Raw genomic sequence first — 88,348 nt, 5'->3', positions numbered from 1 at the left:
TGTTCGTCCGGGCACAACCTGATCAGACCCACGCGCAGCAGAGGCCCTTCGCCCAGGTCGAAGGGCGTCTGGCTCAGGCGGCGGGCCTCCTGCTGTGCACGGCCTTCGCGCTTCGCGGCCTCGCACTCGCCGAGGTCGACGAGCGGAATGTCGAGACCGGGAGCCGGCGCAACCACGGGCTGCGCCAGCCCCTGCGCATCGGCGCGGAACACGGTGCGCAGCGACTCGTGGCGCTGCACCAGCGCATGGAAGCTGGTGCGCAGCGCATCGACGTCCAGCGCCCCCTGGAGCTTCAGCGCCCCGGCGATGTGGTAGGCCGCGCTGCCGCGGTCCAGCTGCCACAGAAACCATTGGCGCGCCTGGGCATGCGACAGCTGCGACAAGCCGGCGCGCTGCGAAGCCGGCGTCGCGACGATCGCCGGCGCCGCCTCGCGCTCGGCCACCATCGCCTGCACGACCCGGGCGAGGACCTGGTGCTCGAAGAGCTGCCGCAGCACGAGCGGGCAGCCGCGCTCGCGGGCCCGGGCCATCATCTTCAGGCTCAGGATGGAGTCGCCGCCCAGCGCGAAGAAGCTGTCGCCGCGCCCCACGCGCGGCACACCCAGCACCTCGGCCCAGACCTGCGCCAGGTTCTCCTCCATCGCGCCCTGCGGGGCTTCGTAGTCGGCACTGCCGAACGCCGGCGCCGGCAGGGCCTGCCGTTCCAGCTTGCCGTTCGGATTGAGCGGCAGGGCCTCGAGCACCATGATCGCACCCGGCACCATGTAGTCCGCCAGCACGCGGCCCAGTTGCGCCTGGAGCGCCGCGGCGTCCAGCGTTCGTCCGCTCACGGCCGTGACATAGGCCACCAGTCGCGCGCCGCCCGCGCCCTCGCGTGCCACCACCACCGCCTCGCGCACGCCCGGCTGTGCCAGCAGCTGCGCCTCCACCTCGCCCAGCTCGATGCGAAAGCCCCGGATCTTCACCTGGTGGTCGATGCGCCCCAGGTACTCCAGCTGCCCCTCGCCGTTCCAGCGCACCAGGTCGCCGGTGCGGTAAAGCCGTGCGCCTTCGCTGTCGAACGGGTCGGCCACGAAGCGCTCGGCCGTCAGGCTGGCACGCCCCAGGTAGCCGCGCCCCAGCGCGGCCCCGCCCAGGTACAGCTCACCGGCCACGCCGGCCGGCACCCGGCCCAGGCCGGCATCGAGCACATGGGCGCGAACCGCGGAGATCGGCCGCCCGATCGGCACCTGGCTGCGGCCGTCGGCGCGGCAGGTCCAGTGCATGACATGGATCGCGGTTTCAGTGGGCCCGTAGAGGTTGTGCAGCCGTGCCTGCGGCAGCCGCTCGGCAAGCAGGGCCTGCGCTTCGGCCGGCAGCGCCTCGCCGCCGACCACGACGCGCCGGAGCGAGCTGCAGTGCCCGGCCTCCTCGTGCTCCAGGAAGGCCCGCAGCATGGAAGGCACGAAGTTGATGGTGCCGACGCCATGCCGCCGGATCGCAGCGACCAGCCGGTCCGGATCGCGATGGTCGCCGGGATGGGCCACGGCCAGCCGCGCGCCGACGGTCAGCGGCCAGAAGATCTCCCACACCGACACGTCGAAGCCGAAGGCGGCCTTGTGCAGCACGGTCTCGTCCTCGCCGAGCCCGTAGGCCTGCTGCATCCATGCCATGCAGTTGGACAGCGCGCCGTGCCGGTTGGCCGCGCCCTTGGGCCGGCCGGTGGAGCCCGAGGTGTAGATCACGTAGGCCAGCTGCTCCGCGTGCACCTCGACCCGCGGCGCTTGCGTCGGCTCGGCGTCGAGGTCCAGCGCGTCGAGGTCCAGCACCGCCGGCGAGCCGACGCCGGCGATGCGCGCGCCCAGGCCGCCGTGCGCGAGCAGCAGGCCCAGGCCGCTGTCGGCCGCCATGTACGCCAGCCGCTCGTCCGGATAGGCCGGGTCCAGCGGCACATAGGCACCGCCGGCCCTCAGGATCGCGAGCAGGGCCACCACGAGCCCGGGCGAACGCTCCATCACGACCCCGACCCGCGTCTCCCGCTTCACGCCCAGCGCGACCAGCCGGTGTGCCAGGCGGTTGGCCCGGCGGTCGAGCTCGGCGTAGCTCAGTTCCTCGTCGCCGAAGACCAGCGCCGCGGCGTGCGGCCGGCGCCGCGCCTGCTGCTCGAACAGCCGATGCACGGGCTGGAAACTGGCATGCCGCTCGTCGTTCACGCTCCATTGCGAGAGGCGCGCCAGCTCGGGCGCACCCATCAGCGCTACCTCGCCCACTGCTTCCTGCGGCCGCTCGGCCAACGCCTGCAGCAGCGCCAGGTAGTGCCCGGCCAGGGCTTCGATGGTTGCGCGCTCGAACAACTCCCCGGCATACAGGAACTTCGCTTCGACGCCGCCGTCCTCGAACTCGCAGGTCTCCAGCGCCAGCTCGAACTGCGCGGCCTGCTGGTCGATGTCCTGCCGCTCGACCGCGAGCCCGGGCCATTGCGCCAGCGAGCGCCGGTCGCGCCGCAGGTGGTTGAACATCACTTGGAACAGCGGCGTCGTGCTGCGGCTGCGCTGCGGCTGCAGCGCCTCCACCAGCCGCTCGAAGGGAAGATCCTGGTGGGCCTGCGCGCCCAGCGCCGCATCGCGGGTGTGGGCCAGCAGCTCGGCCAGGGGGGTGCGATGGTCCAGGCGCGCGCGCATCACCAGCGTGTTCACGAAGAAGCCCACCACGCCAGTGGTCTCGGCGCGGTTGCGGTTCGCGATCGGCACGCCGACACGGATGTCGGTCTGCCCGGTGTAACGGTGCAGCAGTGCATGGAAGGCCGCAAGCAGGGCCATGAAGAGGGTGGCCCCCTGCGCCTGCGCCTGCCGGCGCAGCGGGGCGAGCAGCGCCACCGGCAGCGTCACGACATGGCGCTCGCCACGGTAGCGGCCATCGGCGCGCCGCGGTGCGTCGGCGGCAAGCGCGAGCACCGGCTGCGCATCGCCGAGTTGCTGCTTCCACCAGGCCAGCTGCCGCGCCCCCTCCCCGCGCCCCTCGCCCTCGAGCCAGCGGCGCTGCCAGGCGGCGTAGTCCGCGTAGCGGATGGGCAGCGCGGCCAGGCCGGGCGCCTCGCCCCGCAGCCGTGCGCGGTAGAGCACGGCGAGCTCGTCCATGATGAGCTGCGTCGACCACGCGTCCGAGCTGATGTGATGCATCACCACTGCCAGCTGGTGCAGCTCGGGCGCCAACCTGAACAGCGCGGCGCGAAACATCGGCCCCCGACCGAGGTCGAAGGGCTGCTCGCAGAGCGCGCGCATCTCGTCCTCGATGCGGCTCTCGCGCTGCGGCTCGGCCAGTGCGCTCAGGTCCATGCAAGGCAGCTCGAGCGGCTGCGCCGGCAGCACGTGCTGTTCGGCACTGCCGTCGGGCCCCGGCCGGAAGACGGTGCGCAAGGATGGATGGCGCTCGACCAGCGCCTGCAGGCTCTGCCGTAGCGCCTGCGCGTCGAGCCGGCCGCGAAAGCGCAGTCCGCCCCCGAGGTGGTAGGCCGGGCCGTGCGGGTCCAGCTGCCAGAGGAACCATTGCCGCTGCTGGGCGAAGGACAGCAGCGCGGGCGCGTCGTCGGGACCGCGCGTGATCGTTTCATTGGCCGCCTGGGCTGCCGCGCCAGCGCCGCGCAGGCGCTCCTGCAGCAGGGCCTTCTGCTGCGGGCTCAGGCGGGCGCGGCGCTGTTCGATATCAGACATGTTCGACTTTCTCGGCGATGAGATCGGGCGCGCCGGCCGGCCCCGGATCGGTGTTCTCGATGTCCTCGATCAGGCAGGTCTCGACGAGCAGGGCCAGCGCCCGCACCGTCGGCGTCCTGAAGAAGGCGGCGGGATGCAGTGCCACGCCATAGGCGCTGCGCGCGCGGGCGAGGATCTGGATCGCGACCAGGGAGTCGCCGCCCAGCTCGAACAGGCTGTCGTCCATGCCGATGGGCGCGATGCCCAGGAACTCGCTGCACAGCAGCGCGAGGTCCTGCTCCAGTTCGCCTTCGGGCGGCACGTAGTGCGTCGACAGCGCCGGCCGCGCATGGGTCTGGCGCCGGCCCGCCGGCGCAGGCAGCAGGCGGTCGGCGAGCTCGGTGGTCGCCATCTGCGCAAGCTGCCGTTCCAGGTGTGAGGTGGAGACGATGGTCTGCGCCACGGCGGGCCCGGCCAGCAGCAGCTCGAGCAGCGCGCCGCCCTCCCCGGGCGCGATGCCCACGTCCTCGGGTAGCGTCTGGCCGGCCGCCATGCCCACTCCGCGCCAGGCGTCCCAGTTGACGGACAGCACGAAGGGCCCGGGTCGCCGGCCGGCCTCGGCCGCGAAGGCGTCGAGGAAGCAGTTGGCGGCGCAATAGTCGACTTGGCCGAAGCCGCCGGCGATCGCGCTGAGCGAGGAGCACAGCAGCACGAAGTCCGGCGCATCGCCGCGCAAGGCCTCCATCAGCACGCGGGTGCCCTGCACCTTGGGCGCGAAGACCTTCGCCACCGCGGCGCGGGTCCGGTTCGCGATCACGCCGCCGCCGGGCTCGCCGGCCGCATGGATCACGCCGTGGATGGCGCCGAAGCGCTGCCGTGCCTGCGCGAGCGCCGCTTCGAGCTGTGTCGGATCGCTCACGTCCGCCTGGAGCGCCAGGAACTCGGCACCCTCGGCCTCGAGGGCCTGCAGCCGCTGCAGCCGGGCACGCAGGGGGCTGTCCGGCGGCTCGGCCACCAGCAGCGCCGGCCAGTGCTCGCGCGCCGGCACGGCGCTGCGCCCGATCAGCACCAGCCTGGCCTGCCACGCGGAGGCCAGGTACCGGGCCAGTTCCATGCCGATGCCGCCCAGGCCGCCCGTGACGAGAAAAACGCCGCCGCGGCGCAGGCGCGGCGGCACGGCCTCGGGCTGCACGCCGGCCGCTTCGAAGACCCGGGTCCAGCGGTGCGGGCCGCGCAAGGCCACCGGCGACTCGCCGGCCGGCAGGCCCATCTCGGCCACGATCTGCGCGGCCAGACGGTCCTGCGCCTCGCGATGGGCGGGCGGCAGCACGTCGATCAGGCGGCAGGCGAGCTCCGGCCATTCCTGGGGGATGACCTTGCAGGGGCCCAGCAGCAGCGCCTTCTCCGGGCACAGGGCCTCGATGCCGGCCACGTCCGCCACCTGGCTGGCGACGACGGTGATCGTGCGCTTGCGCTGCGCGTGCGCGGACGGCGCCGCGCCGAGGGCCTGGGCCAGGGCCAGCAGGCTGAAGTAGCCGCGCTCCAGCAGGGCCGGCATGGCGGCACGCGCGGCTGCGTCGTCGTCCAGGCTCCACAGGTGGCAGATCTCGGTAACGGGGGCGGCGTCCGCCTCGGCCTCCCGCAGCAGCCGCTCGTGGTCCTCGCGCTCGCCGATGCGAAGCCGGTAGTGCAGCGGCCCCAAGCGGGAGAAGGCCTCGGCGGGCTCGGCCAGAACCACGGTGCGCCCTTGCGCCTGCAAGGCACGCAGCAGGCCCTGCGCCAGGCCGGCGCCTTCGCCCAGGACCAGCACGCTGCCCCCCTGCGCGGCCGGCGGCGCCGACGCCGGCGTCCGCCGCCAGGCCGGCCGATGCAACCAGTCGGCCGGCCGGCGCGCGGCGCTGCCGGCCGCGCGCGCTTCCTGCACCGCGGCGAGGCTGCCGGCCTCGATCCAATAGCGCCGGCGCTGGAAGGGATAGGTGGGCAAGGGCACCCGGCGCGGCAGCGCACCGGCGCGGCACGCCGCCCAGTCGACGGCCACGCCGGCGCACCACAGGCCGGCCGTCGCCTGCGCGAACTGCTGCTCGTTGCGCGCCTGCTGCTGGACATGACCCTGGCTGGCCCAGCAGCGCGCATGCAGCGGATGCAGGCGCGCCAGGCCGGTCAGCGAGTCGCCCGGCCCTACTTCGAGCAGCACGCGGCCGGGCACGCGCAGCGCCTCGCCGAGGCCCTCGGCGAAACGCACGGTCGCGCGCAGGTGCCGGGCCCAGTAGTGCGGGTCGGTCGCCTGCTCGGGCGTGATCGGCTTGCCGCTGACATTGGAGATGAAGGGGATGCGGGGGGCATGCCGCGGCACAGACGCGACGAGCTTCTCCAATTCGGCCATGACCGGCTCGGTCATGGCCGAATGGGAAGCGACGGCCACGTGCAGGCGGCGCGGCACCTGCATGCGGGCCGCGAGCTCGCGCTCGACGGCCTCGATCCGCTGCAGCGGGCCGGCCAGCACGCACATCTGCTCGGCGTTCACCGCCGCCAGATCGCAACCCTCGGCCAGGAAGGGCCGCAGCTGCGCCTCCGGCAGGGCGACCGAGGTCATGGCGCCCTCGCCCATCGAGGCCAGCAGCCGCCCGCGCGCGGCGACGATGCGCAGCGCGTCCTCCAGCGAGAACACGCCGGCCAGGCAGGCGGCCACGTACTCGCCCAGGCTGTGGCCGAGCATCAGCGCCGGCTGCACGCCGCGGCTCATCCACAGGCGCGCCATCGCATAGTCCACCACGAAGAGCGCGGGCTGGGCGAGCGCCATCCGGAACAAGGCCTCGTCGGCAAGGGATTCCTGGCCCGGCGCCGGAAAGAGGTGCTCGCGCAGGTCGATGCCGATCTCGGCGCGCAGGAACGCGCAGCAGCGGTCGATCTCGTCGCGGAAGACCGCATGCCTGCGGTAGAGCGCGGCGCCCATATTGGCGTGTTGCGCCCCGCCGCCGGGGAACAGGAAGACGACCTCCGGCGTCTGTGCGGCCACGGGAGCGGCCGGCGGCAGCTCGAGCACGCGCAGGGCCTGAGCGGCCTCGGCCGCCGTCTTCGCCACCACGGCGCCACGGTGGGCCCAGGCGCGCCGTCCGCACTGCAGCGTGTGCGCCACATCCGCGAGCCGCATCTCCGGATGCGTCTCCAGGTGGCCGGCCAGGCGCTCGATGGCCTCGCGCAGGGCCGAATCGCCGGCGGCGGACACGGGCAGCACCTGCCATTCGTCCTCGCCCTCCCCCTCGCTGCGGTCCTGCGTGGCGGGCGCTTCCTCGAGCACCGCGTGCACATTGGTGCCGCCGATGCCGAAGGCGCTCACGCCGGCGCGCAGAGGGCCATCCCCGCGCGGCCAGGGCCGGGTCGCCGCGTTCACGTGGAAGGGGCTGCCGTCGAAATCGATCTTCGGGTTGGCTGCCTCGAAGTGCAGGCTGGCCGGCAGCGTCCCATGCCGCAGCGCGAGCACGGTCTTGATGAGCCCGGCTACGCCGGCGGCGCAGTCCAGGTGGCCGATGTTGGTCTTGACCGAGCCGATCGCGCAGAAACCCCGGCGCTGGGTGCCAGCCCTGAAGGCCTGCGTGAGCGCAGCCACCTCGATGGGGTCGCCCAGCGTGGTGCCGGTGCCGTGCGCCTCGACGTAGCCGATGGTCTCGGCCGGCACATCGGCCAGCAGCTGGGCGGCGCGAATCGCCGCCGCCTGGCCGGCGACACCGGGCGCGGTGAAGCCGATCTTGTCGGCGCCGTCGTTGTTTGCGGCAGTGGCCTTGATGACCGCATGGATGGTGTCGCGCTCGCGCAGCGCGTCTTCCAGCCGCTTGAGCACGACCACGCCGGCGCCGCTGCCCAGCAGGGTGCCGGCCGCCTTGGCGTCGAAGGCGCGGCAATGCCCGTCGGGCGAGAGGATGGCGCCGGCCTGGTAGCGATAGCCGCCGTTCTGCAGCAGGTTGAGCGACACCCCGCCGGCCAGGGCCATCTCGCATTCGTGCGCCAGCAGTGATTGGCAGGCCAGGTGCACCGCCGCCAGCGAGGTCGAGCAGGCGGTCTGCACGGTCATGGCGGGCCCGCGCAGGTTGAGCTTGTAGGCGACGCGGGTGCACAGCGACTCGGCCGAGCTGCCGCCCACCAGCGCCAGCAGATCGGCGATCCGGCTGCCGGCGTCGAGGCCGCCCTGCTGCGGCAGCAGGTGCCGCATCAGATAGACGCTGGCGCCCGGCCCGGCGAAGACGCCGACGGCGCCCGGCCATTGCTGCGGGTCGTAGCCGGCATGCTCCACCGCCTCCCACGCGCATTCGAGGAAGATGCGGTGCTGCGGATCGAGCTGCTCGGCCTCGCGCGGCGTGTAGCCGAAGAAGGAGGCGTCGAACTGGTCGGCGCCCTCGAACACGACACCGGCCTTCACGTAGTCGGGGTCGGCCAGCAGCGCCTCGGAAACGCCGCGCGCGCGCAGCTGCTCGTCGGTGTAGGTGGCGACGGACTCCACGCCGTCTCGCAGGTTGCGCCAGAAGGCGTCGATGTCCTTCGCGCCGGGGAAGCGGCCCGCCATGCCGACCACGGCGATCTCCAGGCCCGTGAGGCCGTCACGCCCCTGCATGGAATCTTCTTCTTGCATCAGTTGGCTTTCTCTCTGGAAGGACGGCGCTGCTGAAGTGCCGCGCGCTGGCGCAGCACGCGTTGCTCCTCGCGCTGCTCGGCCGCACCCGGTGCGGCGGCGCCCTGCTCGATACGCCGGCAGAGCGCAGCGATCGACGGAAACTTGAAGAGGTCGACCACCGTGAGGCCGGCCGCGAGTCGCTCCTCCACCAGTCGGTGCATGCGGATGAGCTGCAGCGAATGGCCGCCGAGATCGAAGAAGTTGTCGTCGGCGCCGACCTGCTCCATGCCGAGCACCTCCGACCAGATGGCGGCGAGCGCCTCGGCCACGTGTCCGCGCGGCGCCTTGTAGGGATGCTGGCGGACGGCCACGGGCGCCGGCAGGGCCCGGCGGTCGAGCTTGCCGTTGGCGTTCAGCGGCAGCACCTCCAGCACCATGATGGCCGAGGGCACCATGTAGGCGGGCAGCACCTGCGCCAGCCTGTTCTTCAGCGCGCCCACGTCGGCGTCGCGGCCGGCGTGCACGGTCACGTAGGCCACGAGCTGCGCTTCTGAGGCCCCTTCGCTTGCGACGAGCACCGCAGCCTCCTTCACCGGCGGCCAGGCCAGCAGCTGCGCCTCGATCTCGCCCAGCTCGATGCGGAAGCCGCGCAGCTTGACCTGGTGGTCCGCGCGCCCCAGGTATTCGAGCTGGCCGTCGGCGCCCCAGCGCGCCAGGTCGCCAGTGCGGTAGAGGCGGCCGCCGCGCGCATCGAGCGGATCGGCGACGAAGCGCTCGGCGCTCAGCCCGGCACGCTGCCGGTAGCCGCGCGCCAGGCCGGCGCCGGCCACATGGAGCTCGCCCGGCAGGCCGGCCGGCAGCAGGTTGAGATCGCCATCGAGGACGCGCAGCCCCAGGTCGGGGATGGCCACGCCCATCGGGCTGCGCCGGCTCTGCGCCAGGTCGTCCCGTGTGATCGGCCGGTAGCTCACGTGGACTGTGGTCTCGGTGATGCCGTACATGTTGACGAGCCTCGGCTGCGCATCGCCGAAGCGCTCGATCCAGGGACGCAGGCTCTCGGGCTCCAGCGCCTCGCCGCCGAAGATCACGCAGCGCAGCGCGAGCGGGTCGCCGGCGCCAGCTTGCACGGCAGCATGGATCAGCGGCCGGAAGGCGGAGGGCGTCTGGTTCAGCACCGTGACGCGCTGCGCGCGCAGCAGCGCCAGGAAATCGTCCGGCGACCGGCTGGTCCAGAAGGGCACGATCACCAGCCTGCCGCCGGTGCACAGGGCGCCGAAGATCTCCCACACCGAGAAGTCGAAGGCGAAGGAATGGAACATCGTCCATATGTCGTCGGGCCCGAAGCGGAACCAGGGCTCGGTCCCGGCGAGCAGCCGGGCCAGGTTGCGGTGGCTGAGCTGCGCCCCCTTGGGCCGACCGGTGGAGCCCGAGGTGTAGATCACGTAGGCGAGCTGCCCGGGGTTGATCGCCACGCACGGGTCGTGCGCAGGCTGCGCACCGAGCTCCAGGACATCGATCTCCAGCACCTGCATGCCGTGGCAGGACGGGGTCCGCGCGCGCGCATCGCTGCGGGTCAGCAACAGCCCGATGCCGCTGTCCTGCACCATGTAGGCCAGCCGATCCGCCGGGTAATCCGGATCCAGCGGCACATAGGCGCCGCCTGCCTTCAGGATCGCGAGCAGGGCCACGACCATGTCCAAGCCGCGCTCCATCGAGATGCCAACCCGGGCCTCGGGTCGCACGCCGAGCGCGATCAGGTGCCGCGCTAGCCGGTTCGCGCGCGCGTTCAGCTCGCCATAGCGCATCGCTTCCTCGCCGAAAACGAGTGCCGTCGCCTCGGGCCGCGCCCGCGCCTGCTGCTCGAACAGCGCATGCAGCGTGCAGTCCGGCGCGCCCAGGGGCGCGTGGCGGCCCCATGCCGCGAGCGTTGAGCGCTCGGCCTCGTCGAGCAGCGGCAGATCGGCGATCGCGGCCTGGGGCTGCGCCGCCAGGGCCTGCAGCACGCGCAGATAGTGCGCGCCGAAGCGCTCGATCGTCGCCGGGTTGAACAGCGCCGCCGCATAGCGCAGCAGCACCAGCGCGCGGCCCTGGACGCGCTCCCGCACCTCCACCGCCAGCTCGAACTCGACGGCCTGCACCTCGACCGGCAGCGGGGCGACGCTGAGGCCACTGTGGCGCTCCAGCACCCGGTAGTCCTCTCGGAAGTGGTTGAACAGAACCTGGAACAGGGGCGTGTGGCCCAGGGCGCGCCCGGGCTGCAGGGCCTCGACCAGTTGCTCGAAGGGCAGGTCCTGGTTGGCCTGGGCATCCAGTGCCGCCCGCCGCACCTGGGCCAGCACCTGAGCCAGGTGCATGCGGCCATGCAGGCTGTTGCGCTGCACCTGCGTGTTGACGAAGAAGCCGACCACGCCTTGCGTCTGGGCATGGTGCCGATTTGCGACCGGCACGCCGATGCGGATGTCCTCCTGCCCGCCGTGCCGGTACAGCAGCACCTGGAGCCCGGCCAGCAGGACCATGAAGACGGTGCAGTCATGACGGCGCGCAGCCCGCTCCAGGTCGCGCAGCAGCGCGGCTGGCAACTCGAAGGCATGCTGCCCCGCCCGATGGCCGGCGAGGGCCTGGCGGGGATGGTCGGTCGGCAGCGCCAGCGACGCGCTACCGTCGCCGAGCTCGGCGCGCCAGTAGGCCAGCTGGCGCTCGCGTTCGCCCTCGGCCAGCCAGCCGTCCTGCCAGGCCGCGTAGTCAACGTACTGCAGGGCCGGCGCCGGCACGACGAGCGGCTCGCCCGCGAGCGCCGCGCCGTAACGCAGGCCGAGCTCGTCGATCAGGATCTGCATCGAGCTCGCGTCGGACACGATGTGATGCATGACGAGGACCAGCGTGTGCAGCTGCGGTGCCAGCCGGACCAGCGCGGCGCGCAAAAGCGGGCCGTGCACGAGATCGAAGGGCTGCGCATGGATCGCGCGGATCGCCTCGGCTTCGCGCGCCTCCCGGTTCCCGGGCGCCGCCTCGCCGAGGTCGATCAGCGGCAGCGCCACGCGAAGGCCGTCCAGGATCCGCTGCACGCCGTTGCCGTCCGCGGCGGCAGGAAAGACGGTGCGCAGTGACGCGTGGCGCTCGACCAGTCCGTCCAGGGCGCAGCGCAGCGCATCGGGCTGCAGCATGCCGCCGAGTCGCCATGCACCCGCCACGTGGTGCGCCGTGCTCGAGCGGTCCAGATGCCAGAGGAACCATTGGCGCTGCTGGGCACGCGACAAGGGACGCACGGCGGCGCGGTCTTGGGCGTCCAGCACGGGAATGCGCTGCACGCCCGGCGTAGCGCCGCCGGCGAGGCGCTCGCGCAGTGCGGCGGCGCAGTCCGAAAGCCGCGGCGCCTCGAACAGCGCGCGCACCGGGAAATCGATGGCCCAGTGCTCTGCGATGCGGCCAGCGACCTGGACCGCCGCCAGCGAGTTACCGCCGCTGGCAAAGAAATGCGTATCGCGCGCCAGAGGCTGCTGCGCATCCCGCCTCAGCACCTGCTGCCAGATGGCGGCGAGCGCGCTCTCCAGCACGTCGCGCGGCGGCGCGGGCTCCGCCGCCTGCAGGCCGCTGCCGACGACGAAGCGGCCCCATTCGAAGACGCCATAGGCGGCGAGGCTGCGCTCGGCCCAGCCCTGTCGGCATGCGCTGCGCTGGAGCTTGCCGCTGGAGGTCTTCGGCAGCGCGCCTGGGTTCAGCAGCAGCACCACGGACAGCGGCTCGCCGAACACTTCGCTGACCGCTGCGCCGAGCGCATCGACCAGCGTCTGCGGTGGCACCAGCTTCTGCATGCTTCGGGAGACCTCGACCGCCACGCCGATGCCCTCGCCCGAGGGGCCCTCGACCGCGAAGGCCGCGATACGGCCCTTGCGGACCGCGTCCACCTCGGCTTCGATGGTGCGCTCGATGTCCTGCGGATAGAGGTTATGGCCGCGGATGACGATCAGGTCCTTGATCCGCCCGGTCACGTAGAGCTGGCCCTCGCGCACGAAGCCGAGGTCGCCCGTGCGCAGCCAGCGGCGGCCTTCGTGCTCGACGAAGCTCTCTCGCGTCTCGCGCTCGCGCGCCCAGTAGCCGCGTCCGAGGCTCGGTCCGCTGGCCCAGATCTCGCCGACGCGCCCGTCATGCGCCGGCGACTGCGTCGCGGGATCGACGATCGCGAGCAGGTGGCCCGGCGGCGGCGCGCCGCAGCCCACCAGCAAGGTGCCTTCACAGCCTTCTTCCGGCGGCTCGCCCAAGCCCGCGGCCAGGTCCTCGGCGCAGAAGCCGCGCGCGAGCATGCCGCCGCCGCGCCGCCCGCCGGTGACGAACAGCGTGGCTTCGGCCAGGCCATAGCAGGGGTAGACGGCGGCGGGATCGAAGCCGGCGACAGCGAAGCGGCGCTGGAATTCCGTCATGGTGTCGCAGCGCACCGGCTCCGCGCCGGTGTAGGCCACCCGCCAGCTCGACAGGTCGAGCTGCGCCAGTTGCGAATCCTTCACGCGCTCCAGGCACAGGCGGTAGGCGAAGTCCGGACCGCCGCTGATCGTGGCGCGGTGCCGCGCAATCAGTTCCAGCCAGCGCACCGGCCGCTCCAGAAAATGGCCCGGCGAGGTCAACACGAGTGGGATGCCGCTGTACAGGGGCTGCAGCAGTCCGCCGATCAGGCCCATGTCGTGATAGAGCGGCGACCAGCAGACGAACTTGTCCTCGGCGCTGATGCCCATGCTGTGCTGGATGGCCTGCTCGTTGGCCATCAGGCTGCCATGGGTCACGATCACGCCTTTGGGGGCGGAGGTGGAGCCGGAGGTGTATTGCAGGAAGGCGATGTCGCCGTCCTGCGGCATGTGCGACCGCCAGGCCTGCGCGAGCGCATCGTCCACCGCGTCCACGGCGATCGCCTGCATCGTGCCGAAGAGGCCGCCGCCCGGCGCCGCCGCCATGAGCGCGTTGGAGCTCAGGACGCATGTGGCCTGCGCATCGCCCGCGATCACGCGCAGGCGGTCGAGGTGCTGTGGCCGGGCCGACTCCGGCGGGAACACCGGCACGGCGATCACGCCCGCATAGAAGCAGGCGAGCATGCCGATCGCGTACAACTCGTCGTTGTCGAGCATGACGAGCGCGCGCTCGCCCGGCGCGGCCTCCTGCTGCAGCCGGGCAGCCAGCGCCCGCACGCGCAATTCGAAGGCGCCATACTCGATGGCGCGCTCGCCCGCGCCGTCCGCCACGACCATCCAGGCCTCGCCGGCGCGCTCGCGTGCCAGCGCCTGGAGGTGCGCCACGAAGTTCTGTGGGTGCCGACGTGCCGGGGGCGGTGTCGTCATGCTGGACTCCTGCTTGATGAGCCTTGGTTCTCGCAAAGGTCCGGCGAGGCGGCGCGCGCACAGGGCTTCGCAGCAGAGGCCGCGCGCCAAGCCAGCGCGGCGGCATAGCCTGGCGGCGCCGCCAGGCTGACCGCCTCGACATCGGACCACCCAGGGACGGCGCATTCGATGGCCAGCGCGTGATCGGCGCCCGGGTGGATGCCGACGCTTTTCAGGTGCAGGGGGATGCCGACGCCGATCGCCTTCAGCACCGCCTCCTTGCCCACCCAGCGCCGATACAGGGCCTCCTGCCGGTCGCGTGCACCGCGCACCTCTCGGCCCTCGCGCTCGGTGAAGGCCGCCTCCAGGATCAGCTCGGCATCCAGGTCGGGCTGCAGCACCTCGATGTCGACGCCCAGCGCGCGTACCCCGCGCGGCGGCGCCAGCGCAACGAGTGCATGGCGGCCCGAATGGGCGATGTTGAACAGCGGCGCACCAGCGGGGGCGGCGACGAAGGGCTTGCCGCTCTCGGCGATGGCCAGCGGCACGTCGCCGGGACGGCATCCGAGCCGCGGCGCCAGCAGCAGCCGCGCCGCCGCGCGAGCGCGGGCGAAGCGCACCTGGTCCGGGCGCCGCGCGAAGCAGCGCACCCGCGCCCGCTCCTGCGGCGCGAGCAAGGGCCACACGTCGGTCAGCTCCGCCTCCAGGTCGAGGTCCAGCCGATAGACCTCGATGCCGACGGGCAGGGGCTCATGCAAGCGCGCAAGGAGCATGTCCGCCTCGCACCAGCGTCTGGGCCAGGCGCCTTTCAAGCGCGCCGAGGAACGCAGCCTCATGCTGCCGGATGAAGAAGTGGCCGCCCTCCAACCAGTCCAGCGTGAAGCCGCTCGCGGCCTCTTCGGACCATGCCTGCATGGACGCGGCCTCAATGTCGTCGTGCCGCCCCGCGAAGACGTGCAGGGGGATCGGCAGCGGAGCGCCGCGATCGTGGCGGAAGCTCTCGCAGAGGCGGTAATCGGCGCCCAACACGTCCAGCGTGATGCGCATGAGCTCCTCGCTCGCGAACACCGCCTCGGGCGTTCCACCCTGCCGGCGCAAATCGGCGGCGAGGGCCCCGTCGCCGTCGATGCCTGCGAAGCGCTCGGCATCGCGTCGCGATGGCGCCGCGCTGGCGGACACAAGCAGCGCGGTGGGCAGCGCGCGGCCCCGTGTGCGCAGCCGATTTGCTACACCCCATGCGAGCAAGGCTCCCATGCTGTGTCCGAACAGCGCGAAACAGCCGCGCATGGCTTCGGCCTGCTCGTCGCAAAGCCGCTCCACCAGGGCATCGAAATCCGCTGCGGGCGCCTCGCTCAGGCGCGCGCCGCGCCCGGGCAGCTCCACCGGCAGGATCTGGATCCAGCCAGGCAACAGGCGGCGCCAGCGCAGGTACATGGTGGCGCTCGCGCCCGCGCAGGGCAGGCACAGCAACGAGACGGCAGGCCGCATGCGCGTCAGCCGGCGGTGGTCGCTGCGGGCTCCTGCTGCGCCATCCAGTCGCGCAGCGACTTGGGGCGCATGTCGGTCCAGGTCTTCTCGACATAGTCGAGCACCGTCTTCTTGTCGCCCTGCACACCATCGACTGCACGCCAGCCGCCGGGGACTGCCTTCCAGTGCGGCCAGATGGAGTATTGGTCTTCGTGGTTGACCAGAACGATGAAGCGCTCGTCTTCGCGGTCGAAGCAGCTGGTAGACATCGGATGCATCCTCTTGCGATGGTTGACGGAAGCGGAGACGAAGTCACCGGCGAAGCCAGCGACAGTGCTTCCGATCAGCAAGACGGTTGGGGCGCGAATCTGTTCAGCGCCTGCATCCGGAGGGATGCGGTGCGAGGCTCAGCGAGGCGCCGGTGGCACCAGCCCGGCCAGCAGCCAGAGTCGCGCGGCCTTGTCGTAGGCGGTGCGATGCGAGGGATCGGCGCGCAGCCACGCCATCATCTCGGCGCGTGCCGCGTCGTCGAAACGCTCGCGTTCGTGCTCTCGCTGGACCCAGGTCCATGCGGTGTGCCAGACGGGGTCATCCTGCTGTTGGGTCATGACGGGAGCGGGCTTCGGCCTGCGCGTGTTGAAGGCTTTTACCTTACACCACCGGGCGCAAACCGTTTCAATCACCCGTCAAGCAGATGGCGGCATTGCGCAATCGCAATCGTCGCCTCCCCAATCAACCCGTTGACCAGGCCCAGGGAGCAGCCGAGGCGCTGAGCGATCTCGCGCTGCGTGAGCCCCTCGATCCGGTAGAGCTCGAATGCATGGCGCGTGCGCGGCGGCAGTGCGCCGAGCAGGCGGTCGATAGCGTCGATCACGCGGCGCTCGCGCAGGGCGCGGTCCGGCGTTGCCACGCAGGGAACTTCCACCACCTCGACGTCCACGTCGAAGCTGCGGTACGCGGCCTCGATCGTGTGGCGACGGCAGTAGTCCAGCGCCAGGTTGCGCACCACTTGGCAGCAATAGGAGAAGGGTCGCTCGGCCTGGCGCTCACAGGGGCCGTCGACGATCTTCAGATAGGCGTCTTGTGTGACGTCGTCGGCCAAGTCGGCGGTACGAACGATCTTTCGCGCTATTCGCCAGAGCTGTGCGCGGTTGACGATGAAAACTTCTCCAAGCGAGGGCTCGGACGGGTGAAACGACATGGTTGCGCCTTCCTGTTCTCGGGACCGGGCGATCAGGCGCCGGTCGATGGCAAGTCGATACGTGGGGCGACGAGGCAGGGGTCCGGCCATGGATGCCCGACAGGCACAGAGGGCGGCTTTCAGGTCGTTGTGCAAATATGAAATGAGAACAATTACTGTTTGATGACCTGCCAAGCCGTTTTACATGCGCCTTCACTGACCTAGACGTTCGGGTCAATCGAACGAAGACAGGGCTACGTGTAACTCAGCGTATCGCTTTCATGAGTTGGCGACGGCCGGAGGGAGTGATGACCACGAGACCGAACGCGGATCGGGGCTCACCGATCGTGGCCTCGATCTCCAGATCACTGCGAATCGCGGGCTGGCTCAGACCGCCTCAAGACAGTTCAGCAGGTGCACCGCGGTGAGCGGCATGCCGCGCTTCTCGAACAACTCGATGAGCGACTCCGGTGTGTGCTTTGGGTTGTTCCAGCGCAGGCGCATCTGCCGCAGCGCGGCGAGCGCCATCGGTTGATGGAGCGTGATCTGGTTGACGATGAAGACGTCGGGCGTCTGGACCTCGATGCAATGCTGATCGAGCAAGCCGACCGGGAAGTCCTTGACATTGTTGGTGACGATCGCATCGGCGTGCCCGACGATCGCCGCCGCGAGGACATGGCGGTCGTCCGGGTCGGGCATATCGAGGCTGTCGATGAACTTCTCGTAGCCGAGCACCATGCAGTCGGGAATCGCCTCGCACATCTGGCGCGCCTTCTCGGCGATGACCTCCTCAGTACCGGGGTACTTCGCGAGCCGAGACGCCATCCATTCGCGTTCTATGTCAGCGCTCCACTTCGCGGCATACAGGCCCGCGTAGGCCAAGCTGAGCAACGCGTCGCACTGCAGCTTGGCGAACAGGACGTTGGCGTCGAGAATCGCCGTGAACCGAGATGCGCCCGCCATGCGTCAGGGCTCCTCGCCGATTTGCGCGTCGAGTTCGTGCATCCGGCGCAGGGCGGCTCCGCTGCGTTCCTTCTGCTCGGTCTGGTAGCGCTGCAGCTCCTCGAAGTCGATGCGCCGGTGCGTGTTCACCATGTGACACTTGATCCGGCCCGCCTCGATTTCCTTCACGACGAAGGGTCTTGACACGTTCAGGAACGACGCCGCCTGCTGCGTGGTCATCTGCGCGCTTTGCGGCACGACAACAAGCGGCTCGCGCAGAGCCATCTGCCGGAGCACGGCCGCAAAGAATCGCAGAGCGCGCGGCGGCACTTCGAGCACAGGCGCGTCGCCCTCGCCCCCCTCGATCGTCAGCTTGATGCGCTTCGCCGTCGAGTGATCGAGCGCGGCGACGAGCAATCCCCTTGCCGTTGCCGCCATCTCCGCCTCCGCCTGGGTGGCGGGTGCCAGTACTTCCTGAGCCATACATTTCTCCTTGCGTTTTGCAGTTGCCGTCTTGCTATGGTCGGCGCTCTTCTTGGCACCGGATCCCACATGGTACCGACAAACGAAATAAACGCAAAAAGAGAAATAACCGCAGCGCAGCCCTCTGAAAGTCATACGTCACTGCGCAGGGTCTGATGATGCCGATTGGGATGTTGCTGCGCCCCGCTCATCTCGCCCATGCTGCCGCACGTTCAGGGGGCAAGCTCCGGCCGCTGGCCGTGCTCTCGCCTTGTCGCAACCCGCGGCTGGACCAGGTGCCGACGCGGGCGAAGCCCGGGTGCCCGGCATCTCGCTGGTCTCCTTCGGCGCGCTAGCCTTGCCGAAGGGAAGGCCGGCGCCCCGTGGTACAGAAGGTGAAGGTGCGCGACGCGCTGGCCAAGGCGCTTGCGACGCCCGAGGTGCGCGAGAAGCTCGAAGCCAATGGGGCGGCCGTCATGCCGAGCACACCTGAGGGGTCCGCGCAGAGCCTGCGCGCCGAGACCGCGTTGACCGAGAAACTGATGAAGGTCGCGAACATTGAGGCGCAGTAGCAGCTGCGGCGCGCGCCGCAGGTCCGCCTGCGCTTGCGGGCTGCCCTCCTCACCTGCCGGAGAAAGATCTTGGGATGGCGCAGTCCCTGCGGCGTCTCTTGGCCACGTCATGGCAGGCCGCGGAAACCTGGTCGGCCCCAACCGGTCCACCACCAGATAGGCCTTGTGCCTGGCGGCCTGGTCCTTCCTGCAGCAACAGGAGGGGCGCGGTGCGCGATCAGGAGCGGGGTGGCGATTCTGGCAGGTATCCGGCCGCGCGCTCTTCCAGGCTCACGAGCCAGAAACGCGCCTCCGTGGCATCGCCGTAATACGGGCAGCCACGCGCCAGATCTGCCGTACTCCGCTTGCAGTTCATCAAGCGGCGGGCACGACATGTCACCGGCTCGCTCGTTGAGCGCTCGCGTCAGCACCGATCGCCAGGTGGCGGGCAACTCAATGGTGGGCAGATCGGTCGCCGCCATCCTCGCGGCTGTGTGCGATAGGCGTTCAGCATCGGCACGAAGCACGCGCAGTACGGCGAACTCGTGCGCGGTTGGGAGTCTGGGCGAACTCATGGCCTTGGCAGCATCGAGAGGTTGTCGACGTTAGGTGCGGCCCCGTGTGCATCATGCCGGTCCGCCTGCGTCTGCGCGGCCTCCAGCAACATCGCGAGCTTGACTGTATCAACCTGGTGCGCTGCTGCGGTCCATGTCAGAAAGGCTGCCGGTTCTCACCTGACGCGGCCCACGGGAAGCCGCAGGCAAGAAGACCTGCGCACGAAGTCTTGCCGAGATCGCGACTTCAAGCGCCCGTCGCGCCAAGTGCCCTGGCATTGGTCCGAAGCGCGCGAACGCCGTGCCCCTCTGCCGATGACTGGCAACGGCTCAATCCTACGTTGCCTCCATCGCAATTCCTTCCTCGCCAGTCATCCACCGGCAGACGATGAGCGTCCGATCTCGGGAGGCGACGATGAAGCCTTTGTACCTTTGCCGGCGGGTCATTTCCATCGCCGCATTGACGCTCGGGGGATGCGCGTCCGCACCTCAGCGTGAGGTTGAATGGATCGATCCGGCATTGGGCCAGGACTCCAAAATCCTGCGCGGGGAAAAGGTGCTCATCGCCTGCGATGCGTACGACGCGGCGATCCGGCAGATCTGCCAGGACCGCTTGTTTCGTAATCTTTCAGACAGGGGCGCATCTCCGATCGTGGTGCCCGCCGGGGTGATGCTGCTGAATGACCGGGAGCTCGACGGGCAATTGGTCGAGAGTGCCAGAGTTGCGGGAGCAAAAGCGTTGTTCGTCCTGTCGCTGGCTCCGGCAAGCACCGACGCTGGCTCTGGCCTATCGATTGGCATCGGCGGCTTCAGCTTTGGCAGAAACAGCGCGTCCGGCATTGGCTTGAGCGCACCGATCGCGACAGGTCGGGCGAACACCGGCTTTGCCGCCAACGGGCGGGTGACCGACGCCCGCAGCGGTCGGCTGGTTTGGACCGCGACCTTCGTGGCAGCGCCCTCGGCCGATCTCGGGGCCCAGTTCGAGAATCTCTCGCGCGCCATGCTTGAGGCAGCACAACGCGCGGGCCTGCTTTGACACGTCGACCCGGACGTGGACTGGCCGGGAGCGCCGCGCCCATGCACAGGGACTGAGTCTAGTCGCCGCGCGGTGGCACTTGCGGCGAATGCCCCGCCTGTGCCATGGCGACGAAATTCTGTACCACGATGTCGGCTGCGCCGTCGCGCCAGACGCAGTAGGCCTCCGAGCGCGCGACCTGTTCCTCCAGCGGCCGGAACACCGCACCGCGAAGCGCGGCGAACTGCATGGCGCTCGGCACCAGTGCCACACCCATGTCTTGCGACACCAGCGAGACCACGGACAGCCAGTGCCGCACCTCGTGCTGCACCTCGGGCCTGAAGCCGCCGCTGGCGCAGATCGCCAGGATTCGGGCGTGGTAGTCCGGTGAGGCACTGCGGGAGAAGAGCACGAAGGGCTCGTTGCTCAGGCTGGCGAGCGCGACGGTCCGCCGCCTTGCAAGCCGGTGCCCGGCCGGCAGGCACGCGACGAAAGGCTCGGACATCAGCAACACATGCCGCAGTTCCGGCGGCAGGCGGCTGTTGTGCACGAAGCCGACATCCAGGCGGTCCTGGATCAACTCGTTGACCTGCTCGCCCGAGTTCAGCTCCGCCAGCGTCACCCGGACCGCGGGATGCGATGCACGGAACTGCGCAAGCGCCTGCGGCAAGCCGCGATAGAGCATCGAACCGACAAAGCCGATGCGCAGCCGACCTACCAGGCCAAGCGACACGTCGCGCGCCTCGTTGGCGGCCTCTTCCACCTGCCTGAGCACTCGCGCAGCCGAGGACTGCAAGGCCTGGCCGGCGGGCGTCAACCGCACCTCCTTGCTATTGCGCTCGAAGAGCCGCGCGCCCACGGAATCCTCGAGCTGGCGAATCGCGACGCTCAGCGGCGGCTGCGAGATGGCGAGCCGGCGCGCTGCGCGCCCGAAGTGCAGCTCTTCGGCGAGCACGATGAAATACCGAAGATGGCGCAGCTCCATGGAATTTGACGATAGGCAGGACAGATAGAACAAGACCCAAACGATATTAGACAGGAATCGATGTCGATCCAAGAATGGGCGCCAACAAGGAGACAAGCCATGTTCAGCCCCTCGTCGCGCGCAAGCGACAACGACGCGCATCCCGTTCCTGACCGGCACGGGCAGAATCTCTTCACCACCGATGTCGAACTGCAGCGCATGCTCGCGCTGTACCTGCCGGCCGATCTGCTGCGCCACATGCAGCCGTACTTCGAGCGGCTGGGCGCTTTGGCGGGTGGCCCGCTCGACGAACTGGCCCACGCGGCCGACCGCAACCCGCCGACACTGACGCTTCGCACCCGCACCGGCGTCGACACGCAGAAGATCGAAAAGCATCCGGCGTACATCGAGATGGAGCGCCTCGCCTACAGCGACTTCGGCCTTGCCGCCATGTCGCACCGCGACGAGACGCTGGGCTGGCAAGGCCGCATGCCGCCGCTGGTCAAGTACGTGCTGACCTATCTCTTCGTGCAGGCGGAGTTCGGTCTGTGCTGCCCGGTGTCGATGACCGATTCGCTCGCGCGCACGCTCAAGAAGTTCGGCAGTCCGGAACTGGTCGAACGTTTCCTGCCGCGCTTCCAGTCGCTCGATTTCGACACCCTGGCCCAGGGTGCGATGTTCATGACCGAGCAGGCTGCGGGCTCGGACATCGCGGCGACGCAAACCCGCGCGGCGCAGGATGATTCGGGCGCCTGGCGCATCCATGGCGACAAGTGGTTCTGCTCCAACCCCGATGCCGACTTCGCGATGGTGCTGGCCCATGTGGACGGCGCGCCCGCGGGCATGAAGGGCGTATCGCTCTTCCTGCTTCCGAAGCGGCTTGAGGACGGCAGCGCGAACAACTACCGGATCATCCGGCTCAAGGACAAGCTCGGCACCCGTTCAATGGCGAGCGGTGAGATCCGGCTCGAGGGCGCCATCGCCTACCTGGTCGGCGAGCAGGGTCGCGGCTTCGTGCAGATGGCCGATATGGTCAACAACTCGCGCTTGTCCAACGGCGTGCGCGCGGCGGGCCTGATGCGCCGCGCGGTGGCCGAGGCCGAGTACGTCGCGAGCCAGCGGCGCGCCTTTGGGCGCCGCCTGGAAGAGATGCCGCTGATGCAGCGCCAACTGCTGAAACTGCGGCTGCCGTCCGAGCAGGCGCGTTCGATGGTGTTCCAGACGGCACAGGCGCTCGCGCGCTCCGATGCGGGCGATGCGGCCGCGTATCCGCTGCTGCGCATCCTCACGCCCCTCATCAAGTTCCGCGCCTGCCGCGATGCACGCAAGGTAACGGGGGATGCGATGGAGGTTCGCGGCGGGTGCGGCTACATCGAGGAATGGGCCGACCCGCGCCTGCTGCGCGATGCGCACCTGGGCTCGATCTGGGAAGGCACCAGCAACATCGTGGCGCTGGACGTGATTCGCGCCGTCAAGCGCGAGAACTCGCTGCCGGCGCTGCAGGCGCACTTCGGCGCGCTCGCGGACGAGGCCTCGCTGGTGCCGGCGTTCGCTCAGGCGCTGCGCGAGGCACTTGCCCGCGCGGGCGCGCTCGCCACCAGCGCTGCGCAGGAAGGCGGCGAGCCGCTGGCGCGCCAGGCGGCTTCGGCGCTTTACCACTGCTGCAGTGCCATCGCCATGGCCTGGGAGGGCGCCGCGGCAGGTTCTTCGCAGCGCGTGGACTGGGCGCAACTGGTATTGCTGCATCGCGTGCTGCCGCGGGACCCGCTGGCGCCAGGCGGAGTGCCCCCGACATGGCGCAAACAGCACGGACAAGCCGCAGCCCGCGAATCCTGAAAACCGACGAACAACTCACCCTGGAGACGAACCATGCGCTTCTTCTGCACCCTTGCTCTCGCCTGTTCGGCCATCCTGCCGCTGATGCCGGCCGCCCACGCGGACGCCTTCCCCGACAGGCCGATCACCCTCGTGATCCCGTTCCCGCCCGGCGGCCCGACCGATGCGATGGCACGTACGCTGGCGGCCGAGATGAAGGACCGCCTCGGCCAGCCGATGGTGGTGGAGAACCGGGCAGGCGCCGGCGGCAATATCGGCGCGGAGTACGTCGCCCGGGCCGCGCCCGACGGCCAGACCCTGCTCTTCGGCACCTCCGGCCCGCTTGCGATCAATGCGAGCCTCTATCGCAAGATCAACTACGACCCGTCGAAGAGCTTCTCGCCCGTGATCCAGGTCGGCCATCTGCCGAACATCCTCGTTGTCAATCCTTCGGTGCCGGCGAACAACGTGAAGGAGCTCATCGCCTATGCGAAGGCCAATCCAGGCAAACTGAGCTACGCCTCTTCGGGCAACGGGGCGTCATCGCATCTTGCCGGCGTGCTTTTCAACGCGAGCGCGGGCGTCGACCTGCAGCACATTCCGTACAAGGGCACCGGGCCGGCGCTGAACGATCTGCTCGGGGGCCAGGTGAGCATGAGCTTTACCGATGTGCTGACCGCGCTCCCGTACGTCAAGGCCGGCAAGCTGCGTGCGCTGGGCGTGACCACGACCGAGCGATCCCAGGCCCTGCCCGACGTACCCACCGTGGCCGAGCAAGGCGTGCCGGGCTACGACGTCAGCGTGTTCTTCGGCATCGTGGCGCCTGCGGGCACGCCGCCGGAGCGCATCGCCAGGCTCAACGCGGCCTTCGTCGAGACGCTCGGGACACCGAAGGTCAAGCAGCTTTTCGCGTCGCAGGGTCTCGAGCCGGCGCCCTCCTCCAAGCCGGAGCAGCTGCGCAGGTTCATCGAGGAGCAGAAGAGCAAGTGGGCCGGCGTAGTCAAGCAGTCCGGCGCGCAGCTCGACTGAACGAGGATCCGCCATGAGCACCCGCCTCAACACCGGCGCACTCGCGGGCATTCGCGTGCTCGACATCTCTCGCATCCTGGGGGGGCCGTATTGCGGTCAGATCCTCGGCGACCACGGCGCCGACGTGCTGAAGGTGGAGCCGCCGCAAGGCGACGATACGCGCACCTGGGGCCCGCCCTTCAAGGACGGCGTGGCTTCGTACTACCACGGCCTCAACCGCAACAAGCGCACCTTGCACCTCGATCTCGCCAGCGAGGAGGGACGCGACGCACTGCTCGTGCTCGCCGCCGAAGCCGATGTGCTGGTCGAGAACTTCAAGGCGGGCACCATGGAGCGCTGGGGCATCGGCTACGAGGTGCTGTCAGCGCGCTTTCCGAAGCTGGTGTGGTGCCGGGTCTCGGGTTTCGGCTCCGATGGTCCGCTGGGTGGCCTGCCTGGCTACGACGCTGCGGTACAGGCGATGACCGGCATCATGAGCATCAACGGCGAAGCCGCGGGCGGACCGCTGCGCGTCGGGCTGCCGGTGGTCGACATGGTGACCGGACTGAACGCGACGATCGGCGTGCTCCTCGCGCTTCAGGAGCGCAACCGCAGCGGACGCGGTCAGTTCGTCGAGGCGGCCCTGTATGACAGCGGGCTTTCCCTGCTTCATCCGCACGCGGCCAACTGGTTCCTCGATGGTCGCAGGCCGGGGCGCACCGGCAACGCGCATCCGAACATCTACCCCTACGACGCGCTGAAAACGCGCACCGAGCCGATCTTCGTCGCCGTAGGCAACGACCGGCAGTTCGCGAGCTTCTGCCGGTGCATCGACGCGGCGGAGCTGGCCGACGACCCGCTGTACCGCGACGCAGGCGCGCGCTCGGTGAACCGCGAGTCGCTCAAGCAGCGGCTCGAAGCCGCTCTGCGCGAGCACGACGGCGCGGCGCTCGTCGACCGCTTGATGGCGGCGGGCGTGCCGGCGGCGCCTGTGCTCTCGGTCGATGCGGCGCTCCAGCATCCGCACACCGCGCACCGGGAGATGGTGGTCGAGATGGAAGGCGGCTGGCGCGGCGTCGGCTCGCCGGTGAAGCTGAGCCGCACGCCGGCGAGCTACCGATACGCGCCGCTGACGACTGGCGAGCGGTTTGAGGACAGCTGAACAGGGACTCCAGGGCGATGGTTCAGGCGAGGATGGCCCATTGCCATTCAGAACGACTCCAGCTCTTTGGGGGACCTGTCTGCGCGGCCATCGGCCATGAGGTCGGCGGACATGCCGACCAGGGCGTCGAAGATGGCGGCTGCGCTGACGGGTCGCTCATCTCCATTGCCACACCGGCGAGAGCACGTGGAGCGCGCGGCTGCAGCAGCCGTCAGCCCGGGCACCGGCGCCTCGCTGTCCTCCATTCGGAGGATGCCCTCGTACTCTCGCGCCTATACATTTACCCGCACTTCAGGAGAAGTACATGGCCCTTCATCCAAGCATGCGCAAGCTCTGCCTGGCAAGCGCTCTTGTGGCCTGCGCCAGCAGCGTTCTCGCCGAGGACGTGCCGTTGACGGCAGAGGAGTTTCGGTCATTGATGGTCAACAAGACGGTCAAGGTCCAAGCTCTCTCGGGCAAGGCATACGAGACGCAGCTGAAGGAAGATGGTCGAGCGGTGGTGGCAATCGACTACAACGACGTCGGACGATGGCGGCAATCGGGGCCCAATGGCTACTGTGTCATCTGGAACAAGCAGGCCCCTGCCGAGTATTGCTACACGCTGGCCAAGCGGGACGGCAAGGTCGCATTCTTTTCAAGCGATGGGAAGCTCGGCAGTTGGGTAGTCAGCTCCCAATAGCGTGACATGAGCCTCTACCCGCCAGTACGCCTCAAATTGAGTCCGGGTAAAATGCCGCATGTCCAACACCCAACTCACGCAGGATGGTCTGCGCTATGTCAAGAAGGCGCCAGGTACCATCATCACGACGCCGCGCGCCGACTCTATGATGTCGTGCTTCAAGTGCGGAAAGTTCGCCTTCCGCACCGCGATGACTTCGAAACGCTTCCTCGGCAAGAACCACCTCGTCTGCGCACCCAAGTGCCCATAGGCGAGGCTTGCGGTTGAGGAGCCTCAGCCTTTCTCGCGGATCTCTTTCGCCCTTTGCGCCAACTCCACCGCGTCCGCGGCCTCCCGCACTGAAGGCGGGGCCAGCCAGTTCAACGTCGCCAGAGCACGCTCTCGAGCGGCTTCCCGCCCTACCCGACCGGCAACCAGGCAGACGCCGACGCGTTCGATCCGCCGCCGAACTTCGCGTGCAGCAACTTCCTGCAGTGCGGCTCACCTCTGAGAATCTGAGAACGCCTCCTGATCCACCGCAGTCGATGCCGCGCGCACAAGCAGGCAGAACACTTCGGCTTTTCGGCGTCGTTGCGCAAGCGGCGAGCCGTTGCGGTGCTATGGGCTGTGTATCCAAGAAGTGCCGGTTCGCTTGCGCCAGTGAATAGATGAATCTGCTCTCTCTGATCAGCATAGTTTGATTTTTAGGGTGGGTTGTTCACCCATCTTTGAATTTTCCGTCCCGGCGAGTTGGGATGCTGCTCCCCTCTAGAACAGCGGCTTCCGCCGCTACGGGGCGCACCTAGTCGAACTTGGGGGGCCGGAGCCAGGCCACAAGCGGACCTACCAGCCCAACCACCGGTTCAGGCCGCTATCACCGCCTATCCGGAAATCACATCACCAATCGCCCGTGCACGGCGGAGATTGAGATCACGGCCTCCATTCCTGCCGTGAAGCGCAGGAAATCGGATTCGATGCCATCTGAAAAGATCACACCGTTGTCCGGCATGCGCGAGCGGATACGCAGGGGCTTGTTCCCGTCAAGTCGACCGTAGACCAAGCTAGTCTGCGAAGCTCTGCTCGGGAAAGGTTCTCGAACTGCAAACTGCAGTTGGGGCGCATCCCAAGGCATGGGCTTGTAGTCGAAGTTCGACTTCGGAATGCCCAGTGATCGGGCGATGGCCATCGAACCAGTCATCAAGCTCTTCATCCAAGCTGTCGACCCCAACCCCGTTGAGACGATCAAACCAGAGGAGGACTGGAACTCCGTCTTGCCATCGAACTCGATCTCATAGAGAGCCGAAGTATGAGTGCGTGGCCCAATGAAAAGATCATTCACAGCCCGAAGTGTTTGCCCGTCCGACAGATCGGTCTGCGCCATCGTTACCGACTTGATCGGACGCTTATCGGCTACGACATCAGCAAGCACTTTGCCGAGATCTGCGGGCCCAAAAGGTAACAAGACACCATCCCAGCGGGTTGGCTCGGGGTTCAGTCCCACCAATGGCTGGCCCTCCAAGTACTTCATCGTATTGGCCACGATTCCATCCTGTCCCAATGCGACGACGATGTCACCGGGTCCGAAGACAAAGTTCGCCAGCATTTGTCGGTCCAGGATTTGATAGCGGCCCCAGCTTTGCAAGGCCTCAACGGTGATGCGCAAGCTTCGGGCGTACGCCTCGTTCTCCGCCAGATAGTCCCCAAAGTCTGCGCCCAGATGCTCAACATAGAACTTGGCTTGGGCCAGAGAGTTGTGGCGGACGATCAGTTCTTCCAGACGGGTGTGCCGGGTGATCAGCACCACCTTGCGCTCCACGCCGCTTGATCGTCCGCCGCTGGCAGCCACCATGCTCACACCGCCCCCTTGCCTTGCACTCCGGCGCATGCCGTGGAGCGCATGAGCGAATTGAGGAGTTCTGGCGACATGTTCAACTGGCCGATGCGCTCGGCCTTCTCGGCGATACCCCCGAACGCCTGTGCGATGAGCTGGGCGGGCTGCATGCCCACTGCTGCCAAGGCTTGCACCACGCGCGGATCGGCCTTCTCCAGCGCTTGCATGAGCGTGCTGACCTTGTGAGCTTCTGCCTCGGCCAACTTGCGCGTGTTTTCAGCCTGCCCCTCGACCAAGTCCTTGCGACGTTGCTCGAGCTCGATGTCCGAGCCCAGCTGCTCGCCGCGCAACTCGTTCTGCCGCCGCATGGCGGACGCTTTGGCCTCCATCTGCGCTTCCTGGATCTGTCGCTTCTTCTGCTCGACAGCAACTTCGGTGTCCAGTTCATTCTGCCGAATAGATCGTTCGTTCTGCACCGATGCCATCCTCCGCAGATAGATGGCATCGTCTGCAGCCTTCAGATTGGATTCACGCGCTTCGGCTTCCAGGGCACGCGCGATGTCCGACGTAGGCTTGATCGCGACGATCGCCACGCCCAGGATCCGCAGGCCGAGCGCTTCGATCTCGGCTTGCGAGCTCAATTGCTGATGGACTGACCGCGCGATGGCCGCCGACGCCTTGAGCGCCTGCTTGAGGTCGAGCGCTTGGACAGCTTGCTGGATAACCACTTTGGCCTGCATGGCCACGCGATCCGGCAGCCGCGCAGGATCGTCCGAGGCATACGCCTTGCCATTGGCCGAGAGCGAAAAGTCCATGAGCGCCGCAGTGCGCTTCGGATCGTCGACGCGGTAACTGATTTCTCCCTGAACCGTGACCGCCTGGAAGTCGCTGGTCACCAGCTCCAGCATGAAGTTGCTGGCCTGGCTCGCGATCGGGACGGCCACCAAACTGCTGCTTGGCGCATAGTAGAAGAAGGACAATCCAGCGCCCTCTCGAACGATACGCCCCTTGCGGAACTGCATCAGATGCGTCGTCGGCTGCGTCTTGATGAACTGAATACCTAACATGCCTTCTCCTTTTAGTTGCACTGTGCCACTAATAATGGTTGTATAGTACAACTAAGCGCGAGAAAGATCAAGCGTGTGGGCGCTCCGGATTCTATTGAGACTGCTGGAACGGCCCGAGACGTCCACCATCGCAAGGGGTCGCAGGTTGGCTATGGCCGTCGCCTTGGGCCTGCCACCGGGTACTTCATTGCCTGTGGCGACTACCTTCTCGATCGGAAACCCTAGTTCGCGCAAGTTGCGTAGGCGGGCGCCTTCGAACTGCGGCCGCAGAGCCGATACGCAGACCAGGGTGTAGCCGGAGTCGTGCAACGCGAAGCACGCATCCAACGCTCGATCAATCGGCGGCACCGACGCCCAGATCTCATGGTCGAATCCAGCTCGAAACCTGGCCAGTTGGTCGCCCTCCACCCTTCTTGACCCTCCTTGGTCCCCCACCCAGGTCGATAAATCATCTAGAGAATGTTCGGTTTGATCCAACTCATGCGATCAAAGCTGAAGTCGGGACCGCCCAATCTGCCGTGTCGGATGGCATGAGCGCCGGTGGTAGGGCGATAGGCTTGGGAGACGACGATGGTGTCCATGTCATAGTGAGCCATCACGTGCTTTCCTTCCGTGGGCCAGCGCAGGCGTCGGTGGACATGGAGTTCCGTGGCCAGCTTCAAGCGATACCTCCAGTCTCAAGCACCGACAGATAGCTTGAGGGCACCTCGTCGGTCAGCCAGACATAGTTCTCAGACCGGTAGAACAAATGGCCATCCGCTGACATTCGGAGGGCGTCGACGGCCAGGAGAACGGGAGCGCCATAACGCTGCCCCACGGCGAGGGCCGTCGCAATGCTCTCGCTAAGGTGAACGTGGTGGCGCTGCCGCTTGACGAGGCCACCGGCCAGTATCGAGTCGAGAAACTGCGAGGCGGTACCGTGGTACAGCACGCCCGGTGGAGCGAGCGGCGCCAAGCCAAGATCGACTCCCACCGAGTGCCCTTGGTTGGCACGGATGCGCAGACCGTCCTCGCTGAATGCAAAGCGCTTCTTGTCACTGGTCGCGACCACTTCTTCTAGCAATTGCCGCGACACCGGCCGCTTAGCCAACGCGGCCTTGGTCAACAGTTCGTCGACGAGGACCCAGCCTGCAGCGTCTAGGGTCAAATCAATCGTCTGAGGCTTGTGGCGCAACACCAAGCTGAGGAACTTGCTGGTCGTCGTGAGTTGTTGTTGGGAAGTCATGGGATTCCTTATTGTTATGTTCTTCCTCTCGAGTTGTTCTGTACAACTCCAAGGGTTGTATAGTACAACCCCAATGAAGAGGAGGTCAAGTCCTTGAAACTATCTAACAGGCAGGCTGATTTGGGTTTCCCTAGGCCGCTGGTCACCGTCGACGTGGTCATCTTTACGGTGCTGGAAGATGCACTGAGGGTTGTGCTGGTGCGCCGCCCGGACGGCGCTGCCGATCCTTTTCCTGGTCGCTGGGCCCTGCCCGGTGGGTTCATCGACGTCAGCAAGGACGCCAGCCTGCTCGACTGCGCCGTGCGCAAGCTGCGGGAGAAGACCGGCGTTGCCGCACCGTACCTCGAGCAGCTGGGTAGCTGGGGCGGTGTGGACCGCGATCCCCGGGGCTGGTCGGCCACCCATGCGTTCTTCGCGCTGATGCCAAGCCAGGACTTGGTGCTCGAGAAAGGGGCGAACGCCGCGCAGGTCGAATGGGTAGAAGCCGGAGCCGCCAGCCGCAAGCGCTTGGCCTTCGATCACGCCGAGATCCTGGCAACCGCCATCGCCCGCCTGCGCAGCAAGGTGGAATACACCTCGCTTCCCGCCTTCCTTCTGAACGAACCCTTTACATTGCCGCAGCTGCAGCACACGTACGAGGTCGTGCTGGGTCGCTCTGTGGACAAGAGCGCCTTCCGCAAGCGGATGCTCGACGGCGGCTTCATGGAGGAAGCCGGTATGGTGGGGGGGGCCTTCGGCCGGCCTGCCATGGGCTACCGCCTGCTCGATCGGTCCCAGGCCGCCCTGTTTCCCCGCACCTTCAGTCCCCGCGACCCTGCAGCGCCTGGCGCTTGACTTTGCTGATGTAAGTTGTACTATGCAACCAAAACGGGTTGCACAGAGCAACTAAATAGAGGCAGCATGAAACGAAGCATCCAACTTCTCCTGATCGATCCGCAGAACGATTTCTGCGACCTACCTGCGAGCTGGCTTGCGACCGATGGATCCACAGGCGCGCAGTTGCAGCCGGCGCTTCCGGTCGCCGGAGCCCACGCCGACATGCTGAGGCTGGCCGGCCTCATCCGCGAAGGAGCGGGCGGCATCGCCGGCATCACCGTCACGCTGGACTCGCATCACAGGTTCGACATCGCGCATCCCACGTTCTGGCAGGCGCGCGATGGCGCCGCCGTGGCGCCCTTCACCTCGATCACGGCTGGCCAAGTGCGCGGTGGCGACTTTCAGCCTCGTGACCAAGCCGCCCTGCCCAGGGCGCTCGCCTACATCGACGAGCTCGAGCGCAGGGGCCGCTACACGCTGATGGTTTGGCCGGTGCATTGCGAGATCGGCAGCTGGGGCCACAACGTGCACGCCGCCGTCGAGGCCGCTTACAACGCCTGGGAGGACGGACAGCTGCGGGTGGTGGAAAAGATCGCCAAGGGCAGCAATCCCTGGACCGAACACTACAGTGCCATCCAGGCCGAGGTGCCGGACGCGGGTGACCCCGGCACGCTGCTCAACATGCCGCTGGTCGAGTCGCTTGACCGCGCCGACATGATCGTCGTTGCCGGTGAAGCCAGCAGCCATTGCGTGAAGGCCACCACCGAGCACATCGTCGCCAATCTGCCTTCGGCCAGGCCCCCCAAGCTGGTGCTGGTCACGGACTGCATGAGCCCGGTGACCGGCTTCGAGGTGCAGCACCAGGCCTTTCTCAAAGACATGGCCGAGTGCGGCGTCCAGCTTCGCACCAGCGCCGAAGTGCTTCCACTCCTGACTGCAAACACCTGACGCAAGACGGCGAAGGACCGCACATGCAACCCATCATTCAGAGCCTGCTGGACACCGACCTGTACAAGTTCACGATGTGGCAGGCCATGCTGGACAGCCACCCGCAGACGCAGGCCGCGTACACCTTTGTGTGCCGCAACCAGCCGGCTTATCCGCTGGCCGAGCTGCTCGCGGACGTCAATGGGCAGCTCGATCAGCTCTGCGCATCGCGTCTCGCGCCCGGCGAACCAGGGCGTCAAAGTCTGATGGCATCAACAACATCTCCTCCTTGGACGACGACTGGGAACGTCCAGTGTTGGCCGCGTTCTGCTTTTTGCAGACCTCACTCGTAGCCACGACCGGCGTACAGGAACTCAGCGAAGAGGCGCCAAGGATTGCCGGATTTCGGGCCTTGTCGAGCACCGAAACCTGAGCTCGAACCCACGCCTGAGCCGCACCCAAGAACTCTGCCATTGGACAACCAGGGCATTACCCAGAAGGACCGTGTCCGGCTGCGAACTCACAGTGGCGGCCACCCGCAGACGTCCGCGCCATAGGTCGTAAATGTCTGCTTCCGCTGCAAGCAGTCGTAGGTTAACCGCTGTCCGTCGTGCAGAACAACTACACGGGGTCGGCAGGCCGACCTTGGTGAGCACGCAGGACGGTCAGGGCCTGCTGCGCCCGAATTGATCCGAGTTTGGCGAGACCGAGGGGCCATAGACGCCAAAAGCTCGGAGCATCAGGGTCATTCGACTTAGACCCGAGGGCCTTCTGCACGTTCGAGAAGGTGTCACCGACATAGGAATCGCGGCGCTCGTCGCCGACCTTCGCATCTGCAGCCTTGATCAATTGCGGCGCGCCGTTGACCTCGCCGGTTCGGGCGACGGCTACTGAAGGATGACCTGACTGGCTTGCCTGCTGGGAACATGCGGCAGCGTTGACCGCCAGCCCCACGTTGCGGCTGAGACTGACTTTCGGCGATCTCGAGCTCCCGGATGAGTGGGCACCGCGGCGGCAGGCCCGACGACTTGTTCGGTTGTATCGCGCGCGTCCGAGGTCTAAGCTTCTCACCGGCAATGACGACTGAAAGGATGAGCGATGAGAAACGTTCCATCCATGCGAGCCTTCCGTGGACTCGGCTCCGCGTCGCTCGCACTCCTGGTTGCGTGCGGCGGTGGCAGCAGCGGCGGCGACGGGAGCGGCGCGCAGGGCAACGCTGCCGCTCCTGCAGGCAAGGTGCAAGGGGCAACGGCTTCTGCAGCCAAGCCGACGGCATCCACGGAACCGGGCGCGGCCCTGATCAGCCCGGCGCCGGGCAGCAAGCTGTCCGGCCGCACAGCGACCTTCGTCTGGTCCGATCGGGGCGCCAGTGAATACGGCCTCACCATCGAGTCGCCCCCTGGGGCCCCGCCCCTGCACGACTTCGTGACGACTTCCACCTCGCTGAGCGTGCACGATTTGCCGGCCGACGGCGCCGAGATCGTGGTGCGGCTCAGGTCCCGCGTCGACGGGGAATGGTTGGCTGCCAATGCGTACGGCTTCACGGCCGCTGGCTATACCGCGGCGCAGTCCACCGCCGCAAGCAAGCCTTGGTCCGACCCCATTCCCTTGCCGCTGGTGCCCGCCTCGGCCGCCCATCTGCCGGACGGCAGGCTGCTGTTGTGGGCAGGGCGTTCGCCCTACGATTTTTCCAAGAGCAGCTGGCACGCCTGGACCTTCACCTCGGTGTTCGATCCGGCGACGCAAGCGGCCGGCGGCCTCTCGATCACGGCCACCGCCCACCAGATGTTCTGTCCCGGGCTCAGCATGCTGGGCGACGGCAGCATCCTGGTCAGCGGCGGCAGCAATGCGACTCGGACATCGCTGTACAACCCGGCGCTGGGACGCTGGGCGGTCGGCGCCCAGCTCGGGATCGCGCGCGCCTACAACGCCAGCACGATCTTGTCCGATGGCTCCGTGTTCACGGTCGGCGGGTCGTTCGACGGCGGACAGGGCGGCAAGTCGGGCGAGCTGTGGTCCGCCAGCACCCGGACCTGGCGCACGCTGGCCGGCGTGCCGTCCGACATGCCGAGCGCGGCCAATGCCTCTGCCCCCCCGCTGAACGGCCCCGACGCGGCCGGGGTGTACCGCGGCGACAACCACATGTGGCTGTTCGGCGCGGCCGACGGCTGGGTGTTCCACGCGGGGCCCGCCGCCGCGATGCATTGGATCGACACGCGCGGCAGCGGTGCCATCGTGCAGGCCGGCCCGCGCGGCGACGACCCCTACGCCATGACCGCCAGCGCCGTGATGTACGACACGGGCAAGATCCTCAAGCTCGGCGGCGCCCCCAACCACGACAGCGGCGTCGCCTTCAACACGGCCTACATTATCGACATCCTTGCCGGCCCGCCGAATGCGCCCGCCGTGCGCAAGGTGGCGCCAATGGCATACGGCCGCACCTTCGTCAACAGCGTGGTGCTGCCCAACGGCGAGGTCGTCGTGATCGGCGGCCAGACGCAGCCCTTGATTTTTTCCGATGCGTACAGCGTGCTGGCAGCCGAGCTCTGGAGCCCGGCGACCGAGAGCTTCGTCACCCTGCCGCCGATGCAGAAGCCGCGCAACTACCACAGCGTGGCCTTGTTGCTGATGGACGGCCGCGTGCTGTCGGGCGGCGGCGGCCTGTGCGCCTGCAGCGGCGACCACCCGGATGCGGAAATCTACACGCCGCCCTATCTGCTGGCACCCGACGGCTCGCCCGCTCCGCGCCCGGCCATCGCGGCCGCGCCGGCCACGGCCACCTGGGGCAGCCAGATCAGCGTGCAGACCGACCGGGCGGTGGAACACTTCGCGCTGGTGCGCATGAGCTCCGTCACCCATTCGGTGAACACCGACCAACGTCGCATTCCGCTCTCCTTCAGCGGCGCGGAGGGCACCTACCAGCTGAGCATTCCGGTCGAGCGCGGAGTCGTGCTGCCGGGCAACTACATGCTGTTCGCACTGGACGCCAAGGGCGTGCCGAGTGTGGCGCGCACGCTCAACATCCAATGACCCCGCACGCTCGCAAGCCGGGACTGACGATGGCGCTGGGGCTCGCAATGGCGCTGACCGGGCGCGCCGGGTTCGGATGGCAAGAGCCTTCCGTGACGCCCTCGGTGTCGCGCGGCGCGCGCCTGTTCGACGGCACCGAGCCGCTCGCCGGCACGCTGTCCGGCCACAGCGCGCCCTTGCCCGCCGCAGCTACGCGTTGCAGCCAGTGCCATGCCGGCCCGGGTGCGCCCGCTGCAACGGGTTCTTCCTTCGGTCCCCCGCTCGATCGGCGCCAGCTGCGCGAAGCCCGGCCGCGCCGGGGCGGTCCGCCCGTGGCCTACGAAGCGGCGACCTTCTGCCGCACCTTGCGCACCGGCGTCGATCCGGCCCATGTCGTACTGCCGCGCGCGATGCCGCGCTTCGAGGTCGACGATGTCCAATGCGCGGCCCTGTGGGACTACCTGACGCAGGAGGTCCGCAGATGAACGCGCGCCCGCTTCACGCCCGGCATCGGCCGGCGCCGCCGGGTCGGCGGCGCCTGCTGACGGCGGGCGCGTTGGCCTTGCTGGGGATGCCTGCGACGGGCCGCGCCGCCGTCGGCGTGGGTCCGGTGGTCCCGGCCGTGGCGGCCCCGAGGTTGCCGCTGCGACGCCACGACGGCACGGCTCGTACGCTGGCGGCGCAGTTGCGCGGAGCCGTCACCGCCGTCCAGTTGATGTTCACCGGCTGCAGCACCGTCTGCCCGATCCAGGGCGCCTTGTTCGCAGCGCTGCAGGCTGCCATGGCGGCCGAGCACAGTCCGACGCTGCGCCTGCTCTCGCTCAGCATCGACCCGCTGGCGGACGACCCCGCTGCCCTCAGTGCCTGGTTGCGACGCTTCGGCGCAGGTCCTGCATGGAGCGCCGCCGTACCCACCACGAGGCGCTTGAGGACATGCTCTTGTTGTTCAAGGGCGCAGCGGCCGCGGGCGACCGTCACACCGGCCAGGTTCACGTGTTCGACCGCGAAGCCAGGCTGGTCTGGCGCACCAGCGAGCTGCCGCCGACGGCGGAGGTCATGGCCGCGCTTCGGCGCGCTGCATAGCCGGCGCAAAGCCGCGGACGCGGCGCCGGGAGCCGCCAGCAGTGGATCGCGCGGCAACATCACCCAGGTCGAGGAAGGCCCGCGCATGAAGCGAGCTGCATTCATGCACCTTGCAGGAGGAAATCGAAAAGGCTGCGCGCCAGCAAGGTATCCCCGAAGGCATGAAAGTGATCTCGGTTCAGCGGTCATCGCCAGGATCGGCTGGAGGAGTTGCTGCCGATGAACTGGAGGCCGGCATGAAGGCACGCACGCCGCCGATGCAGGACGCAGCGCTGATCGAGGCGCTGAACCAGGCGACAAGCCTGAAGTTGTACCAATTGAGCGCCCTCGTCGAGCGATTGATCACGTGATCACGGACCCGCGACGCATCGTGGCCGTGCGCTAGGATCTGCGCCTTGGACAGGTCGTACGCTTCTAGGATGGCCGTTGCGACACGATGTGTGAAGGGCGCATCGTCGAGATGCGCGATGCGCGATGCGCAGGTGAGGCTGCACGACATACAGCAGCGGGCGCAGTGGAAATTACCCTACGCCGCCATCGAGCCCCCGGAGCCCGGTGTGCAACCGCGGCCGCAAACACCGCCAGCGCCGCCACCACCTACTGCTTCCCCGAGACTCACGCGCGCTGACTTCGCGCGCGGCGACAAGGTTTCCTTCACCGACCGCCATCTGCAGACGCACGTTGGCGTCATCACCCGCAGCAAACCCTAGACCGCCGCCGTCGACACCGGCGAGGCGTCCTGGAGCGTTTCCTACGGCCGCCTCAGACGGGTCCTCGACATCTGACATCCCCGCGCCCTCTGTCGTCAAGCGACGGGGAAGACCGGACACTTACGTCGGTGCCGCAGATCGTGGTCGTCGTCACGCGCAGCAAAGCGTCCTGCGGACCGACATCGGGAATGGGTTTGTCATCGAGGACGATGCGCCCAGGCTCGACGAAGATGGCTGCTTTCATCATGGCCATGGGGAGTTCTCCTAAAGGTAGGGCGCCCGGAAGACTTCCACGACGTGGAGTTCACGGTACTCTGATGCCCGTGGGGAGATCAGCCCAGCCTGACCGGCCGGGTATGCCAGATCTCGTGCGCGTACTGCGCGATCGTGCGGTCCGACGAGAAGCCACCCATGCCCGCCACGTTGAGGATCGCCATGCGCGTCCACGCGTCGGGATGGCGATACAACGCGTCGACCTTGTCCTGCGTCTTGACGTAGCTCGCATAGTCGGCCAGCAGCAGGTACTGGTCGCCCCAGTTCACGAGGGCGTCATAGATTTCCTGGTAACGCGCCGGCTCGACAGCCGAGAAGACGCCGTCGCGAATGCTGTCCAGCCCGCGGCGCAGCTGCGGGTCGGATTCGTAGATCGTGCGCGGCTGGTAGCCGCAGGCGCGGATCTCGGCCACCTCGGGCGTGGTGTTGCCGAAGATGAAGATGTTCTCCGCGCCCACGCTCTCGCGCATCTCGACGTTGGCGCCATCGAGCGTGCCGATGGTCAGTGCCCCATTGAGCGCGAACTTCATGTTGCCGGTGCCGGAAGCCTCGGTGCCGGCTGTCGAGATCTGCTCGGACAGGTCGGCCGCCGGCATGATGACCTCTGCCAGGCTCACGCTGTAGTTGGGCACGAACACGACCTTCAGCAGCTGGCCCACCCGATCGTCGTTGTTGACCACCTGCGCCACGTCGTTGATGAGACGCACCACGAGCTTGGCCATGCGGTAGGCCGAGGCGGCCTTGCCCCCGAACACCACCACCCGCGGCACGTGGTGTTCCTGCGGCGCGTGCAGGATGCGTCGGTAGCGCGTTATCACATGCAACACGTTGAGCAGCTGCCGCTTGTACTCGTGTATACGCTTGACCTGCACGTCGAACAGGGCGTCGGTGTCGACGACGATGCCCAGGCTCTGCTCGATCCAGTTGGCCAGGCGCAGCTTGTTCTCGCGCTTGGCATGGCGAAAGGCGCGCACGAAGGCCGGCTGCTGTGCCATCGGCCGCAGCGCTTCGAGCTGCGACAGGTCGCGCCGCCAGCCGCGGCCGATTTGCATGTCGAGCAGGGCCGCCAGCGGCGGATTGGCCTGCGCCAGCCAGCGACGCGGCGTCACGCCGTTGGTCTTGTTGTTAAAGCGCTCCGGAAAGAGGTGCGCGAAGTCGGCGAAGATCGACTGCTTCATGAGCTGCGAATGCAGGGCCGAGACGCCGTTGATCGAATGGCTGGCCAGCACCGCCACGTAGGCCATGCGCACGCGCCGCTCGCCGGACTCGTCGATGAGCGACATGCGCCGCATGAGCTCCACGTCGTGGCTGTGCGCGTGTGCCACGACGTGGAGGAATCGTGCGTTGATCTCGAACAGGATCTGCAGGTGGCGCGGCAGGACGCGCCCCAGGACCTCGACCGGCCAGGTCTCCAGCGCCTCGTGCATCAGCGTGTGGTTGGTGTAGCTGAACACCTTCTGGGTGTGCGACCATGCCGTGTCCCACGACAGCCCGTGCTCGTCGATGAGCAGGCGCATCAGCTCCGGGATCGCCAGGACGGGGTGCGTGTCGTTGAGGTGGATGCTGATCTGCTTGGACAGCGTGTCGAAACTGGTGTGGTTGCGCAGATGGCGGTGCAGCATGTCCTGCACGCTGGCGCTGACGAAGAAGTACTCCTGGTGCAGCCGCAGCTCGCGCCCCGAGGCCGTCGAGTCGTCCGGGTAGAGCACGCGCGAGACGTTCTCGGAGTGGTTCTTGCTCTCGACCGCCGCCATGTAGTTGCCGCGGTTGAAGGCCGACAGGTCGATCTCCTCGGTGGCGCGCGCCGACCACAGGCGCAGCGTCTGGGTGGCCTGCGTCCCGTAGCCCGGGATGATGGTGTCGTAGGCCATCGCGAGCACGTCATGCGTATCGACCCACTTGGCCGCGTCGTGGGAGGCGCCCTTGCCGTCCAAGCGCTGGACATGACCGCCGAAGCGCACGCGGTAGGTCACCTCGGGACGCTGGAACTCCCAGGGGTTGCCGCGCGTGAGCCAGTAGTCGGGTGTCTCGACCTGCTGTCCGTCGACGATCTGCTGCCGGAACATGCCGTACTCGTAGCGGATGCCGTAGCCCATGCCCGGCACCCCGAGCGTGGCCATGGAGTCGAGGAAGCAGGCCGCGAGCCGCCCGAGGCCGCCGTTGCCGAGCGCGGCGTCGGGCTCGCGCTCGGCGAGCGCCTGGATGTCGACGCCGAAGTCGGCCAGCGCGTCCTTCACGGTGTCCTGCAGCTCCAGCGCGAGCAGCGCGTTGGTGAAGGTGCGCCCGATCAGGAACTCCATCGACAGGTAGTAGACCCGCTTGAGCCTCTGGGTGTACTGGGCGCGCGTGGTCGTCATCCAGCGCTCGACGAGCTGGTCGCGCACCGCCATCGCGGTCGCGTGCAGCCAGTCGTCGGGGCTGGCGGCCACGGGGTCCTTGCCGACCGCATAGATCAGCTTGTTGGCGACGGAGCGCTTGAAGGCGGCGACGTCGCGGTCGGGATGGTCGTACGAGAAATCGGCAAGGGACATGATGTCAGAGGGGGTGTTTGTCGCCTCAGGCCAGCGCCTGGGCATAGACGTCGAGATAGCGGGCCGCTGCGCTGCCCCAGTCAGCGGGGCGGCCCATCGCGCTGGCGCGCACCGCATCCCAGTCGGCCGGGCGGCGGTAGAGGGCGAAGGCGCGGCGCAGCGCCCGCGCGAAGCCGTCGGCGTCGAAAGTGTCGAAGCAAAAGCCGGTAGCCCGGCCGTCGGCCATGTCTTCCAGCGTGGCATCGACGACCGTGTCGGCCAAGCCGCCGACGCGGTGCACAAGTGGCAGGCTGCCGTACTTGAGGCCGTACATCTGCGTCAGACCGCAGGGCTCGAACAGCGAGGGCACCAGCGTCACGTCGCCGGCGCCGAGGAGGCGGTGCGCGAGCGGCTCGCTGTAGCCCAGGGTGACGCTGACCGACCGCGGCGCGGCCGTGGCCCGTTCGCTGAATGCGCGCTCCAGCCCGGCATCGCCGCTGCCGATCAGTGCCAACTGGCCTCCCTGCGCCAGCAGGGCGTCGAGTCCGCCGAGCACCAAATGCAGGCCCTTCTGCTCCGTCAGGCGGCTCACGACCACGAAGAGCGGCGTCTCGGGCCCCGGCGCGAGCCCGAGCTGCTCCTGCAGCACCGTCTTGCAGCGCATCTTGCCGGCCAATTGCCTGCGCTCGAAGCGGTGCGGCAGGAGCGCGTCGGTGGCCGGGTTCCAGACCCGGTCGTCGACCGCGTTGAGGATGCCGCTGAGCACGCCCGCGCGGCGGCGCAACAGGCCGTCCAGCCCGCAGCCCTGCTCGGGCGTCTGGATCTCGCGGGCATAGGTCGGACTCACGGTGGTGATGCGGTCGGCGAAGCCCAGTCCGCCCTTCATGAAGGATAGCTGGCCGTGATATTCCAGGCCATCCATCCCCCAGGCGGTGGCCGGCAGGCCGAGGTTGGCGAAATCCCAGGGCGCGAACAGCCCTTGGTAAGCCAGGTTATGGACCGTGAAGACGCTGCCGACGCGCGGATGCCCGTGGCGTGGCGCGAACGCCACGTAGGCCGGCGCCAGCGCGGCATGCCAGTCGTGCGCATGAACCACCTCGGGCTGCCAAGCCGGGTCGAGGCCGTGCGCAATCCACGCCGCGGCACATCCCAGCAGCGCGAAGCGCCGGTGGTTGTCCACATAGGGCTGTCGCTGCGCATCCTCGTACGGATTGCCCGGGCGGTCATATAGCCACGGCGCGTCGATCCAGTAAGCCCGCAGGTCAGGCGCACCTTCGGTCCTGATGCGCCCGAGGCGCAGGCGCACGCGCTCGCCCCAGGGAGCCTCCAGCTCGGCCACCTGGACCGTGTCGGCGACGCCATCCCTGATCGCCGGAAAGCCCGGCAGCAGCACCCGCACGTCCTGCTCCGCGGCCAGCAAGGCCCGCGGCAGCGCGCCGGCAACGTCGGCCAGGCCACCGGTCTTGAGCAGCGGGAACAGCTCGGCGCTGACCTGGAGGATCCTCATTCGGCCCCTAACCGCTTCAGCATCTCGCGCGTGATCAACACCACGCCGCCTTCGGTGCGCTCGAAACGCGCCGCGTCGTCAGCTGGATCTTCGCCGACGATCATGTCCTCGGGAATCACGCAAGCGCGGTCGATCACGACCTTGCGAAGCCGCGCGCCGCGGCCCACCTCGACGTCCGGCAGCAGCACTGCCCCCTCGATGCTGCAGAAGGAATGCACCCGCACGCCCGAGAACAGCACCGAATCCTTGACGTGCGAGCCGGACACGATGCACCCCCCCGAGACGATGGTGTTGACCGTCATGCCATGCTTCCCGTCGCGGTCGAGCACGAACTTGGCCGGCGGCAGCTGCCGCTGGTAGGTCCAGATGGGCCAGTCGGTGTCATAGATGTCGAGTTCGGGGGTGATCGAGGCCAGATCGAGGTTCGCAGCCCAGAAGGCCTCAATCGTGCCGACGTCGCGCCAGTAGGCCTTGACGTGGGTGCCCTGGCGCGCGCGCGTCACGCAGGACATGCCGAAGGGGTGCGCCACCGCCCGCCCCTGGGCGACCGTGCGCGGGATGATGTCCTTGCCGAAGTCATGGCTGGAGGCCGGGTCGGCGCTGTCTTCCTCCAGCAGGCGGTAGAGGTACTCGGAGTCGAAGATGTAGATGCCCATGCTGGCCAGCGCGATCTCGGGCTTGTCGGGCAAGGCGGGCGGGTCTGCCGGCTTCTCGAGGAAGGCGGTGATCCTGCGTTCGCCATCCACCGCCATCACGCCGAAGGCGACGGCTTCCATGCGGGGCACCTCGATGCAGCCGACCGTGCACCCCCGCCCATGTGCGACGTGGTCGCCCAGCATGATCGAGTAGTCCATCTTGTAGACGTGGTCGCCGGCCAGCACGACCACGTAGTCGTGCGGCGTCGAACGAGTCTGGATGATGTCCAGGTTCTGGTAGACCGCGTCGGCCGTGCCGCGGTACCAGTGCTCCTCGCCGACGCGCTGCTGGGCCGGTAGCACGTCCACCATCTCGTTGAGCTCGGCGCGCAGGAAGCTCCAGCCGCGCTGCAGGTGGCGCATCAGGGAGTGCGACTTGTACTGAGTAACCACCGCCATGCGCCGGATGCCCGAATTGAGGCAGTTGGACAGCGCGAAATCGATGATGCGGAACTTGCCGCCGAAATACACCGCCGGCTTGGCCCGGCGGTCGGTCAACTGCTTGAGGCGCGAGCCCCGCCCCCCCGCCAGCACCAGTGCAATTGTGCGGCGAACGAGCTGGTGGGCCTGAAGATTTGGTTGCGTGCTGCTTCCCATCTCTCGCCTCCGTCGGTTCTTGACGTCGGTGGCAGCCTAGCATTTCTGGCGGGTTCGTGGCTGGTTCGCTGTCGAGATTCGCAGGCGATCGCCGCCCCGCGCCTATCGATCGAGCGTGTCATGATTGGGTGCGGAGGGCCGCGCCTGCTCAGATCTGGCTGCGAAGCGCGCGCGCCATCTCGGCCGAGGACGCGCGCCCATGAAATCGCCGCCGCGTTGATGCGAGCAACAGAATCCTCCACGGACGCATCCAGGGGGCTCTTGATATCGAACCGCAATCGATGAGACGGATAGTGCAAATTCGGGGCTCTTCTCAAGACGGCAGGCTTGAGCCCGCCAACGGCTGAACTTGGGCGCCATGGGCCGTCTTCCCGTTGATTTCGATAGAAGGCAAAGGTTTCTGCGATGAGGGGCAGCAAGCTAACCTCGTGCCGCAGCTTCACAGCGTCGAGCTCGGACATCCTGGACGGAAGGGTCTCCGCGCTAATGAATCGAGGGGCGAACGTCACGGCAAGATCCTCAGCTGAGATGGGGCGGGGCTTCAACGCACATGGCGGCCCAGGGGGCCCGGAGGAGACCACACAGGGGCGTGACTTGCCAACCGCGTTCGCGTTCTGAATCACCGTATTCACGTCGCTGAGTCGGTTGTCCCGTGCCATAAAGAAGTAGTTGCCTGCCTGATCACTGAAGCCGTGGGAGGCGAGAAACAACACGACGGTGTCGTCGGGCCCTGCCTCGTGCAGCACGGCCAGGGCGCGGCGAATGGATGCCTTGTCGGGCTTGACATCCGTGTTGTCATTCAGGAGCACCGCCTTGACCTCAGCGCCCTGACCTCGAGTCAAGATGGGACGGCTGGACGCTTGGCCAAGGCCGGCGGCCGCGGCCGGGCGATCACAAACGAGGGGTAGCACGGCCACCGTGACCGTTGCCGACGTGACCCAGTCGAACGGCATTCTCCACGGGGTAGATGGGATGCTGTTGCCGAAGCGAGGCACAACGATGAGCGCGGCGCGCTCACTACACTCGTCGGTGTCGTCAAGCACGCAACGCCTGCCGCGCCACTGGCGTTTGAACCCCAACACGCTGCACCGACGAAAGACAACGCCATGTCCCTGACCGACAAGCTCCAGATCCCCACGGCGAACGCGGACGGCAGCTTTGCCGCGCCGGTGCCGCCGCCGGCGGATAGCGCGGCCGACGCGCTGCGCGACGCGCAGGCGCAGCACGCGGTGCTGGCCGAGCAACTCGACGCGGTCAACGAGTTGCTGGCCAAGCCGCTCAACGAGATTCTGGCGGACCGCGAACACTTCAAGGAATCGGCCGCTGCGTGGGACGCTTTCGGCGCCATGTGGATGCTGTCGCAGCGCGCGATGAAGCGTGTGGCGCTCGACCTCGCTGCGCAGCTCGGCGTGAGCGAGGACGAGGTGGTGGCCCGTGCGCTGGTGCATGCCAACGAGGTCCTGAACGGCGACGGCGTGGATCTGGGCGGTCTCATTGCCGAGGCTCAGCTCGCGCACGTCGCCAGGCACAGGCCCTTGCTGCGCAAGCAGTTCCGCTGAACATCGCGGAGAGCCCCGCCGCCTGCGGGGCGGCGCCGGCCGCCTTATGCTCGGTTGCCATGGACGCCTCCACCTCGCTGGCCGGCTTCGCCGCACGCCATCCCCGCCTCTTCGTGCTGACCGGCGCCGGCTGCAGCACCGACTCGGGCATCCCCGATTACCGCGACGTCAACGGCGACTGGAAGCGGCCGGCGCCAGTGACCCTCCAGGCCTTCACCGGCGACGAGCTCACGCGCCGCCGCTACTGGGCGCGCAGCCTCGTCGGCTGGCCGACCATGGCGACAGCCCAGCCTGGCGCTTCGCACCGCGCGCTGGCCCGGCTCGAGGCTTCGGGCCGCGTGGGACTGCTGCTCACGCAGAACGTCGACGGCCTGCACGAGGCGGCCGGCAGCCGCCAGACCATCGACCTGCACGGCCGCATCGACACCGTTCGCTGCCTCGGCTGCGAGACGCGCACGCCGCGTGCCGAAATGCAGCAGTCGCTGCGTGCGCGCAACCCCGCGTGGGCCGCACTGGAAGCCCGCGCCGCGCCGGACGGCGATGCTGACGTCGAAGACCAGGATTTCGCCAGCTTCGACGTGCCGGCCTGTTCGATCTGCGGCGGCATGCTCAAGCCCGACGTGGTGTTCTTCGGCGAGAGCGTGCCGCGCGAGCGCGTGCAAGCCGCCTATGCGGCGCTGAGTGAAGCCGATGCGGTGTTGGTCGCCGGCTCGTCGCTGATGGTGTATTCGGGCTTCCGGTTCGTGCAGGCCGCCGTGACCGCGGGCAAGCCGGTGGCGGCGGTCAACCTCGGACGCACGCGTGCCGACGATCTGTTGGCGTTGAAGGTCGCGCAGCCGGTGGGCGAGGCATTGACGGCCCTGGCGGAGCAGCTGGTGGCATGAGCGTCAAGGCTCACGATCGACGTGGCGACCGCTGCCACTGGTGCGGCATGGTTCACATTGATGAGTGGTTGTCGTGCATTGGGTTTTTCAAGATGAACGTATCGAATTGCACCAACAGTACGATCACCCTGCGAATTGCGCGGTCACGCTGCCAAAACGGACGGTAGGCTTCCTGCGAAGCGATATGTAACACCGCGCGTGCAACCCTTGCAGTGGGCCCGGCGGGCGCCATGTTGGCTGGACCCCGGCTCGACAACGAACAAGCCCGCCATGTGGAAACGCCTGACTCTGCTCTGGTCCTTGGTGCGCGGTGACGCGCGGGAGCTGTGGTTCGCGCTGCGCCACCCGGCCGCGCCCGGCTGGTTGAAGCTGGGATCCGTGCTGATCGCGCTCTACGTCCTCTCGCCCATCGACCTCATACCCGACGTGGTGCCGGTCTTCGGGGTGGTAGACGATCTGTTGCTCGTGCCGCTGGCGATCCGCTGGCTGCTCAAGCGCCTGCCGCCCGAAATCGCAGAGGCGGCTGCACGACGCCGCGTCCGCAAGGCCTGACAGCAGTAAATTGACGGAAGGCCTTATCGAGTTGGTGGAGAGCATCCATTTCTTGGAGGTGTGCACTGCAGCATAGTGGTCGCTGGAGGTGGCGACAGCCGCACTTCAAAGAGAGATCCAAGTGCGACCCGTTGGTCACGCACCCGAGGTCGAAACCCTCCTGCGGCACGCGCCCATGCACCGTCCACAATGACGGTCAAGACGGCGATCAAGATGCCGCCTGAACTCCTATTTCCGACGTAGTAGGCCTTGCGGTGAGTTGGCACAGGGGCGCAGCGCGACTAGGCTGCGACCCACTCGTCCGGCCAAGAAGGGGTTCCGTCATGACACTCTCACGCCGCAATTTTCTCGAGACGGGCGCGCTTGCGGCGCTGGGTTACACCGCCTTTCCGGAACCGGCAGCCGCGCAAGCCACGCCGGTGCGTCGCAGTATCGGACAGCTTGGGCTTGCCGACCCGGCCGTGCAAACCATGCGCGAAGGCGTGCGGTTGCTCAAGACCAAACCCGTGAGCGACCCGCTCAATTGGTCGAACCTGGCTGACATCCACCTGAACTTTTGCCCGCACGGCAATTGGTTCTTTCTGCCGTGGCACCGCGCCTACCTGGTGATGTACGAGCGGCTGATCCGCTCGGTCACGGGCAACCCCCAGTTTGCGCTTCCCTACTGGGACTGGACGGCCGACAGGCAGTTGCCCGCCGCTTTTGCGCAATCCACTTTCAACGGTCAGCCCAACCCCTTGTTCGAGCCTTCGCGCAGCATCCCGCCGACGCTGAGCCTGCCTGACAACATGGTAGGACCCAGCGTGATTTCGGGCATTCTGGGGCAGACCGCCTTCGAAATATTCGCGAGCTCGCGCCCGAGCGGCCAGAATTCGACTGCGCAAAGCTGGCAGCGGGCAAACGGTTCGCAGGGTCCAATGGAGAGCAATCCGCACAACCGCCTGCACACCACTGTGGGCGGAATCATGTCGGGCTTCCGATCGCCGATCGACCCGATCTTCCTGATGCACCACGGCAATATCGACCGCCTGTGGGCTATGTGGATCCGGCGCTGCCGCCGCAACACGACCAGTACGCTGTGGACGCAGTTCAACTTCGTCAACAACTTCCGGCGCACCAACGGCACCACCTATTCGGTCCGCGTCTCGTCGCTGTTGTCGACCACAAGCAATGGCTACAACTATCCGCCGACGCAGGCCGTGCCGTGTCGCGCAGCCCCACTCGCGAACCTGGCGCTGCGCGATCCATTGCCGCGGGCGGCCGCGCGCCTGAGCCCCGGAAGCCGCCTGAACACAAGGACTTTTCGAACGGCAGTGGACGTTGGTCGCACGGCGGCGCCGATGCAGGTGCTCGAGGTGCAGGTATCGCTGCAGGGTCGTCCTCTGCGCACGCTGAGCGCGGTGCGCGCCAGCGCCAGTGCCAGTGCCAGCGCGGACGAGATGCCGCGCGCCGCAGCGCCCGGCCAGGTGCTCGCCTTCATAGACGATGTACCTACGCCGCCGAACAACGCCACCGACGTGCGCGTCTTTCTGAATTGCGATTATCTCAACGCCGATACCCCCACCAGCGATCCGCACTACGTCGGCACCTTCAGCTTTTTCGGGCGGGCGAACGAGCATGCCGGGCACGCGGGTCATCTGACGGCCGACGGCAAGGTGTCCTTCACGCTCGACCTTACGCCGGCATTGCAGGCACTCGGCCGCGCGCAACAACTCTCGGGCGATACGCTGCGGCTTCAGTTGCTGCCGGTGCCCGCGCCCGGCAGGCCGGCCGACCAGGTCGCACCCATCACTCCGGGCAGGGTTGAAATCGCGTTGCTTTGACCGCGCTGCGCCATGCGGATACAAGAGCCTCATGCAAGCCCAGCGGACCCATGCCGGTATAGGCCGATTTCTCGTGATCGCGGCGCTATTGAGCTGCGGGCTGGGCATCGAGGCCCGCGCAGCGCAACAAGATATGGATGCTGTCTCACTGCGCGGCGGTGAAAGTGCGACGCTGGCACTGGCCTCCGCACCCCGGGGGCAGGGGGTGCTGACGGTGCCGGTGATCGCATTTACGCCGTCGACCGTTGGTGGCAGCGAGGTGGTGGTGCGCGCTGCGCCTGACGGCGCCGAGATCGGCCGGTTCGGCATTTTCCCCAACGATGCCTTTCGCGCAGCCTCGCCGAATAAGGCCATGCGCTTCGATTTGCCGCTGACCGGCCGTGCGCTGCAGTCGAACGGGAACAGCGTACAGGTCGAATTGGTCGCCCCGCCTGATGCGAGCATCAGCTTCGGCGCGTTGCGGCTGCGCTGAGCGGGTCGGGCGCATTGACCTGTGCAGCACGGCAAGCCAGGCACACCACCGGGCTGCCCGGTACCTTTGCCAACTACGGAGGGTCGACAGCGGCGCCGAGAGGAAGTCTCAGGCGCAATCGCGGTCATCTCGGCTCCTATGCACTTTGCGGCGCCCGGCTCTTAGTGGGCACCCATGGCGATTTGACAAGACTGGCAGGGTTTGGCCATCTCCTCTATCCGGACGGCGATCCGCGGGCCGCCGCCTTGCTGGCTTGTTCGAACCACCCAGTGATCTCGCGCTTCATCCCCCCGCGAAGAGCTCACCGGCCTGCAGGCGGACATCGACGTCGCGCGGCGGCGACCGCCACTTGACGGGCCGCCACTTCGCTCCGCACCATCAGGCCGCGCGTTGGGTGGACGCGCCGATGGACCGCGCGCTCGTGCACCCGGCGGGCCAGTGGACCGCTTGAATTGCCTCGGCCGGCTTGTCGCCGAGGTGGGTCGATGTAGTCCTTCACGTGGCGTGGCTTCTCGCGAACGCTCGACCGTACACCCGCGCGCCAAAGAAAAAGCCCCGTGCATTGCTGCACGAGGCTTGAAGCGGATCCTTGCGGGATCCGAGGAGACAGGTGCAATTATGGGGTAAACCCTAGGGAGCAATGTATGGCAGTTCGCAAAACCCGTAAAACATCGGCGCGGGGGGCGAGCTACACGCTGCCCAAGCTCCAATCGGCCGGCACCTGGTTCATCAGCGCCGCGCGGCCGCGCAAGTACGCCTCGGCGTTGACCTGCAGCGCGTAGCCCGCGGTCTCCACGGTTTTGCCGATGCGCACCGCCGTGAGCACGTCCTGCACCTTCTTGCGCTTGCTCGTGTGCATGACCGGGCTCGAGCTGGCCAGGATCCGCAGGCCGGTGCGCTCGGCGACCTGCTCGACGATCCAGAGGCGCAGTTCGTCGTCCATAAGGAGCGGCCGCGGCGCCACGAGCCAGGCTCGCCCCGGGAACCAGGTCTTCAGCCACATTGCCTGGGCGAAGAGCGACTCGACGGTGGCGTCCGGTTCGGGCAGCAGGAGCGCCGGGCAGCCCGGCATTCCGGCCAGGTGGGGCGTCTGGATGTTCTTGCCCTCCAGGTCCGTCACCAGGGCGCTGTAGCTTCCCTTAGCGGCGCGCCGGCGGGCGAGCGCAATGCACTCGCAGAGGTTGCCCCACCCGAGCATGTTCTGCGCCAGGAAGACGACCCTCGCGTGCGGATGCCCGCTCTGGGTGGTCAGCAGGATCTCGCTGCCGCAGATGAAGTGCAGGCTTGCCTCCCGAGCAGCCAGGTGGGCGCGGACCACGCCAGAGACCGAGCACTCGTCGGTGAGGGCGATTGCCGAGTAGAGCTTGGCCGCGGCGCGCTCCACCAACTCCTCGGGTTGTGATGCCCCCACGAGAAAGGTGAAGTTCGAGCGGCAGTGCAGCTCGGCGAAGGGAGGCGGCTCGTGCATACTGGATGTAAAAACAGTATTTCGCGCGCCTCGGCCACTTTGGACGCTTGACGAATCTTACGAAGCTAACGAAGTTCTGGTATTCTGTCGACTCAAGGTGGCCCACCCTCACGTTTGATCGGAACAGACATGCTTACCTGGGACGAAATTGACCCGGCGGAACGACAAGCACCGCCCTCGCTATCGGTATACCGAGGTATCTGTCGCCGCCTTGCGCCTCTCGAACCGATGTCGCTGGAACACGAATTCTTTGCGCACTTGCGAGACGGCGATCCAAGCGTAGTCGCCGCGATTACCCAGCTTTGGCCTGTCCTCAAGGCGCCAATCGGTAGCATTCAGGACCGCCTCGCTTGGTTCTTAACAGCGGTAGCAGCTGGTCTGAAACGAGCCTGCAGTGAAGCGATCAAGGTGAGGCGCGAAGTACATGTCGCAGCCGCCCGTCGAAGCTTCGGTAGGGCACTGGCTCGCAAATCACGGTACGAGTCCGGCGGATTCTTTTCGTCCGAGAAGGTCAACCTGCGCAACGCGCCTTGAGCGCCCGGCATGGAATTTCACATGAACACCTTCACCCTCACTCCACCCGTTGCTTCCCAGAACCCACGAGACCTCCGCGATGATCAGGGCCCATATACGCCAGTTTCCCAGACCGCTGCACTGTTGCGGTCGGGCGCGCAATACCGGCGTGATCGCATCGAGGCGGCCGACATGATCTCCACCGACGACGCTTCCGAGCTGACCGGCACCAACCGCGTGACCATCAATGCATGGATCAAGCGAGGCCGCATCATCGGAGTCGAGAATCTGCGTCGGGGTTTCAAGCTGCCCCGATGGCAGTTCGAGCCGAACATCTTCCCGCTCATCCAACCCATTGCGAAATGCCTGGGCACGAACGATGGCTGGCAGCTTCTCGACTTCTTGGAGACCCCGTCCCCTTCGCTCGACGGACTGACGCCTCGCTCAGCGATCGAACAAGGCGTTCCTGGCGAACGAATTCTGGCATTGGCAACGGCTGAGGCACATTGACCTCGGCACATGAACTTTATTGAGCTCAACCCACCAGTTATAGAACTGCCTGAGACCCAGACTTGGCATCGCGTGCAGAGAACCAAGCCGATCAGCAGAAGCGTGCGCCTGAACGGGCACATGCTTCCTCCGACCGGTTTGCTCACCGGGCGCTTCGACCTTCCGGACGAAGCAACTTCGTACCTCGCCGACAGCGAGGAGACTGCCCTGTATGAAGCGATATTTCGCCGCGAAGTCCACAGCTATCCGCTGCAGCGTCTCAAGGAACGTTCTCTCGCGACGTTCGAGACGACCGCGAGGCTCAGGGTGGCGGGTATTCGAGGCCTCGAAGAGCAGCACCCTGTCTTGCAGTCCGCACGATATGTGATCACGCGGGAGTTCGCTCTCGATTGCCGCAATCGTGGCTTGGATGGCATCCTTTACGCCTCCGCGCAGCACGCCAACCACGGGTGCGTTTGTCTTTTCGAGTCAGGGATCAGGAAGCTCAAGCGGACGGCAGCGACTCCGCTCGTGAAACCGAACACGCAGCAACTGCATCGTGCCGTAGTACGTGCGGCGCAAGGCTCGCGCGTTCCGATCGATCCGTAGTTTCGAACGCCGGCATCCGTACATGCTCAACATAGAGCGAATCTTGCACATGGCGCAGAAGCTGACCGATGAAGAGCGTGAAGCGCTAACCGCATGGGTGGAGCAAGCTGTGGAGAGCACGATTCCTTTCGATGCCAGCGCTTGGCCGGCATCGACGGCGCTGCCGTTCAGGCGGCGCGCTAGAAGACATGTTTCGTCTCATCTCGGAGGGGGTTAGCGCGCCGTCGGGGTCAGGGTCCCTGGCGAGAACTAGACGATCCGTGGCGAATATCACACGAGGGCGCGCGCGAATGGGCTTGAATCTTCAGGCCCCCCGACAATAACTGCGGACGCGCAGACCTCACCTGCAGCCTTTCTACAACCTAATCTTTCTCGAACAGATTCATGAGACTAAATCGAAAGCTTGTATTCGCCCTGGGCAATGTCGCTGGCGCCGTGGTCGTCGGGCTGGTGGTCGTAGCCTGCGGCGGCGGAGGTGGAAACGGCGGGTCCGGATCTGCTGGGTTTATGCCGCCCACAGGGGGAAGCAGCAATCCTGGCACCGAAGCAGGTTCAAGTCCCGGGACCATCAAGGCGTCGAACGTGATCCTCAGGTCGGGGTTGCGAGTTGCCGGATCTGTGGGAAAGCCCGACGTCATTCGCGTGCAGGTGAACGAGCTGCCAGACAACGTGCAAGTGATCGCATCGAACGTTGTGCTCACAACAGCGTCCAATGGTCTCTCATCAACCGATCTGCAGTCTGCACTTGACAAGGAGATCGCGGTCAACGTCTCAAAGTCGATCGTGGGAACCTGGGACGTCGAGAACTACCCCGCGACGAGCTGGTGCCATGGTTCTTCCGGCCGCGTCCAACTCAACGCAGATGGGACTGCGACGATGATTTCAGGCGGCTTCTTTGCACTCGGCTCTTTCTCGCCGGACGGGAATGCCAACCCCTCTTGCCGCTACACATACCAGTCGCATACCTATCGAATCATCGCCGACGGCGCAGCCGTTGCAGTTGAGCACAGCAAGTACTCGGATCCACAGTTTCCAAACGCTGAGGCTACGCAGACCGTGGCGCTGATCTTGAGGCCGACTGTTGACAGCATGACTTTTACCAGCGGTAACGTCGTGTCGACCTTGAAGCGTGTCGGGCCCACACCGACCGTCTCCGCTCCCCCCGCTGCACCGAAAGGCACAGTGGTCGCGATGAACGAGAACTAGACCCGAAGAAAGGTGTGGCTACGCACTTGCCGGCCTCGCCGGCAGTCAGGCGGCGTGCACTTCTCCACAAGCCAGGTCTACGGTCACGCCCAGGACGCCGACCGTACTCTAATCATCAGCTTTCCACGAAACCGCCATGTTTCGGATGGATGCTGGGACAGCAGGATCTATCTGCCCGTCTCCCTGGATTCGGATCACTAAGGGCCACCGGTTGGCGGCCGCAGCTAATGCGAGCGAGAACAGAGCATTGAAATTGGAGTGGCCGTTTTCAAGTGTCCACTGGTTGTCCTTCGGGCCGATTGCTGGATCGTTGTCTAGGACAATGTTGACGCCCTCGCGATCAGCGCCCAAGCCGACCACCTTGCCTGTTAATCTTGTAGCCATTTGAGCCTCCTTCGAGCAACATGAGAAAGGCTGGAATTCACGCCATCATTGTGTGCAGTACCGGCTCGAGCCAATTTTCGCGCCGAACGATCAGTTTGCGCCTGAGTGCCTGTGCCAGGCGATCTCTGGTGATTTCGTGCCCACGTTTATTCGGGTGGAGCATCCCTTCGAAGTCTCCTTGATTGCGGCACGAATCTTCAGCTGAGACGAAATATGATTTCTTTGCACAATACCCATGGCCGTCAAAGTCGCGAGCTATCCCATCGACAAGTACCCAGCCGAACTCCTCCGCTTTGGTCTTGATCACTTCGTTGAGACGCAATCCTAGCTCGCCCATATCTCTCGCCTCAGGCTTTGACAAGTTGAAGTCTTTGCCGAGAAAGCTTTCAAGAATTCCGCAAGGTCCGTGCTCGGCTACCTCCTTAAAAATACCAACGGGATATTCGGTAATAAAAACATTTCGAGGGTTCAATTCGGAATTAATCGCCTCTTTCAATTGGTCTAAATTCCTGGGAAACTCGCTTGCTATTTTCTCGAACGCTGCGTCGATACGCTTCTTTCTCCGTTCGCCGCTCCGCCTTAGGATAGATTCCTCTACATGTGTGGAGAAACTCAGGTCGTTCACTCCTATTGACACAATAACGGCGTCCGGGCGTCTTCCACCAAAGAGTCTTTCGCCTCTTTTATTTGCCCCCTATCCTTAGTCCAGCCGTCAAGCGAAACTCTTCCCAACCCAGCATCCAATCCCAGAAATTCTGCAGACACTTTTCGAGGGCCCAATAGTCCCTCCAGGATCTCGGACCGGTGCGGGCAAAAGAGAGGAAAGTAACGCGATCCGCGTGAACCGCAGAGTGGGACTCGATTTCTGCTGCCGCCAACGATTGGCCCGAACGATAAGAACGATAGGCAAGTGGCTCCTGCCACGCCGCGTCTCTGGGCTTGGTTTCATCAAGTTCTCCCCCGTCGCCGATGCCGATCAAGCCCAAAATTTCCTCTGCACCTTCCACAACGAGCGCCTCGGCCCTCCGACCGATTTCAACAGTCCATCCTTTGAGGTCGGAAATAGCATTCTTAGCGAACCCTAGAACATCCTCTACGCCATTGAGACTAGCGACGACTACTTTGCCTACGACTGGTACCAACTCTAGCCCCTGTTCAAGAATCGCATCTCCTCTTTTGGCAAGCTCGCCAAAGAACCTTTCAAGCTCGGCCTTCTGAGTTAACACAATAGTGGCTATTGTCGTGACTTTGCAGAAGGCTTTTTGGTCTGGAGCCGGAATTGCAGGAACATCTGGATTTCCTTGGCCAGACGCGAAAGAATCGCCAAGGCCAATGATTAAGAAATCGCGGAGAGTAAATACTCTGGTGTTCTCATCCGTGCGGCCGTCCTTAAGATGAGCCAGCAGTGTGATTTCGTATTTTCCAGGTTCAGGAACTTCAACGGTTCGTCTCAGCGAAGCCGCTGGCACTATCGCCCCCCCAAACTGCGGGCAAATTGATTGTCTTCGAGAACGAACCTCCGAGCTGTCTTACACGCCACTCTAGCGTTTTGATCTCGTCAGGAATTTTTGCAGTGACAATCATGAAACTTGGGAACGCTGTCAATACTAAAGACCAGGTCCCCGGATGTACGTATTCCGGGCGATTTCCCGGGGTTATCCGGGCCAGCAACTTCGTGAGTTCGAATTCGCCAGACCGTACAGGCTCGATCACGATACGCCCTTCCTCTTCACGCGCGTCTACGGTGTCGTCCAGATGCAGCCGCGCAGCCTCCATCACCGCCGCCGGAATGCGCACCGACGCGCTGTTGCCCCATTTCTTCACCATCACATGCATGTGACCTCGGTCTATCATCAATGTCGATACGTTACCTCCGAGCTGGTTCTGCCATGAGGAATGAACGCTTCAGCGTCATTGTCGGGGGCTTGGCCATTCGTGCCATCGGCCCATGCCCGCACGCCCTGCGCGAGTGCTGAAGCGCTTGGCCTCACCCATTCAAGCTCGAGCACTTCGCTTGCTGGCAATCAGGGCTTTGGTTTGAGCCATGACTTGCTGGTGGGGAATCGCGGCCCGCGGATCGGCCAACGCTTCGTGCACCTTGGCACGAAACCAAGCATCGTAGACATCGGTATCCGCAAGTAGCCCAGCGGGCAACCCACCCTCTTTCGCCACTCGCGTCGGAAGGATCCGAACGGCGTCGGACACGGTCAGGCCGCTCCCAGCAAACGCATCAGCGGCTTTGGCCTTCAGGTCGTCGTCGATGCGAATGTGGGAGGTTTGAGCCATGTTGCACCTCTAAGAGGATTATTGAATCTCAATCGAGATTCGCAGGATGCGGGCGTATTCGAAGCCCGTGCGATCGCCTGGCCGAGCTAGCCGCCATTCCCTCAGGCTGGGCAGGAACAGCAGGCAAGAGGACGGTGAATCACCCGGATTGAGGATGCACTTCACGGCGGCAACTGCTCGAGATGATCGAGCGTCTCTCGAAGCCGCTCGTAGGCGATCAGCGTCTGTGCGAACTCCTCCGTGCTGATGTCGTGCTCGGCAAGCACGCCGAAGACGAATGCTTCGAATGCGTCGCCGACCGTGCCCTCGAGCAGGCGATGCTCTTCCAGGAGGACGTTGCCGCGGATCAGCAGGTCCGCCATCGCCCTTGCCAGAGGTCGATGCGCCTTGTCGAAGGCTTCGACCAGCATCTGCATCTCTTCTGGTGTGGCGGGCATGCTCCGCTCCTTTGCCGGGGTTGGATCTCGCTGCTGCTCATCCTACGCAGCGAGCCGATGCTCATAGAACGGCCGCTCGCGGTCGTCCAGGATGGCGTACTGCGCGGCCAGATTCTTTCGGTCGGGCCGCAGCCAGGCATCCACGTGCTCGGGCCGGATCGGGATGATGCAGCGGTCGTGCCCGGCCGCGGCGATCTCCGGCGGCGGCTCATCGGTGATCGCCGCAAAAGACAGCAGGTCCGGCTCGCCGGGCGCGCTCCAGCGCGACCACAGGCATGCCACCAGCATGTCCTGCTCGGGTTGCGGGCGAAACTCCAGCACCACGTTCTTCCCGTCCCGTTGCACGTTCTCGTAGAAGGCATTGAGCACCAGCAGGCCGTGCGAGAAGCCGAACAGCTCGCGCCAGAAGCCCTCGAGGTTGTCGCGCCGCGCGTTGTAGGTTCCCGGGAAGTTGGTGTCGTGGACGGCGGGCTTGCCGGCGGGCCGGCACTGGTAGCGCATCGGCTTGATGACGCGCTGCCCGTCCTCCCACACCATGACCGGCGCATACACGCCAGGAAAGATCCGTGCATCCCGATCGAGCAGTTCGGCGCGTGCCAGGTCGGACAGCTTTTCCTTGGCCACCGCAATCCTGTTGGTGGCGATGCGCACATCCCGGTCGACTTCTTGGTCACCTTGAGCAGCAGCGAGCGCTGCGCATCGGCCAGGCGCTTGCGCTGCTTGAAAAGCTCCTGCTCCAGCTGCATCGCCTGCCGCGCATTGAAGGCCTCGATGCATCCCCTGATCTCCACCTCGAGATCCGACTGCGGCGCCGTGAACAGCGCATCCATCGACTTCGGGATCTTGACCCGGGCGTCGAGCTCGCGCTGCTGGTAAAGCCTGGCGAAATCGCGCAGGCTCATGAGCGCCCCGAACATCTGGACGAACTTCTTGTACTCGGCTTTGATCTGGGCGGAATAGCACATGCGAGGAACAGTTTAGAGGCAGGCCGTGTAACAGGCCCGCGTTCGCCTCGGACAAGCATTGGCTGATGCGCGAACTGGTGTGATACTGTACATAAATACAGTACATAGATGCAGCACAGGGAGCCACGATGCATGCCAGTCCCAGTCCACCGCCCGCCGAGCCTCCGAGCGGCGGCGCCAACGCCCACGCGCGTCGCGCCCCTCCGCAACTGCCTGCCGAGGTCGAGGCAGCCCTCTGGCGCGGCACCGACCTGGGCGTGTCCGGGGCGCCGACCGTGCCGAGCGGGCACGGCGGCCTCGATGCGCTGCTCCCCGGCCACGGGTGGCCGACCCGGGCACTGACCGAACTGCTTCAGCCCCAGCCCGCGCTCACCGAATGGCGGCTGCTGGCGCCGGCGATACGCGCCACGAGTGCGGCCCGCAGGGACATCGTCGTGGTCGCACCGCCCAAGTCGCCTCACCTGCCCGGCTTGCGTGACGAGGGCATCGACGAGCGCCATGTCATCTGGGTCCAGGCCACGACACCGGCCGAACGACTCTGGACGACCGAGCAGCTCGTCAAGGCCAATGCGGCCGGGATGGTGGTGGCCTGGCTGCCCCAGGCGCGCCAGGAGCAGATCCGTCGGCTGCAGGTCTGCGCGCTGGGCTGCGACTGCCCGGTGTTCCTGTGCCGGCCCCTGAGCACGCTGCGGGAATCATCGGCGGCGCCGCTGCGCCTGCAGGTGTCCCATGGCCTCGACTGGGAGCTGCATGTGCAGATCCTGAAGCGCCGAGGCAGCACCCACGATGCGGTGCTGCGGCTGCCCTCCGTTCCAGGAGGCCTCGCGCCCCTGCTGACGCCGCGCCTTGCCAGGCCCAGCGCCCTCCTCGCTGCCGCCCGGCGGCACGCCCGTGTTGTTTCGGAAGACGTCCCCCATGCTCTGGGCCGCCCTTCTGCCGGACCCCGGCCTGAGCGACTCCCGGCGCACTGAGGCGGTCCGGGCGCATGCCGTGTGGTGCCTCCAGTTCACGCCCCGCGTCAGCGTCGCCGAGCCTGCATCGGACAGCCCTGCCGTCGTCATGGAGGTCGCGGCCAGCGCGCGCCTCTTCGGCGGCAGGCGGCAACTGGTCGAACGGGTGAAGACGCAGGCAGCGGAGCTGGGCGTGGGGCAGCTGAGCTGGGCGCCCACCAGCCTGGGCGCCGTGGCCCTCGCGCGCACCGGCCGCTCGAACGGCTTCGCCAGGCCGCTGGAAAGCCTGCTCGACGAGCTGCCGCTCGCGGCATTGAACGCGGTGGCCGCCCATGCGGCCACCTTGGCGCGACTGGGCTGCCAGACCCTCGGGCAGGTGCGTGCGCTGCCGCGCGGAGGAATCAGCCGGCGCTTCGACAAGGAACTGCTTGCGGCCCTGGACCGCGCCTACGGCTTGCGCCCGGAGGTCCATACCTGGGTCGAGATCCCCGAGACGTTTTGCGCGCGGCTGGAACTGATGGCGCGCGTCGAGCTGGCGCCTGCCCTGCTCTTCGGCGCCCGCCGGCTGCTGTTGCAGCTGTGCGCCTGGCTCAGCGCACGCCGCGCGGGCGTGACCGCCTGCACCTTGCGCTGGTGCCACGATGCCATGCGCAGCAGGATGGCGGGCGACGGCGGATCCCTCACCCTCCGCACGGCCGAGCCCACGCGCAACCTCGAACACCTGAGCAGGCTGCTGGCCGAGCACCTGGCACGCTCGCAGCTGCAGGCACCGGTGGGCGACCTCCAGCTCGAGGCCGACGAGGTGCACCCGCTCGAGGAGCAAAGCCGCTCGCTGCTGCCCGACGCACGCGAAGACGGCGAGAGCCTGGACCTGGTGCTGGAGCGCATCGCAGCGCGGCTCGGACCGGAGCGCGTGCTGCGTCCGGTGGCCACCGAGGACCACCGTCCGGAATGGATGTGCCACTGGCAGCCGGCCCCCGAGCAGCGGCCCCGGGGCGCGGCCCGCCCGCTCGAGCATCCCCAGCCGACCTTCATCCTGCCCAAGCCCCAGCGGCTGGCCTTGCGTGACTCGCAGCCGCTCTACCAGGGCGCGCTGCAGCTGCTCGCCGGTCCGCACCGCATCGAATTCGGCTGGTGGGACCGCGTGGGCGAGCGGCCCGGGGAGCCCGTGGATCCTGAAGCCCCAGGCGCCAACACGCACCGCCACGTGGCCCGGGACTACTGGGTGGCGCTCAGCGAGCACGCCGGCGTGCTCTGGATCTTCCAGACGCGGCTGGCCGATGAGCGCAGCGCCTGGTTCCTGCACGGCATCTTTGCCTGAGGCTCCTGCGCGATGGCCACCCTGCCCGACTACGCGGAGCTGCGCTGCATCTCCAACTTCAGCTTTCTCCAGGGCGCCAGCCAGCCGCAGGAGCTGGTGGAACGCGCCAAGCAACTGGGCTACACGGCGCTGGCGCTCGCCGACGAATGCAGCCTCGCGGGGATCGTGCGCGCCCATGTGGCTGCCCTGGAACATGACCTCCCCCTGCTCGTCGGCAGCCAGTTTGCGGTGGACTGCGCGCATCCCTTCACGCTGGTGGTCCTCGCTTGCAACCTCGAGGGCTACGGCAACCTGTGCGAATTCATCACCACCCTGCGGCGGGCCTCCGACAAGGGAACCTACCGGCTTCGTCTGGAGGAGCTGACCGGGCCGGCCCTGGCCGACTGCGTGGTGGTGGCCTGCCCAAGGCGGATGTCGACCCCCGAGCAGCTGGAGGCACTGGGACGCTGGCTGCTGCGACAGTTCTCCGGCCGCTGCTGGTTCGGTGCAGAGCAGTTGCGGCTGCTGGACGACGAGATGTGGCTCTACCGCCTGCGCGCGGCCAGCCGGCTCACCGCGATTCCACTGGTGGCGACGGGCGACGTCCACTTCCACGTGCGCTCGCGCAAGCCGTTGCATGACGTGCTGACCGCGACTCGCCTGGGCAAGCCCCTGACCCGATGCGGCCTGGACCTGCACCCCAACGCCGAGCGGCATCTGCGCACCCGCCTGCGGCTCGCGCAGACCTACCCTGCGGATCTCCTGGCCGAGACGCTGCAGGTGGCGGCGCGTTGCCGGTTCTCGCTGGAAGAGCTGCGCTACCAGTACCCGGCCGAGGTGGTGCCGCCCGGCGAGACGCCGGGCTCCTACCTGCGGCGCATCACCTACGAGGGCGCGGGGCGCCGCTGGCCGGACGGCATCTCCGCGAAGCTCCAGCTGCAGATCGAGCACGAGCTCGAGCTGATCACCGAGCTCGCGTACGAACACTATTTCCTGACCGTCGCCGACATCGTGCAGTTCGCGCGCTCACGCCATATCCTGTGCCAGGGTCGCGGCAGCGCGGCCAACTCGGTCGTGTGCTACTGCATCGGCGTCACCGAGGTGGATCCCGATCGCATGAGCGTGCTGTTCGAGCGCTTCATCTCCAAGGAGCGCAACGAGCCGCCCGACATCGACATCGACTTCGAGCACGAGCGCCGCGAGGAGGTGCTGCAGTACCTCTACCAGCGCTACGGGCGCGGCCGGGCCGCTATCACCGGGGTGGTGATCAGCTACCGGCCCAAGAGCGCCCTGCGCGATGTCGGCAAGGCGCTCGGCTTCGAGCCCGACATGGTGGATGCGCTGGCGAAGGACTACCGCTATTTCGATGGCGTACAGGTGATGCCCGAACGCATCGCGGAAATGGGACTGTCGCTGGATGACTTGCGGGTCAAGCAGCTGCTGCTGCTGACCACTCAGTTGCTCGGATTCCCGCGTCACCTGAGCCAGCACACAGGCGGCTTCGTGCTCACCCGCGACCCGCTGTCGCGCATGATTCCGATCGAGAACGCGTCCATGGCCGACCGGACGGTCATCCAGTGGGACAAGGACGACCTGGATGCGCTGGGCTTCCTGAAGGTCGATTGCCTGGCACTGGGTATGCTGACCGCCATCCGCAAGTCGCTCGCCTTCATCGGCGAGCGCAAGGGCTACGAGTTCGGCATGCAGGACATTCCGCCCGAGGATCCCGTCACCTACGAGATGATCTCGAAGGCCGACACGATCGGCGTGTTCCAGATCGAAAGCCGCGCGCAGATGAGCATGCTGCCGCGCCTGAAACCCCGCTGCTTCTACGACCTGGTGATCGAGGTGGCGCTGGTGCGGCCCGGACCCATCGTGGGCGGCATGGTGCATCCCTACCTGCGCCGGCGCCAGGGCCTGGAGCCGGTCAGCTACCCGAGCGCAGCACTGCAAGAGGCGCTCAGCCGCACGCTCGGCGTGCCGGTGTTCCAGGAGCAGGTGATGCAGATCGCCATGCTCGCCGCCGGCTTCACGGCGGGGGAAGCCGACGGCCTGCGCCGTTCCATGGCCGCCTGGCGGCGAAAGGGCGGACTGGAGAAGTACTACGGCAAGATCGTCGAGGGCATGACCTCGCGCGGGTACGAACGGGCCTTCGCCGAATCGATCTTCGAGCAGATCAAGGGCTTCAGCGAATACGGCTTCCCGGAAAGCCATGCCGCCTCCTTTGCGCTGCTGGTCTATGCGAGCTGCTGGATCAAGTGCCACCACCCGGCGGAGTTCCTGGCCGCGATGCTGAACTCGCAGCCGCTCGGCTTCTACAGCCCGAGCCAGCTCCTGCAGGATGCGCGCCGGCATGGAGTGGCGGTGCGGCCGCCCGACGTGATGCGCAGTGACCTGGACTGCACCCTGGAGGATCTGCCCCACCGCCCTGCCGTGCGCCTGGGTCTGCGCATGATCGTGGGGCTGCGCTGGGCATCGGCCGAGCGCATCGTGGCAGCGCGCGCCGAATCGGTCTTCGACAGCGCGGAGGACCTGGCAAGGCGCGCAGGCCTGGAACAGCACGAGACGCGCCTGCTGGCGAGTGCGGATGCCCTGCTGAGCCTGAGCGGCCACCGCCGGCAGCAGGTCTGGGATGCGGCGGCGCTGCGCGCGACGCCCGTGTTGCTGCGTGATGCGCCGGTCCAGGAGGACATCCTGGAATTGCCGCCCGCGCCCGAGGGCGAGGAGATCCTCTTCGACTATGCGGCCACGGGGCTCACCTTGCGCCGGCACCCGCTGGCGCTGCTGCGCCCGCTCCTTTCCAGGCGCGCGCTCGCATGCGCGGCCGACCTCCAGGACATTGCCAACGGCGCCCAGGTCAGCTACTGCGGCATCGTGACGCTGCGCCAGCAGCCCGACACCGCCAAGGGGGTGATCTTCGTATCGCTCGAAGACGAGACGGGCGTGGTCCAGGTGATCGCCTGGAAGCACATCCGAGAGCAGCAGCGCAGCGAACTGCTGAACTCACGCCTGCTCGCGGTGCACGGCACCTGGCAGCGCGAGGGGCCGGTCTGCAGCCTCGTGGCGCAGCGACTGGAAGACCTGACGCCGCTGCTGGGGCGGCTCGCAACGGCCAGCCGGGATTTCCGCTAGTGGGCGCTGGCGACTCCCTGGCCCGCCGGTTGCCAACGCGTCCTACGCATCTTGGCCAAGGCCGATCGTCCGATCCGCTCTGCATGGCCCTGTTCATGAAGAGGGACGCGGCGCGCTTCCCGCGCCTCTCCCGCTCGCCAAGGCGGGACCTTCGGGCTCGCTGCGTAGATCACCTCGGTCAGCCCCCCAAGCTATTCAGGCCTCGGAAAAGCGGCAATGGCTCGATGGACGGCGATCAGGAAGACCGACCAAGCGCAGATCGGTCCGCGCGGGCTTTGCACTTGAGCGGGTTGCGAGAAGCGATCGATCATCCGGACCGGCGTTTGCCGCCTAGATCCCTTGCAACCATTGAAGCGCAACGAACGACCCTCCACCAACTTTCGTTTGTGCGGCGGGCCCCTCGCGGTCCCGGATTGCCGCTCAGGGTGTTGCCGGAACCGTGCACCAATTCTGGTCAACGCTCCAGAGCCGCAATCAGCTGAGCGTCATAGTCCTTGCGTGACAGACTGAAAGCGGACCTCCGGTATCCAGAGCAACGATGGCATGGTCAAGCCCCAATGGCGTGCTGAGGTGGTGCGCCAATCAGATGGCCGGGTCGAACTTCGTTGAGTTCAGGCCGGGTTCGGCCAGAACCAGACCTTCAACATCGAACCACAGTGAACTTGGCGAAGCAGTACATCGACGTGTTTTGGAAGCACCAAGGCCTCGAGGACCCCGTCCGATTGGTGTCTGAACTTGGCGATGGCCGACTCGAGTTGCGCAAGCTCGAGTTCTTTCGAGACGGAACGGTCGATGCAGCCGACGGCGACCATGAGACCTCGCGAACGCGTCTCGGCATCGAGGCGGTGCCCTCTCTGGACGACATCAACCAAGACCCGCAATTCGAAGCTTCAGCCATCACAGAGGAAGCGTTCGAAGTGCTGTGGATCCAACATGCCCGTCCTGCGAAGCAGTGATCGAAGGCAGATCGGCCCAAGACCAGTCATCCGTAGCAGGAGTCCAGTTCAGTGAAGCCAATCGAACTGCTGACCGTTGAAGAACGGTTTCAGCTCTCGGGCATCGGCCTGACCTTAGTGCCAGATTTCCCTGTGAGGGATGGCTGGAAGAACGTCGCGGAACAGGTCCTTGTGGTCGCGCCAGACGGCAAGAAGTTCGCAGCGCAGGCTCAACTCAACATGATGCACTTCAACTATGGCAATGCTCCCACCGAAGAGCAGCGAGAACGGGCGTGGCGTGGTCGTATCCTTGCTGGATGTTGAAAAGGCGGCCGTCCCTATAGGCAGCCGGGTGTTGGTGTCACCTGCGACACACCGTGCCGTGTTTGGCACAGATGCCGGCCCACGTTGAGGGTAGCTGGCGACAAACGGCTAGGACCGGCCATTCCCACCGACCTCCCACTTTTCACGAGAGCACAACTTTATGAAGAGCCGCATCATGTACATTGAAGCGAAGACGGGTGGTCTGACAGGACCAGCTCGCATCGGCCGAGTTACCTGCTCGAAGTCCGGGGCGACGCTGTACTACGTAGGCCAGGCTTTTTCGTAGCCTCAAGGGGAACGGATTCAAGTCGAATTGCTTCGACGTTGAGACAGGCGAGCACTACTGGATCTCCGGCCCCCGAAGAGACGGCAAGGATGCTCTGTACGCCACGTACAGTACATCTGCATGAAGGCCAGGCGGCTGTGGTCGCCCAACTGCAGAGCCTCACCACTTCACCCGAACACCCAGCGATCCATTGATCGAGCTCTTCACCCTGGCGTTGCCGCCGCTCGCCCAGAGCTTGCCGACTTCGCCGTAGAGGCTGGTCGACTGGCCCAGTGCGAGCGTGAAACCGCCCGCGAGTTCGGTGCTCGTGCCGCCGGTCGGCGCGGCGATGTCGGTGGTGGTCGTGCCGTTCACGAAGCGGGCGACGTCCGCGCCGCTGGACGTCCGATAGACGTTGAAGCGGCCGTAGGGCTGCAACGTGCCGACGCCCGTCCCGATCTCGCCCTTGACCCGCACGCCCGCGCGGGCGATCCAGCCGCTGTCGGCCTGCGGCTGGACGACGGCGCCGACGATGGCGGAGTTGTTCAGGTCCATGTGCTGATGGATCAGCTGCAGCTGCGGCTCGATGCGCCAGCCGCTGCCGCCCAGCGCGAAGGACTGCCCCACTTCGATGGAGCCCAGCAGGCTGTTGCTCTTGCCGCTCGTGCCCGGGCTCGCCAGGGGTTCGACCGTGTAGCGGTGGCGGCCCGACTGCGCCACCGCGTCGGCGTAGAAGCCGCTGTCGCTGGTGTAGGTGCCGTACACGCCCAGGTACTGGCTGCGCAGGTCGTTACGGCCGACGCTCAGGTTCTGGATGCCGCTGGCAAAGCCCCTCACGCTGGCATCGCCGTCGAACTGGCCGACGTAAATGCCCGCGCGCCAATTCGGCGTGGCCAGCAGGTCGGTGCCGGCCTGGAAGCCGGTGAGACGGCCCTTGCTCGACGGCGATACCAGGCCACCTTGTTGGATGTCGATGTCGGTGGAGAGCACGCGGCCCCAGGCGCGGCGATCGGAGACGCCCGGGGTGGTCGCCGCGCCCTTCACGTCGTCGTCGCCCACGCGCTTGCGCAGGTCACCCAGCATCGCGAGGTTGCCCTGCCGCAGCTGGCCCGGGAGGGCGGAATAGAGCGAGGCTTCGGCGCGGTAGGTGATCACGGGCGTAGAGGGCGTGGAGGGCGTGGGAGCCGCGGGGATGCTCGACCGCAGATACCAGTTCTCGCCCGCACCGCTGGCATCTGCGGCGTACAGGCGGTACTCGTAGGCGCCGGCATCCACGTGACCGTTGGCCAGGCTGAACGCATCCTTGGTGGTCTGGGCCGTCGAGGTGGCACCGTTCTGCGCGGTGACCACCTCGATGCCGTTGCCGCTGGTGAGCGCGCCCAGGCCGCCGAGGTTCGTGATCTGCACGGTCGTCCTGCCGCTGGCGGAGGCAGTGGCGCCGTCGAGCACCAGGCGGTCGGACGGGCCGGTGCCGTTGAGCACGGTGCCGAGCCTGAGCACGCCGTTGTTGCCGACGTAGGCGCCCGTCACCGTGAGGGTGGTGCCGGCGGTCGCGCCCACGAGCGAGACGGTGCCGCTGTTGGCCAGCGAGGCCACTGTCTGGCTGAAGCCCGCGAGGTCCAGCGTCGCGCCCGAGGCCACGCTGTGGACGGAAGCCGCGCTGAAAGTGTTGGCGGCGCCGGCCCTGAGTGTGCCCTGCGCGACGTTGGTGGCGCCGGTGTAGTCGTTGGCGCCGGACAGCGTCAGCGTGCCCGCACCTTCCTTCGTGATGAAGCCGCCGCCGCTGATGGCACCGCTCAGGGTCGCGTTGAAGGCGCCGGTGTCGATGACCGGATCGGTGGTGCCCGTGAGCTGGATCGCGTTGGCGATCGTGAGGCCGTCGGCGCTGAAGCCCAGGGTGGTGCCGTCGTCCATCGCGAGCGCGCCGGTGCCCAGCGCCTGGCTGTGGCCGAGGTTGAGCCGGCCCTGCTTGAGCGCGGTGCCGCCCGTGTAGGTGTTCGCGCCCGAGAGCGTGAGCGTGCCTGTGCCCACCTTCACCAGCGAGCCGCCGGTGCCCGAAATCACGCCCGAGACTTCGGTGTCGCCGTTGAGTCCGCCCGTGCTCAGCGTCTTGGCGCCGAGGATCACATCCCCCGCGCCGGACAGCGAGCCGATGGAAATTCCCGCGGCCGTCAGCGAAAGGATGCGCAGGCGTCCGCCCGCGTTGTTGACCACGGTGGCCTGGTCGGCGGTCGCGCGGTCGAAGATGTCGATCAGGCCGCCGCTTTCGTTGATGAAGGTCGCCTGGCCCGCACTGGCGTCGTCCAGCAGATTGATCTGGCCGCCGGCGAAGTTGGTGATGCGCGCGCTGCCGGCCGTGGCGTTGGACACGATGTTCGTCAGTCCGCCGCGGTTCTCGATGACGGCGTTGCCGGCAGAGGCGTTGTCCCTGAACTCGGCCGACGCATCCCTGTTCATCACGAGGCGGGCATTCCCCGCCGAGCTGCTGCCGCCGAACTGCACGAAGCCGGCGTTGTCCGTCGGCAGGGGGCCGCGCTCGGCGGCAGTGATCGTCAATCCGCCCGCGTCGGCATTGCCGCCGAAAAGCAGCGAGGCGTTGCCGGCTACCGACACCGGCCCGGTGCCGAGCGCGCCAGTCGCCAGCGCCTGCAGGCTGCCCGCTGCCACCGAGGTGCCGCCCGTGTACGAATTGGCCGCGCCCAGCACCAGCGTGCCTTGGCCGGTCTTCAGGAGCGCTCCGTCGCCCGAGACCTGGCCGTTCAGCGTCAGCGTGCGGACCAGGTTCACATCGAAGGTGCCGCCTCCCGGGCCCAGTGCGACCGTGCGGGTGGCGGTGATGTCGCCGGTGACGTTCAGCGCGCCGCCGTCGAGCGTGAGCCCACCGCTCGAATTGCCGAGCGCGCGATCGTCGGCGATGGAGAGCGCGCCGCCGCGCACGGACCAGGGCGTCAGGCCGGTGTTGATGCCGGTCAGCGTCCAGGTGCTGGCACCGGTCTTTTCGTAGCGCGCGAAGCCGCTGTAGGTGGCGGCGTCGAGCGAAGTGGTCCCGTCGGTCGTGTCGCCCGCCAGCCCCAGCACGTTGCCGGTGCCGGAAACCACCCTCAGCAATCCGGTGATCGAGGAGCCGGCACGCAGTTCGACCCGATTGTCGTTGCCGGTGATCCGTACCGCGTCGCCGCGCGTGGCGCTGTCGCCGCCCATGCCGGCCGTCAGCGTCCCCGTGTTGACGATGGTGTTCGAGTCGCCCCGAACGCGCAGCGCCGCACCACCCACGCCGAAACGCACGGCGATGCCGCCGGCACCGCCCGCCCCCCCCGTCAGCGAGCCGGTGTTGGAAACCGAGTTGTTGCTGGACTCCAGCGCGAGGCCCGCGCCGCCCTCGCCGCCAAATGCCGACGTCCCGGTGAACCCGCCGCTGACGGTGCCGATGCCTCCGGCACCGCCGACGGACGCGCCGCTGTTGGCGACGGTCGCGCCGCCGCCTTGCAGCACGATGCCGTCGCCGCCACCACCGCCGCCGCCGGCCCATTGGCCAACACCACCCGCGCCGCCGTTGCCGCCGATGGTCTGCCCCGCATTGTTCAGGTTGACGCCGGCCGCCGTGGACTGCAGGCCCGCGCCGCCACCGCCACCGCCGCCGGCCAGCCGCGCGACGCTGCCGGCACCGCCATTGCCGCCCCGCAGGATGGTGCTGCCCGACACGGTGATGCCCGTGTCGGATGTGTACACGGCAGCACCGCCGCCACCGCCGGCGCCACCGCCGTAGACCGGATCCCCATCGGGCGTGCCGTCGGTTCCCGAGCCCCCCGTGACCGAGCCAGCCACGCTGGTCGCCCCCACGGCACCGCCCGTTCCGCCAAGCCCGCCCCCGCCGATGCCGCCAATGCCCCCCGTGCCACCCGACGGAGCCAGGCCGTTGGTCTCGGGGAACTCACCGAGGCGGCCGCCGCCGCCGCCGCTGCCGTTGCCCGCGCCGCCCCGGCCGCCTGTGCCGCCAAGGCCGACGAAGGTCTCGCCGCCCGCAGCCTGAGCCCAGGCACCGCCGGACACGGCGACCAGCGTGAGCAGGCACGCGGCCGCCGCGAGCCGCTTCGCTTTGCGGCCTCCTTCGACTGTCGAGCGCCGCGCAGGCGATGCAGCAAGCTCCGACACGGCCTGCCACACACCCAGGACGCCGTTCCAGACAACGCGATAAGTACGGTTCACTCCGACGATCCTCAACAAAAGGGCAAAAACGGGCGCAATGTAACATTTGCAACAGAAGATTCAACTACCCGAAGGTAGTCATGGACATCGCCGCCGCTTCTGCTGCGGGAGATCGTTCGCCCCTAAGTACCTGAAGAAGTTCGACAAGCTCGTGATCCTGTCGAATGTGGACCGTCTGTCGTTCCGCTCGAGCAACGCGAAGCTGGAGGTGGAGTTCGATGCGATCTCTACAGCGCAGGACATCGGCTCGTACAAGCCGAGCCCGCGCAACTTCGACTACATGCTCAGCCGCCTGAAGAACGACTTCGGCCTTGAGCCCCATGACGTCCTGCATACGGCGCAAAGCCTCTTTCACGATCACGCGCCAGCGAACCAGTTCGGCCTCGCGTCAGCCGGGATCGATCGCCGGCACGCGGAAGAGGGCTGGGGCGCAACACCGGTACCGCCCGGCTCACCCAGGTACGACTTCCGGTTCGAGAGCATGGCTGCGCTGGTCGATGCGCACCGGCAGGCGCTGCGCGCCAACTGACACGCGGCAGGAGCCCCCAATGAAGATCGCAAACATCAAGGTCTACCTGATCAGCAGCGGGCAGTTGCACCCCGTGATCGTGAAGATCGAAACAAGCGAAGGCATCAGCGGTATCGGCGAAGCGGCGATCGCCTACGGCCCCGATCGCAGTGAGTGAGCGGAGAAGTCGGACGCGTGCAGGCCTGCGAGCTCGCAGCGCCGCCGCACTATCTCGCGCACGGCCTGCGGGATGAACTCACCGGCCACGAAGCCCCCGCACAACACGCGCCGAAAGATCCACCGGTTCGCTCGATGCCCTGTTCATCCAGGACGTTGAGCGAAACGCTCGGCGCCTCGGCTTCCTCTCCCACCAGCGGCGTCACATCTTGTGGGTGACGTGCTCCTGTCTGGTTTGTCTTGGCGTGGGACAGGATGTAGCGGTAGCCGTCGCTAGAGGCCTCCAGATGCGCGAATGGTTCCAGCGATCACGGGCGCCTTGACGGGAATTCGTGTGCGCGAGCAACGCGATCTAGCCCATTAGGTCGGCATTGTTTCGAAAGCCGGCCGTCGTCTTAGTCGGGAGGCGACGCAACTCGTCGGTATGTTGAAGTCATTCGCCAGGATGACAAGAAGCTCCTCTGCGGCTTCCGATAGCGACGACTGAGAGCTTTGGGCACAGAGCTGGCGTGCGAACCGGAGGCCGCTTTCGAGGAGCTTCTACTTCGGCTTTGGGCCGCCTGGAGCCGGTCACCGATTTAAGGCGCCGCCTTCGGGCGCATTTTTCTACCAGCGGGGTCGAGGTCCAGCACCGACTCGTGAAGCGATCTCGCTCCCTATCTCCCGAAAGTCTCTCGAGCCTCAACGCCCAGGAAAACCTGGACAAGTGGATGTCAAGGCTGAGTGGGCAGCCGTCATCTAGATTCACCCGTTGCGTCACCGCGCGGCTGTCATTCATCAATCGCTGCGCGTCAACCCGTGGCGTGGACCCGTGTCGGTGAACCAACCGGAAAGTTCGTGCGCAACCGAGGCATTTTGGCCAGTTCCCACTGGTATGCCGTTTCAGATCAAGACCTGAGTGACAACAGCCAGCCCAACTTCACGTCGTGGGCGAATAGCAATTATGAGACTACCTGGAATGAGAAAAACACTGATCGCCGCAGCGGTGATGGCTGCTGCAGGCACGGCTTCGTCCCAGTCGTCCGTGACCGTCTTCGGTGTGGTCGACACGGCCGTCAGCGGCTTCGCCAACAAGTCCAGAGACCTCAACGGTCCGACACTGGCAAACCCTTTCTACCTGAATCAGGGCGACCTGACGGTCAGGCGGCGGGAGCTGAGGCACTCGGGCCACAACACCAGCCGCCTGGGCTTTCGCGGCGTCGAGGATCTTGGCGGTGGGTTGGCCGCCAGCTTCTGGCTGGAGGCACCGATCACCAATGATGACGGCGCCACCGGCATCGCCAACTTCTCGCGCCGCTCTACTGTCAGCTTGTCCGGCCCCTTCGGGGAAGTCCGGCTGGGCCGTGACTACACGCCCACCTTCTGGAACGACAGCATCTTTGATCCCTGGGCCCAGACCGGTTCGGGCGCCAGCCTGCTGCTCACCGCCGGTTCCCGCGCGCCTGGCGGCGGCTTCAACGCGAACGCGAACTACGCGCGCGCGAGCAACACGTTGGGCTACTTCCTGCCGAAGTCACTGGGCGGCTTCTACGGCCAGCTGATGTACGGCTTCCACGAGAACGCCAAATACGACCCCGGCACGGCCACGCCGCCGGGCGTGGGACCCAGGGGTGTGCCCGGTCCCGGCGCGGTCGCTGCCAGCCGCACGGGCCGCTACGCCGGCGGCCGTTTCGGCTATGCCAGCGGCCCGCTGGACGTGGCTTTGGCCTACGGCAGCAGCTACACCGGCGACAGCTTCTACGCGGGCACCACGGACACCATGAAAACGGCGAACCTGGGCGTCTCCTACGACTTTGGCGTGGTGAAGCTGCTCGGCGAGGTCTCACGGGTGAAGCACGCGCGCGACTATGCCATCACGCCGGCGGGCGGCCTCGTCGCGGACGTGGACGTCAGCGGCTACCTGCTGGCGGTGACGGCGCCGGTGGGTGCCGGCCTCATCCGCGCAGCCTACTCGCACGTGCGCTACGACATGAACCAGCCCGGCGTAGCCGACCCCAAGGCGGGCAAGCTGGCGCTGGGCTACGTGCACAACCTGTCCAAGCGCACTGCGCTCTACGCCACTGTCGCGCGCGTGAACAACAGGAACGGCGCCGCACTCAACGTCAACGGCGGGCCAACCTTCATCCAGACCCCCATCTTCACCCCGCGCAGCTCCACCGGGTACGACCTCGGGATCCGGCACGCGTTCTGAGGAAAGGGCGATCAGGCACCGGCCCGGCTCAGGCATCTCCATCGCGCGGTCCGTGTGGTCCGGCGCGATCGGGTGCAAGACGCCCCGGCAAGTCGTGAGTGGTACCCAATGAAGTCTGTCGTTGGATGAGGTCCATAGGCCTCAACGCCCGGGAAAACCTACGGAAGTGAACGTCAAGCCGCGGCATGCGTTCGTCACCTAAATTTGTCGACACCGCGTCTGCGAAGCAGCTGCGGGCCATTCAAGAACCAAGGACGCAAGCCTATGCCCGGGACACCCCCCGCAGACCACCGTATAGACCCGGTCACGCTGGAGATCTGGTGGAGCCGCCTCGTTGCAATCGCCGATGAGGCCGCCACTACGCTCCTTCGCACCGCCTTCTCGACCATCGTGCGCGAATCGAAGGATTTCGCGACCGTGCTGATGAATCGCGAGGGCCAATCCATTGCCGAATCCACAGGAGGCATTCCCGCCTTTGCAGGCATCATCCCACGCACGGTCAAGGCCATGCTGGAGGAATTTGTCCCCGAAAGCTGGTGCGAGGGCGACGTGATGATCACGAACAACCCCTGGCTGGCTACGGGCCATTTGCCCGACATGGCGATCGTTACACCGATCTTCCATCAGGGCCGATTGATCGGCTTTGCAGGATCGGCGGCCCACTCTCCCGACGTCGGCGGCAACGGGACCGCCGCGAGCCGCGACCTGTACGAGGAGGGCGTCTGCATCCCGCCGATGCACCTGTACCGCGCAGGCCGTCGCAACGAGGACATGCTCAAGCTGTTTCTCAACAACGTGCGGGTGCCCGGGCAGGTTCTCGGGGATCTTGAAGCGCAGGTCACGGCCAATGAGGTCTGCCGCAGACGTACGCTGGAGTTTCTCGCAGATACCGGCCTTGAAGACCTACAGGTGCTGGGGCAAGCTGTGCATGCCCACTCCGAGCGGGCGATGCGCAAGGCAATCGCCGCGATCCCCGATGGCCGCTACGAGTCCGAGATCCGGGCCGACGGCATTCCCGGCCAGCCAACCCGCATCCATTGCGTCATCGAGGTTGAAGGCGACAACCTGACAGTGGACTACACCGGCAGTTCCGCGCAGGTCGCCGCCGGCATCAACTGCACGATGAACTACACCCAGGCGTACTCGGTGTATCCGCTCAAGTGCGCGCTGGATCCGCGCACGCGCCGCAACGAGGGATCCTACCGGCCCATCCGCATCATCGCACCCGAAGGCAGCATCCTGAACGCCCGCTACCCGGCAGCCGTCAGTGCACGCCATCTCTCGGGCCACTTGCTTTGCTGCGCCATCTATCAGGCCATGGCCCCCGCCATGCCGGGAAACGTGCTGGCCGACAGCGGCAGCGCTCCAGCCATGCGCATTCGCTTCAGCGGCAGCACACAGACATACGCGCCGTTCGCGCAACTGTTGTTCTCCAGCGGTGGAATGGGTGCCTCCCTCCATGGCGACGGCCTGTCGACCACCATGTTCCCCACCAACTCGGGCGCCGGCAGCGTCGAAGCGTTCGAGGCCGTTTCGCCGCTGCTTGTCCGTTGCAAGGAGTATCGCGAGGATTCGGGCGGCGCCGGACGGCATCGCGGCGGACTCGGTCAGCGATGCGAGGTGCACAACCTCAACCGCTCGCCGGTCCAGGTCACTCTGCTGGGCGACCGCGAGCACCATTGCGCACTGGGCCTTGCAGGCGGCCTGGCCGGCACGTCCGCTGCCGCCCTGCTGGGCAAGGAAGGCAAACCGCTCAACCTCAAGAGCCGCGTAAGTCTGCCGCCTGACGAGATGCTCACGCTCTTGTTCGCTGGCGGGGGCGGCTACGGCGAGCCGGCCGAGCGCAGCCGCGACGAGATCCGGCGCGACATCGCCCATGGCTTCGTCTCGCACGCGGCAGCGAAGCGGGACTACGGCTTCGACGAGGCGGCAGACACAGCGCAGCCATCCACCAAGCACAAGACTCTCACATGAACAAGCGTACTACACGAATCGGCGTGGACATTGGCGGGACCTTCACCGACCTCGTATTGCACGACGAGGCTCGAGGCATCACGCGCACCGGCAAGCGTGCGACGACGGCCGAACAACCCAGCCGTGCGATTGTCGAAGGCATCGAGCGCCTGCTGGCGGAGACCGGCACGAGCGCAGACCAGATCGCCGATATCGTGCATGGCACCACGCTCATCACCAACACCGTGCTCGAGCGTACGGGCGCCAAGATCGGCCTGCTTGCAACGGCGGGCTTGCGCGACGTGCTCGAGATGGGGCGTGAAAGCCGCTACGACGTCGATGACCTTTTCATGCAACCCGTGCCCGTGCTCGTTCCGCGCCAACTGCGTCGGGGGATCGGCGGGCGTCTACGGGCGGATGGCAGCGAGCACGAGCCACTGGACGAGCAGGCAGTCGCACAAGGAGTGCGTGCACTCGTGGAGGACTGCGGCATCGAGGCCCTGGCCATTGCGTTCATGCATGCATACCGCAACCCGGCACATGAGCGGCGTGCGCGGCAGATCGTGCAGGAGCTGTACCCCGACCTCCTCGTGAGCCTGTCGTGCGAGGTGGCGCCCGAGATCCGCGAGTACGAGCGCACCACGACGACCTGTGTCAATGCCTACGTACAGCCCAGGGTGCACGGGTATCTCGAGCGACTCGGCGGCGATCTCGCCGCCCTGGGATTCGCAGGGGATCTCTACATCATGCTGTCGGGTGGCGGCGTCACCACGGTTGACGACGCCAAGCGCTTTCCCGTACGCCTCATCGAGTCCGGACCGGCGGCAGGCGCCATGGCGGCCGCATTCATGGCGCGCCTCATGGGCGAGGAGCGTGTGATCTCCTTCGACGTCGGTGGCACCACGGCCAAGATGTGCCTGATCGAGCAAGGGCAGCCGCATATCAAGCACGACTTCGAAGCAGGACGGCTGCGCAAGTTCATGCAGGGCTCGGGCCTGCCGTTGAAGGTGACGGTCATCGACATGATCGAGATCGGCTCGGGTGGAGGATCGATCGCGGTGGCGGACCCCTCCGGACTCATGAAGGTCGGCCCGCGCAGCGCAAGCTCCGTCCCCGGCCCCGTATGCTACAGCCGGGGCGGCACCGAGCCGACTGTCACCGACGCCGACCTGCTGCTCGGCTACCTGAATCCGGAGTACTTCCTTGGCGGGGAGATGGCGCTCTCGCTGGACAAAGTGCGTCATGCCATCCAGGAGCGGCTGGCACGGCCCCTGGGATTGGACAACGAAAGCGCAGCCCGCGGCATCCAAGAGATCGTCAACGAAAACATGGCGGCGGCCACCCGCATGCACCTGGCCGAGAAAGGCAAGGATCCTCGCGCCTATACCCTGTTCGCCTTCGGCGGTGCCGGTCCGGTCCATGCCTATGCCTTGGCCAGGATGCTCAAGTTGCGCCGCATTGTCGTTCCGATGGGTGCGGGTGTGGTGTCCGCTCTCGGCTTCCTGGTGGCGGCACCTGCGGTAGATGAGGTGCGCGGCTACGTCACGGGGCTCGACGGCGCTGACTGGGCGCACGTCAACGCCATCTTTGCCGAGATGGAGCGTGACGCTGCCGCTATTTTGCGCGGCGCTGCCGGACGCGAGGCACAGATGTCCCTGCAGATGTCAGCCGACATGCGCTACCTGGGCCAGGGCTTCGAGATCACCGTGCCGATCCCGGCGGGGCCGCTGGGACCGCAGCATGCCGCGCAGATTCGCAAGTCCTTCCTGGAGACCTATGCCGAACGCTTCGATCGCGTCGTACGGGACGTCGACGTCGAGGTGATCAACTGGCGCCTCTCGGCCGCATTGCCTGCCCAGCACATCAGCCTGGCCCACCAGCCGGTAGATACGGTCGCCCGGCGTGGCGAACGCAAGGTCTTCTTCCACGGCTTCGGCAATGTCGTCACCCCTGTTTACGACCGCTATGCCCTCAAGCCGGGCATGCATCTGCAGGGCCCGGCGGTCGTGGAGGAGCGCGAGTCGAGTTGCAACTTCGGGCCGGATTGCAGTTTCAGCATCGATCGCCACTTCAATCTCATCATCGAGATCGATCCGACCTTCACCATTCCGGGCAGTTCCGAGGCGCCCCAGGCGGAAGAGCTACTCCAATGACGCAGGCACCGAAGGCCGCGCTGCATCGGGTGGTTGTGACCCAAAGCTTTTTCGACTCGGCCGCGCGCGACTATCTCCAGGCCCACGGCTGCGAGGTCGTGCAGGCCGAGCTGCCGGCCGGCCAGGCGGATGCCAATCTGGGCGAGTCTCGCCTGCTCGAGCTGCTGGACGGTGCGGCCGGCTGGATCGTGGGCCACGCCCGCGTGACCGACGCGCTTCTGGGCGGTCTTCCGCAGCTGCGGGTGATCGCCCGGCGCGGCGTCGGCTACGAGCGCGTGGACCTGGCGGCCGTGCGTCGCCATGGCATGGTTGCCACCATCGCCGCCGGTGGCAACGATGCGTGCGTCGCGGACCACGCCCTGGCACTGATGCTGGCCGTGTCGCACAGGCTGCGCGAGGGTCAGCGCCGGCTCGACGAGGGATCCTGGGCCATCCCGCTCGGCACCGACCTCTATCGCAAGACCGTGGGCGTTGTCGGCCTGGGCCGCATCGGGCGCGGCGTCGTGCAGCGGCTGCACGGATTCGAGTGCCGTCTCCTGGCCCATAGTCCCCACGTTGATGCGAGCTGGGCCGAGGCGAACGGCGTTTGCGCCGTCCCGTTGGAATCGCTGCTCGAGCAGTCGGATGTGGTGACGCTGCATGCCCCCCTCACGCCCCGTACGCACTTTCTGATCGATGCCGAAGCCATCGCGCGCATGCAGCCGAGCGCGATCCTGATCAATACCGCACGTGGGGGTCTGCTGGAAGACCGGCACCTGCTCAACGCGCTGGAAGCAGGCCGGCTCCGAGGCGCCGGCCTGGACGTGTTCGTCAGCGAGAGGGACACCAGCTACGCAGACGTTACGCGCGCATTGGTGGCGCGTTTCGACGTAGTGGCGTCGCCGCATTCGGGCGCCTCCACGCAAGAGGGCTTGAACAGGACGAACCGCATCGCGGCCGAGTGCGTGGTCGCTGTGCTTGAAGGCCGGTCTCCGCCGGCAGAGTGCGTGATCGCAGACGGTCGCGCCGCGACGCCCCCCTTTTTCTAACCAGGAGGCATGATTGAAAGCCGCAGTAAAAATTCTGGTCCCTTCCGGCGCGATCGGCGCCGGCGGAACCCGATCTCCCGAACCCTTCGAGCGCGGAGTGCGCGAGTGCCCGGACGTGATCGCAGTCGATGGCGGCTCCACCGATTCCGGCCCCTACTACCTGGGTTCGGGCGAGCCGAAGCCCCCGCGCGGCGCATTGCGCGCCGAACTGCGGCAGCTCATGATCGCACGCGCCGCACTCGGCGTTCCGCTGATCGTGGGCAGTTGCGGGACGTCCGGCTCCGACAATGGCGTGAATGTCATGCACGCGCTGTGCGAGGACATCGCCAGGGAACTCGGGCAGACCGTGCGCACCGCATGCATCTATAGCGAGCAGCCGGCGCAAACCATCAGGGCCGCGCTGCACGAAGGCCGCATCAGCGCCCTGCAGCCGGAACGTCCGATCAGCGAGGCGCTGATCAACCGCTGCTCGCGCATCGTGGCGGCAATGGGCGTAGAGCCCATCATCCATGCCCTTCGGCAGGGGGTGGACATCGTGCTGGCCGGGCGCGCGACGGACACCGCCCTCATGGCGGCAGTCCCGATCATGCGGGGCATGGCGGCCGGCGCCTCCTGGCATGCGGGCAAGATCCTGGAGTGCGGTGCCATGTGCACCACCAAGCCGGCTTCCGGCGCGGTGCTCGCCACGGTGGACGACACGGGCTTCACCATCCACGCGCTTGCTGAAGGCGGGCGTGCGACGCCGCGAACCGTGCTGGCGCACATGCTGTATGAGAACTCAAACCCCTATGTACTAATCGAGCCCGGCGGTGTGCTCGATGTGAGCGCCGCCAGCTATTCGGCGGTGGATGAGCGCAGCGTTCGGGTGGAGGGATCGACCTGGACACCCAGCAGTCGCTATACCGTCAAGCTCGAAGGTGCGGCTCCCGTCGGCTACCAGGGTGTGATCCTGAACACTTTGCGCTCACCGCGCTACAAAAGGCGATTCGACGAATGGATTGCCAGCCTCGAATCACGGGTCCGTTCGGCCATCGCGTCTCAGCTCGGACTCGAGGAAGAAGACTATCACCTGCAGTTCCGGGCCATCGGACGCAACGCCACTCTGGGGGAGATGGAAACGGCGATCGGCGAGCCGGTCGAGATCGGCGTCATGGGCATCGTGACCTCGCCAAGCCATGCTTGCACCAAAGAACTGCTTTCCATGCTGAATTCACCCATGCTGCATTTCCCCTTGTCCGACGACGAGGAGCTGCCTACGCATGCGTTCCCGTTCTCGCCGGCCACCATGGATCGGGGCCTGGTTTACGAATTCGTTCTCAATCATGTGATGACCGTGGACGATCCCCTGTCGCCTTTCCGTTTCAACTACGCCACTTGCGGAGTCGCGCCGTGAAGGTCACCAATACGGGCTACCACATCCGTTCCAAGAACGCGGGGCCGTTCTGGCTCACCATCGACATCTTCTGCGACGATGCTGACGTCTACCGGCGCATGTGCACCGAGCCGCTGCTGGCCCCCGACGCTCTGGGTCGTCTGCTGCGCACGTTGCCAAAAGACATCAAGACCTATCGTGTCGACGCCTTGAATGTCATCAAGGTCAGCCTGCCCAGACCGGTCGTCCAGGGTGCGCTGGAGGACAGGGATATGCACGGTGCTCAGTGGGCCAACCTGATACGCGAATCGCTCGAGGTCGCGTCGGCGTCCTAGCCAGGCCCTTTCCCTTGGGCGGGTGCAGGGTGCCCGCTGCCTCAAGAATCAGAGACATTCAGATGCGAAATCCTGTTGCGTTCAGCCACCGCCGCCGCATGCTCATGGCAGCCGGGGCAGGCCTGATGGTTCCTGCGCCAGCGCTTCACGCGCAGGAGGGCTATCCGTCCAAGCCGATTCGGCTGATCCTGCCCAACACGCCGGGGTCGTCAGTTGACACCATGTCGCGGCAGATCGCCGTGCCCATGTCGGCCAGCCTTGGGCAGCCCATCGTGGTCGAGAACTACGCCGGCTCCGGTGGGGTGATCGGCGTGCAGCAGATCCTGCGTGCTCCGAGAGACGGCTACGTGATGGGGGTCGTCTCCAATAATTTCAGCATCAGCGCCTATCTTTACAAGCTGCCCTACGATCCGGTCAAGGACATCGTGCCGATATCGATCCTGAGCAGTGGGCCATTGGTGCTGACCGTCAATCCAAGCCTGCCTGCTGGCACGTTGCAAGAGCTGATGTCGATCGCAAAGTCCCGAACGAACAAGACCTCGCTCACCTATGGCAGCGCCGGGTTGGGCTCCGTCCCTCACCTGGCGGGTGCGTTGCTGATGTCGCTGTCTGGCGTGGATCTCCTGCATGTCCCGTACAAAGGCATGAACACGTACATCACTGACCTCATCGGCGGGCAGATCGATATTGGCTTCATGCCCACGGCGGTCGCGGTCCCTATGGTAAGGAGGGCAAGCCTGCGCGCCATCGCTGTGACGAGCTCCCGGCGTGCCACCAGCTTTCCCGATCTGCCTACGATCGCCGAGGCCGGGCTGCCGGGCTATGAACTCGACGGTTGGCTCGCAGCGGTCGCAGCGGCGGGCACGCCGCCGGCTATCATCCGGCGGCTCAACAGAGCGATCGTGCACGCCATGCAATCCCCCGAGGTGATGAGGTACGCGAATGAGCAAGGCACCGAGATCGTCGGTAGCACCCAGGAGGAGGCGCAGCGCTGGTTTGCGCGCGACTTCGAGGTGTACGGCAGGCTTGCGCAGCGCATCGGCTTGAAGCCCGAGAACTGAGCCTGCCCGGGAATTGCGCCCGGAGGGCGTGCCAACGATGAAGCAACTTGAATTCACGACCCTGAAGCTCTTCGCGGCGGTGGCGGAGAGCGGTAGCCTTTCTTCTGCCGCTGACAAGTGCCACCTCACGGTGGCAGCGGTGAGCAAGCGCATCCGCGACCTGGAGCAGTCGAGCGGCAGTCAGCTCTTCTTCCGCCATGCGCGCGGAATGGCATTGACAGCCGCCGGTCACGCGCTCCTGCAACATGCGCGCGAGATCATTTTCAGCGTCGACCGAATGCAGGTAGAACTTCGGCACCTTGCACGTGGCGTGGTGGGCACCGTGCGCGTCGCGGCGACCGGATCGGCCGTGGCGCAGTTCCTGCCAGAAGATCTCAAACTCTTTGCCGACAGGCATCCCAACGTGGGTATAGACCTGACCGAGGCGACCACACAGGACGTGGTGGGCGCGGTAATCGAAGGACGGGTGGATATCGGGATCTTCTTCGGCCCGGTCGAGAATCCGGAGCTGGCCACGTACGACTACCGCAGGGACCGACTGTGCCTGGTGGTGCCACGTAGCCACGCCCTGGCAAGACACGCACACGTGCGCTTCGCTGATGCGCTGGAATACGACTTCATCGCCTTGGGTAGACGCAGTTCCATCGTTCAGATGCTGATGACCGAAAGTGCCGCCCAACTGAAGACACGCATACACGTGCAGAGCAGCGACGCGCTGTGCCGCATGGTCGGCGCAGGGTTGGGCATCGGCGTGTGCCCGCGTGAGGCAGCGCGCAACTATCGGCGGGCGACCGACATCAAGGTGGTCGAGTTGGACGAGCCTTGGGCTCAGCGCCAACTGCTGCTTGGTGTGCGTTCGAGCGAAGAGGGGCTGGCCGGTGCCGCACGCCTCTTTCTTGCCCATTGCCGCGATGCCGCTCTGGCGAAGTGAGAACCTGCGGGAGCTCTCGCACGGTCAGCTCTCGGGCTTGAGGCCGATGCGCCGCGCAAGCTTGCCATACACCTCGAAGTCGCGTGCGAACCAGCTCTGCGCGTCCGCTGCCGTGTTTGCCACGATCTGGCTTCCCTGCTCTTCCACGAACTTGGACATCTCTCTCGAGCGCAGGACACGGACGATCTCTGCGTTGAGCCGATCCACGATCTGAGCGGGCGTGCCCGCAGCGACGATGACGGCCTGCGACCCCCCGATGTCGTAACCGGGCAGTCCGGCCTCTGCAATGGTCGGCACATCCGGCAGGAGCTCGGACCGGCTCGCGGTAGAGACTGCCAGGGGGCGAAGGCTTCCTCTCTTGATCAGCGGTAGCGCCACCACAGGCGCAATGAATCCCGCTTCCAGCTGCCCCCCGAGCAGATCTGTGGTGAAGGTGTTCTGGCCCTTGTATGGCACATGCAGCATGTTGACCTCGGCCATCGTCTCCATCAGGGCTCCTGCCAGGTGTCCGAGCGTTCCCAGGCCGGCGCTGCCATAGCTGACGGTAGCGTTGGCAGGGCGCGACCTGGCCATGGCGATGAACTCGCGCAGGCTTCTTGCGGGGACCTTGGGATTCACTAGGAGCACCATCGGGCCGGTGGTGGTGATCGTTACCGGCACGATGTCCTTGACCGGATCGTAGGGAAGCTTGTAGAGATAGGGGCTGATGTTGAAGTTGTTGGCCACGACACCGATCGTGTAGCCGTCTCTCGGGGCACGCAGGATCTGCTGCACGCCGATGACTCCCCCCGATCCCGGTTGATTCTCGACCACGACAGGCTGTCCTACCGCCACAGCCAGCAATTGAGCGATCTGCCGCGACATGGCGTCGACGGACGAGCCAGGGGCATTCGGCAAGACCATGCGGATGGGCTTGCTCGGGTACGATTGCGCCGACAGTGCCGGCGCGCGCAGCGCTGAGGCGGCTCCTATGAGGAAGCTGATCTGACGACGGCGACGGGAGAAGGACATCGAAGGCAATGCTCCAGACGCAACGGTGGGGCACTCCTTGCCTTCGGAATCGGGTGTAGGGCTCTTACAGGCGGGCATATGCTGTGTCTCCATATGGTCCGGCTCAACACTCTTGCGCATGGCGGCCGGGGTTAGGATCACTGTACGTACGCTGTCGGTCCGAGGTTTGGTATTCGGTTGCCCTGGTTTTCCTGGACGTTAATGCCCCTGCCTGCGCGGCGCGCGCAGCCGCTGCACGATGGGCAGTGCGTCATGTGGACTCGGCGACAGCCGGCTGCCCGCGGGTCTTCCACACCGACACCAGCACACCACCGGCGATCAGGCCGAAGGTCACGCTCAACGAGATCACCGCCGGGATCTTGCCGATGATGCCCACCAGGAAGATCTTGCTGCCGATGAACACCAGCACCAGTGCCAAGGCGTACTTCAGGTACTTGAAGCGGTGGATCATCGCCGCCAGAGCGAAGTACAGCGCGCGCAGGCCCAGGATCGCGAAGATGTTGCTCGTGTAGACGATGAAGGGGTCGGTCGTGATCGCAAAGATGGCCGGCACCGAATCCACCGCGAAGATCAGGTCGACGAACTCCACCAGCACCAACGCCAGGAACAAGGGCGTCGCTGTGCGTTCCAGCTTGCCCGTCTTCGCGTCGCTCTCGCGGACCCAGAAGGCACTGCCACGTAGCCCCTCAGTCACGCGCATGTGCCGTTTCAGGTACTTGAGCAGCGGATTGTTCGCGATGTCGGGCACGTGGTCGGCAATGATCCACATCTTGACGCCGGTGAAGATCAGGAAGGCGCCGAACAGGTACAGCACCCAGCTGAACTGGCTCACCAGCGTCGCACCCAGGGCGATCATGATTGCGCGCAGCACGATCACACCCAGGATGCCCCAGAACAGCACCCGGTACTGGTACTGCCGCGGGATGGCGAAGAAGCTGAAGATCAGCGCGATGACAAAGACGTTGTCCATCGACAGCGACTTCTCGATCATGAAGCCGGTGTAGTAGTCCATGCCGCTTTGAGCACCCAGGTACCACCAGACCCAGGCGCCGAAGAGAAGTGCCACGCTGATGTAGCCGGCAGACAGCAGCAGGCTCTCGCCAACGCCGATTTCCTTTTCGTCCTTGTGCAGGACCCCGAGGTCGAAAGCCAACAGCGCGAAGACGATGCCGACGAAGGTGAGCCAGACCCAGGCAGGCTTGCCCATGAAGTCGGCTGTGAAGAAGGGAAGCAGGAAGTCCAAGACCACATCTTGCTTTCAGGTTCAGAGGATGTCCGAAGACGAGCCGTACCGACGGGTCGGCGGGCGTTCAATGGAGGCGATGAGGTCGGCGCAATCAGCCTGCCGGCGGCGGGGAGGCGGCGTTCGGGCGGGTACCGCCGCCCCCACGGCGGCGCAGGAGCGCGATGAGCAGGTGAAGCCCGGCACCCAGCAGCACGAGCAGCACGCTGCCGATGCCCCAGATCACCCATGTCGTCACGCTCAAGCCACCGGCCAGTGCGGGTGCGGCCTGCAGCATGCTGTCGACGACCCGTGCAAGGCCAGCCACCAGTTGGCTTGCCCACTGCGCGACTTCCGGCGGCACCCAGGATGCCAGCCAGCCAGGCAGGACCATGTTGCCGACGCTCGACGCAGCCCCGGAGAGCGCGCCCGCGTTCGACGCAGTCCAGAGAGCCACTGCATGCAGCGTCCAGGCGGCCAGGGACCAGATCGCGAGCAGAGCGACAACGAAGAACCAGCTGAGGGCGTAGAACATGATCGGACTTTCTGTGGTGGTTCGAACAAATGGGAGTTTGGGCATCGATCGGTTTCGGAAAAACCAGATCTGCACGAACTTAAACTTCGGTTTTTCCGAACCGGAGGGTGCATGCTGAACTACCGTCATCTCCACTACTTCTGGGTCGTCACCAAGGAAGGCGGATTCGCCCGCGCTGCCGAACGGCTTGACATGGCAGTGCAGACCATCAGCGCGCAGGTGCGCGAGCTGGAAAAGTCCCTCGGCCACCAGCTCCTCAAGCCCTCGGGCCGCGGCGTCGCCCTCACCGAGGCAGGCCAGGCCGCCTTCGCGCGGGCCGAGGAGATCTTTCAGCTCGGCCAAGGCATTCCCGACGAGGTCCGAGAAGCGGCCAGCGGGAAGGTGGCCCGGATGGCCGTCGGGCTCTCGGATGGCATCTCCAAGCTCGCCGCCCATGCGCTGCTGGAGCCCGTGCTGAGCACACCCAACCTGCGGCTCGTTTGCCATGAGGGCGAGTTCGAGCAGCTACTGAGCGAACTGGCGCTGCACCATTTGGACCTGGTGCTGGCCGGTCAGGCTGCACCGCGTAACCCCAACCTGCGCCTGACCAGCGAACGGCTCGTCGATTCGCCGGTCGAGTGGTACGGCCCTGCCCGGCTGGTCGGCAAGACCGAGCGCGACCGCTTTCCACACAGCCTCAACGATTTGCCCGTGCTGCTGCCCACCGGGCACTCGGCTCTGCGCCCAACGCTGGACCACTGGTTCGAGGCTCAGGGCCTGCGGCCCCACATCGTCGGCGAGTTCGAAGACAGTGCCCTTCTGGCCGTGTTTTCGGCCCGCGGACTTGGCGTGTTCCCGGTCAGTCGGCTCGGCGCGGACGGCGTCGGCCTGATGCGAGGACTTCGCATGCTGGGCACCAGCGACGGCGTGAAGGAGGAGATCCACGGCATCCGTTCGCGTCGTGGACAACACCACCCCGTGGTGACGCAGGTGATGGCTGCGGCACGGCCATGAATGCCGCTCGATCGCTCTGATCATTCAGGTGGCTGTGGACCGACCCCGGGGCTCTCTCTCTCTCTCTCTCTCTCTCTCCATCGACCAGCTCCCAATGGCGCCGCGACCTTCCCTCCCAAAGGCTTCGCCGTACGCCGCGTGGCCACCGGCCGGCGCAGCGGTCCCGAAACAGGCGCAACACCTTGCTTTGCCGCGCCGGCTCCGAGATCTCGGCCCTTGCTGAGGGACGGAGCTGTCATCGACGTTGCCCACTTGAAAACCTGTCTCGTCCCACCCGCCAGGAGCTCATCGCACAACATGCGAACGATCTGGAGGAGGAGCTGTGCCCCAGACCAAGTCCCCGCTTCGTGCCCAAATGCGTGAGATGCCGAACGGGGACCTGCACGGAAAGGACGTGTTAGTTTGCGAGTGCAACTCAGCCAACAACGAAGGCAACAAATATACTAACGGCGGACCGGATTACATCGGCCCACTGCCAAGCCAGCTGTCCTTTCAAATAGGCCAAGCTCAGCAAATTCACATCGCGCTGCCGTTAGTATATTTTTGATGCCCTCCCTTTCGCTCTTCGAAGACCCGCCGGCCGCCGCCCATCGCCTTGCATTCGAGGGATGGCTGCAGCAACAGCGCGCAGCTGGATTCCTGCGTCAGCCCTCGTCCATCCAGGTCTACCGAGACATGTGGGGCAGTTTCGAGAGCTGGTGTCTCGGCCAGTCCCCGGCGGTGACGTTGACCTCGCTAGATGGACGGGACCTGTCGGCGTTCCAGGCCGCTCGCTTCGGCATGAAAAGCGCCGACCTGTCGCTCTCCCCGCGCCATGCGCTACGCCTGCTGCGCCTGATCGATCGCGTGCTGCACCACCATGCCGCCGAGACCGGCGCTGCGGTCAACACGGCCGCGAGCGACTGGATCGACGCCCACCCGGAGATCCGCTACGCGGAGGCCGCGCATGCCGATCCCCTGCCGGAATTCCTGTCCGTGACAGAGGCCAGGCACCTGATCACCTTCCTGTCGCATGCACGACCGCGCCAGGGCGCCTCGGCCGCCCGACGCAACGGCCACGCCGCCTTCACCTGGCAGCAGCTGCGCAACCGCAGCGCCGTCGCGCTGCAGCTCGGCGCCGGACTCACGCCCGGGGACGTGCGGCTGCTGCGCCTCGACGCACCCACCGTGCGTGGCGGGCGCCTGCGCGAGCGCCCCTGGAAGGTGGCAGTGCCTGGCAACGGCAATTCGCCGGCTCGCGAGACGCCGGTCGCACCATGGGCCGGCGAACTGCTGCACCACTGGCTGCAGGTGCGCGCCGAAGCCGGCATCGCCGGCGAATTCCTGTTTCCGTCCACCCGCAGCGGCAAGCCGTGGAGCAAGCAGTCGCAGTACAACGCCGCGCGCGAGGTCCTCGAGGAAGCAGGCCTGGACAGCACCGAAGGCGGCTCCTTTCGCCTGCGGCACACGTTCGCACTGCGACAGCTGCGCCGGGGCTCGTCCCCCGCAGATGTCGCGCGGTGGCTCGGCGTCGAGATCGATGCGATGACAAAGTACGAGCGCTTGCTGATGGCACCGGTGGACGTGATCTAGCAGAGCCGGCAACGCGCTGCCTTGCAGAATGCGGCAGCGGCCTTCTGACCACCACCATCTGCGCTCCTAATCCTCCGACGCCCAGCAGACCGGCCGCAGCTCCGTCAGCGGCAACAGGCAGCACGTGCCATCGCCGAAGCGGACCTCCCCGACGTCGCTGTCGCGCGCCTTGAGCCGCAGCGATCCGCGCCGACCGGCGTGCTCGACGATGAGCACGGTGCGCCCGCCGCTCGAGACCCTGCCAGGCGCGCTGCCACGCTGCATCGGAGCTTCGCCTGCATGTCCGCGCGCGACGCTGCGGCCCAGCAGCTCGTCGAGCGCGGCACGGCGCAACGCACCGCCGCCGGAAAGCAGCGCTTCCACATCGTCCGGCCGCGAACGGGCCACGGCCGCCAGGCGGTATAGCACCCGCATGTCCCCGCCAATTCTTCCCTCCTCGATCGCCCGCCGAAGCGATGCCGGTGCCTCGACCAGACTTGCCGCCTCGGTGACGAAGGAGCGCGACTTGCCCAAGCGACGGGCGATCTCCGCACGCGCGTGCCCCTGGGCTTCCCGCTCTGCGATGAACGCAGCGAGATCCAACGGCGACATGTCCTCGCGGTGCAGGTTCTCCGCCGCCTGCGCGAACGGATCGAGACGTTCATCGAGGAAGGCGGGTATCGCAGCGAGCCCTGCCAGGCGCGCCGCACGCACCCGGCGCTCCCCGCGGTTGACGATGAACCGCCCTTCCCGCTTCGTGTCCCGCCTCAGCGACACGGGCTCGAGCACGCCATGCTGGCGAATCGATTCGGCAAGTTCCTCGATGCTGCGGCCCCGCAGCCGACGGCGCGGCTGCAAGGGATCGAAGTCGATCCGATGCAGCGCCACCTGCATCGGCGAGCCGCCGTTCGCGGACGGCGCGCCTTCCGCAAGCAGGTCCGCCGCCTTGAACTGCGAAAGCACACTCAGGTCCAGCTCGGGCGCCGGGTTCATGCGAGCGGCTCCGCAGCGCGCGGGATGGGATCCGCTGCGATCACGCGTTGGTGGAGGAGCTCGAAGGCAGCCATCACCTCCAGGCTCGCGTCGCGCGCCGCAGTTTTCGGCAGGCGCCAGACGGGCACGCCCGAGGCGAGCGCCTCGGGAATCGCCGATCGTGTCGAGATGCGTGCCGGGATGACGAATTCCGCGAAGCCCAGCGCCAAATGCTGCAGCGCAGCCTTCTGCCGCTGCGAATGGGCATTGAAGCGATTCAGAAGAATGCCCGCCAGCCGAAGCCGAGGGTTGTAGCGTTTGCGAACACCGAAGATGGTCTTGAGCATGTCCGCCATTCCGTCGATGCTGTACGCCTCCAGCTCGATCGGGCAGGCGACTGCGTCTGCGCCGATCAACGCCGCGCTCATGCGCAGGCCCAAAGCGGGAGGGGTGTCCACCACCACCGCGTCGAAGCGCTGTACCGCCTGCAGCAGACAGCCGCGGAATGCAGGAATGACCTCGTCAGGTGGCTCAAGCTCGATCCCCGCCAGGTGCCTGCTGCCGGGCACCAGCACGATCCGCTGGGCGTCCTCCGTCGCGCCAAGGGCCTGCGGCACACGCGCCTGCGAGCGAAACAACTGGGCTGACTCGATGTCGGTCGCGAACCTCGCGAGCGACTTGGAACTGTTGGCCTGGGCATCGAGGTCGATCACGCACACGGACTGCTGCTGCAGGTCCGCCAGCCAGTAGGCATAGAGGACCGCCAGTGTCGACTTCCCGACGCCGCCCTTGTGGTTGCCGAAGACGATCACCTTGCCCATCCACTGCTCCTTGCCCGCAGCACCAGAGGTATTACCACCACCATGCCCGTGCATGCCCGCAGGCTGCAAGGGCCTTGCCGCGGTGCGCGCCGAGGTGGTGTGTGCCCACAGGCCCACCATCCGGCCGACCCGTTCGTGACCTGATGCAGGGTATCTCCGGCGAATTGCGGGCGCCACTGTCAGGACTGACAGGCCAGCTCGATTGACCGCCGCCGCAGCCGAGGACGACAGTGCAAGCCATGCCAGCAATCCGCCTCCATCGACACACGCTCGGGCACGGCAGCCGCAGCCCGGGGGTGTGGCTTGCGTTGCTACTCGGCACCAGCGTCGCCGTGGCGGGATCCACCCATGCGCAGGAGCCCCCACGCAGGGTGGTCGCCCAGGAGCAGCTGGCCCGAGACAACGACCGGATCCTGATCCTGCGCCAGGAGCTGGCAAGGTCGGAAGCCCGGCTGCAGACACTCGCGCGTCGGAAGACCGAGCGTTCGGCCGGCGTGACCGATGAGGGCGTCGACGACGTCGAGGAGCAGCGCCGGCGAACCCTCGAAGATGTCGCAGGACTCAGGCGCGAGCTGGCTTTGGCTTTGCGCGCTGCCGACCCGGCCAGGCGTCCCCGGCCTGCTGCGCCGAGGGTGCCCGCGCCTGCACCGGCCTGGTGGGACGTGTACGGCAGGGCTCCAACCCCCGTGAAATCTGCGCCGCTTCGCGCCGGCCTCGCGTCGGAGAAGGAGCAACCTGTTTCAGGTCAAGTGGAGTAGCCCCATGCACGCGTGTACTCGTATCGATCTTCATGCAGGAAGCGGCGCGAAGCGCCTGCGGTTCTTCCACTTCTGCCATCGCGGCAGCCAGGCCCGGCCCCGGCCGCGCCGCGCCTCGCACCGACGCGCCCGCCCTGACCGCGCCGGAGCGGTCCTGAGGCCGGTGCAACGGTGCGGTGGCCGCGAACGCTGCAGGCAATGGCTGATCGCAGCGTCCGCCGCACTCCTGCCAGCCCTTGCGGCAGCGGGAAGCCCGTTCGCCACCGGCGCCAACGCCACCCAGCAGCAGCTTGTTGCCATTCTCACGCCCATCGCGGCGGTCGCCGTGATGGTCTCGGGCGCGATGGCCTGGTTCGGGCGACTGAGCTGGTGGTGGATGGTGGCGGTCGTGATCGGTACCGTTCTGGTCTTTGGCGGCCCGCAGATCGTGTCCTGGATCCGGGGCCTCTTCGGCGTCTGAGAGGCACGCGGATGAACCGCAACCAGGGCATCGTCGCCGACCCACTTTTCGTCGGGATGACCCGGCCGTCGATGGTCTGGGGCGTCACGTACCCGGCCATGATGCTCAACATCGTCATCACCACCGAGTCGTTCATCGTCACGAAGAACCTCGTGTGGCTGCTGGCCTTCGTACCGATGCACGGCCTGCTCTACCTGGTGTGCCTGTACGAGCCCCGCTTCTTCGATCTGCTGCAGCTCTGGGGTCGCACCCGGCTGCCCGCCTTGCTCGGCGGCAACCTTCGGCACTGGGGCGCGAGCTCGTACAGCCCGCTGGCGCTGGACTTGCCTGACGCCAAGGGACGCCGCCGCGCGCGGACGGACCCCGTGGCGGTGATCTGAGACGAGAGGACGCCATGCAGCTGCTCTCCCGCGCCGAGAAGACGCTGCGCCGTGAGGTCGGCGCCGCCGCCATGATCCCGCTTGCCGCGCACGTGGACCAGCACGTGGCCCGCACGCGCGCCGGCGACTACGTGCAGACCCTGCGGCTGGCCGGCGCGAGCTTCGAAAGCGCCGACGACGAGGACATCAACAGCTGGCACGAGCGCCTGAACGCCTTGCTGCGTAACATCGCGTCGCCCAACCTGGCGCTTTGGACCCACGTGATCCGGCGCCGGGAGACCGGCTATCCGGCGGGCCGCACCGTCGCCGGTTTCGCCGATGAACTCGAGCAGCGCTACCGCCGCAAGATGGCCGGCGAGCGGCTGATGGTCAACGAGCTGTACCTGTCGATCGTCTTTCGCCCACAGCCCACCCGCATCGGCAACGCCGCGCTGCGCCTGCTCAGGCGCACGGACCCGGAAGGTGCGCAGACCGAGCTGCGCGATTCCCTCGATGCCTGCACCAAACTGCGCCTGGAGCTGCTCGCCGCGCTGGAGCGCTACGACCCCGAGGCGCTGGGCGTCTACCGGCTGGAGGGAAAGGCCGTGCTCTTCTCCTCCCTGCTGGAGTTTCATGGCCTGCTGGTCAACGGGGAATGGCAGCGCATGCCGCTGCCGCGCTCGCCCCTGAACGAGGTCCTGGCCACCAGCCGGCCCTTCTTCGGCCACGAAGCGATGGAGTACCGCACCGGCACCCAGACGCGCCTTGGTGCATTCCTCGGCATCAAGGAGTACCCGACGCCCACGGCGCCGGGCATGTTCGGCGCGCTCCTCACCGCGCCCTTTCCTTTCGTGCTGACCCAGAGCTTCACCTTCCTGGCCAAGAGCACGGCCACTGACGTGATGAGCCGGCAGCACCACCGGATGGCGGCCGCCGGGGATCTGGCCGTGTCCCAGGCCGCGGAGCTCGAGGACGCGCTGGACGACCTGATGAGCAACCGCTTCGCCGTGGGCGATCACCACTTCAGCCTTCAGGTGCTCGACGATGCATGCGACGCCGTGGGCGAGGCTGAAGGCCGGCCCCGCTTGAAGCAGCTCAACGACCATGTGGCACGCGCGCGCTACCTGCTGGGCGACACCGGGATGGTGGTGGCGCGCGAGGACCTTGCGCTGGAGGCGGCCTTCTGGGCGCAGCTGCCCGGGAATTTCGGCTACCGCAGCCGCAAGGCCCTGGTGACCAGCCGCAACTTCGCGGCCATGTCGCCCTTTCACAATTTCCCGACCGGGCGGGCGACGGGCAACTACTGGGGCGACGCCCTGACGATGTTCATGACGCGCGCGGGCTCGCCCTACTACTTCTCGCTGCACGCGAGCGATCCTCGCAGCGCAGATGGAGGCAGCCGCCGGGACGTCGGGCACATCACCGGAGTGGGCCCGGTCGGCACCGGCAAGACTACCCTGCTGGGCTTCTGCATGGTGGCCATCTGCAACCGGATGGACGCGACCCAGGTCATCTTCGACAAGGACGAAGGGCTGCACATCCTGGTGCGGGCGCTTGGCGGCCGGTATCTCCCGCTCAAGAACGGGGTTCCCA

71 protein-coding genes and 7 pseudogenes (1 of these 78 running past the window's edge) are annotated in these 88,348 nt (G+C 66.7%); 45 read left to right on the top strand and 33 right to left on the bottom strand.

The features are described 5' to 3' along the window. The 10 genes from ACMGEZ_RS21755 to ACMGEZ_RS21710 form a co-directional block, all read right to left on the bottom strand. Positions 1–3,689, bottom strand: a 3,689-nt coding sequence (locus ACMGEZ_RS21755) for a non-ribosomal peptide synthetase (protein ID WP_436824351.1), incomplete at its 3' end; no start/stop codon positions are given. Beyond that, the gene (locus ACMGEZ_RS21750; protein ID WP_436824350.1) at positions 3,682–8,292 is read right to left on the bottom strand and encodes a type I polyketide synthase; all 4,611 of its coding nucleotides are present in this window, start codon (positions 8,290–8,292) and stop codon (positions 3,682–3,684) included. The genes ACMGEZ_RS21755 and ACMGEZ_RS21750, both read right to left, overlap by 8 nt. Then, positions 8,292–13,598 carry a non-ribosomal peptide synthetase gene (locus ACMGEZ_RS21745; protein WP_436824349.1) on the bottom strand — a complete coding sequence of 1,769 codons (5,307 nt, stop codon included), beginning with the start codon at positions 13,596–13,598 and terminating at the stop codon, positions 8,292–8,294. Before ACMGEZ_RS21745 ends, ACMGEZ_RS21750 begins: the two co-directional genes overlap by 1 nt. Next, entirely contained in the window at positions 13,595–14,335 is a 741-nt protein-coding gene (locus ACMGEZ_RS21740; protein ID WP_436824348.1) for a 4'-phosphopantetheinyl transferase family protein, read from the bottom strand. Before ACMGEZ_RS21740 ends, ACMGEZ_RS21745 begins: the two co-directional genes overlap by 4 nt. After that, complete coding sequence (locus tag ACMGEZ_RS21735; protein WP_436824347.1) at positions 14,328–15,065, bottom strand: thioesterase II family protein; 738 nt, start codon at positions 15,063–15,065, stop codon at positions 14,328–14,330. Before ACMGEZ_RS21735 ends, ACMGEZ_RS21740 begins: the two co-directional genes overlap by 8 nt. A 5-nt stretch (positions 15,066–15,070) precedes the next feature. Beyond that, a complete protein-coding gene (locus ACMGEZ_RS21730; RefSeq protein ID WP_436824346.1) occupies positions 15,071–15,313 on the bottom strand; it encodes an MbtH family protein in 243 nt (80 codons plus the stop codon). Positions 15,314–15,451: 138 nt separating this feature from the next. Next, complete coding sequence (locus tag ACMGEZ_RS21725; RefSeq protein WP_436824345.1) at positions 15,452–15,652, bottom strand: DUF4880 domain-containing protein; 201 nt, start codon at positions 15,650–15,652, stop codon at positions 15,452–15,454. Between the two features lie 71 nt (positions 15,653–15,723). Further along, on the bottom strand, positions 15,724–16,245 hold the full coding sequence (locus ACMGEZ_RS21720) for a sigma-70 family RNA polymerase sigma factor (RefSeq protein WP_436824344.1): 522 nt from the start codon (positions 16,243–16,245) through the stop codon (positions 15,724–15,726). Between the two features lie 366 nt (positions 16,246–16,611). After that, the gene (locus ACMGEZ_RS21715) at positions 16,612–17,187 is read right to left on the bottom strand and encodes a VapC50 family PIN domain-containing toxin (RefSeq protein WP_436824343.1); all 576 of its coding nucleotides are present in this window, start codon (positions 17,185–17,187) and stop codon (positions 16,612–16,614) included. 3 nt (positions 17,188–17,190) lie between these two features. Continuing rightward, entirely contained in the window at positions 17,191–17,784 is a 594-nt protein-coding gene (locus ACMGEZ_RS21710; protein WP_436824342.1) for an excisionase family DNA-binding protein, read from the bottom strand. Positions 17,785–18,029: 245 nt separating this feature from the next. Here ACMGEZ_RS21710 and ACMGEZ_RS21705 point away from each other — a divergent pair, with 245 nt between their 5' ends. After that, positions 18,030–18,200, top strand: a complete 171-nt coding sequence (locus tag ACMGEZ_RS21705) for a hypothetical protein (protein ID WP_436824341.1) — start codon at positions 18,030–18,032, stop codon at positions 18,198–18,200. 948 nt (positions 18,201–19,148) lie between these two features. After that, positions 19,149–19,769 (top strand): hypothetical protein, encoded by a 621-nt coding sequence (locus ACMGEZ_RS21700; RefSeq protein ID WP_436824340.1) that lies wholly within the window; start codon positions 19,149–19,151, stop codon positions 19,767–19,769. Positions 19,770–19,827: 58 nt separating this feature from the next. On the opposite strand, the gene ACMGEZ_RS21695 is transcribed toward ACMGEZ_RS21700, so the two are convergent. Further along, positions 19,828–20,733: a LysR family transcriptional regulator gene (locus ACMGEZ_RS21695; protein ID WP_436824339.1), complete on the bottom strand. Its 906-nt coding sequence runs from the start codon at positions 20,731–20,733 to the stop codon at positions 19,828–19,830. A 99-nt stretch (positions 20,734–20,832) separates the two neighbouring features. Between ACMGEZ_RS21695 and ACMGEZ_RS21690 the strand changes: the two genes are divergently transcribed. The 5 genes from ACMGEZ_RS21690 (at position 20,833) to ACMGEZ_RS21670 (ending at position 25,626) form a co-directional block, all read left to right on the top strand. Continuing rightward, entirely contained in the window at positions 20,833–22,548 is a 1,716-nt protein-coding gene (locus ACMGEZ_RS21690; protein WP_436824338.1) for an acyl-CoA dehydrogenase family protein, read from the top strand. A gap of 33 nt (positions 22,549–22,581) precedes the next feature. Next, positions 22,582–23,556 carry a Bug family tripartite tricarboxylate transporter substrate binding protein gene (locus ACMGEZ_RS21685; RefSeq protein ID WP_436824337.1) on the top strand — a complete coding sequence of 325 codons (975 nt, stop codon included), beginning with the start codon at positions 22,582–22,584 and terminating at the stop codon, positions 23,554–23,556. Positions 23,557–23,569: 13 nt separating this feature from the next. Next, positions 23,570–24,697, top strand: a complete 1,128-nt coding sequence (locus tag ACMGEZ_RS21680; protein ID WP_436824336.1) for a CaiB/BaiF CoA transferase family protein — start codon at positions 23,570–23,572, stop codon at positions 24,695–24,697. A gap of 304 nt (positions 24,698–25,001) precedes the next feature. After that, positions 25,002–25,376, top strand: a complete 375-nt coding sequence (locus tag ACMGEZ_RS21675) for a hypothetical protein (RefSeq protein ID WP_436824335.1) — start codon at positions 25,002–25,004, stop codon at positions 25,374–25,376. A gap of 58 nt (positions 25,377–25,434) precedes the next feature. Further along, positions 25,435–25,626: a hypothetical protein gene (locus tag ACMGEZ_RS21670; RefSeq protein WP_436824334.1), complete on the top strand. Its 192-nt coding sequence runs from the start codon at positions 25,435–25,437 to the stop codon at positions 25,624–25,626. A 621-nt stretch (positions 25,627–26,247) separates the two neighbouring features. Here ACMGEZ_RS21670 and ACMGEZ_RS21665 read toward each other — a convergent pair. The 4 genes from ACMGEZ_RS21665 to ACMGEZ_RS21650 all read right to left on the bottom strand — a co-directional run bounded on the left by ACMGEZ_RS21665 (position 26,248) and on the right by ACMGEZ_RS21650 (position 29,478). Beyond that, positions 26,248–27,204, bottom strand: coding sequence for a diacylglycerol kinase catalytic domain-containing protein (locus ACMGEZ_RS21665; protein WP_436824333.1), 957 nt, complete (start codon positions 27,202–27,204; stop codon positions 26,248–26,250). A 2-nt stretch (positions 27,205–27,206) separates the two neighbouring features. Beyond that, positions 27,207–28,253, bottom strand: a complete 1,047-nt coding sequence (locus ACMGEZ_RS21660) for an SPFH domain-containing protein (protein ID WP_436824332.1) — start codon at positions 28,251–28,253, stop codon at positions 27,207–27,209. 452 nt (positions 28,254–28,705) lie between these two features. Beyond that, positions 28,706–28,915: a DUF4291 family protein gene (locus ACMGEZ_RS21655; RefSeq protein ID WP_436824331.1), complete on the bottom strand. Its 210-nt coding sequence runs from the start codon at positions 28,913–28,915 to the stop codon at positions 28,706–28,708. After that, complete coding sequence (locus ACMGEZ_RS21650) at positions 28,912–29,478, bottom strand: RNA 2'-phosphotransferase (protein WP_436824330.1); 567 nt, start codon at positions 29,476–29,478, stop codon at positions 28,912–28,914. The genes ACMGEZ_RS21655 and ACMGEZ_RS21650 overlap by 4 nt, the downstream gene beginning before the upstream one ends. Positions 29,479–29,571: 93 nt before the next feature. Between ACMGEZ_RS21650 and ACMGEZ_RS21645 the strand changes: the two genes are divergently transcribed. The 8 genes and pseudogenes from ACMGEZ_RS21645 (at position 29,572) to ACMGEZ_RS21610 (ending at position 35,663) form a co-directional block, all read left to right on the top strand. Continuing rightward, positions 29,572–30,312, top strand: a complete 741-nt coding sequence (locus ACMGEZ_RS21645; RefSeq protein WP_436824329.1) for an NUDIX hydrolase — start codon at positions 29,572–29,574, stop codon at positions 30,310–30,312. A gap of 66 nt (positions 30,313–30,378) precedes the next feature. Continuing rightward, positions 30,379–31,242 (top strand): cysteine hydrolase family protein, encoded by an 864-nt coding sequence (locus ACMGEZ_RS21640; RefSeq protein WP_436824328.1) that lies wholly within the window; start codon positions 30,379–30,381, stop codon positions 31,240–31,242. 23 nt (positions 31,243–31,265) lie between these two features. Beyond that, positions 31,266–31,469 (top strand): annotated as a pseudogene (locus ACMGEZ_RS21635) (nicotinate phosphoribosyltransferase); the annotation flags it as partial. Positions 31,470–32,337: 868 nt separating this feature from the next. Continuing rightward, positions 32,338–34,251, top strand: coding sequence for a galactose oxidase early set domain-containing protein (locus ACMGEZ_RS21630; RefSeq protein WP_436824327.1), 1,914 nt, complete (start codon positions 32,338–32,340; stop codon positions 34,249–34,251). Next, the gene (locus ACMGEZ_RS21625) at positions 34,248–34,715 is read left to right on the top strand and encodes a hypothetical protein (protein WP_436824326.1); all 468 of its coding nucleotides are present in this window, start codon (positions 34,248–34,250) and stop codon (positions 34,713–34,715) included. Before ACMGEZ_RS21630 ends, ACMGEZ_RS21625 begins: the two co-directional genes overlap by 4 nt. Further along, positions 34,670–35,053: pseudogene (locus tag ACMGEZ_RS29735) on the top strand (hypothetical protein); the annotation flags it as partial. The gene ACMGEZ_RS21625 and the pseudogene ACMGEZ_RS29735, both read left to right, overlap by 46 nt. Before the next feature lie 110 nt (positions 35,054–35,163). After that, the gene (locus ACMGEZ_RS29730) at positions 35,164–35,313 is read left to right on the top strand and encodes a hypothetical protein (protein WP_496084676.1); all 150 of its coding nucleotides are present in this window, start codon (positions 35,164–35,166) and stop codon (positions 35,311–35,313) included. Positions 35,314–35,423: 110 nt separating this feature from the next. Then, complete coding sequence (locus tag ACMGEZ_RS21610; protein ID WP_436824355.1) at positions 35,424–35,663, top strand: hypothetical protein; 240 nt, start codon at positions 35,424–35,426, stop codon at positions 35,661–35,663. Positions 35,664–36,138: 475 nt separating this feature from the next. Here the strand turns inward: ACMGEZ_RS21610 and ACMGEZ_RS21605 are convergent. The 4 genes and pseudogenes from ACMGEZ_RS21605 to glgC form a co-directional block, all read right to left on the bottom strand. After that, a pseudogene (locus ACMGEZ_RS21605) lies at positions 36,139–36,276 on the bottom strand (NAD(P)-dependent alcohol dehydrogenase); the annotation flags it as partial. 79 nt (positions 36,277–36,355) lie between these two features. Next, positions 36,356–38,827 (bottom strand): glycogen/starch/alpha-glucan phosphorylase, encoded by a 2,472-nt coding sequence (locus ACMGEZ_RS21600; RefSeq protein ID WP_436824325.1) that lies wholly within the window; start codon positions 38,825–38,827, stop codon positions 36,356–36,358. A 25-nt stretch (positions 38,828–38,852) separates the two neighbouring features. Continuing rightward, positions 38,853–40,313 carry a glycogen synthase GlgA gene (gene glgA / locus ACMGEZ_RS21595; protein WP_436824324.1) on the bottom strand — a complete coding sequence of 487 codons (1,461 nt, stop codon included), beginning with the start codon at positions 40,311–40,313 and terminating at the stop codon, positions 38,853–38,855. Beyond that, entirely contained in the window at positions 40,310–41,605 is a 1,296-nt protein-coding gene (gene glgC / locus ACMGEZ_RS21590; protein WP_436824323.1) for a glucose-1-phosphate adenylyltransferase, read from the bottom strand. The genes glgA and glgC overlap by 4 nt, the downstream gene beginning before the upstream one ends. A 1,106-nt stretch (positions 41,606–42,711) precedes the next feature. Here glgC and ACMGEZ_RS21585 point away from each other — a divergent pair. The 6 genes and pseudogenes from ACMGEZ_RS21585 to ACMGEZ_RS21560 all read left to right on the top strand — a co-directional run. After that, entirely contained in the window at positions 42,712–43,164 is a 453-nt protein-coding gene (locus ACMGEZ_RS21585) for a hypothetical protein (RefSeq protein WP_436824322.1), read from the top strand. Next, on the top strand, positions 43,161–44,048 hold the full coding sequence (locus ACMGEZ_RS21580; protein WP_436824353.1) for an NAD-dependent protein deacetylase: 888 nt from the start codon (positions 43,161–43,163) through the stop codon (positions 44,046–44,048). The genes ACMGEZ_RS21585 and ACMGEZ_RS21580 overlap by 4 nt, the downstream gene beginning before the upstream one ends. Before the next feature lie 270 nt (positions 44,049–44,318). Then, a complete protein-coding gene (locus ACMGEZ_RS21575) occupies positions 44,319–44,600 on the top strand; it encodes a YkvA family protein (protein ID WP_436824321.1) in 282 nt (93 codons plus the stop codon). Between the two features lie 323 nt (positions 44,601–44,923). After that, positions 44,924–46,423 carry a tyrosinase family protein gene (locus tag ACMGEZ_RS21570; protein WP_436824320.1) on the top strand — a complete coding sequence of 500 codons (1,500 nt, stop codon included), beginning with the start codon at positions 44,924–44,926 and terminating at the stop codon, positions 46,421–46,423. 31 nt (positions 46,424–46,454) lie between these two features. Next, a complete protein-coding gene (locus tag ACMGEZ_RS21565) occupies positions 46,455–46,895 on the top strand; it encodes a hypothetical protein (RefSeq protein WP_436824319.1) in 441 nt (146 codons plus the stop codon). A 191-nt stretch (positions 46,896–47,086) separates the two neighbouring features. Then, a pseudogene (locus ACMGEZ_RS21560) lies at positions 47,087–47,228 on the top strand (citrate synthase); the annotation flags it as partial. A 355-nt stretch (positions 47,229–47,583) separates the two neighbouring features. Here ACMGEZ_RS21560 and ACMGEZ_RS21555 read toward each other — a convergent pair. Next, positions 47,584–48,363 carry a PHP domain-containing protein gene (locus tag ACMGEZ_RS21555; protein WP_436824318.1) on the bottom strand — a complete coding sequence of 260 codons (780 nt, stop codon included), beginning with the start codon at positions 48,361–48,363 and terminating at the stop codon, positions 47,584–47,586. A gap of 555 nt (positions 48,364–48,918) precedes the next feature. Between ACMGEZ_RS21555 and ACMGEZ_RS21550 the strand changes: the two genes are divergently transcribed. The 3 genes from ACMGEZ_RS21550 to ACMGEZ_RS21540 all read left to right on the top strand — a co-directional run bounded on the left by ACMGEZ_RS21550 (position 48,919) and on the right by ACMGEZ_RS21540 (position 51,180). Continuing rightward, the gene (locus tag ACMGEZ_RS21550) at positions 48,919–49,386 is read left to right on the top strand and encodes a hypothetical protein (RefSeq protein ID WP_436824317.1); all 468 of its coding nucleotides are present in this window, start codon (positions 48,919–48,921) and stop codon (positions 49,384–49,386) included. A gap of 9 nt (positions 49,387–49,395) precedes the next feature. Next, on the top strand, positions 49,396–49,974 hold the full coding sequence (locus ACMGEZ_RS21545; RefSeq protein ID WP_436824316.1) for an RES family NAD+ phosphorylase: 579 nt from the start codon (positions 49,396–49,398) through the stop codon (positions 49,972–49,974). A gap of 384 nt (positions 49,975–50,358) precedes the next feature. Next, positions 50,359–51,180, top strand: coding sequence for a hypothetical protein (locus tag ACMGEZ_RS21540; protein ID WP_436824315.1), 822 nt, complete (start codon positions 50,359–50,361; stop codon positions 51,178–51,180). A 108-nt stretch (positions 51,181–51,288) separates the two neighbouring features. Here the strand turns inward: ACMGEZ_RS21540 and ACMGEZ_RS21535 are convergent, their stop codons facing one another. From ACMGEZ_RS21535 to ACMGEZ_RS21505, 7 genes and pseudogenes are all read right to left on the bottom strand, one after another. Next, on the bottom strand, positions 51,289–51,564 hold the full coding sequence (locus ACMGEZ_RS21535) for a hypothetical protein (protein ID WP_436824314.1): 276 nt from the start codon (positions 51,562–51,564) through the stop codon (positions 51,289–51,291). 37 nt (positions 51,565–51,601) lie between these two features. Further along, positions 51,602–52,213: pseudogene (locus ACMGEZ_RS21530) on the bottom strand (SGNH/GDSL hydrolase family protein); the annotation flags it as partial. 34 nt (positions 52,214–52,247) lie between these two features. Next, positions 52,248–53,033: a hypothetical protein gene (locus ACMGEZ_RS21525; RefSeq protein WP_436824313.1), complete on the bottom strand. Its 786-nt coding sequence runs from the start codon at positions 53,031–53,033 to the stop codon at positions 52,248–52,250. Beyond that, positions 53,002–53,400, bottom strand: coding sequence for an AbrB/MazE/SpoVT family DNA-binding domain-containing protein (locus tag ACMGEZ_RS21520; RefSeq protein ID WP_436824312.1), 399 nt, complete (start codon positions 53,398–53,400; stop codon positions 53,002–53,004). Before ACMGEZ_RS21520 ends, ACMGEZ_RS21525 begins: the two co-directional genes overlap by 32 nt. A gap of 159 nt (positions 53,401–53,559) precedes the next feature. Beyond that, positions 53,560–53,850 (bottom strand): type II toxin-antitoxin system RelB/DinJ family antitoxin, encoded by a 291-nt coding sequence (locus ACMGEZ_RS21515; protein ID WP_436824311.1) that lies wholly within the window; start codon positions 53,848–53,850, stop codon positions 53,560–53,562. 161 nt (positions 53,851–54,011) lie between these two features. Beyond that, entirely contained in the window at positions 54,012–54,287 is a 276-nt protein-coding gene (locus tag ACMGEZ_RS21510) for a hypothetical protein (protein WP_436824310.1), read from the bottom strand. A gap of 42 nt (positions 54,288–54,329) precedes the next feature. Next, positions 54,330–55,252 (bottom strand): annotated as a pseudogene (locus tag ACMGEZ_RS21505) (SOS response-associated peptidase family protein). Positions 55,253–55,380: 128 nt separating this feature from the next. Between ACMGEZ_RS21505 and imuA the strand changes: the two are divergent. From imuA to ACMGEZ_RS21480, 5 genes are all read left to right on the top strand, one after another. After that, entirely contained in the window at positions 55,381–56,223 is an 843-nt protein-coding gene (gene imuA, locus ACMGEZ_RS21500; RefSeq protein ID WP_436824309.1) for a translesion DNA synthesis-associated protein ImuA, read from the top strand. After that, complete coding sequence (locus ACMGEZ_RS21495) at positions 56,168–57,523, top strand: Y-family DNA polymerase (RefSeq protein ID WP_436824308.1); 1,356 nt, start codon at positions 56,168–56,170, stop codon at positions 57,521–57,523. Before imuA ends, ACMGEZ_RS21495 begins: the two co-directional genes overlap by 56 nt. A 12-nt stretch (positions 57,524–57,535) precedes the next feature. After that, positions 57,536–60,634, top strand: a complete 3,099-nt coding sequence (locus ACMGEZ_RS21490; protein WP_436824307.1) for an error-prone DNA polymerase — start codon at positions 57,536–57,538, stop codon at positions 60,632–60,634. Positions 60,635–61,296: 662 nt separating this feature from the next. Continuing rightward, entirely contained in the window at positions 61,297–61,590 is a 294-nt protein-coding gene (locus ACMGEZ_RS21485; RefSeq protein ID WP_436824306.1) for a DUF6881 domain-containing protein, read from the top strand. 51 nt (positions 61,591–61,641) lie between these two features. Then, positions 61,642–61,893 carry a hypothetical protein gene (locus tag ACMGEZ_RS21480; protein ID WP_436824305.1) on the top strand — a complete coding sequence of 84 codons (252 nt, stop codon included), beginning with the start codon at positions 61,642–61,644 and terminating at the stop codon, positions 61,891–61,893. Between the two features lie 445 nt (positions 61,894–62,338). Here the strand turns inward: ACMGEZ_RS21480 and ACMGEZ_RS21475 are convergent, their stop codons facing one another. After that, positions 62,339–66,364: an autotransporter outer membrane beta-barrel domain-containing protein gene (locus ACMGEZ_RS21475; RefSeq protein WP_436824304.1), complete on the bottom strand. Its 4,026-nt coding sequence runs from the start codon at positions 66,362–66,364 to the stop codon at positions 62,339–62,341. Positions 66,365–66,482: 118 nt separating this feature from the next. On the opposite strand from ACMGEZ_RS21475, the pseudogene ACMGEZ_RS21470 reads away from it, so the two are divergent. From ACMGEZ_RS21470 to ACMGEZ_RS21425, 10 genes and pseudogenes are all read left to right on the top strand, one after another. Then, a pseudogene (locus ACMGEZ_RS21470) lies at positions 66,483–66,893 on the top strand (HAD family hydrolase); the annotation flags it as partial. A gap of 19 nt (positions 66,894–66,912) precedes the next feature. Then, on the top strand, positions 66,913–67,050 hold the full coding sequence (locus ACMGEZ_RS21465) for a hypothetical protein (RefSeq protein ID WP_436824303.1): 138 nt from the start codon (positions 66,913–66,915) through the stop codon (positions 67,048–67,050). Between the two features lie 957 nt (positions 67,051–68,007). Continuing rightward, the gene (locus ACMGEZ_RS21460; RefSeq protein WP_436824302.1) at positions 68,008–69,240 is read left to right on the top strand and encodes a porin; all 1,233 of its coding nucleotides are present in this window, start codon (positions 68,008–68,010) and stop codon (positions 69,238–69,240) included. A gap of 264 nt (positions 69,241–69,504) precedes the next feature. Then, positions 69,505–71,214, top strand: coding sequence for a hydantoinase B/oxoprolinase family protein (locus ACMGEZ_RS21455; RefSeq protein WP_436824352.1), 1,710 nt, complete (start codon positions 69,505–69,507; stop codon positions 71,212–71,214). Beyond that, complete coding sequence (locus tag ACMGEZ_RS21450; protein WP_436824301.1) at positions 71,211–73,346, top strand: hydantoinase/oxoprolinase family protein; 2,136 nt, start codon at positions 71,211–71,213, stop codon at positions 73,344–73,346. The genes ACMGEZ_RS21455 and ACMGEZ_RS21450 overlap by 4 nt, the downstream gene beginning before the upstream one ends. Next, entirely contained in the window at positions 73,343–74,374 is a 1,032-nt protein-coding gene (locus ACMGEZ_RS21445) for a phosphoglycerate dehydrogenase (protein WP_436824300.1), read from the top strand. Before ACMGEZ_RS21450 ends, ACMGEZ_RS21445 begins: the two co-directional genes overlap by 4 nt. 13 nt (positions 74,375–74,387) lie before the next feature. Continuing rightward, positions 74,388–75,767, top strand: coding sequence for an acyclic terpene utilization AtuA family protein (locus tag ACMGEZ_RS21440; protein WP_436824299.1), 1,380 nt, complete (start codon positions 74,388–74,390; stop codon positions 75,765–75,767). Further along, positions 75,764–76,081, top strand: a complete 318-nt coding sequence (locus ACMGEZ_RS21435) for a DUF4387 domain-containing protein (RefSeq protein WP_436824298.1) — start codon at positions 75,764–75,766, stop codon at positions 76,079–76,081. Before ACMGEZ_RS21440 ends, ACMGEZ_RS21435 begins: the two co-directional genes overlap by 4 nt. A 62-nt stretch (positions 76,082–76,143) precedes the next feature. Continuing rightward, positions 76,144–77,142, top strand: a complete 999-nt coding sequence (locus tag ACMGEZ_RS21430; RefSeq protein ID WP_436824297.1) for a Bug family tripartite tricarboxylate transporter substrate binding protein — start codon at positions 76,144–76,146, stop codon at positions 77,140–77,142. Between the two features lie 37 nt (positions 77,143–77,179). Then, entirely contained in the window at positions 77,180–78,073 is an 894-nt protein-coding gene (locus ACMGEZ_RS21425) for a LysR substrate-binding domain-containing protein (protein ID WP_436824296.1), read from the top strand. Positions 78,074–78,097: 24 nt separating this feature from the next. Here the strand turns inward: ACMGEZ_RS21425 and ACMGEZ_RS21420 are convergent, their stop codons facing one another. The 3 genes from ACMGEZ_RS21420 to ACMGEZ_RS21410 form a co-directional block, all read right to left on the bottom strand. Next, entirely contained in the window at positions 78,098–79,084 is a 987-nt protein-coding gene (locus ACMGEZ_RS21420; protein ID WP_436824295.1) for a Bug family tripartite tricarboxylate transporter substrate binding protein, read from the bottom strand. A 250-nt stretch (positions 79,085–79,334) separates the two neighbouring features. Beyond that, positions 79,335–80,327 (bottom strand): TerC family protein, encoded by a 993-nt coding sequence (locus ACMGEZ_RS21415; RefSeq protein ID WP_436824294.1) that lies wholly within the window; start codon positions 80,325–80,327, stop codon positions 79,335–79,337. Positions 80,328–80,421: 94 nt separating this feature from the next. Continuing rightward, on the bottom strand, positions 80,422–80,841 hold the full coding sequence (locus ACMGEZ_RS21410) for a hypothetical protein (RefSeq protein ID WP_436824293.1): 420 nt from the start codon (positions 80,839–80,841) through the stop codon (positions 80,422–80,424). A 111-nt stretch (positions 80,842–80,952) separates the two neighbouring features. Between ACMGEZ_RS21410 and ACMGEZ_RS21405 the strand changes: the two genes are divergently transcribed. Then, entirely contained in the window at positions 80,953–81,834 is an 882-nt protein-coding gene (locus tag ACMGEZ_RS21405; RefSeq protein ID WP_436824292.1) for a LysR family transcriptional regulator, read from the top strand. Positions 81,835–82,380: 546 nt separating this feature from the next. Then, complete coding sequence (locus ACMGEZ_RS21400; RefSeq protein WP_436824291.1) at positions 82,381–83,406, top strand: tyrosine-type recombinase/integrase; 1,026 nt, start codon at positions 82,381–82,383, stop codon at positions 83,404–83,406. 66 nt (positions 83,407–83,472) lie between these two features. On the opposite strand, the gene ACMGEZ_RS21395 is transcribed toward ACMGEZ_RS21400, so the two are convergent. Next, on the bottom strand, positions 83,473–84,378 hold the full coding sequence (locus tag ACMGEZ_RS21395) for a ParB/RepB/Spo0J family partition protein (protein ID WP_436824290.1): 906 nt from the start codon (positions 84,376–84,378) through the stop codon (positions 83,473–83,475). Beyond that, a complete protein-coding gene (locus tag ACMGEZ_RS21390) occupies positions 84,375–85,178 on the bottom strand; it encodes a ParA family protein (protein WP_436824289.1) in 804 nt (267 codons plus the stop codon). Before ACMGEZ_RS21390 ends, ACMGEZ_RS21395 begins: the two co-directional genes overlap by 4 nt. Positions 85,179–85,417: 239 nt before the next feature. Between ACMGEZ_RS21390 and ACMGEZ_RS21385 the strand changes: the two genes are divergently transcribed. The 4 genes in view from ACMGEZ_RS21385 to ACMGEZ_RS21370 are tightly spaced (at most 14 nt apart) and all read left to right on the top strand, a layout consistent with a single transcriptional unit that may run on beyond the window. Beyond that, complete coding sequence (locus tag ACMGEZ_RS21385; RefSeq protein WP_436824288.1) at positions 85,418–85,936, top strand: hypothetical protein; 519 nt, start codon at positions 85,418–85,420, stop codon at positions 85,934–85,936. A 4-nt stretch (positions 85,937–85,940) separates the two neighbouring features. After that, positions 85,941–86,396: a TrbC/VirB2 family protein gene (locus ACMGEZ_RS21380; protein ID WP_436824287.1), complete on the top strand. Its 456-nt coding sequence runs from the start codon at positions 85,941–85,943 to the stop codon at positions 86,394–86,396. Positions 86,397–86,407: 11 nt separating this feature from the next. Further along, positions 86,408–86,776, top strand: a complete 369-nt coding sequence (locus tag ACMGEZ_RS21375; RefSeq protein ID WP_436824286.1) for a VirB3 family type IV secretion system protein — start codon at positions 86,408–86,410, stop codon at positions 86,774–86,776. Between the two features lie 14 nt (positions 86,777–86,790). Then, positions 86,791–88,348, top strand: partial view of a VirB4 family type IV secretion/conjugal transfer ATPase gene (locus ACMGEZ_RS21370; RefSeq protein WP_436824285.1) — the 5' portion only. 950 nt of this gene lie beyond the right edge of the window; only the first 1,558 of its 2,508 coding nucleotides appear in the window; it begins with the start codon at positions 86,791–86,793; the stop codon falls past the right edge of the window.

This window comes from Variovorax stachyos (assembly GCF_051400855.1).
Taxonomy (GTDB): domain Bacteria; phylum Pseudomonadota; class Gammaproteobacteria; order Burkholderiales; family Burkholderiaceae_C; genus Variovorax.
This window is presented reverse-complemented; position numbering and strand designations above follow the sequence as displayed.

Coding starts and splice junctions, on each gene's coding strand:
- ACMGEZ_RS21750 (WP_436824350.1), bottom strand. CDS start 8,292: ATGCAAGAAGAAGATTCCATGCAGGGGCGTGACGGCCTCACGGGCCTG.
- ACMGEZ_RS21745 (WP_436824349.1), bottom strand. CDS start 13,598: ATGACGACACCGCCCCCGGCACGTCGGCACCCACAGAACTTCGTGGCG.
- ACMGEZ_RS21735 (WP_436824347.1), bottom strand. CDS start 15,065: ATGCGGCCTGCCGTCTCGTTGCTGTGCCTGCCCTGCGCGGGCGCGAGC.
- ACMGEZ_RS21730 (WP_436824346.1), bottom strand. CDS start 15,313: ATGTCTACCAGCTGCTTCGACCGCGAAGACGAGCGCTTCATCGTTCTG.
- ACMGEZ_RS21725 (WP_436824345.1), bottom strand. CDS start 15,652: ATGACCCAACAGCAGGATGACCCCGTCTGGCACACCGCATGGACCTGG.
- ACMGEZ_RS21720 (WP_436824344.1), bottom strand. CDS start 16,245: ATGTCGTTTCACCCGTCCGAGCCCTCGCTTGGAGAAGTTTTCATCGTC.
- ACMGEZ_RS21715 (WP_436824343.1), bottom strand. CDS start 17,187: ATGGCGGGCGCATCTCGGTTCACGGCGATTCTCGACGCCAACGTCCTG.
- ACMGEZ_RS21710 (WP_436824342.1), bottom strand. CDS start 17,784: ATGACTTTCAGAGGGCTGCGCTGCGGTTATTTCTCTTTTTGCGTTTAT.
- ACMGEZ_RS21700 (WP_436824340.1), top strand. CDS start 19,149: ATGAAGCCTTTGTACCTTTGCCGGCGGGTCATTTCCATCGCCGCATTG.
- ACMGEZ_RS21695 (WP_436824339.1), bottom strand. CDS start 20,733: ATGGAGCTGCGCCATCTTCGGTATTTCATCGTGCTCGCCGAAGAGCTG.
- ACMGEZ_RS21690 (WP_436824338.1), top strand. CDS start 20,833: ATGTTCAGCCCCTCGTCGCGCGCAAGCGACAACGACGCGCATCCCGTT.
- ACMGEZ_RS21685 (WP_436824337.1), top strand. CDS start 22,582: ATGCGCTTCTTCTGCACCCTTGCTCTCGCCTGTTCGGCCATCCTGCCG.
- ACMGEZ_RS21680 (WP_436824336.1), top strand. CDS start 23,570: ATGAGCACCCGCCTCAACACCGGCGCACTCGCGGGCATTCGCGTGCTC.
- ACMGEZ_RS21675 (WP_436824335.1), top strand. CDS start 25,002: ATGGCCCTTCATCCAAGCATGCGCAAGCTCTGCCTGGCAAGCGCTCTT.
- ACMGEZ_RS21670 (WP_436824334.1), top strand. CDS start 25,435: ATGTCCAACACCCAACTCACGCAGGATGGTCTGCGCTATGTCAAGAAG.
- ACMGEZ_RS21665 (WP_436824333.1), bottom strand. CDS start 27,204: ATGGTGGCTGCCAGCGGCGGACGATCAAGCGGCGTGGAGCGCAAGGTG.
- ACMGEZ_RS21660 (WP_436824332.1), bottom strand. CDS start 28,253: ATGTTAGGTATTCAGTTCATCAAGACGCAGCCGACGACGCATCTGATG.
- ACMGEZ_RS21650 (WP_436824330.1), bottom strand. CDS start 29,478: ATGACTTCCCAACAACAACTCACGACGACCAGCAAGTTCCTCAGCTTG.
- ACMGEZ_RS21640 (WP_436824328.1), top strand. CDS start 30,379: ATGAAACGAAGCATCCAACTTCTCCTGATCGATCCGCAGAACGATTTC.
- ACMGEZ_RS21630 (WP_436824327.1), top strand. CDS start 32,338: ATGCGAGCCTTCCGTGGACTCGGCTCCGCGTCGCTCGCACTCCTGGTT.
- ACMGEZ_RS21625 (WP_436824326.1), top strand. CDS start 34,248: ATGACCCCGCACGCTCGCAAGCCGGGACTGACGATGGCGCTGGGGCTC.
- ACMGEZ_RS29730 (WP_496084676.1), top strand. CDS start 35,164: ATGCTCTTGTTGTTCAAGGGCGCAGCGGCCGCGGGCGACCGTCACACC.
- ACMGEZ_RS21600 (WP_436824325.1), bottom strand. CDS start 38,827: ATGTCCCTTGCCGATTTCTCGTACGACCATCCCGACCGCGACGTCGCC.
- glgA (WP_436824324.1), bottom strand. CDS start 40,313: ATGAGGATCCTCCAGGTCAGCGCCGAGCTGTTCCCGCTGCTCAAGACC.
- glgC (WP_436824323.1), bottom strand. CDS start 41,605: ATGGGAAGCAGCACGCAACCAAATCTTCAGGCCCACCAGCTCGTTCGC.
- ACMGEZ_RS21585 (WP_436824322.1), top strand. CDS start 42,712: ATGTCCCTGACCGACAAGCTCCAGATCCCCACGGCGAACGCGGACGGC.
- ACMGEZ_RS21575 (WP_436824321.1), top strand. CDS start 44,319: ATGTGGAAACGCCTGACTCTGCTCTGGTCCTTGGTGCGCGGTGACGCG.
- ACMGEZ_RS21570 (WP_436824320.1), top strand. CDS start 44,924: ATGACACTCTCACGCCGCAATTTTCTCGAGACGGGCGCGCTTGCGGCG.
- ACMGEZ_RS21565 (WP_436824319.1), top strand. CDS start 46,455: ATGCAAGCCCAGCGGACCCATGCCGGTATAGGCCGATTTCTCGTGATC.
- ACMGEZ_RS21555 (WP_436824318.1), bottom strand. CDS start 48,363: ATGCACGAGCCGCCTCCCTTCGCCGAGCTGCACTGCCGCTCGAACTTC.
- ACMGEZ_RS21550 (WP_436824317.1), top strand. CDS start 48,919: ATGAACACCTTCACCCTCACTCCACCCGTTGCTTCCCAGAACCCACGA.
- ACMGEZ_RS21545 (WP_436824316.1), top strand. CDS start 49,396: ATGAACTTTATTGAGCTCAACCCACCAGTTATAGAACTGCCTGAGACC.
- ACMGEZ_RS21540 (WP_436824315.1), top strand. CDS start 50,359: ATGAGACTAAATCGAAAGCTTGTATTCGCCCTGGGCAATGTCGCTGGC.
- ACMGEZ_RS21535 (WP_436824314.1), bottom strand. CDS start 51,564: ATGGCTACAAGATTAACAGGCAAGGTGGTCGGCTTGGGCGCTGATCGC.
- ACMGEZ_RS21520 (WP_436824312.1), bottom strand. CDS start 53,400: ATGCATGTGATGGTGAAGAAATGGGGCAACAGCGCGTCGGTGCGCATT.
- ACMGEZ_RS21515 (WP_436824311.1), bottom strand. CDS start 53,850: ATGGCTCAAACCTCCCACATTCGCATCGACGACGACCTGAAGGCCAAA.
- ACMGEZ_RS21510 (WP_436824310.1), bottom strand. CDS start 54,287: ATGCCCGCCACACCAGAAGAGATGCAGATGCTGGTCGAAGCCTTCGAC.
- imuA (WP_436824309.1), top strand. CDS start 55,381: ATGCATGCCAGTCCCAGTCCACCGCCCGCCGAGCCTCCGAGCGGCGGC.
- ACMGEZ_RS21495 (WP_436824308.1), top strand. CDS start 56,168: ATGCTCTGGGCCGCCCTTCTGCCGGACCCCGGCCTGAGCGACTCCCGG.
- ACMGEZ_RS21490 (WP_436824307.1), top strand. CDS start 57,536: ATGGCCACCCTGCCCGACTACGCGGAGCTGCGCTGCATCTCCAACTTC.
- ACMGEZ_RS21465 (WP_436824303.1), top strand. CDS start 66,913: ATGAAGATCGCAAACATCAAGGTCTACCTGATCAGCAGCGGGCAGTTG.
- ACMGEZ_RS21460 (WP_436824302.1), top strand. CDS start 68,008: ATGAGAAAAACACTGATCGCCGCAGCGGTGATGGCTGCTGCAGGCACG.
- ACMGEZ_RS21455 (WP_436824352.1), top strand. CDS start 69,505: ATGCCCGGGACACCCCCCGCAGACCACCGTATAGACCCGGTCACGCTG.
- ACMGEZ_RS21450 (WP_436824301.1), top strand. CDS start 71,211: ATGAACAAGCGTACTACACGAATCGGCGTGGACATTGGCGGGACCTTC.
- ACMGEZ_RS21445 (WP_436824300.1), top strand. CDS start 73,343: ATGACGCAGGCACCGAAGGCCGCGCTGCATCGGGTGGTTGTGACCCAA.
- ACMGEZ_RS21430 (WP_436824297.1), top strand. CDS start 76,144: ATGCGAAATCCTGTTGCGTTCAGCCACCGCCGCCGCATGCTCATGGCA.
- ACMGEZ_RS21425 (WP_436824296.1), top strand. CDS start 77,180: ATGAAGCAACTTGAATTCACGACCCTGAAGCTCTTCGCGGCGGTGGCG.
- ACMGEZ_RS21420 (WP_436824295.1), bottom strand. CDS start 79,084: ATGTCCTTCTCCCGTCGCCGTCGTCAGATCAGCTTCCTCATAGGAGCC.
- ACMGEZ_RS21410 (WP_436824293.1), bottom strand. CDS start 80,841: ATGTTCTACGCCCTCAGCTGGTTCTTCGTTGTCGCTCTGCTCGCGATC.
- ACMGEZ_RS21405 (WP_436824292.1), top strand. CDS start 80,953: ATGCTGAACTACCGTCATCTCCACTACTTCTGGGTCGTCACCAAGGAA.
- ACMGEZ_RS21400 (WP_436824291.1), top strand. CDS start 82,381: ATGCCCTCCCTTTCGCTCTTCGAAGACCCGCCGGCCGCCGCCCATCGC.
- ACMGEZ_RS21395 (WP_436824290.1), bottom strand. CDS start 84,378: ATGAACCCGGCGCCCGAGCTGGACCTGAGTGTGCTTTCGCAGTTCAAG.
- ACMGEZ_RS21390 (WP_436824289.1), bottom strand. CDS start 85,178: ATGGGCAAGGTGATCGTCTTCGGCAACCACAAGGGCGGCGTCGGGAAG.
- ACMGEZ_RS21385 (WP_436824288.1), top strand. CDS start 85,418: ATGCCAGCAATCCGCCTCCATCGACACACGCTCGGGCACGGCAGCCGC.
- ACMGEZ_RS21380 (WP_436824287.1), top strand. CDS start 85,941: ATGCACGCGTGTACTCGTATCGATCTTCATGCAGGAAGCGGCGCGAAG.
- ACMGEZ_RS21375 (WP_436824286.1), top strand. CDS start 86,408: ATGAACCGCAACCAGGGCATCGTCGCCGACCCACTTTTCGTCGGGATG.